The organism is Ruegeria sp. HKCCSA071 (assembly GCF_017872555.1).
In the GTDB taxonomy this organism is placed as follows: domain Bacteria; phylum Pseudomonadota; class Alphaproteobacteria; order Rhodobacterales; family Rhodobacteraceae; genus Ruegeria.
The window spans coordinates 1-115,343 of record NZ_JAEDOX010000006.1 but is presented as its reverse complement, the minus strand read 5'-3'; the positions used below and the strand labels follow the sequence as shown (position 1 = coordinate 115,343).

The window sequence follows — 115,343 nt, the reverse complement described above, 5'->3', positions numbered from 1 at the left end:
AATATGCGTCAGCACTTCTTTCGTGTCACCGTCGATGACGGCAACCTTGCCCACATCGCGTTCGATGACGACAAAGAAGTTTTCCCAGTTGCGGCCGTGCAGCGGCTCGGTCGGATAATCCGCTTCTTCGACATAAACCTTGCGGGTTGCCTTCATCTGTTCCAGCGACATTTCAGGCGGCTTTGGGGCCTCCATCATGATGTAGGTCGCCATATCCTTGATTTCCTGCTCGGACATGATGTCCGAGAAGTTGTTCATCCCGCCTTCAGTTCCCCAGGCGATGATTTTCTCAAGGCGTTCCTGACCCAGTTTCAGGGTGCCGCCTTCGGTTACGGTGCCGTCAGCTGCGGTCTTTTTCCAATGCGGTTCCAGGTTTTTACCGGTTGCGCCTTTGCGCAAAACCCCGTGGCAGCCTGCACATTGTTCAAAGTACAGTTGTTTCGAAGCTTCAAAGGCTTCGTCGCTAAGCGTTGGCTCGTCGGCAAAAGCTGGAGCAGCGACGCTGCCCAACAACATTGCCAATCCGACCCCAAAAGCGCGGCCGGTCTTGTTGTAGCTGATTCCAAGTGACATGATCACTCTCCATTTGCGTGGTGAGGCAATGCAGAGACTGATCCATCACGGGATTGTCATCCTTGACCAAAGTCAACGGGCGCGGCGCTAACTTCGTTCTTTGGACAAAAACCAGGTTCAGATTTCACCAATAAAACCTGTTTTTTTCACACATGTTTTTGGCGTCTTGATTTCGGTTAAGTGCCCCAATCCCGTCGGACGGTACTGCTTATTGAATGACGAGATGGGCCATGGAGAGCAGGCATGTCATCTGCAATATCGCGCATTTTCAGCGAAGGGTTTCGGATATTTTTCCTTTCCGCCGGTCTTTATGGTGTGTTTGCCGGTGTCGCCTGGGGTATTTGGCTGGCCTCATTGGATGGGCTTTTACCTTATGACGAGCAAAGTTATGGAATGCCCCCGGTCATGTGGCATGCCCATGAGATGATTTTTGGCTATGCAACGGCGGCACTGGGTGGGTTCTTTCTGACTGCAGTTCCGAACTGGACCGGGACGCCCGAAGTGCGGGCGCGATTTGTCACGGTCGTAGCGCTGATCTGGATGGCGGGGCGGCTGGCTGTGTGGTTATCAGGGTCGCTCTCTCCGACTACCGTCGCAATTATCGATCTGAGCTTTGTTCCAATTCTTGTCCTGAAAATTGCCAGCCAGCTGATACGCAGGCCCAAGCCACAGAACATGGTATTTCTGTATCTCCTGAGTTTGGTATGGGTGGCCAACCTGATGGTTCATCTGGAATGGATTGGTATCACCACAGACACGTTGAATACCGGGGTGCGCGCAGGGCTGCTGACCTTGTGTTCTATGATAGCGATACTGGGGGGACGGATCACACCAGCCTTTACGCGCAATGCAATGAAACGCGACGGTGTACCCGAAGCCCTGTGGCCGGTTTCAAATGCGGCGCTGGAAAAGGCCGTGATGGCGCTCGCCCTTGTGCTGCCGTTGTTGGTGCTGACCTTGGGCAGTGTTTCGTTGGCGGGTATCTGCGCGCTGCTGCTGGGCGGCGCCCAGCTGATGCGCATGGCACGGTGGAGAGCGGGTTGGGCGCTGCGGCAGCCGATCCTGATTGCTCTGCACTTAGGCTTGATGATGCTGGCCCTCGGGTTGTTGCTGTGGGGGTCTGCCGTCATCGGATATGGTAATGAGATCGGCGCGCTGCACATTTTGGGGATTGGGTGCGTTGGTGGCATGACCCTTGCCGTCATGAGCCGCGCTGCCCTTGGCCACAGTGGCCGCCCCCTTGTTGCACCGTCGCCCATGGCGGTCGGATACGGGCTTATGGCGGCAGCGGCTTTGGTTCGCTGGCTGGGGTCCGGGCTGGCAGGTGGATATATGACGGCCATGCTGACGGCTGACGGGTTATGGATTGCCGCAATCGGGTTGTATCTGTTTTCCATGTGGCCAGCGCTGACGGGTCCGCGCGCAGCAAAGCACGGCTGACACGGAACCTTAAGCGCGGATTGCAGTTCAGAATATCAAGGGGCGTTCGTTCTTTACGTGGCGGGACACGAGCGCATGAGCGCGTCTTCCGTTTTCAGGTATGTGCCGCGCAGACTGAGGAACGTGCCAAGGGGTCTCTAGTTCCGGAAACAGGTCGAAGATTTCTGCCCTTGCTTCTGGGGGAACGCTGGACAGAGCCTGTGCGCCGACAAAAAGGCTTTCTGACGGGGCACCTTCTGCGAAGACGATTTCGTGGCGGTCGAACAATAGATGGTAATACGTGACTGACAGGGTGTCTTTTGCAACGCTGATACCAGGGCTGGCGGTAAGAATGCGCGCGGGGACCAGGATTTCCTCTGCGTCAAACATTCTGACGGCGATCCGGGATCGAACCAACATACGGTGCTGTGGCGAAACAAGCAGGTCGCGTTTTGGCAAGTCACACCCCAAGGCCCCGGCCTTGATGAGGATTGGAAGCAGCTTGGGTTTTTTCACCAGCTCCTCATGCGATAGGTTTCGCGTTCCGATCCAACGTATGTGTTGCGGTCCGTTGTCGGCAGTCACGACCATGTCACCCACCTTCAGATCCTCGATGGGCATCGGACCTTCTGGCGTCATGATAAGTGTTCCGGCAGTAAAGCACGGCACGTCAATGATGGCAGCCGGGTCAGTTGTGTCGGGCGCATTGGTCGGCGTGACGTTCACGATGTTCATCGAGTAGGTCGTACCGGGCACAAGAGGTTCAGAGGTAATATAGCCGCCCAATACGCCGTCAACTTCGACGCGATATACAGTAAATGTGCCCCCGCCTGGTTTGGACAGAACGTAGGATTCTTCCAGGTATATTGGGCCGCTTAGAAAGGTGGTCGAACCATCGAGGGTGGTGATAGTACCGGTCTGCGTCAGGTCATCACCGTCTTCGTTGTCAAAGCGGTCACCGTTGAAAACATCCCCTGTATCGGGGATAGGTGGTCCGCCGCCGTTTTGAATAAAACCACCGGCTGCGTCAGTCACGCTGAACAAACGACGATCCGTGTCGGGATCAAAATTGACATCCAACGTAACCGTGTCCGGCCCAATCGTATTCACCGTGATGACACCGGGTGTATAACCGATATAGGAATAGTTCGCCATTTTTGCCCATCAATCTTTGCAGCGGAATTTTCACCTTTTCTCAGGTGGTTGATTACGTCCGGTATATCAAGAAGTCGACGCGAAAGTGTTCACAATTGCCTCAGATTTCAAGGCGACCCTAAGGTCATTTCGTTATTCTCGCTGTTTGCGGATCTCTGATCTCGTTCCTGAGGATACTTTAGAAGTCTTGACTTTCGTTAAGGCAGCCCTGTGACCCGCACGTCATGTTGCCTGCACTAGCTAATCTGCGCAAAGGAGAGCGCGATGCGAGAAGTCATGACAAAGAGCATGGCTCGCAACATATTCTATGGCGGGTCACTGTTCTTCATCCTCATCTTTCTGGCTCTATCAGCCCATTCACATCTGTATATCGTCAATTCCGAAAATGCCGCGAAGCTCGACGAAAGTGTGGTTCGGGGCAAACATGTTTGGGAAAAACACGCCTGTATCAACTGCCACACGATCCTTGGCGAAGGGGCGTACTTTGCCCCTGAGGTCGGCAATGTGATGACACGTTGGGGCGTGTTGGACGACCCGGAATCGGCCTTTGAATCCCTCAAGGGCTGGATGGAGGCACAACCCACCGGCATTCCCGGTCGTCGGCAGATGCCGCAATTCAACCTCAGCGATGAAGAGATCCGGGATCTGAGCAACTTCCTGATCTGGACGGACAATATCGACGCTCAGGACTGGCCGCCCAACGAGGCTGGCTGAGAAGGGGAATGGAGCAATGAAATACGAATCCCAAAAAATCGCCTATGCCTACTTTGCGGTAGCCATGGCGTTGTTCGCGATCCAGGTGATCGGCGGCCTGCTGGCCGGTCTGATCTATGTGTCGCCTAACTTCCTGAGCGAGCTTCTGCCGTTCAATATCGTGCGGATGCTGCACACCAACTCGTTGATCGTCTGGCTGATACTGGGCTTTTTCGGGGCGGCCTATTTCCTGATCCCGGAAGAGGCCGAGCGTGAAATCCACTCGCCCAAGCTGGCCTATTTGCAGCTGATCATTCTTGTGGTCGGTACGTTGGGCGTGGTTTTGACCTATGTCTTCAACCTGTTCGAAGGAAACTGGCTGCTGGGCAAAGAGGGGCGCGAGTTCCTTGAGCAACCCAAATGGGTCAAGGCCGGTATCGTCGTTGCCGCGCTGATCTTCCTTTACAACGTGTCGATGACCGTTCTGAAGGGCAAGAAGACTGCCATCACCAACATCCTGTTGTTGGGTCTGTGGGGTTTGGCGCTGCTGTTCCTGTTCGCCTTCTACAACCCGGGCAACCTGTCTCTGGACAAGCAATACTGGTGGTATGTTGTCCACCTGTGGGTCGAAGGTGTGTGGGAACTGATCATGGCGTCGATCCTGGCCTACCTGATGCTCAAGCTGACCGGTGTGGACCGTGAGGTGGTCGAAAAATGGCTATACGTCATCGTCGCCGCCGCGCTGTTCTCGGGCATTCTTGGAACAGGTCACCACTACTATTGGATCGGTACCCCCGGTTACTGGCAGTGGATCGGTTCGATCTTCTCAAGCCTCGAGGTGATCCCGTTCTTCGCGATGATGGCCTTTGCCTTCGTCATGGTCTGGAAGGGCCGTCGTGACCACCCCAACAAGGCCGCTCTGCTGTGGTCGCTGGGTTGTGCAACGCTTGCCTTCTTTGGTGCCGGTGTCTGGGGCTTCCTGCATACGCTGCACGGGGTGAACTATTATACACACGGTACGCAAATCACTGCGGCCCACGGTCACCTGGCCTTCTACGGTGCTTATGTTTGCCTCAACCTGGCGATCTTCAGCTACGCGATGCCGATCCTGAAGAACCGTGATCCTTACAATCAGGTGCTGAACATGGGCTCGTTCTGGCTGATGACCAGCGGTATGGTCTTTATGACCTTCGTGCTGACCTTCGGCGGAACCGTACAGACACACATGCAGCGCGTGGTCGGAGACTACTTCATGGACGTGCAGGACCAGATCGCAATCTTCTACTGGATGCGTCTGGGTTCCGGTATCGTCGTAGTCCTTGGTGCGCTGCTGTTCATCTACTCGATCTGGGTTCCCCGGAAAGAAGTCATTGAACCCGGCGCAGCTGAAACCCCTGCGGAGTGATGGATATGGACGGCTCCATGAAACTGAATGAGGGGGCGGCAAACGCCCCCTTCTACCTGCCCCAAGGCGACGAATGCGATGTATTTACCGCAGCGTATAACAACGATTTGCCAGTTCTTCTGAAAGGTCCGACGGGCTGCGGCAAAACCCGCTTTGTCGCCCACATGGCCGCAAAACTTGGCCGCCCGCTTTATACAGTAGCCTGCCATGACGATCTGGCCGCCGCCGACCTGATTGGGCGCTATCTGCTGAAAGGTGGGGAAACCGTCTGGGTTGATGGCCCCCTGACCCGCGCGGTGCGCGAAGGTGCGATCTGCTATCTCGACGAGGTGGTCGAGGCGCGCAAGGACGTGACCGTGGTGCTGCACCCGCTGACCGACGACCGGCGCATCCTGCCGATCGACCGCACCGGAGAAGAGCTGGAGGCCGCGCCCGGTTTCATGCTGGTGGCGTCCTACAACCCCGGCTATCAGAATATCCTGAAAACCCTCAAACCCTCGACCCGGCAACGGTTCATCTCGCTGGAGTTCGACTTTCCCTCGCCTCAGAAGGAAGCCGAAGTGGTCGCGCAGGAAAGCGGCCTGCCGCTGGAACGCTGCAAGCCGCTGGTGCGGCTGGCAGGTAAGCTGCGCGGGCTCAAGGGTCAGGATCTTGAGGAAGGCGTTTCCACCCGACTGGTTGTTTATGCCGCAACACTGATCGCACAGGGCATGTCCACCGACCGCGCCATCCTTGCCGCCATGATCGAACCTCTGACGGATGACGAGGATATCAAACGCGGGCTCCTCGATCTTGTTACGGCTGTCTTTGGGTGAGGCCGGCCGATGGTCAAGATCGATTTTGAGCCATGGGAACCCGAAGAAACGATCGGGAAACTGTGGCACTCCCTTGCCAGCCGCCTCGATGCACCACAGGTGCACGATGGAGCCGCGGTCGACCTTTCTGAGGTCGCGGGGCGGCTGGCCGTCCTCTTTCGAGGGCTGGGCGGTGGTCCGGGCGTAGAATTGCGCCCGGTCTCGCCCGAGGTTTCACACCACCGTCTGGGTTGGCGTCGTCGTCTGGCAACAGAGGCAGAACTGATGCCACGCGCCTCGTTTGACGGTGAAGTTCTGCGCCTACCGGACCGGCTGGCGGTTTTTCCTGCCCGCGAAGCCAACGGCGCGCTGTATGTCTGGCTGGCCGCCGCGGCTGCCCATGCCGGAACGCGAATTGATGAAGACGACCCGCTGCGCGCCGACCTGCGATCGCTGATTGCCGCACAGGGCATGGTTGATGCGACCCTGGACGACGCCCCCGGCCTGCGCCCACTTTATACCGAACTTTGCAAGGGAGTGTTGCATCAGCGCGATATTCCCAATCTGCCACCGGTTGAGGACGCAGTCGAAGAGCTGATCCGCCATAAGTTGGGCGACTCTCAACAGCTGTCGGTGAAAGCCGAGCAGCTTCTGACACTGGACGATAACCTGATCGCCCCCCGCGGCTATCAGCCTATGCGCCCGGTTCCCTTGTGGCCCGAACTGCGCGCGGTTGGCTTTTCCGAACATAACGAGGTGGAAAACCCCGATACCGAAGGCCCGCCAGAGGAATCCGGCGAAAAGACGCACCGTGCCCGGCGCCGTAGATCGGATCAGGCCGAGCGCAGCGACAGTTTCATTCTGCATAAGTTCGAAGCCATCCTCAGCTGGGCCGAGTTCCTGAACATCAACCGCCGCATCGACGATGACGATCCCGACAACGCCAAGAAAGCGGCCGATGATCAGGAAGAGATTGGCCTGGGTCAGATATCAAAGGCCCCCCCAACGCGGCTGAAGCTGCACCTTGATCTGGCACCCGAGGATGTGAACCGCGAGCGTCTGTCCGGCCGCATCCTCTATCCCGAATGGGACGTGCGATCGGGTCGGTATCTGCCAGATCACGTCAACGTCCTGCTGTCGGATGCGGATATCCGCGACGACGCTGCCGCCTTCGGCAAGGACCCTGCCACCGCCCGCCGCATCCGCGCGGTCAAACGCCAGTTCGAGGCGCTGCGCCCCGGTCGTGTGATGACACGCGGCCATCTGGACGGTGACCAGCTGGATATCGAAGCCGCCGTGCGTGCCGAAACCGACCGCATGGCCAGCGGCGAAAGCAACGACCGCATTTGGCAACAATCCCGTCCCGAGGCGCGCGACCTGGCAGTCTCGATCCTGCTGGATGTCAGCCGTTCCACCGAAAGTGCCGTAACCGGCCGCGCCGTGATCGACATTGAACGTGAAGCTCTGGCCGCTTTGGCCTGGGGCCTGAATGCCTGCGGTGACGATTTCGCCATTCATGCCTTCAGTTCGCTGAAACGCCAGCGCGTCTATATCCAGCGATGCAAACGGTTTGATGAGCCGATGGGTGCCAAAGTTGAACAACGTATCGCGTCGCTGCGACCAGGCCATTACACGCGGCTTGGGGCCGCGATCCGTCACTGTTCAAAGGATTTGGCAAGTCAATCCCGCAAGCGCCGCCTGTTGCTGGTGATCACCGATGGCAAACCCAATGATCTTGACCATTACGAAGGGCGCCACGGGATAGAAGACACCTGCATGGCCGTGCGCGAAGCTCGCCGCGCCGGGCAATCGGTTTTTGGCGTCACCATCGACAAAACCGGCAAAAGCTGGTTCCCCCGCATGTTCGGACAGGGCGGTTTCGCTGTTATCCCAGACCCGCACCGCCTGACCATGGCCCTACCGCAGATCTACCGCCAACTGGTCGGAGCATGAGCGAAACCTCTTTCATCGACGAGCTGCCGGGCGAATTGCTGATGTGGGTTCTGATTATCAGTGAGTTGCTGGTTTTTGGTGCCGGGCTGATCGCGTTCATGGGTGTTCGCCTGACCGACCCCGCAGGCTTTGCCGAGGCGCAATCGCATCTTTATCGAACAGGTGCAGCCTTTAACACCGCAATACTGGTCACATCTGGATATCTGGCCGCGCAGGCCCTGAACTGGCGCCGCGCAGCATTCCGGTTCAAGGCCAGGCTTGCCCTGACAGGCGCGGCCGTACTTGGAATCGCATTCCTGGTTATCAAAAGCGTGGAATATGCTGGAAAGGCGGGGCAGGGCATTTCCTATGAAACCCACCCGTTCTTCATGTTCTACTACCTGCTGACGGGGTTTCACGCGGCGCATGTTCTGGCCGGGGTGGGTATCCTGCTGCTTGTCGCGTGGCGCGATGATCCTCGTAACATCGAAGCGGGCGCACAGTTTTGGCACATGGTCGATCTGGTTTGGATCCTGCTGTTTCCTGTGATTTATCTTCTGGGATAAACAAGATGCCGGCAATTTCATCTTTTGCTAAATACTCCCGCCGGAGGCGTCCGAACTCACTCACCAGCGCGTGGATGGTGCTTTTGGCGCTCAGTCTGGCCTCAACGCTTTTGACCCTGATGAAAACGCCTGACGTACTCATTGCAGGCGGTATCCTGCTCCTTGCACTGATCAAAGCCCGTGTGATTCTGGCCCGATATCTGGACCTGACTGAAAGCCCGGGCTGGCTGCGTGGCTTCACCATGGTTCTCACGGGGTTCTCTGTGGTGATCTTCGCACTGTACCTGATCTGAAAAAAGCCGCCCCCAAAAGGGGCGGCAGGTTTCCAAGCAAAGGGACGCTTAGGTTACTGTGCGGCCATTGGCATCCGCGCGATCTGACAGCGCTGCCACAGCGCCGACAGGGCGCCCACCAGATGATCGATATCCTCATCCGTATGAACGGGTGACGGCGTGATCCGCAGGCGCTCGGTTCCTTTTGGAACTGTTGGGTAGTTGATCGGCTGAATGTAGATGCCAAACTCCTCAAGCAGGGTGTCCGAAATGAATTTACACTTCACCGGGTCGCCAACCATCACCGGGATGATATGGCTGGGGTTGGGTAAATGCGGAATGCCCTCGGCATCCAAACGGGCGCGCACCTGCGCCACGCGGGTCTTTTGCAAGTCACGCTCTGCACTTGAATGTTTCAAATGCCGGATCGATGCGGCGGCGCCGGCTGCGATCGATGGGGGTAGGGCAGTGGTGAAGATGAAACCACTGGCAAAGCTGCGGACAAAATCACACAGCGCGGCTGAGGCCGCGATATAACCACCAACCACGCCGAACGCTTTGCCCAATGTACCTTCGATGACCGTCAGGCGATCCATCAATCCATCGCGTTCAGCAATCCCGCCACCGCGCGGGCCGTAAAGGCCGACGGCATGAACCTCGTCCAGATAGGTCATCGCGCCGTATTTGTCGGCCAGTTCGCAGATTTCCTTGATGGGAGCGATGTCGCCATCCATAGAGTAAACCGATTCAAATGCGATCATCTTGGGTGCGTCGGGATCCGCTGCGGCCAGTTTGGCGTCCAAATCCGCCAGGTCGTTATGTTTCCAGATCACCTTCTGGGCACGCGAATGCCGGATACCTTCGATCATCGAGGCGTGGTTGAGCGCGTCAGAAAACACGATCAGCCCGGGAATTCGCGCTGCCAATGTCCCCAAAGCAGCCCAGTTCGACACATATCCCGAGGTGAACAGCAACGCGGCTTCTTTCCCATGCAGATCGGCCAGCTCAGCCTCAAGCAGAACGTGATCATGCGTGGTGCCCGAGATATTGCGTGTACCGCCAGCGCCTGCGCCGCAGCGATCCAGTGCGTCGTGCATGGCAGAGATCACCGAAGGGTGCTGCCCCATGCCCAGATAATCATTCGAGCACCAGATCCGCACATCCCGCTGGACCGGTCCGTCAGTTTGACGCGCGTTCGGAAACGCACCGCGACGGCGTTGCAAGTCGATGAATATCCGGTAGTTGCCTTCGTCTTTCAAAGTGTCGAGGCTCTGGCTGAAAAATTGCTCGAAGTCCATCTGGCGTGCTCCCCGGATAATTGAAATCTTGTTGAACCTATGCCAGTGGCGCGCGCCCTTACATGACAATAGTCAAGTTGGAGATCGAGAAAAGGGTGGCACCCCCGCGCTGGCTTTGGCATAGCATGTCACGGGGTTGATCATCCGGGGATGTTCCCGGAACGGACGAATAAGGGGCTGCCTTCTTGTCACACGAGGCACAAAAGATAGTTGCGCGGCAGTCACTGCTCTTGCGAAGCCTGCCAGAGCAACATGTCGATACTCTGCTGCGTCAGGCCGTCTGGCGGCAATATGATCGGGGCGAGACGATCTTTCTGCAAGAGGAAGAGGCCAAGGCCGTACATGTTGTACTGGCTGGTTGGGTCAAGTTGTTCCGCATATCCCCGACCGGTGCCGAAGCCGTGGTGAGCGTTTTCACGCGCGGTGAAAGCTTTGGCGAAGCCGTTGCACTGCGCAATGTGCCCTATCCGGTGTCGGCCGAGGCGGTATCACCCTGTGAGATCATGCACATTCCAAGTCCGGTGCTGCTATCGCTGATGAAGCAGGACCCGGAAATTTGCGTATCAATCCTGGCGGCCACATTCACGCATCTGCATTCCCTGGTGGCGCAGCTCGAACAGCTCAAGGCCCAGACCGGTGCGCAGCGCGTCGCGGAATTCCTGCTGAATCTGTGTGATAGCGATGCCGGCCAGTGCGAAGTTGAATTGCCGTATGACAAGATGCTGATCGCCGGGCGTCTGGGGATGAAACCCGAAAGCCTGAGCCGCGCGTTTTCGAGGTTGAAACCAGTCGGGGTGAGGATCAACCGAAACCACGCGGAAATTGCAGACATGGATGTATTGCGGAATTACGCGGAAAGCGACCCGAGCGAGAAATAGAGCCACCTGGCTATTTCTCGGGGCAGAGAACAGGCCAAGTCCGATCCGCGATCTTTCTCACAATCACCTTCGTTACTATTCTTACCGGATATGCCCTTTCCGGTGCGATGCTGAGTGGGTGAGTTGATGGACCGCAGATATGACGATTGAACAGAAATTGGCCGGTTTCCCCCGCGCGAGACTGATGACAACTGCTACGCCGGTCGAACGGCTTGATCGTCTGTCCGACCAGCTTGGTCTGGATCTGTGGATCAAACGGGATGATCTGACAGGGTTGAGCTTTGGCGGCAACAAGACCCGACAGCTTGAATTCTATATGGGTGAAGCACAGAAACAGGGGGCAGATACCATTCTGATCACCGGCGCTGTGCAGTCCAATTTCGTACGCACGGCTGCCATGGCTGCATCGAAGCTTGGGATGGACGCCGTGCTTCAACTGGAAGAGCGCGTACCGGATATGGGAGAACAATATTATTCCTCGGGAAATGTTCTTCTGGCCCGGCTTCTGGGTGCCGAGCACATGCACTACCACACCGGAGAAGACGAGGCCGGGGCCGACAATGCCCTTCACGTTCGGGCAGATCAGCTGATCGCTGAGGGCGGAAGGCCATATGTAATTCACTTGGGCATCGATCATCCGCCCTTGGGGGCGTTAGGCTATGTGGCCGGGGCCGCCGAACTACTGGATCAGATCGCCGATTTCGACGTGGCGGTGGTGCCATCCGGCAGCGGTTCGACCCATGGCGGGTTTCTGGCCGGGCTGCGTCTGGCTGGCAACACGGCGCCTGCTATTGGCATCTGCGTTCGCCGCGACCGCCACCAGCAACATGCGCGGTTGCAAAAGATATTGGAACGGTTGTCCGGTATGATGATGTTTGACCCGGCTCTGGTCATGAAAGACATCCTCACATGGGACGGCGCATTACCCCCTGGATACGGGCGGATAAGCCCGTCCACACGGAAGGCGCTTGCACTGATGGCGCGCGCCGAGGGTATTTTTCTGGATCCGGTCTACTCGGCCAAAACCTTTGCAGGTTTGTTGGAATTACGTGAAAACGGCACCATTCAACAGGGCCAGAAAGTTGTGCTGTTGCATACGGGTGGGCAACCGGCGCTGTTCGCTTATCAGGAAGAACTGATCCCGGTCTGAGAGCCATCCGAGAAGCCACTGTAGTAGAAGTCGCGCTTAGCTCGCCATCCCGTCGTTTCGAAGCACCACGCGGTGACACGTGACCTATGTCAATGACAGCACCGCGGACGTCGTGTCGGTTGAGCGAGCCTAGCCCACCTTAGAATAGGTGGAGACATGTTCGCAGAGTTGGAGGCTGGATATGGCTGATGGATGCGGCTGTGATCGACACGCGCATATGTATCTGAGCGTGGATGAGGCCCTGTGCCGGGGCCGGTCCGCTGCTGATCCGATCACAGAAACGGAAACGCTGCCTTTGGCCGCAGCAATAGGGCGAATTCTGGCCTGCGACTGTTTCAGCAAGGTCGATATGCCCGCTTTCGACAATTCGGCAATGGATGGCTATGCGGTTCGAACCGCCGATCTTGGCGATGCCGCCCTGTTCCAGATGGCTGTTGCGGGTCGCATCGCGGCGGGGGACAGCGGATCTCATGCTGCACCTGTGGGTAGCGCGCTGAGGATTTTTACCGGAGCGCCCGTTCCCTCTGATTACGACGCCATCGTCATGCAGGAAGATTGTGATGTTGTGGAGGGACAAATTCGCTTCAGCCGCCGTCCAAAGCCCGGGCAACATATCCGGCGTGCCGGTGAAGACCTTCATGCCGGAGCGCCGATCCTGCGGCGCGGCTGCGAGATTGGCCCGCGCGAGGTGGCAGCCCTTGCATCCGCCGGGTATGGCGAGGTCGTGGTGCTTCGCAAGCTGAAGGTTTCGATCTTTTCAACCGGAAGTGAGTTGTGCCAACCGGGTGAGCTCCTTGGACCGGGGCAGATCTATAACTCGAACCGTTACATGCTGCTAGCGCTGTTGCAGAAGCCCTGGATTGACCTAACGGACCGGGGGCAGGTTGAAGATGACCCCGAACTTTTGAAACAGGTCCTGCTGGATACGACTGAGACCTCTGACCTGATCATCACGACCGGTGGCGTATCTGTCGGCGATGAAGATCATATGCCGCGTTTGTTCGCCGAGATCGGTGGCGAAACGGATGTGATGAAAGTCACAATGAAACCGGGCAAGCCGATCATGTTCGGTCGGCGTGGCCGTGCTCTTTACATCGGTCTGCCGGGTAACCCGGTTTCTGCTTTTGTGACCTGGCAGATTATCGGATCGCAGATGATGGCGCGCCGTGCTGGTTTGCTCGACGCCCCACAGGCAGCCGTACAAGCAGTTCTGTCGGAACCTTTGCACCGCACCGCGGGCCGTCAGGAATATCGCCCGGTTCAGATTGACGGTCACACACCGGACGGACGGCCCCGATTGCGTCTGATGGAGCCGTCCTACAGTGGTCGTGTTGCTTTGCTTGCACAAGCGGATGGATTGGCGATCATCCCGGCAGAGGTGACGGAATATCCCGAAGGGCAACGCCTTGAGCTATTGCAGTTTTAAGCCCTGAGTGCTTTTCCCGCGGCATCAAAGGGCGGTTCATGCAGGATTGTGGCCCTGTGTGGACGCCCCAGAACCATAACCTCGACCTCATCACCTCGCTGGGCGTTTTTTACATATCCCAAGGCCAACGACATTCCGACGGTGTAGCCATAGGTGCCCGAGGTCACCCGGCCGATCCCTTCGCCGTTCTTGAAGATCGGCTCACCACCTGTTGCATCCGCGTTGGACGCTGTCACATCCGCTTCGTTCAGGTGCAGGATCACCAGGTGTTCCCGAGCCGGGTTCCGCAACACTTTCTGCGCAGCTGCCTTGTTGAGGAAGTCCTTTTCAAACTTGCAGAGGCGATCAAGACCCACTTCATGTGGCCAATATTCCGGGCTGTATTCTCGGCTCCAAGACCCATAGCCCTTTTCGACCCGCATAGACATCAGCGCCCGGCTACCAACAGGGCCAGCCCCGAACTCTTTGCCTGCCTCAAGCAAGGCATTGTAGAGCCGTGCCTGATCTTGGGTGGCGCAATGCAGCTCCCATCCCAGATCGCCGGTAAAGGAGACGCGCAGGGCAAGAACCTGAACCCCCGCCAGCTCGATCTTGGCGGACCGCATGAAGGGGAAATCTTCGGTTGCCAGCGATGTGTTGGTCAGCCGTTGCAGGATGTCACGGGAGTTGGGTCCGGCCACGTTAAAACCGCACATCACTTCGGTTTTACTTTCGAAAGTGGTGCTCTCAGGCAGCGAAACCTGTTTGAAAAAGCGCTTGTGATACCGCTCTGCCATGCCCGAGCCGATCACCCAGAACTCGTCATCAGCCACGCGGGCGACGGTAAAGTCGCCTGCAATACCGCCGCGCTTTGAAATCAGTGGGGTCAGACAGGACCGACCAACGGTTTTGGGCATGGTGTTTGCAAAGACGGCGTTCAGCCAGTCTGCCGCACCCGGACCCTTGCAGACATATTTGGCGAAGTTCGAGATATCGATGATCCCGGCACGGTCGCGCAGCATCCTGCATTCCTCGCCCACCGGTCCCCACCAGTTCTGACGGGTAAAGCCATTCGTGTCTTTGGTGCCGGGCGTTGCAGCAAACCACAGCGGATGTTCCCAACCGGCGTTCAGGCCAAAAACCGCACCGATGGCTTTCTGCGCCTCATAGATCGGGCGAACCCGTGCCGGACGACCGGCGCTTCGTTCTTCATTGGGGAAATGGATCGCGAACCGATGACTGTACTGATCTGCCACGCGCGCTTTGGTGAACGCCTTGGTGGCCCAGCTGTCAAAACGCGCCAGATCCCAGGCGAACATGTCGTATTCCGTTTCACCCTCGATGATCCATTGCGCTGCCATCAGGCCCATGCCACCCGATTGCGAGAAGCCGGGGATGATACCATTGCAGCAGAAATAGCCGTCGACCTCGGGCACCGGCCCCATCAGAACGTTCGAATCCGGAGACCAGATCATCGGGCCGTTGATGACACGCTTGATCCCGGCTTCACCGACCGCAGGCAGGCGTTCGATCGCGTTCATCATGTTCTCTTCGATCCGTTCCAGATCATCAGGGAACAGGTCGTGGGCAAAATCCAGCGGCGTGCCTTCTTCGGCCCAGAACCTCATGTCTTTCTCATAAGCGCCGACCAGCAGGCCGTTGCCTTCCTGACGCAAGTAATACTCGCCATCCCGGTCTGACACAGATGGCAGGCGGGTGCCGTGGCTTTTCACATCCGCCATGGTTTCGGTTACGAAATACTGGTGCTCTGTAGGTTGCAGCGGCAGCTCGATTCCAGCCAGTGCAGCAACCTCGCGCCCCCACAAGCCCGCTGCGTTCACCACCCAGCGTGTCCTGATGTCACCTTTTGGCGTTCTGACGATCCAGCTGCCATCCTCCTGCTGCTCGGTTGCGGTGACCGGAGTGAAACGGTGAATCTGCGCCCCGCGTTGACGTGCGCCGACCGCATAGGCGTTGGTCACGCCCGACGGGTCCACATTGCCGCCATCAGGTTCGAACATCACGCAACGGATGCCGTCGTAATTGACCAGCGGGTTCAGCTTCTGGGCTTCCTCGATGCTGATCTCATAAAAATTCATGCCATACAGCTTGGCCTTTGCGGCCTGTAGCTTCAGCTGATGTTCGCGCTCTTCCGTCTGGGCCAGGTATAGCGAGCCGGGCTGGAATACTCCGCAGCTTTGACCGGTTTCAGCTTCCAGCGCTTTATACAGGCTCATCGTGTAATGCTGGATGCGGCTGATATTGGTACTGTCGTGCAATCCGTGAATGTTTGCGGCTGCGTGCCAGGTTGACCCCGAGGTCAGCTCGTCCCGCTCCAACAGAACAACATCCGACCATCCCAGTTTGGTCAAATGATACAGGATCGAGCACCCGATCACTCCTCCGCCGATGACCACGGCCTGAGCTTCGTTTCGCATTTTGGCTATCTCGCGCGTTTTCGTTCGCGCTTGTTCTTTCATGAAGACGGGCCCATCGACAATGTCGACAAAATTCGAGATCGAATGAAGTCAACTAAACTCAAACTTTTGGGAATTGCCTAACGGCGCGATACGCTTATGCAAACGAATTGGTCAGAACGACAATCGGTGTGCACGGCCACGTTCAAACAGCTTTAGGTTCAACTCATCTGCTTCCGGCGCGCCGTATTCCAAAGCAAACACAAATGCGTGGGTCAGATAGAAACACGAGGCTTCATGATGCTGGCGCTCTTCGGCCAGAATCGCCGCTTGGTGATACAGCCGGATCAATGCGGGTACATCTTTTTCCGCATGGGCCTGCAAGAGTTGTTTGTCGAGTTCGTCCAGATCCACTGTGACCCTTTCGGTGAATTCACACCGGCTGTCCTCTAGGAGACAAAAGACTGCAACGCGGTCCCGTCTGCTGTTGTTACAACCGATCCGCGATCTGGCCAGAAGGGCCTGACCAGATCAACATTTTCAGGATTGCTTACACTTCAGCCCGGGCTTTTTCGATCTGAGTTGCCACCCAATGATGAAAACAATGGGTCGGGCCGTCCATCGCGGGCGAGAAACGACCGCCATCGAATTTCACACCGTGACGGCCTTTCTGCATGCCTTCAACCACAAAGACGTCTTCCTCGAACACCGTTTTCCACAGTTGCGCATTCTTGGCGCGCAGTGCCTCGTGTTCTGGAGTGTCTTCCGGTTTTTTGGCGTAGTAGAGCTCAATCCGTTCGTTCGAACGCTCATGGGTAATCGGATCGATGAGGAAGGCAAAGCCGTGATCGCGCTGAACACCCAGCAGGGTATTCGGGTAAACGACGATATATTCCGCGCCGTCATTCCACTGCTCACTCAGATTCTCGAAATCATCCAGCTTTTCGCCATCGTGACCTTCGAACTGGCGGTAGACATAGGTGCCCTGACCCGAATATTTGCCCAACTCGTTTATGTTGTAGTGATCTTCCAGACGCGAATAGCTGTTTAGGCCGGGATGAACCCAGGGCAGGTGATAGCTTTCGCAGTAGTTCTCAACAGCCAGTTTCCAGTTCGAGTTCAACTCAAGATAAACCGATGCGCCAGCGCCACCGTGATACATCGGTTGATCGAATTCTTTCCAGCGTTCCATCAACTCGCCATGGACATCTTCGAATTCCGGCGCGTCGCCGCTGACATTGACAAAGACAACATCCCGCCAGACATAAGAGCGGATACGGATAAGGCCCAACTCGGCAAAATCCATATCCTCATGGGTATTTTGCCCGGGGCCACCGACATGAGGGGCGGTCCGCAGTTCACCATTCAGGCCATAGCACCAGCTGTGATAGGGGCAGCGGATCGCGCCGCGGATCTTTTGCGGCTTGTCGACCAAAATCATGCCGCGATGGCGGCAGGTGTTCTGGAACACACCGATCTGACCGTCGCGATCTCGAACCATCAAGAGCGGCACACCCAGGAAATCTATCGGATACGCGTCGCCCGCCTCCGGAATGTCTTTGCCAAAGCCGATGCCGGACCAGTTCGCAAACAAGACCGCATCCCGTTCTTCGGCAAAAACTGCGGGATCAATATAATGCTCGTTCGGCAGACCCTTTGCGGTGTTTACCGGTGTCAGAACAGACGAAAGCGGTGCGTGCTTGTTCATCGGCCACTCCTGAGTGATTTTGAATGAGTTTATCGCTGCATCCATTGGCGGCTGAGGCCGTCCACGTTCAATACTAAAAATCCTAATGGCAAATTGAGGCAGGCTAAACCGAGCCCTGAGACAGTTCGTTAAGCAACCAATTCTTGAGAGCCAGCGCCCCTTCCGAGAGCTGATCGTCCGGGCGACCGACAAGATAGAAATTGTCCGGGGCGGGCAGGCTAAACTCCTCTAATGCTACGAGTTTCCCCGATGCGAGCATGGGCTGGACCAGACGTTTCCACCCCAACGCAAGACCCGCGCCTTTACGCGCGACCTGAAGGGCAAGCGCATAGCTGTTCACCCGCGATCCCACAGGAACAACCCCGGAAAACCCGAGGTCATGGAACCAGGATGACCAGGTCGTCCAGGTGCTGTCCTGCGTTTCAAGATGGATCAAACGCCGCTGCACGAGGTCTTCAAGACTGGCCCCTTTAAGGTCCGCGGCCATCTGGGGGCTGCAAACGGGTGTAAGGATATCGCGGTACAGTTTCGTGTGCGTGAGTTGCGCGTTCGCGTCCCGGCCATAGCGGATGAACAAGTCGATATCCGGCCGGTCCGTGAACGCCTTGTCCTGTGCCATCTGGTTCACTTTTACGTGCGGATAATCCTGCCAGAACCGGATGACAGACGGCGACAGCCAAAGTGCGGCGACGGCAGTAGTTGACCCAACGGTTACGTGGTTTTCGGAATCATTGCTGCGAATCTTCTCAAGCACCTTTGAAATCTGGCGGAACGAAGCGCTGAGTGCCTCAAACAGGTCTTGCCCATCCTCGGTCAGTTCCACGCCGCGGTGTTTCCGGACAAAAAGTGCCGCGCCCAGCTCACCTTCCAACGCCTTGATCTGATGACTGACGGCACCTGGCGTCACGGAAAGCTCGCTTGCGGCTTCCTTGAAACTGAGATGCCGTGCGGCGGCTTCAAAGGCCGATAATGTCGTAAGTGGGGGAAGGTTGTAGTGGCGTCGAGACATGGAGGTTTGTTGGCTTTCGAACTCTGGGTGAGCTCAATTCACCCGAATGTTAGAAATTTTGCAATTGAAATCTATCTTTTTTCCTGTTGTTTGCTGAACGACGCAGAATGTACGCCACGTGAGACCGAACAGGACAAGTGATGGATACTCAAGTCGCCCGCCTTGTGCGAAAAACATCGCTCAGCCCCGACACCACTGATTTCTGCTTCGAGATCGAAAGCGGGCGCTTCACCAGCCTCGAGCCCGGGGCGCATGTGGACATCCATCTTGAAGACGGTCTGATACGGCAATACTCGCTGTGGAGCTGGAGTCAGGATGGGCGCCTGATCAACGTGGCCGTAAAACGTGAAGACGAAGGGCGGGGCGGGTCACTGGCGATGCATGACCTGCAAGAGGGCGCGACCGTCGAAATCGGCGGTCCCCGCAACCACTTCAAACTCGAAAGTCATGATCGGCACGTCACTTTGATCGCTGGCGGTATTGGGGCCACACCACTGGTTGCAATGGCACGTGAGCTGCTGAACCGAGGGCAGGATTTTCGTGTCTATTATCTTGTTCGATCAAAAGAATACGCGGCGATGGATGCACAATTCCGGGCACTTGGTCTGGATGAATGGTATCATTTGCATTGTGATAACACAGACGGGGTATTCGATCTGAGATCGGTCATGCAATCGATGCCGATGGGCGCAGACGTTTATACCTGCGGCCCTGAACCGATGTTGAACGCGGTACTGGAAGCTGGTGCCTTGCTGCGCGGCGGCGCGATACACTTTGAACGGTTCGCCGCTGCGTCGGACATTGAGCATGCCCCGAACGCCGATTTCCAGATCAAGATCCAGTCGACCGGAGCGGTCTATCCCGTTGGCAAGGACCAATCCATTCTGGAGGTTTTGCAGGCCAATGGTGTGCAGGTTGATTTCGGCTGCTCGGAAGGGCTTTGCGGAACCTGTATCGTTGATGTCGTATCCGGCGAAGTTGATCATCGCGACGGTATACTCACCCCACAAGAGCAGGAAACGCATGAGTTCCTGTGCACATGCGTTTCGCGGGCAAAGTCCGACATACTGGTTCTGAAACTGTAAATGGAGTTACAATCACGCCCTCCATCTGTTGTCGCTAACATGTTATAAGAGCCATCAAGATGGTCGTTTCGAGTCGCATAAGGGTCGGATTCTCGGGCGAGCAGCCCCAACCTCCGATATAGGTTTTCTCGAATTGAAGGGCGCAACCACTTCTTGCGAAGCTGCAAGCAGGTTCAACGGCAAACTGATAGGTCACTAAGGACAAACAGATTTTGCAGGCGGCAAAAATCCGGGAGGAAAAGAGCGGTAGGAGACGCCACTTGCGCGTATGGACTTGCCGCAAATCTCAGTTGATCTGAACACTACCCACTCACTGTTTGGTGCATTGTGCATGTTTGTTTACGCCGTCCGGCACGCTGCATCCCAAACGGAACTCAAAAGAACAAAAAAACTGCGAACACACGGAGGAAAACCCAACATGTCGATACCCGAACCATTCACAGACGTTGAGATAAAAACGGCGGATGCCGGTTTTTATGAAAACTACAGCGTCCCAATTGCCCTGATCAGCAAGGCCATTATGGTCGCTCTGGTTCTGTGGGCATTGGTATTCCCTGCAAACGCAAACGGAACGCTTGGCAGCCTGAACGGGCGGTTGCTCGAGCTTTTCAACAGCTTCTACATTGTCATTGTCGGGTTGTTCCTTGTTTTTCTGGCCGTTGTCGCCGCTATTCCGTCCACGGGTCGCCGTGTGATGGGAACACCCGGTGAAAAGCCCGAGTTTTCGAACTTCTCTTGGTTCTCCATGATGTTCGGCGCCGGCCTGGGTGTTGGTCTGATGGTTTTTGCAACCGCAGAACCATTAGGGCTGTGGGGTTCGAACCCCGAAGTCGTGTCCGAAGCGGTCGTGGGAAATACCCCCGAAGCACTGCAGTCGGCTTACCGCTATACCTTCTTGCACTACGGATTTCACGCGTGGGCCATCTATGTGGTGACCGGTTTGTCGCTGGCATATTACGCTTATACCCGTGACATGCCTCTCACCATCCGTTCGGCGCTGACGCCCCTGTTTGGCCGCTTCGTCAATGGCTTCTTCGGCCATGTGGTTGACGTACTTGGCGTTGTTGCAACGATCCTTGGTGTTTCTGTCACCATCGGCTATGGTGTCAGCCAGTTCATCGACGGGCTTTTTGCCATCACCGGTATGGAGTGGGTCATGGATCTGGGTGGCGAAGTTCCAACCCCCAGCAAAGTGGGTCTGATCACCGGTCTGGTTGTCATTATGTGCCTGTCGATTATTTCCGCAGTATCGGGCGTTGGTCGTGGTGTTAAATACCTGTCGAACCTGAACCTCGTATTGTCGATCATCCTGTTGGGCACATTTATCGTCTTCGGCTCGTTCGTCTTTGCCATGACCACTTATGGCACAGCAATGGTCGACTACATCCTTCATATCCTGTCGCTCAGCTTTAACGCCTATGGCCCGTTGTCAGTTGAAGCCTTCGCTGCGGCTTTGCCCGCCGAAGCACAAGCCCATGCCAATGATCTGATGGGTGGGGCCACCAATGCGTGGGGCAGCTTTGACGGTTTCAAGAGCGGCTTGGAAGGGGCAGCAGCCGAGTTGGATGAAGCAACCCTGGCAGCCGTTTATGCGGCGGGTGAGCAGGGGCGTCAGTTCGGCTGGCAGTCGGGCTGGACCACGTTCTACTGGGCCTGGTGGATCGCGTTCTCGCCTTTCGTGGGCCTGTTCCTTGCCCGTATTTCGAAAGGGCGCTCTGTCCGCGAGTTCATCGTAGGCTGTGTGCTCGCACCGGCGTTGGTTTGCTTTGCATGGATGACTGTTCTGGGTGGAACTGCGATTGATCTGGAACTGGCAGGCGCTGCAGAAGGTGCAATCATCGGTGCATCGAACACCAACAAGCTGTTCGTGACCCTGTCTTACATGATTGACGGTGGTCTGCTGTCAATGCTGAACGTGATGTGTGTGATCCTGATCATGACATTCCTAGTCACGTCGGCAGACTCGGGCATTCTGGTGATGAATACCATCATGTCGGGCGGCAGCCAGGAGACGGGCATCAAGCACCGCATCATCTGGGGTGTCATCCTGACGGCTGTGATCGGCGCGCTGATCCTCGCAGCGGGCGAAAACAACCCGATGGACGCGCTGCGAAACGCAATGATCATCGGTGCATTGCCCTTTACTGCTGTAATGGGTCTGATGTGTATTGCCCTGGCCAAAGCTTTGTTCCGCGACAGCCAGCGGGACAAACACGCCGCTACTGGTGCACAATCCGCCGAATAAAGCGAAAGCTTAGCTTATGACTTGATCAGGCCGCCCGGAATTGGGTGGCCTTATTTTTTTTGCGCAGAGACTGGCCACAACCCTCAAACAGCGAAAAGGTGCTGGCCAGCCCGACCTTGGCGAAACACTAAAAACCATATCTCAACGAAAAAGCCCCGGCAAAAACCGGGGCTTCAGAGCATCTTGTCGAGAAATGTCTACATGCAGGCTTCAACGGCGCGTTTGGTCATGACCGACACAAGATGCGCCCGGTATTCCTTGCTGCCATGTAAATCAGCGATCATGTTGGCAGGGTTAATCCGAAGGTCCATCAAGGCGTCCGGGCGGAACTCCTTGTTCAGCGCCTGCTCTGCTTCGCTCCAACGGAAGACGCCATCCTCACTTGCCCCGGTCACCGCCACACGCACACCGTCCGTGAAACGGGCCAGATATACCCCAACAAGTGCAAACCGCGACGCTGGCTGCAGAAATTTTTGATAGCTTGCCGCCTGCGGAACCGGAAAGCGGATCGAGGTGATGATCTCTCCTTCATCCAGGGCTGTAGTGAACATACCCTGAAAAAAGTCATCTGCCGCAATTTGACGCGCATTGGTCACCACGGTTGCGCCGGATCCTAGCACGCCCGCCGGATAACAGGCTGCCGGGTCATTGTTCGCAACCGAACCACCGATGGTTCCACGATTGCGCACTGCCGGGTCGCCAATTTGTCCAGCCAATGCCGCCAACGCGGGATAAGACCCCGCAGCGTCGCGAGCAACGGCAACGTGAGGTGTTGCACCCCCAACAGAGACCGAGCCGTCATCATCAACGCAAACACCTTGCATCTCGGCAATGCCGCCCATCGACACCAGTTTGGACGGTGCCGCCAATCGCTGTTTCAATGTCGGGATCAGGGTTTGCCCGCCTCCCAACGCCTGCGCATCCTCTGTTGCCAATGCTGCAACTGCGTCAGCAATGGTCGAGGGCTTCTCAAACTCGAAATTGTACATTTCGTTCTTCCTTTCCGAAAGGCGCTGATCCGCCCTTCATCTGGCTATAAATATCCCGGGGAGCGCGAGGGGCTGGCCCCTCGCACCCCAACCTCTCAACCATGCATCGCCGTCCAAACGCGTGACGGGCTCATCGGCATGTCGATATGATCAACAGCCCTTCCACCCGAGTTCAACGCATCCAGCACCGCGTTGACCACCGCTGGCGGTGAGCCGATCGCTCCGGCCTCGCCGCAACCCTTCACACCAAGCGGATTGTGCGTACAGGGCGTCTGGCTGGAATGATCCACGCCGTAGAACGGGACGTCATCGGCGCGTGGCATCGCATAGTCCATGAACGACGCGCTCAGCAATTGGCCGTTCTCGTCATAGGCACAGTTCTCAAGCAGGGCCTGACCGATGCCCTGACCAATACCGCCATGCACTTGTCCGTCAACGATCATTGGATTGACGATATTGCCAAAGTCATCCGCAGCCGTGAACTTCTCAATCGTGACCTGACCTGTGTCCGGATCAACCTCGACCTCACAGGCATAAGCCCCTGCCGGGAAAGTAAAGTTGGCCGGGTCATAGAACGCGGTTTCCTCCAGTCCCGGTTCAACTTCCAGCGGATAGTTGTGCGGGACATAAGCCGTGAGGGTCACATCCCCCCAAGCTACAGACTTGTCGGTCCCCGCAACGCTGAACTGACCGTCCTTAAGTTCGATATCCGCCTCGGACGCTTCCAGCAAATGGGCTGCGATCTTTTTGGCCTTGTCGATCACCTTTTCGGTGGCCTTGACCATAGCCGAGCCGCAAACCGCCAGCGAGCGTGAGCCGTAGGTGCCCATGCCAAACGGGATCTTCGAGGTATCCCCGTGCACGATCTCGACCATCGACTCGTCGATGCCAATCATGTCCGCCACAACCTGCGGAAAGGCGGTCTCATGCCCCTGCCCGTGGCTGTGTGCGCCGACCATAACACTGATCGAACCAGTGGCGTTCACCCGAACTGTCGCCGCGTCGTAAAGACCTGCACGGGCTCCCAACATGCCGACGATATTCGAAGGCGCGATACCACAAGCCTCGATATAGCAATTGACGCCGAGACCGCGCAGCTTGCCTTTGGCCTCACTCTGCGCGCGTCGTGCGGCAAAGCCCGCAAGATCAGCAGCGGCCTCAAGCTTGTCCATGGTCCCGTTATAATCCCCGGTGTCATAGGTCAGCGCGACTGGCGTGTCATAGGGGAACTGCGTGACAAAATTCTGGCGACGCAGGGCGATCGGATCGACACCTAACTCGCGCGCAGCCTTGTCGATGACACGCTCCAGCTGGAAGGTTGCTTCCGGTCGACCAGCGCCGCGATAGGCGTCCACCGGCACCGTGTTTGTGAACATCGCCTTCACATTCACTTGAATGACCGGGGTCTTATAGTTGCCTGCCATCAGCGTCCCGTGCAGCCATGTCGGAACCGAGCTGGAGAAGGTCGACAGATAGGCGCCCAGATTGGCATAGGTGTTGGTCCGCAGGCCGATGAAGTTGTTATCCGCATCCAGAGCCAGTTCAATCGTGCTGACATGGTCACGACCCTGCGCATCCGACATGAATGCCTCGGACCGGCTGGCTGTCCACTTGACGGGCCGGTTGCAGGCCTTGGCGGCAAAGGTGCAGAATGCTTCTTCCGCATAGTGGAAAATCTTTGTGCCAAAACCACCGCCCACATCCGGGGCCACGACGCGGACTTTGTGTTCCGGCAGACCCAGAACGAACGCGCACATCAACAAGCGGATGACATGCGGGTTCTGCGAAGTGGTATAGAGCGTATATTCATCCGTGCCCCTGCTGTACTCGGCCACAGCCACGCGCGGCTCCATCGGGTTGGCGACCAACCGGTTGTTCACCAGATCCAAAGTGGTGACATGCGCCGCATTGGCAAAGACGTCGTTCACCTTGGCGTCGTCGGCCTCACCCAACTGCCAGTCATAGCAGATATTGTTTTTCAGATCGTCATGAACCAGCGTCGCGCCTTCCTGCGCCGCGGATTTCATGTCGATCACGGCGGGCAGTTCCTCGATATCCAGATCAATAGCCTCGGCCGCGTCACGGGCCTGTTCCAGGCTGTCAGCCACCACGGCAACGATTGGATCACCCACGTGGCGCACCTTGCCCTGTGCCAGAATTGGGTGTGGTGGTTCCTGCATCGGCGCGCCGTGCTTGTCGGTCACTTCCCAGCCACAGGGCATTCCGCCCACGCCTTCAAAGTCTTTGCCGGTGAATACTCTGACCACACCGGGCATACCTTCGGCGGTTGATGTATCTACAGAATTGATCCGACCATGCGCGATGTCGGACCGCAGGAAATATACGTAAGCCTGACCACGTACGTTGATGTCGTCGGTATAGTTGCCTGCTCCGGTCAGAAAGCGGACGTCCTCGCGTCGCTTGGAACTGGCTCCGATGCCACTGTCTTTGGGCATTGCTTGTTCTCCTCCCATAAACGGATGCTGCTGCACCCTTCACTTGTCCCACGGGCGCAACGTTTACGCCCGCAGCGGCATCATTCCGCAGCTATACTGCCGACGTCCTGACCTGAGGCGGCCATGATCGCCTTGACGATATTGTGGTACCCTGTGCAGCGGCACAGGTTGCCTTCCAGGTACTTCCTGATTTCGGCTTCAGATGGGCGTGGGTTGTCTTTCAGCAGCGCAGCGGCGCTCATCACCATACCCGGAGTACAGAACCCGCATTGAAGGCCGTGATGATCCTGAAAGGCTTGCTGAATCACATTCAGCGAACCATCCGCATTTGCCTGACCTTCGATTGTGCCAACGTCAGCGCCGTCAGCTTCGACCGCCAGCATATTGCACGACTTCACGGCCTGGCCGTTCACATGTACAACGCAGGCACCGCACTGGGCCGTATCACAGCCGACATGCGTGCCCGTCAATGACAGTTGCTCGCGCAGAAAGCCGGACAGTAATGTCCGGCCCTCGACTTCGCCGCTGACGGCCTTGCCGTTCACGGTCATGGAAATTTTCATGACTTTCTCCTCCCTGAATTCCAACGGTTCAACCGCCCAATACGCGCTTGAACCAACCTTTTTTTGCTTCGCCGCCTTCACCCTCGGCTGAAGGTTCGGCTTGAACCTGATCCGAGGTTTCCGGATCGGGTGTTTTTTCGGGTTCGACCGCGTTCTGAAAATTTTCAAAGAACCGGTCGGCCATTTTTCTGGCGACGCCATCGATGACCCGGCTGCCCAGCTGGGCCAGCTTGCCACCGACACGTGCGTCGACGATATAGGTCAGCAGTGTACCTTCGGGCACGTCAGACAAACTGACATCGGCCGCACCCTTGGCAAAACCCGCAGCCCCACCCTTACCTTCACCCGAGAGCTTCACGCTTTCAAGCGTTACGATATCAGAAAGGGTAACGGCCCCTTTGAAGGTCGCTTTGACGGGGCCGACTTTCTGCACCACCGTCGCTTCGAATCCGTCATCGACCGAGCCCGTCATTTCCTGACATCCCGGAACGCATTCTTTCAGAACCTCAGCCGACAAAAGCGCGTCCCAGACCTTGGATCGCGGCGCGGCAATGACGCGGCTGTCACTAAGCTCCATTTCTCTTCTCCAGGTGTTTTTTCTTACGCTACGTGGTGTTTTTTGCCCTGCCTATTAGACCTTGGGTGTAGGTGTCGCCGAGCCGATCTTATGTACGACTTTGGGCCAGTAGGCGCAGATTACTTTCGTTGTTAGGATTGGATAAACTGGGGGCAACCTGATTGAAAAAAGGCAATACCAAATGCTTGCAGACTCCGTCGAAAGATCTGGCTTCGAGAAAGTGCTGATCGTCGATGACCACCCCCTGTTTTGCGACGCGCTGTCGATGACCTTGCAAAGCGTGGCGCAGATCGGCGAAATCCATACAGCGGACCGATTGGAAGGCGCGATGGAACTTCTGGCAGGGGGGCTGAAACCGGACGCGGTCATGCTGGACCTCAACCTGCCGGATGTGGAAGGGCTGGACGGCCTTGTCCGTCTGAAGGCTGCTGCGAACGCCCCGGTTATCGTGGTGTCCTCGATGACGGATAATCGCGTTGTCAGTCAGGTGATTCAGGCGGGCGCATCGGGTTATGTACCCAAGCACAGCCAACGCGATGTGTTTCGCCTGGCATTCGAGACAGTGCATTCCGGCAAAGTTTTTGTGCCCGAAGGGTGCGTTCTGTTCAATGTCGAAGAAGATGAACACGCCGAGGCGGTCAATCGGCTTGCGACACTGACAAATCAGCAGGCCCGCATTCTGCAACTGATCTGCGAAGGTAAGCTGAACAAGCAGATTGCCTATGACCTGTCCATTGCGGAACCCACGGTCAAGGCCCATGTCACCGCAATCATGCGGAAACTGGGTGTGCAAAGCCGGACGCAAGCCGTTCTGATTGCAAAGAAAGCTTCATTTGCCAGCGTCTTGCAAGACCACGGCTAAGCGTCATACTCTCACTACATCGTCGCGCTTTAGGGAGGAGGCTCGATGGACCAAGCAGTCGGGTGGGCGACAGCCCGGACCGGTGCGACAGGCATCGTCAAAACGGCTTTCGCGCGTTACGACACCGGGCAGGCGCTTGGGGTGCTCGTACGTCAACTCGGGGCTGAACCGCTTGCGCTGGTGATACTTTTTGTCAGTCCAAACGCGGACGCGGCTGCGGTCATTACCAATGCCGAGCAGGTGTTTGCGCCTACTCCGGTGGTTGGCTGTACCACTGCCGGAGAACTTGCGGATAGCGGTTATTGCGAGGATCAGATCGTCGCGATTGGCCTGCCACAATCCCATTTCGACACGCGTACGGTCCTGGTTTCCGATCTGAACGATTTTGAGGCGGAAAGCATCATCAACGAGATGATCCACAACCGAAACAACATGATGGTCACGGCGCCCGACTGGAGCCATGAATTTACGTTCCTGATGATCGACGGATTGTCCACCAAAGAGGATGCGTTGACCTCTGAGTTGGCCGTCGGTCTGGGGCCGGTGCCGTTGTTCGGCGGATCGGCCGGTGATGGAACCCGGTTCGGGCGTACCTATGTACTGCATCAGGGCAAGGCGCTGAGCAATGCTGCCATTCTGGCTCAGGTTCGTACGCGGTGCCCGATCAAGGTGTTCAAAACCGATCATCTGGTACCAACGAACCGGCGCATGGTGGTGACCAAGGCGGACCCGGCAAAACGCATCGTTCAGGAAATCAACGCCGAGCCCGCCGCCCGCGAATACGCCCGTATCCTTGGCAAGGATCCGGAACAACTGACGACATTCACCTTTGCGGCGCACCCCGTTGTTGTGCAGATTGGCGGACAGCATCACGTCCGCGCCATTCAGCAGGTGGCGGGCAACGGGGACCTCGTTTTTTTCTCGGCCATTGATGAAGGGCTTGTGCTGACGCTGGCCGAACCAAGGGACATGGTCGAGCACCTTGAGGAAGAAATCGGTCTTCTGACCGAGAAACGGCAACCCGACACCATTCTGGGTTGCGACTGCATTCTCCGCCGACTGGAAGCGCAGGAAAAGCAAAAGACGCGCGACATCTCGGACATTCTGGCCCGCAATCACGTTGTCGGATTTTCAACCTACGGAGAGCAGTACAATTCCATCCACGTGAACCAAACTCTGACGGGTGTTGCTATTTATCCACCCGAGAAAGAGTAACGCATGATCGAGCATCTTACAGACCCGTCGGACTCGGTTGACCGCCAGAACGAGAAACTTCGCAAGATCGCTGAAGCGCTGATGCGCCGGGTAGAAGAATCCACCGATGCGTCAGGCGCAGCCTATGCGCAGTTTCAGCGCGCGGCCGTGCTTGAACAAGAGGTCCGCGCCCGGACGAATGATCTGGAACGCGCCCTTGAATTGCTGAACGATTCCAATGCCAGATTGGCACAGGCGAACAAGGACACCGAAGCCGCACGCGCGGACCTGGCCAATGCAATCGAAACGGTGCAAGAGGGGTTTGCCCTTTTCAATCGCGACGAAAAACTGGTGCTGTGTAACAGCCGTTTTGGTCTGCATATGCCCGACATTCAGGAGCGGCTGAGCCCGGGATTGAGCTTTGCCGCATATGTCGAACTGGTCAGCCGATCAGGGTTTCTGTCCCTGCCTGAAACAATGACCCCGACAGACTGGGCCAAAAGCCGTCTGGATCGGCACACGGACGATCATGTGGTGTTCAACGTCCGGCTTGTTGGCAATCGGTGGTCGCAAGTATCCGAACACCGCACGCCGGATGGCGGCACTGTTATTCTGCAAACCGATGTGACCGATATCATGCGGATCGAACGGCAGGAGCGTGACCGGATACTGGATGACAAGGCCAGGCTGATCCGCGCAACGCTGGAACATATCGAACAGGGCGTTTGTATTTTTGACAACAAACACCGTCTGATCGGGTGGAACAACCGCGCCAGCGAGTTGCTGGCCATTCCGATCGCGCAGTTTCAGATGGGGACCCGGTTTGAATCGCTGTCCAACCGCCTCAGCGCGAACATCAAGTTTCAGAAGGGAATAACGGAAGCCGATCTGCTGGATTGGGTGACGCGGCAAACCTATCGCCGTCCTCTGCAATTTCAGATGCACCGTGGAAGGTCGAAAATACTTTCTGTGTTTGCTCAGGAAATGCCCGACAGGGGTTTTGTGATATCTTTCACCGATGTTACCGCAGAACGAAAGTCCGCTCAGGCCTTATACGAAGCCAAAGAGCTGTTGGAACAACGCGTAACATCACGCACGATGGAACTGGCTGACGCTTTGAACGAGGCCGAGCGTGCAAACGCGTCCAAGTCGCGATTTGTGGCAGCGGCCAGCCACGACCTGTTACAACCTCTTTCCGCGGCAAAGCTTTATGTTGCATCGCTGGGCAGCGGCCTGGACAAAGACGACGCAAGGACCGTTGCAGGCAAGGCTGAAAGTGCGCTGAACAGCGTTGAACACATTCTGGAAGCGCTGCTGGATATCTCGAAGCTGGATTCAGGACGGGCCACCGCGCATTTGTCCACCATATCAGTGAGTGCGCTGTTTTCTCAGATGGAAGACGCATTTCGCCCGGTTGCGCAGGCAAAAGGGCTTGAACTGTCATTTGTTGACACAAACGCGCGTGTGACCAGCGACGCCAGCTATTTGCGTCGGATTTTGCAGAACCTGCTGTCGAACGCGATCAGGTATACCGAGACCGGAAAAGTTCTGGTCGGTGTGCGGCGTCGTGAAGGCGCAATTGCCCTGCAGGTCTGGGATACGGGCATCGGAATCGCGTCAGACCAAAGAGACCTCGTTTTTCAGGAATTTCAGCGCCTGCATTCTGATGCCAGTGCCGCAGAAGGTATGGGATTGGGCCTTGCAATCGTAGAGCGCGCCTGTGGGCTGTTGCAACATCCAATCCAGCTGTATTCCGAAGTAGGCAAAGGAACTGGATTCTCGGTCGAAGTACCGTTGGCACAGGAAGAGCAGACTGCATGCGGCAGTGCCCCTGCGGCCCACGATCCGGGCTACAACATACTTGGTAACACGGTCGTATTGTTGATTGAGAATGATGAAAATCTTCGTAGCGCACTGACCATGACCGTCGAATCCTGGGGGGTCGAGGTTTTGGAGAGCGAAAGCGAAGACGAAGCAATCAATCTACTTCGCGAAATTGACATTCTGCCCGACGCAATAGTTGCCGATTTTCAGTTGAATCACGACAGAACCGGTATCGACGCTATACATGCCCTGACGAACGAGTTTGGGCCTCTGCCCGGCTGCATTATTTCGGCGAACCGATCACCTGAACTGGCCGAGCGTTGCAAGCACGCCAATCTGCCTTTGCTCTACAAACCGCTAGATGCGCAACTTCTGCGCTCAACGCTGGAATCGTCGATTGCACGCCGCGACTGAGCGGCATCAATCCGCGACCGGTTCAGATTGAACCAAGGGTCTTCCCCTTGCCGAAACAGCTGGTTAAGAAGTTCTTCCAGCGTCGTTTCAGGAGGCACCATTGGACCGTATCGCCCGCACCATCGCTACCGAGATTAATGCACGTCCCGAGCAGGTCGGTGCCGCGATCAAGCTACTGGACGACGGAGCAACCGTGCCATTTGTCGCCCGGTATCGGAAAGAAGCAACCGGAGGATTGGACGACACCCAGTTGCGCCTGCTGTCCGAGCGGCTGACCTATCTGCGCGAGCTTGAAGCGCGGCGCGAAACCATCCTGAACTCGATCAAAGATCAGGGCAAACTGACGGAAGATCTGAACAAATCCATAGCGCGTGCGGAAACCAAAGCGCAGTTGGAAGACATATATCTGCCTTACAAGCCAAAACGGCGCACCAAGGCGATGATTGCGCGCGAAAATGGGCTGGAACCTTTGGTTGATGCTATTCTGACGGACCGCAACTGCGATCCTGAAACGCTAGCCGCGGCGTACCTCACCGAGGTGGTAGCAACGACCCGGGATGCTTTGAACGGCGCGCGGGACATTTTGACCGAGCGGTTGACAGAAAACGCCGCACTGCTGGGCGAATTGCGCAGCTTCATGCAGCGCGAGGCTTTGCTCAGCGCAAAGGTCATCGAAGGCAAGGAAAAGGACGGCGCCAAGTTCAGTGACTACTTTGACCACGCCGAATTGTGGGCGGACGTGCCTTCACATCGGGCTTTGGCAATGCTGCGGGCATCCAAAGAGGGTGTCGTCACACTGGATATCGCGCCTGAACCGGAATTTGGTGCCGCGCGGGCCGAGACGATTGTCGCCGCTCATCTACAGACACGCGGCACTGGGCCGGCAGACGCGTGGTTGCGCAAAGTCGCGGGCTGGACATGGCGGGTAAAGCTTTCGCTGTCCATGATGGTCGAACTGATGGCTGACCTGCGCAGCCGGGCGCAGGACGAAGCCATTCAGGTCTTCTCGCGAAATCTCAAGGACCTGCTTTTTGCCGCACCGGCAGGTGCCAAGGCGACCTTGGGTCTGGATCCGGGCATTCGTACGGGCGTAAAGGCTGCTGTCGTTGATGCGACCGGCAAGGTTGTAGCCACTGATACCTTGTATCCGTTTCAGCCGAAGAATGATTTGCATGGCGCACAGGCCAGTATCCTCAATCTGATATCTGCTCATCAGATCGAACTGGTCGCAATCGGGAACGGGACGGCCAGCCGCGAAACCGAAAGATTGGTTGCAGACACTCTTGCGCTACTACCCAAGACGGTGAAAGCACCGACAAAAGTGGTGGTGTCCGAAGCTGGGGCCTCGGTATATTCCGCATCTGAACTGGCTGCGCGCGAGTTTCCGGATCTGGATGTCTCGCTACGCGGCGCGGTCTCGATTGCGCGGCGATTGCAGGACCCTTTGGCCGAGCTTGTCAAAATCGAACCAAAATCCATTGGTGTCGGCCAGTATCAGCATGATGTGGATCAGCATCGCCTGTCACAATCGCTGGATTCCGCGATCGAGGATGTGGTGAATGCTGTCGGGGTTGATCTGAACACAGCATCCGCGCCATTGCTGTCACGCGTGTCAGGACTGGGTCCGGCGCAGGCCGAAGCGATTGTCACCCACCGTGACCTGAACGGGCCCTTCCTTTCGCGGAAGGATTTGCTGTCCGTCGCCCGCCTTGGACCGCGCGCGTTCGAGCAATGCGCCGGTTTCCTGCGCATCAGGGAAGGTTCCGAGCCTTTAGATGCGTCTTCAGTGCACCCCGAAGCCTACGACATTGCGCGCCGGGTCGTTGCCGCCTGCGGTCGCGACATCCGAAACATCATGGGCCATGATGGCGCGTTAAAGGGGTTGCGAGCGGAACAATTTGTAACTCAGGATTTCGGCTTGCCGACCGTTCGTGACATCTTTGCCGAACTTGAAAAACCCGGACGCGACCCCCGGCCCAGTTTCGTCACCGCATCTTTCACCGATGGCATTGAAGACATCACCGATCTGAAACCCGGAATGGTTTTGGAAGGCACAGTCACCAACGTCGCCGCCTTCGGCGCTTTTGTGGATATCGGTGTGCATCAGGATGGGCTTGTTCATGTCAGCCAGCTGGCAGACCGGTTTGTCAAAGATCCGCATGACGTGGTTAAGACCGGGCAGGTGGTTAAAGTACGTGTCGTCGATGTTGATGTCCCGCGAAAGCGCATTGGGTTGACCATGCGAAAACAAGGGGGTGGAGGAAACCGTCGCGGGGGATGAAGTGCACTGTGCTCTGGAAACCGTGTTTTGACAGCGTCAGCTTAGTGCCTTGCACGTGCTCCAATCCATGATTACGACTAGGTTGGCAGGAATGAAGGTGATGTTGGCGCCCCAGAAAAAAATTGGGCTGAACGATCTTTTCTTCCATGGAGATTTGCAAAGACCGGGGTTTGTAGCGGTTGGCTGGCGCGTAGTCTTGGGTAATGTCTTAAACTCAACCTTGTACCAGAGCGGATCAGTAAACCTTAGGAACTTAACCTTTTCGCAAACCAGAGGGTATGCATGACACATGTCGTGACACTGAATGCCGGATCGTCTTCGATGAAGTTCGGCCTGTTCGAACTGACAGAAGACGATCCAGTCATGGTGTGCACCGGTGTGGTCGAACGGATCGGTGAGCCTGAGCCAATCGTCAAGGCGCGGTCATCTGGTGGTGGAGTTCTGGCGAATGGCACTGCAGGCGATATTCACGACCACGCTGCTGCCCTGGACTGGGTACTGAATCTGTTGTCACGGGCCTTCCCCAGTTGCGAGGTCACCGCGGTTGGGCATCGTATTGTTCATGGCGGACCCGAGATCGATACGCCTTTGCCGTTGACTGCCGCTGCTTTGGAGGAGTTGGACAAGCTCTCTCCGTATGCACCTCTGCACCAACCGCATAACCTGGCTGGCGTCAAGGCAGCTATGGAACGCTTTCCAAATGCCGCCCAGATTGCCTGTTTCGACACGGCCTTTCATCGCAACCACCCCTGGGAGAACGACGTATTCGCCCTGCCGCGCGAGTATTACGACAAAGGCGTCCGGCGCTATGGTTTTCACGGGCTTAGTTATGAGTACATTTCGGACCATTTGGCCAAAACCGCGCCGCTTTTGCACGCGGGGCGGGTTGTGGTTGCGCATTTGGGTAACGGGGCGTCGATGTGTGCCATGATCGGGGGCCGGTCCGTCGGTTCGACCATGGGGTTTTCGTCGTTGGACGGGCTGCCGATGGGATCCCGTTGCGGTCAGCTTGATCCCGGTGTTTTGTTGTATCTTATGGATCAGGAAGGGTTGAGCGCCTCTGAGATTTCCGACCTTCTGTTTCGCAAATCAGGTTTGCTGGGTCTGTCCGGACTTTCAAGCGACATGCGCACTCTTGAAAAAGCAGATACCCGCGAAAGTCGACAGGCCATCAGCTATTTCACGTTCCGCATCCGCCGCGAACTTGGGGCAATGGCAGCAATACTGGGCGGTATTGACGCACTGATCTTCACAGGTGGTATCGGAGAAAACTCGCGCCTTGTGCGCGACAGGGTATGTTCCGGAATGGGGTGGTTGGGGATTGAACTGGATCCCGATGCCAACGCGGACAATGATAGGATCATCTCGACAGACCTGTCCCGAGTGGTCGCCATGGTTATTCCGACAAATGAAGAGTTGGTTATTGCCCGTGCGGCCGCCGATCAGTTGGCAAATCGATCCCATCGGAAAACCGCTTAGCTAGGCTGGTACGTCCAGCGATATGAGGGCGGGGTCGGTCCTTTGTTGCGACCACCTTGCTGCATCTGCTCCCATGCATGTGCCAGAATACCCACTGATCGGGACAGGCAGAAAAGGCCGCGCGCCAATGGTGGCGCAAACCCAAGCTCGGCATAAATAACTGCGGTTGCGCCATCGATGTTCATCGGGACAGGTTTGCCCTTATGCCGCGCAAGTTCTGCCTCGATCTGCTGCGCAATGCGCATGAATTGCCCATCGCAAGCACCGGTTTTCACCGCTTCGGCGACCAAGTCCATCAGGCACGGCGCACGGGGGTCTGTAGGCGTGTGAAACCTGTGCCCAAAACCCGGAAGTATCTTTCCGTGGCTTTCGATCCACGCATCGATTGCCTGCTCCAAAGCACCAGGGTAGTGGCCCACAAAATGGTAGAGTTCCACGGCCTGCTCGCCGGCCCCTCCATGAATGTCGCCCAACATGTTCACCGCGCTTGCCATCGCGTTGTTGAGGGGCAGGCCACATGTAACCGCCATGCGCGCGGTCGCAATCGATGGGGCCTGAGGACCGTGGTCGACTGCCGCGACCAGCGCGGCTTCGAACAATTTGGCCTGCGCTTTTGATGGGCGGTCTCCACGTACCATAAACCAGATCATTTCCGCGAAACCAAGACGTCCGATCAGGTTTTGAATCGGCTCTCCGCGCAGGTCTATCCGGCCAGGTTCCATATCGATGATGGATGTTGCCCACCAATCTGCCACATCGCTCATATGATCCCCTCTCTGCTTAGCGCGTCGATTTCCGCGTCGGTCAATCCGATTTCGGACCACACCGCTTTGTTGTCGGCCCCAAGCTTTGGTGGTGCGATTTGCGGCATTCGCCGGATGCCATCCATTACGACGGGACTGCCTGCAAGCTGCATCTGTTCGCCGTGAACCTGTAAAGAGCCAATCAGACCGCGATCGGAAAGTTGCGGGTCTGCAAGGGCTTCGGGCACGGTCAAAACTTGTCCGGCTGGTACTCCCAATGCATTTAGTGCAATCACCCATTCGGACGCAGCCTTCGTTCTTAGGGTTCGTTCCAGTTCTGAGCGTAAGGCGTGGCGGTTTCTTTTGCGGTCTTCACGCGTTGCGTAGTCGGGGTTGTTCAGCAGGTCATCCCGCCCCAGATAGCGGGCAAGTGCCTGCCATTGCTCGTCCCGATTGGCCGCGATGTTGATCGGGCTGTCCAGCGTGGCAAACGTACCTGAGGGGGCCGAGGTTGTGTTCTCATTCCCATGCGCTCCGGGCGTTACCCCACCCACCAGATAATTTGATACAACCCAGCCCATTGTCGAAATAACGGCTTCGGACATCGCAACATCCAGATAGGTGCCGCGTGGGTTGGCGTTCAATGCCGCCGAGACTGCAAAGGCAGCCGTCATCCCCCCGACCGTGTCCGCCAACGGATAGCCGACACGATACGGTGCCGTGTCGGGGGCGCCGGTGATTGACATCACGCCGCTGATACCCTGCACAATCTGGTCGTAAGCCGGATCATCGCGCCGGGGGCCATCCTGCCCGAACCCGCTGATGGCGCAATAGATCAGGTTGGGATTGACGTTGCGCAGAACTTCATAACCAAGACCAAGACGATCCATTACTCCGGGCCGGAAGTTTTCCACCAGAACATCAGCGGACTGGACAAGGCGTTTCAGCAGCGCCTTGCCCTTTTCCGATTTCATGTCCAGCGTGGCAGACTTTTTCCCGGCATTCTGCGCCAGAAAACTGATCCCCATCCCCGCCTTGTTTCTGGCGGGATCAGCACCCAGAACACGAGCAAGGTCGCCACCATCAGGGCGTTCGACCTTGATCACGTCGGCACCCATCAATGCCAGTTGGTAACAGCAATACGGACCCGCGAGGACATTGGTCAGATCGAGAACCCGTATTCCCGCCAGCGGGTCAGTCACCTTCGGCAACCCCTTCCGACCTGGCCTGTGCACGGCGCGCGCGGTAGCTGGGTAGGAGCACCAGAAGCGCCGCGATAACCAGCAAACCCAGCGTCATCGGGCGCTCCCATATAAAGGCGATGCCATCGTACAGCTGCATGGACCGCGAGAAGTTATCTTCCATCATGCCGCCGAGGATGAAACCGATCAGCAGTGGTGCCAATGGGTAATCAGCGAATTTCAACGCCGTTGCGCATACCCCAAAACCCACCAGTATCAGCAGTTCGGTTGCATTGTTCTGCCCGATATAGGCCCCCATCAGAGTAAAGAACAAAATAAAGGGGATCAGATAGTTGCGCGGCACCGAGAGTACTTTGGCAATGTAGGGAATCAGCGGCAGATTCAGGATCAGAAGCACCAGGTTGCCAATGAACATGGACATGATGACCGCCCAAAAGATCTGTGGGTCGTCCAGCATAAGGCGTGGGCCCGGTGTCACATTCAGAGCAATCAATGCCCCAAGCAGGATTGCCGTCGTTCCCGATCCGGGAATGCCCAGGGTTAGCAGCGGCACGAACGAGCCTGTACAGGCGGCGTTGTTCGCCGTTTCAGGCGCGGCCAGCCCTTTGATCGACCCTTTGCCGAATTCGTCCTGCTCGGCTTTTGGGGCGATGTTACGCTCGACCGCGTAGCCCAGAAAGCTGGCAATCGTTGCGCCCGCACCCGGCAGAACGCCGATGAAAAACCCCTGTATAGACTGGCGGCCAATCACTGGTGCAATGGATTTGGCTTCCTCCCTGCTTATGCGCAGGTCCTTGATTTCGCCTTCTTCCCCCTTAAGGTCCTTGGGTTTGAGGACAAGAAACAGCGCCTCGGGTAATGCGAACATGGCCATTGCAAGTGTGATAAAGCCAAAGCCCGACTGCAAATCCATGATGCCCATGGTGAAACGAGGCAAATTGAACAGTGCGCCTTCACCGACGGTGGCCATAATCAATCCAAGGATTGTCATTATGATAGCCTTGGCAACCTGGCCTGTTCCCGCAAAGGCGGCAATGGCCGACAAGCCGACAACCATCAGCGCGAAATACTCGGCTGAATGGAAAAGCAACGCAACAGAGGACAGGGCAGGGGCGAAGATCATCAAAAGCAATGCGCCTAACGTTCCGCCTGCAAAACTCGCGATTGCTGCAATGGTCAGGGCCTTGCCCGCTTTGCCCTGACGCGCCATCGGGTAGCCGTCAAAGCTGGAGGCGACGGTACCCGCGACCCCCGGCGCATTCAGCAGAATAGAAGAGGTCGAACCACCAAAAATTGCGCCATAATACACGCCGGCCAGCAGGATCAGTGCAGCGGACGGGTCGCCCATGGAAATTGCGACCGGGATCATGATGGCGATAATCGACATCGGGCCCAGACCCGGAAGCATTCCGATGAATGTGCCAATCAGACAGCCCGCCACGACCATCAGCAGATTTTGCAGTGAGAATGCCGTTTGCAGGCCAATCAGAAGTCCTTCAAGCATGTCAGCCTCCGAAAATGCCGGGCAAAGGGCGCATGTAGATGCCAAGGACTTCCTGAACCAGATACCAGACCGTACCGGTGGCGATCAGGGCGACGGGCAGCATGATATGCCATTTTCGTTCACCCAAGATAAAAGACCCAAAGATCAGGAAGGCCGAAGTTGAGATCAGGAACCCTACGGGGCGCAGGCACAACGCGTAGACGACCATCAGAACTAGTAACATGATCGCCTGATCAAGATGGTAATCGCCCAACCGCTGGTAATCGATTTCAGGTTCGCTGGGTTCAGCCTTTTCAAAGCCCAGCAGAATGATCGTGGCAGTGATGATCCCCAAAATTGACAGCACTTTGGGGAAAGTGCTTGGCCATATGGGGTTTCTTTGCATGAAAGGGGGCAGGCTACTGTCCATCGTGAACCAAGCGGCGTAGCCATATGTTAAACAAACACCCAGAAGAATGAGCGCGATCCAGCGATCCAGCGCCATGGGACCCCCTCCTTTTTTAGTCGTCAGGGTTGGCAGAGCGGGTTACCGCTCTGCCCAAGTTGGATTCAGAGGAAGCCCAGCTTCTTCATCAGATCACCAATCTGTTGTTCTTGCTGCTCAAGAAATGACCGGAAATCATCGCCCGAGTTGTGGATGTTCACCCAACCGTTGCGTGCACGAACCTCTTCCCATTCAGGGGTCTCGTACATCTTTGCAAGCGCGGCCTGGTAAGCTGCAAGCTTGTCCTCGGGCAGACCCGGGGCCGCAAAGAAGCCACGCCAGTTCACAAATGTGGTGTCGATGCCCTGTTCTTTCATGGTCATCGCGTCTGGGGCGGCGTCAACACGATCTGCCGATGTGACGCCAATGATCTTGACTTCACCTGCGTTGGCCAGATCGACGGCTTCCGAAAAACCGGTGGACAGCGCTGCAATCTCGCCGGACAGAAGGGCAGCCATGGCTTTGCCACCCGCATCATACGGAATGTATTTCACGCCAAGCGCATCCTTCCCAGCCGCTTCCATCACCATGGCTGCAACCAGGTGGTCCATGCCACCGGGGACCGAGCCGCCGCCGATGGCTGTGTTGCCCGGGTCAGCGTCGAAGGCAGCCAGCAGATCACTCATAGAGTTGATGGGGCTGTCTTTACCGACGACAATGGCTGCGTAATCACCGATCGTACCCGACACCAGTGTCAGGTCGCGGAAGTTATGAGGAAACACCCCAGTCAACGAACGGATCACAATTGGCGTGGAGTTCACCATCAGTGTCCCGTGGTTGCTGTCGGCGTTTTCAATCAGATAGCCGATGGCTTTGCCGCCACCACCGCCTGACATGTTTTCATAAGATGCGGTGCCCACAAGGCCGGCGTTCGTCAGCGCTTCGCCGGTGCCGCGAGCGGTACCGTCCCAACCACCACCGGCACCGCCGGGGATCAGAAAGTGGATGCTGTCCACTACCTGTTCTTCAGCCAGAACAGGTCCTGCAAGACCGACTGCAGCAACAGCTGCGATCAGGGCGCGACGGCCCAGTGCGAAAGTTGTCATGATGTCCTCCCATTTGACAACGGGCCGCATGGCGGCTCAGATTGGGAAAAACTTAAACACACCAACCTGACATCAACCTGTCATGCACGAGAATAGTGTTAAGACCCGATGAAATTTCTACTTGTCGAAGACAATCTTGACCTCGCAAACGCGATCGGTTCCCGCATGAGGTTGGACGGCCATGTGGTTGATCACGCTTCAAAACTGGACGATGCGACAGCCTTTGTTGAATCGCAGGAATACGATCTGATCCTGCTGGATATCATGCTGCCGGACGGGGACGGTCGCGATTTCCTCAAGCGGCATCGCGCGAGCCATTTGGACACGCCGGTGATCGTTTTGACGGCCCGCAGTCAGGTTTCGGATCGAATCGGCTCGCTTGATCTGGGTGCTGACGATTATGTCACCAAGCCGTTTGATCATGCCGAGCTTGAAGCGCGCTGCCGCGCAGTTCTGCGTCGCAAATCCGGGAATACGAAGACAACGATAGAAGTCGGTGGCATCGTATTCGATCCCCTGGCGGGCCATCTTACCGTGGGTGACGAGACCGTGTCGCTGCGGAATCGTGAACTGCGCCTGCTGGAATTGTTCATCAGCGCACCTGGTCAGGTTTTTTCGAAACAAAAACTAACCGACCGGCTTTTTTCTTATGATGATGATGTCTCTGATAACGCGATCGAAGTTTATGTGGGCCGCCTGCGCAAGCATCTGGAACCCTCGAACCTGAAGATCACCACGTTGCGTGGGCTGGGATACAGACTTGACCATGCCTCCTGATCCCAATGTGTCAGGATCGCTGAGGAACAGGCTGGTTCTGACACTGATCGGTGGCGCGGCCATACTTGCGTTCCTGCTGTTTGTCGCAGTGCGAAACTATGCTGCGCAGGTCGCGCAACAGGGGCAGGACAACATACTTGGCGCATCAGTGGCATCTATCCTCGATGCGGCCGCTTTGCGGGAAGGGGTGTTGGAGGTCGACATCCCATATGCCGCCTTCGCGATGCTAAGCACCCCTGCGGATGACCGGATCTTCTATTCAATCTTTCAGGACGGGTCTTTTCTGTCCGGATACGAGGATTTTCCTCCGACCGTTGGACAGCGTGACGGCAAGTCGCTTTTTAGATTCAGTCAGATCCGGGGTGAAACTATACGTCAGGTCAGCGCCAGCCGAACATTGGTGGGATTGGATAAACAAACCGAGCTCGTGGTCGCGCTGGGGCAAACACAAGACGCGTTGGCCGAAACTCTGGACCAGATTTCGCGCAATGCGGCTATTCTGGGTGTAGGGTTCTTTGCCCTTGCTGCCGCTCTTTCCTTTTGGGCGACGTCCTCGACCATCGGGCAGCTGAAAAGATTGACAACCTCTGTCACCCGCCGTGGGCCGCAGGATCTGAGCCCGTTCAAAAAGCCGGTACCCCGCGAAATGGCCCCTTTGGTTGCTTCACTGAACTCATTGATGGGTCGGCTTGATCAGTCACTCAGCCAGTCAGAAGACTTTATTGCCGAGGCGGCACACCGTGTTCGCACCCCTCTTGCTACGGTCAGGTCATATGCTGACGCCACTTTGCAAAGGGTTGAAAAAGAAGAAAACCGCGAGGCGCTGCGTTCGATGGTGCGCGCCATTGATGAAAGCTCTCGTGCAGCCGGACAGCTGTTGGATCATGCGATGATCACGTTCCGGGCTGACCACCTTGAGCGGGAAGACATTGACCTGAACGCTTTGGTCAGTGACCTTGTGCAGCGCCTGACACCAATTGCCGAGATGAAGGACTTGTCGTTGTCGCTTTGTGGCGACCCACAGGTTATGTATTCTGGTGACCCCATCCTCATTCAAAACGCCGTGCGCAACATGATCGACAATGCACTGAAATATGCTCCGGCTGACAGTTCTGTTCGCATCGAAGTCACTTCAGAACCTCGGGTTCAAATCCGGGTAAAAGACCGTGGCCCGGGGTTCCCCTCAAACGAAATTGACACTCTCACGCGCCGTTTTGAACGGGGTAAGAACGCAAGCGGCACCATCGGGTCCGGTCTGGGCCTGACCATCGTTCAGGACGTTGCAACAGCGCATGGTGGAGCGCTTGACTTGTCCAACAGGCAGGGAGGCGGCGCATGCGTTACATTATCGCTTTAGTCTTCCTTTGGTTTCCCGCTATTACACAGGCGCAAGTCTGGGAGGATCGGCAAGTATTCAACGCCGAAGCAGACGAAGCTCATATTCGGGTCATCTCAAGCACGGATACGTTTTTGTTTGAGCCTATGATTTCCAGCTTTATCAAGGAAAACCCTGACATTTCTGTCGAGTATTTGGTGACGGGTACTGCCGACATCGATCGGATCGTGCGCACCGCACCCGAAGATTTCGATATTGTCATTTCCAGCGCCATGGACCTGCAACTGAAACTGGCCAATGACGGATATGGACGCGTGATAGATGACATATCTCTGCCGTCCTGGGCACAGTGGCATCGCAGTCTTTTCGCCTTCACGTTCGAGCCCGCGACCATCGTGATTAACCGTGCCGCCTTTTCCGGTGCGCCTATTCCAGAGACCCGACAGCAACTGATTGAAGCTCTTCGAATGCGACCGGACAGTTTTCGGGGCCGGGTGGGAACTTATGACATCCGTCAGTCCGGTCTAGGGTATCTGTTTGCGACGCAGGATGCCCGTGCGTCAGAAACGTTCTGGCGTCTGATGGAAGTCATGGGCGGGTTGGATGTGCGCCTTTACTGCTGTTCCGGCGACATGATTGATGATCTTGTCAAAGGTGAGATCGCCGTCGCCTATAATGTTCTTGGCAGCTATGCGGACGCGCGCACCGGGCACAAGGATACACTTGAGGTTATCCTGCCGTCGGATTTTCAGACAACCATGATGCGCACGGCGATGGTGCTTGAAGGTACACCCGTACCTGAATTTGCCGCGTCTTTTGTGCGTCACCTTGTATCCAGTCAATCCAGCCGGGCAGGCGGCAGCCACACCCTCCCGCCTTTGGCACCTTTTGAAACGGACGAAGAACGTGAAACGATCGGGCTGGATCCAGCGCTGATGACGTTTTTGGACAGATTAAAACGCCGCCGTTTTCTGGCCGAATGGGAAAGCGCAGTTATCCAGAGATAGCCTTGCCGTTATTCCCTAAAGGCACGGTTGAAGTAATCTGCCATCGGCTTGACAAGATAGGACAACGGGGTGCGTTCATCGGTTTTGATCAGTGTCTCAACAGGCATACCCGGCAAAAGCTCCTGACCGTTGAGACGGTCCAGCTCGCCATCATTCATAACCACTTCGGCGCGGTAGAATGTAAAGCCTGATTTTTCATCCGTGAATGTATCGGCTGATACGTTTTTGACCTGCCCGTCCAATTCAGGCGTTTCACGCTGATTGAAGGCTGGAAACCGCAGGGCAACAGGTTGACCCACATGCAACTGATCTACATGGATCGCGTCAACGCGCGCGGCGACAAGCAACGGCGTATCCTGTGGAACAACATACATCATGGGTTCACCCGGCTGAACGACCGATTGAAGGGCAAAAACCTGACTTCCATATACTGTTCCGCTGACCGGTGCGCGGATGTCCAAACGTGTCAGCCGCTCGGTCAGGGACAGTCGGCGTTCCGACAGTTCAGCAATTTGTGCCTGAACGTCCCGCAACGTGGTAATTGCCTCTTCGCGGCGGGTTGCAGTCAGTTCAACGATCTGGATCTCGGTTGAAGCGATCTGCCCTTTGAGGCGGGCGACTGCGGCTTCCAGTCGGCCTATTTCACCTGTCAGGCTGGCTTCTTCCCGTTGTAGGGCCAGCACACGACTGGTTTGCGTCAATCCACGTTTCAGCAGGTTTTGCTGGTCTTCCAACTCATCCTCGATCAATTCAACCTGACGGCGCAGCGATACGAGTTGGGCCTGCGTGCCTTCAATCTCACTCTCGATCTGAACCAACTGCTTGTTCAGCTGTTCCTGCTGTTTGGATAGGGTTTCCACCCGGGCGTTGAACAGGTTTTGCTGACCTTCGATCAGGTCCAGATCGATGTTGTATTCCGTCTGAACCTCGTGCAACCGCGTGGACAGCTCATCCGGCGAAAGCCCGTCGCGTTCGGCCTGAAGACGGACACGGCGTGTCAGCAGCTCAAAAAGCTGCGCTTCCACGATCGTCTGCTCGGACGATAAGAAGGTATCATCCAGCCGTAACAGCATCTCGCCCGAGGCGACCACATCACCATCGCGAACAAAGATCTCTCCAACAACGCCACCATCAGGATGTTCGACCACCTGACGGTTGCTTTGCACTTCGATCACGCCTGAGGACACGATGGCACCGGCGAGGCGCGTCTTAACTGCCCAAAGACCCAATCCGCCAACCAGAATGGCAAGCGCGGCGAATCCCACCAGGGCAGGAATTCTCATACTCCAGGCCTGCGCCTGCTTCTTGGTCGTCTTTTTTGCCATTATTCACCTACGGGGCTAAGCTTGCGCTTAATCGCGCCCGCGTTTTGCACCATTGCGCTGAGAACCTCGTCACGACTGCCGAATCTGACCACTTGTCCTTTTTCGACAACGGCCAGATCGTCACATTCCGAAATGGCCTGCGGGCGGTGTGTCATGATGATGGCGGCTTTGCCTGCCGCCTTGAGCCCCCTCACGGCCGCGTTCAAGGCTTCGGTTCCATCCGCGTCCAGTGCCGAGTTTGGTTCGTCCAGAATAAGCAGAACAGGGTCGCCATAGAGGGCGCGGGCCAGCGCGATGCGCTGTTTCTGTCCGCCGGACAACTGGCTGTCATTGCCTTCAAGGAAGGTACCATAACCTTTCTCCAAAGACAGGATAAGGTCGTGCGCATTGGCTTTTTTGGCCGCAGCCACCACCGCTTCGGAATCCGGGTTCTCGGACATCCGGGCGATGTTCTCGGCCACCGTTCCGTTAAACAGGGTAACCTGCTGCGGCAAATATCCGATATGGCTGCCCAGATCGTTGGAGTCATATTGATCCAGAGTGGCACCACCCAGCCGAATTTCCCCGGCTGCCGGATTCCAAAGCCCCAGCAACGCTTTGGCCAGAGTCGTCTTTCCCGACCCGCTTTTGCCGATGACACCCAGCGCCTTGCCCGGTTGCAGCTTCAGATTCACGTTCCGCAACGTAGGCGTTGTTGCCCCAGGGGGAATAACAGTCAGAGATTTGGCTTCCAGCTGCGCTTTCGGGATAGGCAAGCGGATCCGCTGCTCCTCGGGTGGGGTCTGATCCAAAAAACGGCTGAGGGAAGTCCAGGCCGTTCGCGCACGCTCGATCATGCCCCATTGGCCAACCGCTTGTTCGACCGGGGCGAGGGCCCGACCCAAAAGGATTGAGCCCGCAATCATCGCGCCCGGTGTCATTTCATTTTGCAGAACTAGCCACGCGCCCAAGGCAAGCATTGCAGATTGAAGAAACAGTCGTAAAGACTTGGTCAAAGACGTAAAACTGCCCGTCCAATCGCTGGCGGAGATGGTTTGACGCAAGGCATTCGAACGCTGGTCCAACCATCGCTTTGTCACGTCCGCCTGCATACCTTGAGAGCGCACAACCTCTGCGGCTTGTCGCGCATGTTCGGCAAAAGCATTTGCCCGCGCTGCTGCAGATTGTGCCTCGGCGACTTTCCTGCTGGTCAGTGCCTGATTGAGCAATGCAATCACGACAAGCAACGCACCGCTTGTCACGGCCAGCCAACCCAACAAAGGATGAAACAGGAAAATCGCACCCAAAAAAACCGGCGTCCACGGAATATCCATCACCGCCAACAAAACAGGGGACGAGCACAGGTTTCGAATGGATTCCAGATCGCGCAAAGCCGTTGCCGGGGCCGACCGAATTTGCGGCAGAAGTGAACGTCGCAGCGTTGCTTCGAAGACGCGCTCATCCAACTGTGACTGAAACCGTGCACCGAACCGGGCAACGATGCGACCGCGGGCAAAGTCCAGCATCGCCATCAGCGCATAAAGCAACGCCACCAACAAAAACAGCGCTGTCAGGGTTTCCACCGCACGTGAGCCCAATACCCGGTCATACACCTGCAACATGAACAATGGGCCCGTCAGCATAAGCAGGTTCACAAAAATGCTGAACAAGAACGCCAAAGCAAGGAACGCGATCCCCTGATTGCGCACATTGCGCAGTTCATGGCGGGGGGCCGCAGATACGCGGTGTTCAGGTTTCAATGTTTTCAATCCACATTATTCGGAGATGCGCCCCCGCATTTAAAAAGTTAGATCAGCCTTGCCAAGTTTGCACATCTTTTTTTGGGCAAGAAACCGCGGGTCCTTAGCGTAAAGAAGCGCTATTCAGCCGCAGCTGTAAAACCAACGGCAATTGTCGGCGTCGTATCGTAGGTACTTTAAGATTACGGCAAGCTGGGTGAAAAAGCGCTTTGATCATCTGGATCACTTCCGCGATCACTTCCAGCGGAATAGAAGGTTTGTAGTGACCGGCGCACCGATGATCACCAAAACACCCGTGTCCGGTGATGGGTAATGACAAATCCCAGATCAGCGCCAGAAAAGATAGCCAAGACCATCATCTCGGCGAGACTTCTGAGTGCAAAGGTAAGGCATTCTACAACACAGAGCGACCCCATTCCGCACTTGGCCGGCGAACGCCGGACGAGGCACATTGGACCAGCTTGGAAGAGCAAAAAGCAGCATGAAACCTAAACCCGATACACCTTATTAACGCTGCAAAACTGTCCAAAAAGGTAGGACCACTTCATTCTCCTTTAGTCCCAAACGGCAATTATTCTCAGATCCCAAAAGTTTGGTTCGAACAAGGTGCCTTTCGTTCCGGGCTTTCAACCCAAGCGCGCGCCTGCAGAAAGGGCCCAAATACCCGGAGCTTAAGGTGCCTCAGCTGTGACGCCCAATACCGCCGCTCATGTGCGAAGCAAAGCCTTGCCATGAGTCAGACCATTCACCTTCTCCAGGATGGCTTCCGCGTCAATGCAATGGTGCCGATAGAGGTCGCCGATTGTCCCTGTCTGACCAAAATGTTCGACCCCCAATGGGATGGTCTGATGTCCCTGTACCGCACCCAGCCAAGACAATGTCGCGGGGTGTCCGTCAATCACGGTAACCAGCTTGCAGTGCCGCGGCAGACCGGACATCAAAGCTTCAATGTAGGACCGAGCCTTCTGATTGCCCCGCGAACGCGCCCGTTGCGCTGCCGTCCACCCGGCGTTTAGCCGGTCTGCCGAAGTCACCGCCAACACGCCAATGTCTTTGCGTCCTTCGCCCATTACGCCAGCGGCTTTGATCGCTTCGGGTGCAACGGCCCCCTGATAGGCGATTACAACCTCGCAATTCGGGCCCGGCTTCCGCAACCAGTATGCACCATCAATGGCACCTTGGCGGAACTCATCGTCCACACGCTTTCCAGGCTGTTCAATCGGGTTTGTCGTCAGGCGCAGATAGACCGAACCGCCTGTTTCGTCCCGCAGCCAGGTGCGTTCGTCCGGTTGTCCTTCGCCGCCACGCTGAAGGTAATCAAAGGCCCATTCCATGATCACCGCCAGTTCATCGGCAAAGGCTGGCTCAAAGGCTGCCAGACCGTCCTGACTCATCCCGATCAACGGTGTGCCAATGGATTGATGCGCGCCGCCTTCTGGTGCCAGCGTTATGCCCGAAGGCGTGCCGACCAGCATAAAGCGCGCATCCTGATAACAAGCGTAATTGAGCGCATCGAGGCCGCGGCTGACAAAGGGGTCATACACCGTACCGATTGGGATGAGCCGCTTGCCAAACAGGGAATGCGAAAGGCCCGCAGCGCCCAATAGCAACATGAGATTCATCTCGGCGATACCGAGTTCGATATGTTGCCCTTCGGGAGTAAATTCCCATTTTGCCGTCGAAGGGATACGGTGTTCAATGAAAGCGTCGGCTTGCTCGGATCGGGCAAACAGTTTGCGCCGGTTTACCCAAGGGCCAAGGTTTGTTGTGCCTGTGACATCAGGGGACGTCGTCAGGATACGCTCGGCCAATTGGCTGTCGCGCTTCGACAAGTCATCCAAAATCTTGCCGAAAGCCATTTGGGTCGAGATTTCGCGGCTTGTGTCGATGTCAATAGATGGAACATCCAGCTTGTCATCGAAATAGCGTCGCGGACCTTTTGCAAAGAAGGGAACTTTCGACAGAAAATCTTTCAGCGCCTCTGGGTCCGGCACTGCCGAGAGAGGTTCCCATTCCTTGCCGGCAGGCACGCCCATATGTTCTTGCCACGCGACGAACTGGCTGTTGTTCATCAGTCCGCCGTGGTTGTCCTTGTGGCCCGCAATTGGCGTGCCCCATCCCTTGACAGTGTAGGCCAGGAAACAGGTAGGGCGGTCATGTTCGATTGCATCAAAGGTTTGGGCCATGGTCTCGACGCAGTTGCCGCCGAGGTTTTCCATCAATGCAGCGAGTTCGGCATCTGTGCGCCGTTCGATCAGCGCCGTCACATCCCCCTGATCCCCAAGATCGTCCATGAGGCGCTTTCGCCAAACCTCGCCACCCATGAATGTCAGGGCCGAGTATTCCTGGTTCGAGCAGGCATCAATCCAGTCTCGCAGCCGATCACCGCCAGGTTCCTTGAAGGCCGCGCGCTGCAACACGCCGTGCTTCACCCGCACGACATCCCATCCGAAGGCATCAAAGATTTTTTCGATCCGTTCGAACAAACCTTCACGAACGATGCCGTCAAGCGACTGCCGGTTGTAGTCGATAATCCACCACGTGTTGCGCAGGCCGTTTTTCCAGCCTTCCTGCAATGCTTCGTATACGTTGCCTTCATCCAGTTCAGCGTCGCCTACAAGAGCCACCATGCGCCCCATCGGGGCATCTGCCCCCCAGTTTTTGGCCTTGACGTAGTCCTGAATGATCGAAGCAAACGAGGTGATCGCGACACCCAAACCTACCGAACCTGTCGAAAAGTCGACATCATCGATATCCTTTGTCCGGCTGGGATAGCTTTGCACGCCGCCAAACCCGCGAAAGTTCTCCATCTTCTCGCGGGTCTGGTTGCCCATGAGGTACTGCATCGCGTGGAAAACCGGTGACGCATGAGGTTTGACCGCAACCCGATCTTCGGGGCGCAAAGCCGAGAAGTAGAGCGCCGTCATGATCGAAACCATCGACGCGGACGACGCTTGATGACCACCAACCTTGATCCCATCCACCTTGGGACGGATATGGTTGGCATGGTGGATCATCCAATGCGACAACCACAGCAAACGCTGTTCGACGATTTTCAACAGCTTGGGATCATACGGCATGGTGGTCTCCGGGTTCATGCGGCACTGCGGGCAGGGTAGGGCAGAGCTTGCTCCAAATCCGCAAGGATGTCATCAACGTCTTCCAGCCCGACGGAAAGACGGATCAGACCGTCACTGATCCCATGTTCTGCCCGTTCTTCCGCAGTATAAGTCGAATGAGTCATGGATGCCGGGTGCTGGATCAGGGTTTCTGCATCCCCCAAGGACACGGCGCGTTGGATCATGTTCAGGCGGTTCATGAACTCGATGCCACCGGACAGGCCAGACTTGATTTCAAAGGCGATCATGGCCCCCGGCTGCGACATCTGGCGTTGTGCGACATCGTGCTGGGCAAAATTCTCAAGCCCCGGGAAATAAACCTCACTGACGGCGGGGTGTGCCTGAAGGTAATCGGCAACCACCTTGGCGGACGCACAGTGACGATCCAATCGCAGGTTCAGTGTTTTCAACCCACGCAGGATCAGCATTGCGTTAAAAGGTGCCATCACTGCGCCTGTCATGTCCTTCATGCCGACCAGCCGGATCTCAGAAATCTGCTCGGCGGTTCCGACCACAAGACCCGCGACCACATCGCCATGCCCGCCCAGATATTTGGTGGCGGAGTGCAGGACGATATCCGCGCCGTGCTCGATCGGGCGGGTCAGATATGGACTGGCGTATGTATTGTCGACCACAACATGCGCACCAACAGAATGCGCAATTTCTGAACTGGCAGCGATATCCACCAAGCGCATGTTTGGATTGGCTGGGGTTTCAAAATAGACAACGCGGGTTTTTTCGGAAACAGCGGCTTTCAGGTTTGCAGGGTCCGTCATGTCGACATGGGTAATAGTGACACCCCATTTTGCCAGCCCGTGGCGCATGAAAGCGAAAGTGCATCCGTAGAGCGTTTTGTCGACAATGACTTCGTCACCTGGTGACAGCAGGGTCCAAAGTACGGCGGTAATTGCGCCCATCCCGCTGGAGAGAGCGAGCCCGGCCTCGGCACCTTCCAGCACAGCAATGCGCTTTTCAAGAAGGTCACATGTCGGGTTCGATATCCGGCTATAGATATGACCTGCGCGCTCACCGGCAAACATTTCACCGCCAGCCTCTGCGGTTTCGAAGGAGAAAGTTGAGGTCAAGTGGAGGGGCGGGGTCAGCGCACCATCGTTTTCAAACGGGTTGTAGGCATGATGAATGGCGCGAGTGGCAAATCCGGTTGTGCGGGTCACGGTGGGCTCCTGATCTAAGTTGTTATCACTTTGCGCCTTTACTTTGAGCAATGGGTTGCGAATAATGCCACATTGAGGACTAATATTGGCATTTTATGCTAAAAGTGGAGAGAAGATGGACGCCAAAGACAGGCAGATCATTCGAGCGTTGCAGCGGGACGGGCGTATGACGAACCAGGATCTTGCTGATGAGGTCAACCTGTCTCCTTCACCGTGTCTGCGGCGGGTCAAAAACCTTGAGGCCAGCGGTGTCATCAAAGGATACAGCGCCGATGTGGACGCTGCCGCATACGGGATGGCAATTACCGTCTTTGTCCGCATCCGGCTTGAGCGGCACAATGAAACAGATGTGCAGAAATTCGAAAAACGCGTTCGGATGATCGATGAAGTTCTAGAATGCCACGTGCTGACCGGCGCAATGGATTACCAGTTGCGGGTATTGGTATCAGACCTCGAAGCATACGAGGACTTTATTCGAAACCGAATTCACCCGATCGGCGGAATAGCTTCGATCGACACCAGTTTTGTCTATGGAACAGTCAAGAAAACAGCGGTGTTTCCAGCCTGAGATGGCTTGAGTTCTCGAAAGTGACCCTTAGCATTGAGTTCCAGATTGTTAGGATGCGAAATAACCGGTTTCGAGGTTCTGAGACTATGGGTATTTGCCGTTAGAAAATTCACCTACTGGATACACCTCCACAAAAGCAACATAATCATCATTACACGCATCTTCTGCAAGGCAACCTGCCCGTACACTCTTCCTAAAATACGCCTTAGTTCGAAATCTCAGGGTCGGGTCACGACAAAATCCGGCACAATCGCTGCTTGTTTGATAGCTTCCTCAACATCATGCCCGGCGAAGAATCCAAAATCCGAGACAAGTGCCGAAGCCACTCCGGCATGACGCGCGCCCAGAATGTCAGTATGCAGACTATCACCCACCATCAGAACGCGGGATTTGTCGACAGGCCCAAGTCGCTTAAAAGCAAGATCATAGATATTGCCGAAAGGCTTTCCATAAAACTGCGGGGTTACGCCCGTCCGGTCGGCCAAACGGTGCGCGAAAAGACCGGGTTCTTTGGAAAAGCCGTACTCACGTGGGGCAACGATGTCCGGGTTGCCAACCAATACCGGGCGGGGTCGGCTTAGCAATGCCGCCTCCAACATCGCCTGCCGGGTTTCGGTCCAGGCGGCTGACCCGATCATCAGAAAACCATCAACAGTTTCGTAGGGTTGCGGATCATCCTCCAGATAGGTTAGTTTCAAATCTTCCAAATCGCGAAGCCCGGCGCTGGGTGTCGCCATCAAACCCCAATGCAGCCCATGTTGACCATTCAGCCCGGACAGCAACGTAGCCCGACTGGTAATCACATCCTGCGGAGCGAAGTCATATCCCAGCCTTGTGTATTTCTCCAACAGCGTGGCGTGGGGAAACCCGGCGGCATTCGACACCACCAGGACACGTTTGCCCGCAGCCGTTAGTGACTTGATCCGTTCCGGCGTATCGGGGATCGCCGTTTCTCCGATATTGAGAACCCCGAACGCATCCAGCAGAAACACGTCGAACTCATCCATAACTTCGGAAAGGGTCTCGATCCGACGATAATTCACGTCGTTCGGTTCAATATCTGGAAGGCGGTGCCGGACGGCTTCGTAAGCCTTAAATGCCTCCTGCGCTGAGAATCCGGTCAAATGATCGCTCCTCGTACTTTTGCCGAAACCCACTCGCTGATCATGACTGCAAGAAGAATTACAATCAGGATGAGGCTGACTTGCGGCCACGCCAGAACATTAAGCGAGGCCGAAAGCTGCAACCCGATACCGCCGGCACCAACCAGCCCAAGAACTGTGGACTCGCGAATGTTGATGTCCCAACGAAAGACTGCAATTCCGGCAAAAGCAGGCAGGATTTGCGGAATAATCCCATACGCCATGACTTGCCACCGCGAAGCACCGGTGGCTGTGATCGCCTCGACCTGACCGTGATCAATCTCTTCAATCGCTTCATAAAGAAGTTTGGCGCAGAACCCGATTGAACGGATGGCGATCGCTATGACACCGGCAAACACACCTGGTCCAATGATAGCGATCAATAGCAGCGCCCAGATCAGCGAGTTGATTGAGCGGGTCGAGACAATGACCAACAAAGCAATGGGCCGGATGAACAACGCCGACGGGGTAGTGTTGCGGGCCGCCAAAAAGGCAACCGGCACAGCCATGCACAGAGCGATGATCGTGCCCAGAGTAGCAATGTTCAGGGTATCCCAGATCGGGCGACCCAGCTGGGTGATATAGTCCCATTTGGGCGGCGTTGCGCGGGTCCAGATATCGTTGGCGATACGGGGCGCATCCCAGACGAAAAACCAGGTTGTCGATTGCGAAATCAGCTGCCAACAGTAGACAAAAACCGCTACACCCAGAAGCCATCCAAACCAGCGAACCAGGCTTTGGCCCGTCGTCCGCCTGCGCCAGATTTGTGTATCGTCGCGTTCAAGAACCGGCATTACTGAACCCTCGCGCGGATAATTCCCGAAAGGTATTCGAGGGCCATGACGATTCCGATGATAAGGATCAGAATGGCGGCTGCCGTGTCGTATTCATATCGATCAAACGCGGTGTTCAGTGTCGCGCCAATGCCGCCTGCCCCCACCAACCCGAGAATAGCGCTTTCCCGGAAATTGATATCGATCCGGTACATGGACAGACCCACAAGCCTAGGCATGATCTGAGGCTGAACCCCGTAGTTGATCCATTGCAGCCATCGTGCACCAGAGGCCTGGATCGCCTCAGCCTGAACTTTGTCCATCGCCTCGATATCTTCGGCCAAAAGCTTGGAAAGAAACCCAATGGTTGCGAAAGACAGCGTTAAAAATCCTGCCAGCGGGCCAAAGCCAAAGATGGCCACAAGCAAAATGGCAACGATAATTTCCTGCAATGCCCGGCTCAGCGCGACAATGCCGCGACACATTATGTAGATTGGCAACGGGGCGATATTACGTGCAGCACCCAATCCAATCGGGATCGAAATCAGGATACCAACAACCGACGCGGCCACGGTCATCACAATGCTTTCCAGAAGGCCGGCCCAGATATCTGACCACCGTGAAATGAAATCCGGGCTGGTAAAGGCAAGGACGAACGCCCATCCCCTGTCCAGTCCCTCATAGACCCTGCCCCAATCAACATCGATGGTCATGAACGCCGCAATCAGGTAAGCGAAGAACCCCAGTATCAATGCCCTGCGCAACAACGTGTTTTTGATAAAGGCCGGTTTGCGCCAGCCTTTTCCCAGCATGTCGTCAAGTTCTCGATGGCTCATTCTGCGGCCTCGACATCTTCATCCTCATCCACTTTTTCGATGGTCGCTTCCCAGTCTTCCTCGCCGTAAATCTCGGTCAGCTTTTCCGGGGTGAGCCCTGTTGGAAGACCATCAAACACAATTTCGCCAAAGCGGAGGCCCACGACACGCGGAACGAACATCTGGGCTAGAGCCACGTCATGGATGTTGATGATGGCCGCCAGCCCGCGCTCCTGACACAACTCGGTGATCAGCCGCATGATCTGTCGACTGGTCTTCGGATCCAGCGACGCGGTCGGTTCATCGACCAGCAACAACTTTGGGTCCTGGATCAGGGCGCGGCAGATACCGACCCTTTGGCGTTGACCACCCGACAACTCGTCCGCGCGTTTGTCAGCCATATGCAACAGCCCCACCCGGTCCAGCAGGCGGAAAGCCTCGTCCACATCCGACTGCGGATACCGCCGTAAAAAACTGCGCCAGAATCCGACATACCCCAACCGACCGGACAATACGTTTTCCATCACGGTGAGGCGTTCGACCAGGGCATATTCCTGAAAGATCATACCCATTTCGCGGCGTGCTTTCCGCAACGCACCCGACCCGAGTTTGGTCAGGTCCATGTCATCCAGAAGAACACCGCCGCTTGTGGGTTCAACCAAGCGGTTGATGCAACGGATCATGGTCGATTTTCCCGCACCCGAGGGCCCGATCAGTGCAAGCACCTGCCCTTTGGGTACCTCAAGATCGATGGCCTTCAGTGCCTGATCTCCGGTCTTGTAGGTTTTCGTCAGCTTTAGAAGACGCAGCATAAATTGCCCCCGATTAGGGTGATAAGCGGGCCTTTTCAGGCCCGCTGGATTAAGCAAGACTTATTGGCAGGCGTAGGAGACGCCGTTTGCCGCGTCAATTTTGCGAATGACGTCCCAGAATTCCTGGTAAGTCATCTCAAGAAATTGGCCTTCGTTCGACTTGGAAAACTCCGCTTCAAGCGTCGTCCCTTCCCACTCGAAGTTGAAAAACGCATTGCGGATTTTCTCCTGCAATTCGGGCGTCAGGTTGTAAACGGTCCCAAACCCTGTGGTCGGGAAGGTCTGCGACTTGTAGATCGTAACGACATCATCTTCATTGATCACATCGCGCGAGATCATCCGGGATTTAACGGAGTTCGCAATTGAGGCCGCCAAGTAATCCTTGTTTGCCACACCCAGGATCGAGTTGTCATGCTTGCCCGAATAGACGGGTTCGAAATCGCGATCGGGCAGAAGATCGAAGTCACTTTTCAGGATCGCCGACGGTGCTTTGAAGCCCGAGTTGGAGGTGGGCGACGTAAACGCAAGTTGCTTGCCTTTGATATCCTCGACCTTTTCGATGCCCGAGCCTGGATAGGTGATGATCTCCATTTCATAACCGAAGTTACCGTCTTTTGAGGCCATGATCGTAAACGGACGGAACCCGGCACAGTTTACCGCAAGTGGGTTGGACCCGGTGTTGAAGCCTGCAATATGCAAACGCCCCGAACGCATCGCCTCGATCTGGGCCGCGTTGTTTTGAACGGGAAAAAAGACAACGTCCTTGCCAGTTTCCGCTTTCAAATGGTCAAGAAAATCTGACCATGCGGTTTTGTATACGGCGGGGTCTTCTACCGGTGTATAGGCAAAAATCAGGGTGTCAGGATCAATTTGCTGGGAAGGATCTGTGGGGATATCCGCAATCAAATCCCCGTCGACATCGCAAAACCGCTCATCGAGATCACCCCTCGGGCAATCTTGCGCCGAAGCTGTGCCTGAAAGCGACATGAGCGCAAATGCCGATGCCCCAACCAATAATCTGATGTCTATCTTCATGTTTTTCTCCCAGTTATGCGCGGTCTTTTTGCAGTCCGCTGTTCGTCATTCATTTCAGTGTTTACGGGGCGACGAGAACATCGACCTCGGCACCGTTGATCGCGTTAAGCAACTCTCCTGTTGGTTTCGTGTCGGAAACTATGGAATCCAGGTTGGTCAGGTCTCCGACCTGAGACAGGCCTTTACGGCCAAATTTTCCTGAATCGATTAAAAGATGTCGATTTGCTGCGCGCGTCAGCATCATTCTTTTGACAGCCGCAAAGCCGCGCACGGTTTCTGAAGGGCCTTCGGCCGAAAAACCTGATGAGCCGATCATGCATCTGTCGACATTGAACCGAGACAGGAATTCCAGCGTTTCGGTTCCAATCGTCGCAGATTCGGTTGCCAGATATTCTCCTGGACAAAGCAAAACCTCGGCAGCCCCATGGCCGAGGGTCATTGCCACCGGAATAGAATTTGTAATCACTGTGCAAGGAGTGCCGAGATAAGCCAATGCACGGGCCATCTCGATTGTGGTCGAACCGGAATCGATCATGACTGTTTCACCGTCGCGCACCAGCCCTGCCGCGCTGATTCCTATGCGTTCGCGCTCCTCAATTCGCGCGTTGGCCCGCTCGTCCAGACCTGGATAATGCCCTTGCGCCGGGGCAGATGCCCCTCCGTGCGCGCGTGCGATCAGGCCGTCATTCGACAGAGCGTCGAAATCCCTGCGCACCGTCTCGTTAGAGACGTTGAAACGCTGGGCCAATTCATTGATGCGAACGTGTGGGCGAAGCTTCAACTCCAGCAGTATTTGCTGGCGCCGGTCGGATTTCTTTACCCTACCCCGTCCCTTTTCAATCGTTTTGGCACGTGTTTTCGTTTTGGACATCCAACAACCCAATCAGGTTTCAAACCCCACTTTTGTGGGATTTCGGGCATAATGCAATAATTTTTGTTGCATAACCCTCAGTAGGTTGTGACAATTCGGAAGAGTCCAAAGCGCAAAGCAAGAATGATGAATTGAACCGGTTCAAAGTGAAAACCTAAGGACCACCATTAACGACTGAAGGTTATTCTGGGCGCGCTTTTGATACCGTGTCATTGAGGGCAGCATGAGCGACGGCGACATAACAGACCAGATTGCAGCACTTCCGATGCGCTGGGACAGGGATGGAAAACTGCACGTTCTGATGGTGACTTCGCGCGATACAGGGCGGTGGGTCATCCCAAAAGGTTGGTTGATGGAAGGAAAGAAACCCTGGCATGCCGCTGAAATTGAAGCACTGGAAGAAGCAGGTGCTGTCGGGGCAATCTCGAAACAGCCAATTGGTCATTTTTTCTATGACAAGCGCTTTGAGGGCGCGAGTAGCGTTCGCTGCCGCGTTACTCTCTATCCCATGGTCGTTGAAAAGTTGAAACGGCGTTGGAAAGAACGGGACGAACGGACGCGTCACTGGTTTTCACCAGGGAAAGCGGCAAAGCTGGTGGAAGAAAGAGATCTCTCAAGTTTTTTGAAGAATCTGACAAGCGACCAGAACGCCCAGTCTGTCATTAACAAGCTACGAAAAGCTGGATGAGAAAGCGCCTGACAAAATCAAAGATACTCGGCGCGCAATTACCAAAGGGAGGAAGGATAATGAAAAAAATTACATCCACGGCCGTCGGGTCGCTGATTGCAATAGCCGCGTCTGTGTCGGCAGCGCAGGCAGACAAGCTGACACTCTATTGCTCGGCGCAGGAAGACTGGTGCCAACTCATGGCGCGCAGTTTCGAAGATGCGACGGGCATCGACGTCAATATGACGCGTAAGTCGTCAGGTGAAACCTTTGCACAAATCCGCGCCGAAAGTTCGAACCCAAAAGGAGACGTGTGGTGGGGCGGCACGGGTGATCCGCATTTGCAGGCCGCTGAAGAGGGCCTGACAATGGAATACATGTCGCCAATGCGCGATCAGCTTCATGATTGGGCGATTTCCCAGGCCGAAAGTGCCGGAAACAGAACAATCGGTATCTATTCCGGCGCACTTGGATATGGCTATAACGCAGACTTGCTAGCGGCCAATAACCTGCCCGAACCCGCCTGCTGGAAAGACCTGCTAAAACCTGAATACAAGGGTCACGTTCAGATGGCCAACCCGAACTCGTCTGGTACGGCCTACACTACGCTGGCCTCGATGGTGCAGATCTTTGGCGAGGATGAAGGTTTTGAGTTCATGAAAGGCCTGCATTCGAATATCAATCAGTATACAAAATCCGGATCGGCACCAATCAAAGCAGCCGGACGTGGCGAGAACACGATTGGCATCGTCTTCATGCATGATGCGGTAAAGCAGGCTGTATCGGGTTTCCCGATTAAGGTCGTCGCACCATGCGAGGGCACGGGATACGAAATTGGCTCGATGTCCATTATTGAAGGCGCCCGCAACGAGGAAGAGGCTAAGAAGTTCTATGACTGGGCGCTGTCGCCCGAGGCTCAGAACCTTGCCCTTCAGGTCAACGCGTTTCAGGTGCCCTCGAACAAGAGCGCAGAAACGTCGGATAGCGCGCCTGACATGAGTCAGATCAAGCTGATTGACTATGACTTCAAAAAATATGGTTCCTCAGACGAGCGAAAGCGCCTGTTGCAGAAATGGGACGAAGAGGTTTCAACTCTGCCGCAGTAAATGACTGACCGGACTTCAAAAACGACCCATCAGGTTCTGATCTTCTGGATCATCGCCGGGTGGGTCGGATTCTTTCTGCTGCCGTGGTACATGGTCGACGGCGGCCTGTGGTCATTCGAATGGCTTTTTGACGGCTACCCGTTTGACGAAGATTATGCCCCCGCTGCATTCCTGATCGCACAGGGTGAGAAGCTTTGGCTTGCCCCACTGTTGATCGCCCTGACCTTACCCCTTTTGGTGTTGAAGCGAGCCAAGTCTGACCCGCTCTATGCCCGTGTTCTGATCCTTTCCGGCGCACTCGGCTTCGGCTGGTTGATCGCGCAGGGTTTCGGGATTGGCATCAGGGGATTCAATTTCAATTGGTTGGAAGCCTATTTTGGCGAACTTGGTGATCGCCAATTCGGCATGGGCTATGGTGCAATGATTTGCGCTTCAAGCCTTCTGTTCCTGTTGACCCAAGGCATTGCGGCAAGAGGTGCCATCAACGGTGACGTCTTTGTCGTCAGTGCGATTGGCGGTGTGATTACCATCGTCACTGTCTTTGTCTTTTTTCCGATCGCCAAGATGCTGTTCGCTGCCTTCGTCACTGAAGATGGCGCATATTCCATTGCTGTCTTCTTCTCAAAGTTCTTTGATGCCCGGCTATGGGGGTTGGGGTGTTTTTTTGGTGCCAGATGCGGCGCAGCATGGAACTCGCTGTTTCTTGCCATCCTGGTTGGCTTCGTCACGACAGTTCTGGGGTTGTGCTTTGCACTGGTTGTGACCCGCTCGGGTTTCCGCTACAAACGCGTGCTGCGGGCTTTGACTGTTCTTCCGATCATCACCCCGCCATTTGTGATTGGCCTCGCGCTGATCCTGCTTTTTGGCCTGTCAGGCTCAGTCACACGGTTCGTCGCAGAACTGTTTGGCATGCAGCCAACGCGCTGGCTGTACGGAATGCCAGGCATATTCATCGCACAGGCCCTTGCATTCACACCCATTGCATTCCTCGTTCTTATCGGCGTGGTGGAAGGCGTCTCGCCATCTATGGAGGAAGCGGCCCAGACGCTCCGCGCCAGCAGATGGCAAACGTTCAGGACAGTGTCCCTGCCCCTGATGCGCCCAGGTCTTGCCAATGCATTTCTTTTGGGCTTCATCGAAAGTATGGCCGACTTCGGAAACCCGCTTGTTCTGGGTGGGAATTTCGACGTTCTATCGACCGAGATTTTCTTTGCCATCGTCGGTGCGCAATACGACCAAGGCCGGGCGGCCGTTTTGGCCATGGTACTGCTGTTTTTCACCCTTTCGGCCTTTTACGCGCAGCGTGTTTGGCTGGGCAAGAAAAGCTATACCACCGTGACAGGCAAAGGTGACGCAGGCGTGCACCCTTTGATGCCGACAGGTCTTTCAGTTCCCGTGCTGGTAATCGCTCTTGGCTGGGCGGTGTTCACGATCATTGTCTATGCGATGATCATCTACGGCAGTGTGGTCGAGCTTTGGGGGGTCAATAACTCCCTGACCCTAAAACACTATGTCACTGCATTCTCTGTTCGATTTGAAGAAGAGGGCATTCGTTGGACCGGCGCCGCTTGGGACAGCTTCTGGACCACCATAACCATTGCGGCAATTGCTGCCCCTCTGACGGCGGCGGTTGGGCTGGTAACGGCTTACCTGTTGACCCGGCAGAACTTTGCAGGAAAGAATGCTTTCGAGTTTGGAACCATGCTGTCCTTTGCTATCCCCGGTACGGTGATTGGTGTCAGCTATATTCTTGCCTTCAACGTTCCGCCGATCGAAATAACCGGCACAGGCGTTATCCTTGTTGTCAGTTTCATATTCCGCAACATGCCGGTTGGGGTCCGTGCGGGCATCGCTAGCATGTCGCAACTTGACCGCAGTCTTGATGAATCATCGCTGACCCTTGGCGCAAACTCGTGGCAGACATTTCGTCGTATCATTCTGCCGCTGCTACGCCCCGCGATACTGGCCGCGCTTGTTTACAGCTTTGTCCGCGCGATGACGGCGATCTCGGCTGTGATCTTTCTGGTCAGCGCCGAATACGACATGGCAACCAGCTATATCATCGGGCGGGTCGAGAATAACGACTATGGTCTCGCCATTGCTTATTCGACGACGCTGATCTTCGTGATGCTGGCAGCGGTCGGGTTATTGCAAATTCTCGTCGGTCGGGTCCAGATCGGTCGGCGCACACAGAGCACAACGGAGACACCCTCATGACCGACAACAAAATCGGTTCCAAGGCCGCCCCGGTATTATTTGAGAACGTGTCGAAAGTGTTCGGCAAAAATGTTGTTGCTGTTGATAACATTAACCTTCATGTCGAAGCGGGAAAACTGGTCACGCTGCTTGGCCCATCAGGCTGTGGGAAAACGACAACGTTGCGCATGATCGCCGGGTTAGAGATGGCAAGCTCTGGCAAGATTATGATTGGCGACCGGGACGTCACCAAACTGCCCGCAACAGACCGCGACGTATCAATGGTGTTTCAATCATACGCGCTGTTTCCGCACATGAGTGTGCTGGAGAACGTAATGTACGGCCTCACGTTCTCGGGCTTTGCCAAGGATGAGGCTCGGAGCCGCGCGCTGCATGGCTTGCAATTGGTAGGGCTCAAGGGGTTCGACAATCGCCTTCCCTCCGAACTCTCGGGTGGTCAGCAACAACGTGTCGCCGTCGCGCGTGCACTGGTTCTTGAACCACAGGTTCTGCTGTTTGACGAACCGCTGTCCAACCTCGATGCCAAGCTGCGACGCCAGGTACGCGAGGATATCCGGGCCATCCAACAAGACCTTGGACTGACGGTTGTCTATGTCACCCACGATCAGGAAGAGGCCTTGGCCGTCTCTGACGAGATCGTCGTGATGCGAAACGCCGCGATCGCTCAGATGGGTACACCTCGCGAGCTTTATGACGCCCCGAATGACCGGTTTGTTGCCGATTTCATAGGCGAGGCAAACCTGCTCAACTGTCAGATCGTTTCAACCGACGGTGATACTGCAACAATCGAGATCGAAGGTTACCGCCAAACTTTGCCGCGCCGCGGTTTGACCAATGGGCCCGCGACCATCGCTGTACGACCCTCGCGCCTTGTAATTGGATCTGATGACGGCATCGCCGCTACAGTGGCCAAGGCAACCTATGTTGGCGTGCGGATGGAATACACACTGACCGGCGCATTTGGTCAGGTCTTTGCGGTCCACGACGATGTTGATGCACCGCTTGCACCGGGTACCGAAATCACGATGGGGTTTGCCGGCAAAGGACCGGTACTTCTGCCTGACTAGATGCCGAGTTTACTGATCATCACTCACCCCGAGGTCGTTATTGATCCGGATACCCCCATTACTGAATGGGGTCTGAACGCGACAGGTCGCCGGCGCGCCGCAGCCTTTGCCGCCAGTGAAGTTATGGCCAATGTCACCCACGTCTGGGCCAGCAGCGAACGAAAGGCTCGCGACACTGGTGAGATTTTGGCCGCACCTTTGGGGTTGCCTCTAAATATCCACCCGGATCTTGGTGAGAATGATCGGAGTGCCACTGGTTTCCTGCCACGGGAAAAGTTCGAGGCGGCCTCCGACGCATTCTTTGCCCAGCCGGAGATTAGCTTTCGCGGTTGGGAAACTGCGGCCGACGCGCAGAGGCGCATTCGTCGGACAGTGTCGGAGATCATTCGTGCTCATGGCACCGGAGACCTCGCTATCATTACACATGGTGCGGTCGGGACATTGTTGTGGTGTGAGCTTTCCGGAAATCCGATTGACCGCCATTACGATCAACCGTCACAAGGCCATTATTGGCAGGCTAGCCTGACAACTCTACGACCTTTTTCCACTTGGTTGCCAATGGCCTAGACGTTAAGCACCCCAAGCGCTCTCTGCGATTTCCAGCAAGCTTTCAAATACGTCTGGTGTGCCGACGATCACGCGCCCACCGTCGCGGATCATCGCGTCGGCGTCTTGATCTTCGACAACTCCGCCCGCTTCCGCGACCAGCAGTTGTCCGGCCAGACAATCCCAAGCGTTCATGTGTTCTTCCACATAACCCAGAAGTCGCCCGGCTGCGACATAGGCCAATGACAACGCCCCGCTGGCGTTTCTGTGAAACATGGAACCGCGCTCGATCAGTTCTGCGACCACAGGCACGACGTGGCGAGTTTCGATCCGGTTCGAATACCCAACAGAAACCGTCCCGTCCTGAAGAGCCACGCCAGAGGCCACGCGTATAGGTGAACCGTTCAGTGTCGCGCCCTCTCCGCGTGTTGCCACAAAGGTCTCGTCCATATTCGGATCCCGAATCACACCGACCGCAGTACGCCCTTCGGTGACACCGGCCAGAACAATCGTCCATACCGGTATGCCATTGACGAAATTCGTAGTTCCATCAATTGGATCAATCACCCAGTCAAAACCGCTCTCACCGGTGGCAGCGCCGTGTTCTTCGCCAAATATCCCGTCTTGCGGCCAGGCAGCCATGATCTTTTGGCGAATGAACGTTTCGACGTTTTTGTCCGCCTCACTCACCCAGTCCTGAGCACCTTTTTGATCAATGACCAGATTACTCCTGTCCAAGAAGTATTTCTCGGCAATCACCCCAGCTTCTTCACAGACCGCGATGGCAAAATCTCTGCGTTCCGAAAGACGATTCATGGCCTGTCCTTTTGTGTTTGTGTATCTAAGGCCAACATTGCGGACCAAGCGGAAGCCTTGCAATGACTGAGTTGCAGCACCGTTCAATTCATGCCGCTTCGAGGTTGCCGAGCAATATGGACGTCATATCGGCGGTTATCACCCCGTCTATGGCAACAACATCCATTCCAGTCTGATAATCAACGTTGCTTTTTGTAATTCCCGACAAGTCCGCATTTGAATCCAAAAAGACCCATTGAGGTTCATGCGCAGTGGGCTGTCCAACGGCCACCTGCAATATTGCCAGTGCATCCAGGGCATTGATGGTGCCATCTTGATTGATATCTGCCGCGATCAGGTTTTCCGCAGCGGGGGGACCCCAAGTCGGATCGAGGCCAACCGAAATGCGTAACACTTGCAAAGCATCCATTGCGTCAATCTCTTTGCTCGCTGTCGAATAGTGCTTGATGATGTCCAGTCTTCCGGGGAAAGTGCCATCCGGAAGGTCCAAGTCAAATTGTCCCTGATCGTCAGCCGTGACGGATACCGTGCCACCACCGACCGGTGTGAACTTGATCTCTGCATCCGACAATCCGGGATTAGCAGATTGGCTGTCCACTGTGATTGACCCAAGCACGCCATCCGAACTGTCCGGCGTCAAACCGCCGAAATTACCGAAATCAACCGGAATGTGATCGGGGCCATCGAACCCGGCCCCGAAAATATCAGCGCTGGTCAGCGTTCCACCCGAAGCGGACTGAACCTGCACGACCTCGCCCCGATACTCTATCCGGGCCCCTTGTGTAGTGCTGGTAAAGGTCAGTTGCTGAGGGGACCGCAACAGCAGGTAGTCAAACAAGTCCAGACGGTCCACACCCGGCTGAAAATCCGTGATCGTCGTCATACTGCTGCCCGACTGCATCACGAAAATGTCGGCCCCTGCCCCACCTGACATGGTCGTAGCACCCGTTCCTGCTATCAGTATGTCGTCGCCATCGCCACCCATCAGGGCGGTATCCAGAATACTACCGCTCAGCATGTCGTCTGCGGCAGTCCCCGACACTGCTCCAAACCCTTTGTCCACGATCCCCAGATTATCGACAGGAACCGTAATGACAGTCACTCCGGCGCCTTGTTGCGACGTAGCCAGAACCTGCAACTCGTCACCAACATGGGCAAGGCTCAGCGATTCGACGTTCTGTAATCCACTAATCAACGTGTCAGCGAAACTATCCAGATAGACCAACTGGCCTTCAGGTGTCAGCGTGAACAATGTAAGCCCATCGTCACCGCCACCCGCCACGACGAATACGCGCCCGTTGATGTCCACGACCTCAAGGTCCTGCACAGATTCGAAGCGGGTCGTGAGCGAATCCAGAATATGATCTGTGGCGCTCAGGCTGCCGTCAGCGTTCAATTGAAGCACACTGAGCGAATTGCTGCCTGCACCCGCCACGATCACCCAGGGTTTGCCGTAGGCATTGATCGTTTCGACGGCTGTCGGAGTTGAGATTCCGAGCGTCCCGAGGGCCGAACCGTTGTCAATTTCGGTCAACTGACCGGAAATGCTGTCGATCCGATAAGTTGAGACTGTATTGCTGGCCGCATCACTTGAGATCAGGAAATGGTCAGTCCCTGCGCGCAGCGTCTGCATCGCGTCACCAGTGCCAGAAACAAGGCCAGCAAGGCTCAGCGTTCCGTCCTGATTGACAAGGTATGTCCCGATTTGCCCCGTTTCTTCATGAGCCATTGCAAGAACATCCATCAGGCCAATCGACACTTGAACAATGGCCGAGATATCTCCGCCTCCTGTCAGAGATCCGGTTTCCGTAAGGCTGTCCAGGGTGCCGTCTACGTTAAGGTCATATCCGACCAACCCGACCGCCATATTCACATCCAGTACAAGTTGTTCGGTTCCCGCCAGCGTTATCGGTGTGCCACTGCGACCAACCTGAAACGTGATTGTTCCGCTGTAATATTCCGTGTCGACCAGTTGCGGTAACGCACCTTCGACCAACCGCCAGACAGCGACGCCGCCACCCGGTCCGGTGACGGTATAAAGATACGTGGTGCCGTTAAACGTTTTTAAAGCCGTATCGCCGATACCTGAATCGAGCGCCGCGCTCCCCGTTGCCACCACACCTTCGAATTGAAGCATCACAGCCAACACCTCCTGCGCCACTCCTGGCCTTGACCAAAAGATGACCTGATGCACGGACCGAAACAAAAGCGGAATTGTGGTGAAAACGAGAAGTTCGGTTTCAGATTAACTCAATTTTTTGCTTTCGATCGCAACAGTAACCAGTGGGAAAGACAGATGAGCCAGCCGTTATCAGCGCGACCTGTCTTCCTTTTCGGTGATCGCGGAAACCACATGTGAGGGTAAGATGACCAAAGCACCAGAGTTCAACAACCGTCCGGCGGCTGAACCTTCGGAAACGGACCGCAAGCAACACATTCGCCAGTGGATCGAAGGAAAACTTGGCCGCTGGGCAGGGCGCGGAGCGGCCGGTGGGCTGATTTCAACTTTGATGGCCTTGCCCGCGTTGTCACAAGCCACAATTGAAGAATTATATGCTTTTCAATTCGCGGAAACCATTCCAGGCGTTCGCTCTGTCAAGCTGTTGAAGAATGGCGATGTTCTTCTAAAAATGGCCGATGGCCGCACAATGATTGTGACCGCTGAAAACGTCCAGATCCTGGACAGCGGTGCCATCATGATCGCTGAGAATGCGGTTCAGGAGATTGCCCAATTCAGCGCGGTTGAAGCCAGTGTTTCCGCGGGCGCGTCCGCAGGTGGCATCAGTGGCGCCGGCGCGGCGTTGGGCGGATTGGGTCTGGCAGGGGCGGCTGCGGCCGCAGGAGGTGGCGGCGGTGGCGGTGACAGCCCCGTCGTATCTGAGCCCACCTCCGTCGTGTCCGAACCCGCCCCGACATACCCAAGCCTCAACCTGGCTGATCTGCAATCTACTGCGCTGAACAACATCAGCACCAACGCCATCCCTCCCGAAGGGACGGCAACCATTGAAGTCACAATAGGGTCACTGGTCAAAACCGTGACACCCAACCCCGATGGCAGCTGGAGTATCTCTCTGACAGCCGCCGAAGCCGGCGCACTTCCACAGGGGGTATCGACGGTGACCATCACGAACCTGGATGGGTCGGGTACTGAATTGTCAACACAATCCGTTCAATTTGACATCGATACGGTTCCACCAAGCCTGTCCATCACCGGTTTTTCTGACGGACCGGTTCTCAACCTAGCCGAGCAAGCGACCGACCTGACTGTCACTGGCGTAACCGATGCAGAAGACGGGCAAACCGTAACGGTTTCACTGAACGGGCAAAACTATTCCGGTACGGTTTCCGGTGGACAGTGGAGTGTAACCGTCCCGGCGGCTGACCTTAGCGCCTTGCCTGACGGTGCAATCGTAAATGTAACGGCAGACGTCGCTGACGCGGCTGGAAACCCGGCCCTACAGGCCAGCGGAAGTTTTGATACGGATTTCACCGCTCCAAGTGTTTCTCTGGATCCCGTTGCGGGTGGATCAATTGACCTGATTGATGTGGCTGGTGACTTAACCTTAACGGGTTCCACCACGGCCGAGGACGGGCAAACCATCATCGTCACGTTCGACGGTCAGGTGTACACCGGTATTGCGACAGGCGGAAATTGGACTGTCACGATCCCCAATTCCGACCTCGGCAGTCTGTCCACTGGAACACCTGCTGCAATTGTTGTGGCGGTCGAGGACGTCGCTGGCAACCCGGCCGCACCGATTCTTGTTACTGTACCAGTGGACTTGACCGGCCCCTCTATTTCGATATCTCCTCTTTCCGTCGGCGCAGTTCTCAACGCTGCTGAAGCCGGATCAAGTTTGGCCGTAAGCGGGGCAACCGCCAATGTCGAAGATGGTCAGCAAGTCACCGTCACACTGGATGGTCAAAGGTCGATAGAAATTCAGGTTCGCAATCCGACTACCAGAGCGTCACTATTTCCAGTCGACATCCCCCAGGAAAATATACCCGGCACCGTAAATCGTTTTGATCAGGCGTGGATTCTTTGGATCTTCACCAAGTTTCGTGCGCAATCTGGAGATTCTGACATCCATAGCACGATCAAAACTGTCGCCGGCCGCGCCGCCCAAGGACTCCTGCATCTGCCCCCTGCTAATCAGCCGCTTGGGGCTTTCCAGAAACAGACGCAGAACCTCGCCTTCAGCATGGCTGAAAGGTGTTTCAGACCCTGACCCGTCTTCCAGAACATACCGATCAAAATGCGCAATCCAGCCGTTGAATTCAGCCGTATCCGATTGTGACGTCCGCCCGCGCGGTGCGCGTAACCTTGCCCGGACCCGGGCTACGACCTCGGTAGGGTCAAACGGCTTAGTAATATAGTCATCTGCGCCAAGCTCCAGCCCGGTCACACGGTCCTGAACCTGTGCCCGGCCGGAAATAATGATCACAGCTGCACCCTGTTCCAGCGCCAAGCGATGAACAAGCGCCAGCCCGTCGGTATCTGGTAAAGACAGGTCCACGAGGCAAACATCCGGGGTCACTCGATTTAGGGCTGCTTCAAACTCTCTGGCACGAGAAAAGCTCTGCGTCCGGAAACCGGCATCCTCCAGTGCATCCGTCAGAATGCGCCGTATCTCGGGTTCGTCGTCGAGAATGGTCACCAGTGGTTGCGACATCAGGCGGCCTCGGTTTGGATGAGAGCGGACAATTGAGCCTGTGAGAACGGTTTACGCAAAACAGGTGCCAAAGCAAGGGCCCGTTGATGCAGTGGATCTGAAATTGGCAGGGATGTCATAAGGATAAACGGTAACCCCGGCTTCAACTGTTCAAGGATGTCCAAGCCTGTACCGTGTCCTTCCAGACGGATATCCGACAAGACTAGCGAAATGTCCTTCACACTTGATATCAAGGCCAGTGCTTCATCAACTGAATTTGCTTCAATGACAGTAAAGCCCAAATCCACAAGCATGTCCCTAAACTGCCCGCGCAGGTCTTCGTTATCTTCAACCAACAGTACCAACCCGTCCTGCGCCGGAGGAGCGGGCCGAAAAGGCAAACGCATGACAACTGAGGCCCCAGATGGCGTATTTCTTAGATTCAGATCGCCACCGGCAAGCTTGACCGTATCATAAACCATCGGCAGCCCCAGACCCGAACCGTCGCTCCCTTTTGTTGTAAAAAACGGGTTCAGCGCCTTTTCAAGCGCCTCGGGTGAAAACCCCGGCCCGGTGTCGGAAACTGTGACTTCGATCCAGATCTCACCTATGGCATGTGCACTGATCGTGATCTGGCCCGTGCTTCCGCAGGCGTCCCGGGCATTTAGGACCAAGTTTAATAGCGCATCCTGAACCATACCCGGATCAAGCATCAATGTCTGTTTCGGCAAGGTGTTTACGACGGACAGGCCTACACCGCGAGGCAGTGACGGTGTCGCCAGAATCCTCAGATCTTCCAACAAACCTCCGATGTCAGTTGCCTGCGGTTGCGGCGTTCGGTTTCCAGTCATGTCGGCGATCCGGTTCAGCAGTTGCCCGCCCCGACGCGCGGTTTGTTGAGTTGCCGCCACAAGTTCCCGCGCACCATCCGGCAAATCCATCTTGTCGAGGCGGGACTGCATCCCAAGGATGATAGTAAGCAGGTTGGAAAAGTCATGGGCAAGCCCGCTGGTCATCTGGGCCGCCATCGCCCGGCGGCGGGTTTGCTGTAATGCTACGCGTGCCTGTGTCTCTTCGGTGATGTCCACCGACATCACGTACACGCCCCCTGCCCCATCTGGCGTAAATGAAACCCGAATACGGCGGGAATCCTGATCTTCAGTGAACTCAAAGACCGACGGCTCTCCGCTATAGGCCTTAAGCAAATGGGCCTGAACCCGTTCAAAGGCGGTCGCACCCAGCGCTTCAGAAATGTGAAGCCCCAGAATATCGGACGGACGCCCAGGCATGACGGCGCTCAGCCGACGGTTCGAGTAATCGTAACGGCCGTCGCTGTCTAAATGCGCGATATGAGCCGGCATCATCTCGGTCACCATACGAGTGCGGGCTTCAATTTCGGTCAATTCCCGCTTGGCCTCTTCCAGCGCTGCGATCGTAGCCGCAAGTTTGCGGTTGGTTGCGGACAGTTCTTCCGCGTGGCTCAGCAACTGTTCCGACAGTTCCTCTGACCGCGCGCGCAACAGGTTTTCCGCCCGCCGTGTGCCGGTAATATCGGTGTAGACCGCGACCCACCCGCCTTGTGGCAGCGGCGCGCCTTCTATTGAAACAACCTGCCCATTGGGGCGCACGCGCTCCATGTAGTGAGGCTCAAACGCCAAGGCTTGCTGGACACGCAGATTGACCATTTCATCGACACTTTCATCGTCGCCATACTCACCGCGGCTGGCAAGAAAGTGGATCGTGTCGCGAAACAGAGCGCCCCTTTGAACCAGCTCGTCCGGCAAACCGAACATTTCCTGGAAGCGGCGATTGCTGAGCACCAGTTGCAACTTGCTGTCATAAATGGAAAGCGCCTGACCGATCAGGTTCAGCCCGGCAGTCGTCATCGCCTTGATACGCTTTTCGGTTATGTTCAAGTTGGTCTTCTCCACGGCTCATGCGTAGCATCAGAAATCATGCGCGGGTAGTGGAATTGAGAGGAGGCATTTTCAGACCCAGCCTTCGGTTTAATGCTTTTGACGATCCGTGAATGCACAACGTGAAATATGTCGACAAATCAGCCCGCAACAATACGCCGGCGGCGCTAGAAACGATGAAGGTGGACAATATCCGCGTTCCAAGATGAGTATCTGGGACGGGATTTTGCACCTTCAGATGTGATCGAGTGCAAGGACAACGTGTGGTCCATGTTTCTCATCCTGTGGCGCAACATCTGTCGGCTTAACCGTGCGAGATCCGTTGCAAAATCTGGATTCTCCGCGACGTTCTCGAATTCGCCCTTACCTTGATGGTCGAACAGGATCGGGGGCAGGTCGGCAGCGAACTCGACCAGGGTGAACCGTTCATCCCGCAATATTCCCAAACACGAGTCGCTGTTACCGGTCCCCAATTCTTGCTGCCATAACGTCGGGTTTTCAGGTTCTGAGAAATCAAGTTCGCTGAAAGAATAATCGCGCCAATCGTCTGGGATATTACCCCGCAACAATGGCAGCAAGGACCGACCATCCATAGCGTTCGGAACAGCCTGCCCTATCCAGTCCAATATGGTCGGAGTGACATCCACGGACTCGGTTGGTACTTTGATCTTGCTTCCAGCCACAGCTTCGTTCCCTGGCAAACGGATCATAAGCGGTGTGTGATACGCTGCGTCGTAGACCGTCATTTTGCCCCAGCTGTGTCGATCCCCCAGCATTTCACCATGATCGGCGGTGATAACCAGAAGTGTATCGTCATATTGCCCGCTGTCCTTCAGGTACTGGACAACACGACCGATGTGGTGATCAACCTCAGTCGCCAGACCCAGATATATAGCACGCAAGGTGCGAATGTTTTTGTCTGTAGGTTCAACGTCGTCGAAACCGTGAACGAATTTTTTCGCGCTATAGGTATCCAGCTTTGGTCCGAAAAACGGGTGCAGTGCTTTTTCTGCTGCCGCGCTTGGCAAGCAATGCGGCAAAGGGATGCCCGCCGGGTCATACATATCATTGTAAGGGGCCGGTGCGACCAATGGCGGATGAGGGCGGATATAGGTCAAATGGGCGAACCAACCCTTTCCACGATGCGGCGCGATTCCGTCCAGGAAGGCATCGGTCAAAAAGGCTGTGTCGCTGTCTTCGGCCCGATACAGCGCGGGATCGTTCAATCGCGGCTGTCCACCAACAGGCGAAACGGGCTTGTAGACATCCCAGTACGTTTCAAATTGGTACCCCTTTTTCATCAAATGCGCTTGCCACGGATATGATTCTTCAAGGCGCATTTCGACAACTTCGACAAACCCTGTCATCGACTGCTCGTAAGACTTGAGATCTGGGTCATTGGGATCATGGACGCGCGGATCGGCGGAGGTATCTGTATACCCAAACAACATTGGCAAGTAACCAGCCTTACGCATTTCCGTGGCGATGTTCGGGGTATCGTGTCGTAACGGCGTGCCGTTTCTTACCGACCGGTGATTCATCGCATATTGGCCGGTCAGGATCGACGCGCGCGAGGGACCGCAGGGATTGGTGACCGAAAAATGGCGGGTAAAGGTCACAGCCTCATCCATAAAAGCCCGTAAATTTGGAAGGTTCACATGATCTGCCAAGGCCCCGGACAAGCAATCCGCTCTGAGTTGATCGATGATGACAAACAAGACGTTCTTGGTCTGATGCATACCGACTTCTCCTGTTCCGCGCCGTAATAACCAACGCGGAATGTGTCTTGCTTCCGGCTTATGCGCAACCGATTTGTGGGTTGTGCATGGGCACATAATCCACACGAAAGTCGCAGAGCGAAAACATCTGGCGGGGATCAGTTCAAGGCGGTCCAATACTGCGACCGGCGTGACGCCAAGGCAATGCGGCGCGGCAAAAAGATGTCCAATGGCACAAAGCCGTTGCGGTCTTCGAGTGTTTCACTTCACATGACCTCATGACGCAGCCCACGATAATCTCAGAATACGATTCCAGCGGCACTCGTGTACGCATATCCGGAGAGCTGCTCACGCAATCGCTGCAAACCGTTGAGCAGGGTTTTGCCTCTGTCCGCCTAACCGGAGACAGGGTCGTTCTTGATCTGTCCGATGTCGAAGCTCTTGATACAGGCGGTGCCTGGCTGATCGCGGATCTCGGCAGACGCTTCACGTCGCAAGGTGCAACACTTGAGTTTCAAGGGGTGAAACCAGCACATGCCACTCTGATCGATACTGTAACCCGCAGCATCCCCGACGAACCCGGTGAGCTTGATAAACCGCGAAGTCTGCTAGATTTGATCGCCCAAATGGGCCACATCACGGTAGGTGCCTGGCGGGACACACTTTCGATCCTCGAATTTCTGGGTCTGACACTGCATAGGCTGTTTCGTACCATTGTCATGCCATGGCGACTGCGCAAGGCAGCGCTGGTCACGCACATGGAAGAAACCGGGTTCAAGGCACTGCCAATCGTGGCCCTTATGGGATTTCTGATCGGTGTCGTACTGGCCTTTCAGGGCGCGACCCAACTGAAGCAATTTGGAGCTGAGATATTCGTGGTCGAGCTGATCTCGATCTCGGTTCTACGTGAATTGGGCATATTGTTGACGGCCATAATCGTTGCCGGGCGCTCGGGTTCTGCATTCACCGCATCTATTGGTTCGATGAAAGTGCAGGAAGAAATTGACGCAATGCGAACACTGGGTCTGGACCCGATCGAAGTTTTGGTCATTCCCCGCGTATTGGCCTTGTTGATCATGCTGCCCATATTGGGGTTTGTCGCCGATATGGCAGGCCTGTTTGGCGGCGCCTTGATGAGCTGGATCGACCTGGGTGTAAGCCCCGGCATGTTTCTTACTCGTTTGAAGGAAAACACCGACGTCTGGCAACTGGCGGTCGGCCTGATCAAGGCACCGTTCTTTGCGCTCGTCATCGGCGTAGTTGCCTGCTGGCAGGCAATGCAGGTCAAAGGGTCCGCCCAAAGTGTCGGTCAACGTACGACAGCATCAGTTGTTCAATCCATTTTCATGGTGATCGCAATCGATGCTTTGTTTTCGATCTTCTTCTCAGAGATCGGAATATGACATGAACAATGACACACAACAGGCATCGTTGGCCGCGACCACAGACCGCGAGGCGGTCATTCGTGTGCGCGGGCTCCGAACTCAGTTCGGTACGCAAGTGGTTCATGAAGGCCTGAATCTTGACGTCTGGCGGGGAGAGGTTCTGGGAATCGTCGGCGGGTCGGGCACCGGTAAATCCGTGTTACTCAGAACTATCGTAGGGCTGAACAAACCCGCCGCCGGAGAAATCGAAGTTCTGGGCGTCGATGTTCTGAATGGTCCGGAAGATGATCGTCGCAGAATCGAACGCCACTGGGGCGTTGCCTTTCAGGACGGGGCACTGTTTTCGTCGCTGACCGTGCTCCAAAATGTGATGGCTCCGTTGCGGGAACACACAGGTCTCAGCGAAAAACTGATGGAGTCTCTGGGTGCATTGAAGATCAGCCTTGTGGGTCTGCCACAGCTGAGTTGCGGTAAGTTTCCCTCGGAATTATCGGGCGGTATGCGCAAACGCGCAGCGCTGGCCCGGGCGCTGGCCCTTGACCCCGAGATCGTTTTTCTGGACGAACCGACCGCAGGATTGGACCCTATCGGCGCAGCGGCATATGATGAACTGATCGGCGAGTTACAGCAGGCACTTGGGTTGACAGTTTTTATGGTCACCCATGATCTGGACAGCCTTTACGCCATCTGTGACCGCGTTGCAGTGCTTGCGGAAAAGCGCGTGTTGGTTGAAGGTCCGATTGAGGACATGACCAAGGTCGACCATCCTTGGGTACAGGAATACTTCACAGGCCCCCGCGCCCGCGCGGCGCAGCAGAAGGGGCAAAACAGGTAAAGGCAATGGAAACCCGGGCGAACTATATCCTCATTGGCGCGTTTACCCTCGCGGGGTTGCTGGGCGCATTCGGCTTTTTCCTGTGGCTCGCCAAGTTTGAGATCACGCGCCAATACGCTTATTACGATGTACTATTTGACAATGTCGCAGGTCTGTCGGCAGCTGGCGGCGTGAACTTCAACGGCTTACCTGTCGGGCAGGTTGTTTCCTTGCAGCTGGACGAAAATGATCCGTCAAAGGTTCGGGTGCGGATCGAAGTGGACGCAGACATTCCGATAACCGATGAGACAATCGCACAGCTTCAGTCCCTTGGCGTAACCGGTGTCGGCTATGTTGAACTGACCGGCGGATCAGCTAACGCTGAACGATTGCCACAAAAGAGCATTATCAAGAGCAAACGCAGCACAATTCAATCCCTGTTCGAAGGCGCGCCAAAAGTTCTGGACGAAGCCGTGACGCTTTTGGAAAACCTGAACAAAGTCGTCGATGATAAAAACCGGGAAGCTGTGAGCGGTATTCTGGACAATCTTGCTTCGGCTACAGGTAAACTGGACAAGACACTGACAAGTTTTGAATCCGTCGCAAATGACATCGGCAGCGCTGCGAAGGATATTGGCGCGTTTTCAAAGCGGCTGGACCCTCTGATCGAAACCGCTCAAACAACGCTCAAGACCGGCTCTGAAACACTGGAAGCTGTCAAAACGGCATCCGAGTCCGCCAAGACAGCGCTGGATGAAGCTAATACAACCATTCAGACGGCGGACCGTATTTTGCAGCAAGACGTGAAGCCTTTCATCGAGCGAGGCTCGCAACTGGCTGAACGATTGACCGTTTTGTCTGATGAAGGCAGCGTTACCCTTGGAATTGTGAACGAAACAGTGATGAACGCCAATACGACGCTTGGTTCGATTACTACGACGATGGAGTCCGCCAAGGGGGCGCTGGCTTCGGCAGAATCCGCTTTTGACTCTGCAAATCGTGTCATGGAGGAAGACGTGGCACCTGTTGCGGAAGATGTCCGGAAGGCGGCCAATCAGGTGACCGAAACCGTCGCGGACATCACGGAAAAGATCGACCAGATCTCGGACGACGTCCTGAGCGCGTCAAATTCCGCGTCCGAACTACTGGGAACCATCGATGGCATTGTTCAGAGCAACCGCCGACAAGTTTCGGATTTCCTGCGTGTCGGGTTGCCTCAATTTATTCGTTTCATCGAAGAATCCCAGCGTCTAGTTATCGGTCTGGATCGCCTCGTAGACAAAGTTCAACGCGATCCGGCACGTTTCCTGTTGGGCACCCAAGCATCGGAGTTTCGTCAATGATCAAGCCTGCACTTGCAATGCTGATGGTTGTCTTGTTTGGCGGCTGCGCTGGTTTGGGCACATTGCAACAAGCGGCAAAACCAAATGATTTGTATCTGCTTACACCTAAAAGCACGTTTTCCTCGGCACTGCCCAGGATTGAAAAGCAGATCGTCGTTCAGGAACCGTCGGCAACCGCCGCAGTGAACACGGACCAGATTGCCATTCAACCTACTCCGTTGCAGGTGCAATACCTGCCCCGCGCCCGTTGGGTGGATCGCGCACCTTTGATCGTTCAGACCCTTTTGATCGAAAGCTTTGAGAACTCGGGCAAAGTTGCAGCCGTTGGACGCTCAACCGTAGGCCTGCGGGCCGATTACATAATTGTACCCGACCTTCGAGAGTTTCAGGGGGTTGTGATCGCGGACACCGAGAACGGAACCAAAGTTCGTATTGAAGTGCGCATGAATATCAAGGTGATCGACGAGTACGAAGACAAAATCATTGCATCCAGCTCGTTTCAGGAAAACGTTGTGGCGACCAGCGATCAGACACCCGACCTGATCAGCGCATTTGATCTGGCTTTAGGGCGCGCGATGCGAGATTCTGTTGAATGGAGTATTCGCAAGATCAATACCCATGCAGCAAACAATCCGCGATCTATTCCCAGGTAGCAGAAGCTGTGTACGAAGGGGAAATGAGCGAGCAACTACGCGTACGCTTTCGCATGGCCAAGCATTTCCCTACCGAATGCGTATATCAGAAATGGGCGGCCGAAGCTCGTTTCCAATCATCCGCAAACTCTTCGGGAATGTCGTCCTTTAGAAAGGCACCATCCTCAAGATAAGTATACAGCTCCGCATAGGTACGCTCATGCTCGTCCGCAGTTCGGCGCAGGATATCACGGGGATGTAACTCGGATGCTTTTTCCTTGCCCATGGCACCCAAAAGCTCGCGGAAACTTTCCAGTGTGGCATCGTGATAGCGATGAACACGTTGACGTTTCTGCGTCACGTTCACAGCGCGCCCGCGGATGGGATCTTGTGTAGCCACCCCTGAGGGACAACGGTTTGTGTTGCAATGCAATGCCTGAATGCAACCAACCGCAAACATCATCGCGCGCGCCGAGTTGCACATGTCGGCGCCAAGCGCCAATTTCTCGACCATGTCATATCCGGTCGCCACTTTGCCGGAACAGATGATACGGATCTTGTCACGCACCCCGACACCGCGCAAACAGTTGCTGACTAAGATCAAGGCTTCGTTCAGGGGCATACCCAACCGGTTGGTAAATTCGACCGGGGCTGCGCCCGTGCCCCCTTCTGCCCCGTCAATCGTGATGAAATCCGGCAGAATACCCGTTTCAAGCATTGCTTTGCAGATCGCCATAAACTCAGACGGCTTGCCGATGCACAGCTTGAAACCGACAGGTTTGCCGCCGGACATCTCTCGCAAGTGCTGGACAAAATGCATCAAACCTGTGGGCCCATCGAATGCGCTGTGGGTAGGCGGAGAAATCACATCCTGATGTTCGGGCACACCCCGTATCTCGGCAATCTCGGCATCGACTTTGGCGGCAGGCAGAACACCGCCATGCGCAGGTTTTGCACCTTGTGATAACTTGATCTCAATGGCCTTGACCACGTCCTTGCCTGCCTTTTCGGCAAACTTGTCCTTGTCAAATCCACCAGCAGGGGTCCGGCACCCGAAATAACCCGTCCCGATCTGCCAGATGATGTCACCACCTTCGGCCAGATGATGCGGTGACAGCCCACCCTCTCCGGTGTTATGCGCGAACCCCCCATCCTTGGCTCCTCCGTTCAGCGCGCGGATGGCGTTGGCGCTGAGCGCGCCAAAGCTCATGGCAGACACGTTGAGGCGTGAGGCGCTGTATGGTTGCGTACATTGTGGACCGCCCAGCATTACACGTTCTTCACTCTTGTCCACATGTTTGGGGGCTAGTGAGTGGTTGGCACGATGATACCCGGTTTCCGTAATGTCGTATTGCGTGCCGAACGCCTGTGTGTCCACCTGCCCCTTGGCCCGAGAGTAAACCAACCCTCGGACAATCCTGTTGAAAGGCCGTCCACTTTCGTTGGTTTCCACGAAATATTGGCGAATTTCCGGACTTACAAATTCCAGCATGTACCGGAAATGCCCAAGAACCGGATAATTGTTCAGGACGTTATGTTTGGTCGTCAGAACATCATAAAGACCGATGATCGCATACGGCAACAAAATGAGCAGAAGCCAATGCGCAGGCGACCAGAAGAACCCAAGGATCAGAACCAAGGGCAGACAGACACAGCTCAGAAAAAAGAAAATTCTGCGGACAATCATGTTCCAAACTCCTTGTGTTTCTATCGGGCCGATGAGCCATGCTGTCAGAACTCAACGTGAAACAGATTGAATTTTTATTTCAAGTGTCTGCGAAAAAATGTCTGCTGAGGGACGCAAACGTGAAATCATGTTACGAACGGACCAACTGTTGAACCCGGTGCAACCGGCGGATAAATCACGCTTAACGGACGACAAAGGGCCAATCCTTGGCAAACACACAATCCCACCTCTGGCGTGACCGAAAAAGCGTGATGTTTCTGTCCGTCTTCTCAGGCGGTGCGCTTGGGTCGTTGTTGCGTGAGGCGTTTGCACTAGAGATCCCCGGCCTAAGCTTTCTCACCTCGACCTTCGGCATCAACGTGGTCGCCTGTTTTGTTCTGGGCTGGCTGTATTCCGTGCGCAATAAAGTGCACGCGCATGTTCTGCACCTTGGCGCTGTCGGGTTTTGCGGTGGATTGTCGACCTTCTCATCTTTTGTTGCTGATCTTGAACGAATAGCCGATGGCGGCCTATGGGTAACGTCCCTGGCAATCGGGCTGGAAGTTTCATTTGGCCTTGCTGCCGCGCTGATTGGCGAAAGACTTGGTCGACATTTTCATTCCAAAACGTTGTCGTCATGAACGAATTGTATCTTCATTCCATGTTCGCTTTGGGTGGAGGTCTGGGGGCCGTGATGCGCCATTGGCTGGCGCTGAAGATTCGGCACGACTTTCCACTAGCGACCTTGCTCGTAAATGTGTTGGGTAGCCTGCTGCTGGGGATCTGGGTTGGGTATCTGGGCGGTCCTGTAGACATACCCGAGGACCAAAAACGCCTTGTTTTCGGGTTTTGCGGCGGTTTTACGACTTTCTCCAGCTTTGCCTACCAATCGCTTGAACTTCACCGCGAACGCACATTGTATTTGGCAGCAGGCAATATTCTGATCAGCCTTGCTCTGTGCTGGTTTTCTTTCTGGCTTGGCCTGTTGCTAGCGAGCTAAAGCGCACCAAACTGGGCAACAAACTCGGACGCTTATCTGCTTTTCTTTCCAGCCTACGTTGAGTCCCAAGCCGCGCCGACGGTTTGACAAATAAAGAGTTTGAAAAGACTTATCGCTGTAAGCTGAACTGCATCGAGTGTTCTGGTGTGTGAGCAATGGTCTGTGTCCCTGATCCGGACATGGGCCATTTCTTAATCGGATCAGACCCCATAACGGGCAAGAAACATATCAACGGCTTGTGTCGCTACTTCAGCGATTTCTTCTTTGCTGAACGAATTCTGAATTCCAAAGGCCGCGCGGGTCCAGATCCTTACCTTGCAAAGCTCGGAAAACTGCTCGGCCGCGATATGAACATCTTCAACCGCCAACTCACCTTTGGCCACGGCCTTTTCAAGATATTCCGCCATTTGACGCTGGCCGTTTTGTGGCCCCGCCTCGTAAAATGCGCGGCCGAGTTCCGGAAACCGGTCCCGTTCGGCAACACAAATCCGGAATACTTGCTGCGCGAAATCTGAAACCAGAAACGCCGTCAGCTGCGTCGCCGCGATCATCAGTACTTCGCGGGCGGGTTTGGTCTCGTCGATCATCGCCACGACCCGTTCAGCCATCAGGCAGCATTCTGTTTGCGCAACTTCCATGAACAAAAGACGCTTGTCCGGGAAATAGCTGTACAAGGTTGCTTTTGACACCCCAGCCGCGCGGGCAATATCATCCACGCTTGCGCCCTCAAATCCATCCGCCATGAAAACCTCTCGGGCCCCGCGCAAAACCTGATCGAACTTTCGGCCTGTGCGCAGGATGGTGGCGGTCTGGGTCATGTCATCTCCTCAAGCGATACCTGATACAGTTTATAAACCGTTCGGTTCAGGTACAAGGATTCTCGTATTCCGCTGATATCTGCCAATGTTCTAATTGTGGCCCAGGGCTCTTGCGACGGCTTCAAACCGTGCTAGGACTTGGCCCATGGCCGATATCTTTTTGCGTACACTTCCCTTTTTTGCAATCATCGGCCTTGGCTTTTGGGCTGGGTGCACACGGTTCTATACAGCTGAAGCAACCGCATATCTAACCAAGTTCGTCTTCTTCTTCGCGCTGTCGGCAATGTTGTTTCGATTTGCAGCGACCCTGCCCTTTGCCGAGATTTTCAACGCAAGACTGATCTTCGGTTATCTCATAGGCACCGCTGCTGTTTATGGCATAGCAACTTGCATAGCGTGGATACGCGGCCTTGACGTGCCTACTTCGGCGGTTGAGGCACAATGCGCTGCTATTGGGAACGTTGGCTTTCTTGGCCTGCCAATGCTCGCGCTGCTGTTCACCGAAGCCGCTATTGGCCCGGTCATGCTGGTCCTGACCGTAGATCTGGTGGTATTCTCGTCTCTGATCGTGATCCTGATCAACGGTGGGCGCGACGGAAGGCTGACCCCAGCCACATTCAAACTGATTGGAATGGGTCTGCTCAAGAACCCGATGATTGTCTCGATCTCTGCCGGGCTCGTCTGGTCATCCCTGCAAATCCCGGTTCCCGATCCGTTGAACAGCTTTCTTGACATTCTGGGTGGTGCCGCAACCCCCGGAGCACTTTTTGCCATCGGTGCTTCCTTGGCAAGCAAATCCGCGGAAAGAATTCAAATCGCTGGCTGGTTGAGTTTCTGCAAACTAGTGCTCCACCCGCTTTTCGTAGCAATCGCCCTAATCTGGCTGATCCCGATCGAAACATTCCCGGCAAGCGTTGCAATTGCGGCGTCCGCTCTGCCCGTAGCAGGAAATGTCTATATGCTGGCCGCGCATTACGGCATTGCCCCACAGCGTGCCTCGGCTGCTATTTTGTTGTCGACGCTCGTCAGCATTGTCACCATACCACTTGTTATTGCGGCACTAGGTACCCCCTGACCTTCACCTTTTCAAAAATACTCACTCCAAAGGCACTCGGACTTTACGCCGGGTCCGTGGATCGTTAGCCATGTTGCGACTCTAGAATAAGGACGATGCCTGATGGAAACCCTTTCGGAAAATGCTTGTTTTGGCGGAGTGCAAGGTGTGTATCGCCACGCCTCGTCGGCATGCCAATGCGACATGACGTTTGGCCTTTTTCTTCCGGCGGAGGCGAAAGATGGCCCGGTTCCGATCTTGTGGTATCTGTCTGGTCTGACCTGCACCCATGAAAACGCGATGACAAAAGCTGGCGCACAGGCGTGGGCTGCGGAACAGGGAATTGCAGTGGTGTTTCCCGACACTTCGCCACGCGGTGAAGGTGTTGCGGATCACGACGACTACGATTTGGGTCAAGGCGCTGGGTTCTACGTGAACGCCGCGCAGGAGCCCTGGGTACCGCATTTTCGGATGTGGGATTACATTGCCGACGAATTGCCCGCCCTGCTGTTCGAAAACTTTGCCATCGATAGCGAACGTCAGGCCATCACGGGTCATTCCATGGGCGGGCATGGTGCATTGACGTTGGCCATGAACCTTCCGGGACGGTACCGCTCGGTTTCGGCCTTCGCACCCATCGCGAACCCGACGGGCGCTGACTGGGGGCGCAAACAGCTGGGCGCGTATCTGGGGGATGATGAATCTCTTTGGGCCAAACACGATGCTTCCCTGTTAATGAAAGAAACCGGTTTCGACGGCCCCATCCTGATCGATACGGGCACCAATGATCAGTTCATGGACCTCCTGCGCCCCGAAGCGCTTGCCCAAGCCATCGCTGAGCGTCGCCAGCAAGCAACCATCCGCCTCCAGCCGGGGTACGACCATTCATATTTCTTTGTATCTACCTTCATGGAAGATCACATCGTTTTCCACGCCGAAGCGCTGTACGGAGACTGAGGTATGAGCAAATACGATTATGATCTGGTCATCATCGGTTCCGGGCCTTCGGGGCGTTCTGCAGCCATTCAGGCTGGCAAGCTCAAGCGACGGGTTCTGGTGATCGACCGTAAAGACCGTTTTGGTGGGGTGTCCGTTCACACGGGCACTATCCCATCCAAGACATTGCGCGAAACAGTTCTGAATTTGTCCGGTTGGCGCGAGCGCAGTTTTTATGGCCGTTCCTATCGGGTCAAAGACCAGATCCGCGCCGAAGATCTGAAAGCCCGCCTGCACATGACCCTCGATCACGAGGTCGATGTGTTGGAACATCAGTTCAACCGGAACCACGTCGATACTCTGGACGGTTTAGCCAAGTTCGTCGGGCCACATGAAGTGGAAGTCGCCACCGATGCCGGAGAGACCACACGTGTAACGGCCGCCAAGTTTTTGATTGCGACAGGAACCAAGACCTACCGCCCCGATTATGTTCCGTTCAACGGCAAGACCGTGGTCGATGGCGACGAGTTTCTGGAAATGGCGGAAATCCCGCGTTCACTGGTTGTTATCGGTGCCGGGGTCATTGGGGTCGAATACGCCACGATGTTCTCGGCACTGGACGTTCGGGTGACGCTGATCGAGCCGCGGGATACGTTTCTGGACTTCATCGATAGCCGCTTGATTCATGATTTCACCCATCAGATCCGCGAAAACGGTGTTGATCTGAGGTTGGGATCGGCTGTCGAAAAGATTGAAGATGCGGGCGAGCATGTGGAAGTGACCCTTGAAAACGGGCGCCACGTGCGGGCGGAAATGCTGCTGTTTGCAGCCGGGCGCATGGGCGCAACATCGAAACTCAATCTGGATTCAGTTGGACTGGAAACCGATCACCGCAATCGGATCAAGGTAGACCGCAAGACATATCAGACCGCGGTTCCGCATATCTATGCGACCGGGGATGTGATCGGTCACCCTTCGCTGGCCTCGACTTCATTACAGCAAGGGCGTGTGGCTGCCTGCCATGCGCTCGAGACACCTACACTACCGGAAAGCCCGTGGTACCCATATGGTATCTACTCGGTTCCCGAAATTTCCACCTGCGGCATGTCCGAGGAAGAACTTCAGGAACGTGGCATTCCGTATGAGGTCGGCGTGGCCCGATTCCGCGAAACCTCGCGCGGGCATATCATGGGGCTGGAACACGGCATGCTGAAGATGCTGTTTTCGCTGAAGACCCGCCGTGTCTTGGGTGTGCAGATTGTGGGCGAAGGTGCGACTGAACTGATCCACATCGCTCAGGCGGTGCTTAACCTGAAGGGCACTGTCGATTACTTCGTTCAGAATACGTTCAACTATCCAACTCTGGCCGAGGCTTACAAGATCGCCGGGCTGGATGCTTTCAACCGGATGCCGATCCCGGACGAATTCAAGGTGCGGAAAAAACCTGCTGAACCAGAGAAAAAAGAGGCCAAAAAGGCGTGACAACGCTCTATGTCGATGGCGATGCCTGCCCTGTAAAGGCCGAGGCCGAACGGGTTGCAACGCGACACAAGGTGCCTATGGCACTGGTGTCGAATGGCGGTCTTCGACCGTCAGCAAACCCGTTGGTTCAGGTCGTCGTGGTCTCGGAAGGCGCTGACGAAGCCGACAAATGGATAGCAGAACGCTGCGGCGCAGGGGATGTAGTTGTTACCTCCGATATCCCTCTGGCTGCGAAATGCGTCGAAGCGGGTGCCCGAGTTTTGCGCCCGAACGGCGAGGCCTTTACGGCAGCCAACATAGGCCAGCAATTGGCAATGCGTGATCTGATGGCTGACCTTCGGGCCGCCAATCCGCTTGGGGCCGGAGGCGGCGGCCGACCATTCAACAAAGCCGATCGTTCAAGGTTTCTGGACGCCTTAGAGCGGGAACTTCGCGTGGCGACCCGAGGATAAGTGCAATCATCGGCAAGTTAAAATACGAGCCTGCAACCAGAAACGCCCGTTTACAAGCCCGCAGAAAGAACGCAGGCTGCGAAAGACTTCTGATCAGGCTATTCGCAAACGGAGACCGAATTATGAAAGTACAGGGTGCTCATTACCGGTCGATTTGGTGGGACAAATCGGCAGGTGAGGTTCGGATTATCGACCAGCGATGGCTGCCCCATGACTTTCGGGTGGTTACCCTGAAAACGCTGGATGAATTTGCGACAGCGATCCGTGATATGTGGGTCAGGGGTGCGCCACTGATTGGTGCAACAGCCGCGTTTGGAATTGCCGAACAGATGTCCCGTGACAGCTCTGACGCTTCGTTCGATGCCGCATATGACCTATTGCACGCGACCCGGCCAACGGCAATCAACCTGCGATGGGCCTTGGACAGATGCCGTGGCGCGCTGATGCCACTTGCCCCAAGTGACCGTGCCGAACGGGCCTGGGCAATGGCACAGGAGGTTGCTGACGAAGATGTTGAGATCAATGCCTCGATAGGTCGCCATGGTCTGCAACTGATCAAAGAAATTGCAGCCAGAAAGCCCGCAGGTGAACCGGTGCGGCTATTGACGCATTGCAATGCCGGTTGGCTGGCAACGGTGGATTGGGGAACGGCGACAAGCCCGATGTATCACGCGCATGACGCGGGCATTCCGCTTCATGTCTGGGTGGATGAGACCCGGCCACGAAATCAGGGGGCGCTGACATCCTGGGAGCTTGGTGAACACGGCATTCCCCATCGTTACATCGTGGACAATGCAGGCGGTCACCTGATGCAACATGGTTTGGTTGACGCCGTCATCACCGGTACAGACCGGACCACGGCACAAGGCGACGTCTGCAATAAAATCGGCACCTACCTGAAAGCCTTGGCGGCGCGGGACAATGGGGTTCCGTTTTATGTCGCCCTGCCCTCGCCCACAATTGACTGGACGGTTCGGGATGGAGTGTCGGAAATCCCGATCGAAGAACGCGATACAAAAGAAGTGACCCATGTCATGGGCGTGGACGGCCAAGGGGATATTGCCGATGTTCGCGTCACTCCGAACGGTACGGAGGGTGGCAATCCTGCCTTTGATGTCACACCCAACCGGTTGGTGACGGGGCTTATCACCGAGCGTGGCGTCTGTGCCGCCTCGGCCGAAGGCCTTGCCGGATTGTTTCCGGACCGAGCTGGCTAGATTGACACCCCACGCGGCATTACCGCCGGCACGCACACGTTGGTCGAGCGTGAAACGTTACTTCAGGCGGGGGCTGCCAGACGGTTCTCTCGGATCGGTAGATGAACGATGGCGCTGAAAGCCCCTATTGCCACACCGATCCACCAGACCAGGGCATAGTCACCATATTGGTCATACATACGCCCCCCCAGCCAGACTCCCAGGAAACTGCCAACCTGATGACTGAAGAAGATTATGCCATAGAGTGTTCCCATGTAACGCAAACCATAGAGGTGCGCGACAAGACCCGACGTGAGCGGAACGGTGGCCAGCCAAAGCGACCCCATCACCAGCGAGAATGTAATGACGGACAGCGGCGTTATCGGGAAAACGATGAACAACGCCGCAGCAAGTGTCCGACCGGCATAGACCGAGGCCAGCAGATATTTCTTAGGAAAATGATTACCCGCCCAACCTGCCAAAAGAGTCCCGGCGATATTGGCCAAACCAATCAGCGAAATCGATACCGCGCCAAGTGCGGACGTGGATGTGATGCCGATGGAATACAGCACGCTGCCGGGTTCGATCGGGCCGCACATTTCGGTTACGAATGCCGGAAAATGAGCGGTGATAAATCCAAGCTGGTATCCGCAGCTGAAAAACCCAATAAATATCAAAGCGTAAGAAGGGTCTCGGAACGCCTTTCCCAGAATTTCTCCCATGCTTTCTTGCAACTCTGCTTTTGAAGCTGGTTGAGGCGACCGCATGAAAGGCAGGGTCAATACAAGCGCTAGAATCGCAGCGGCAAACACGACGAAGACCTGTTGCCAGGGCAAGAATGACAACAGCCACTCAGCTGTCGGAGCGCCCAGAACCTGTCCGAAACTGCCCGCAGCTGTAACGACGGCCAGCGACATGGACCGATTTTCATCAGAGGACGCGCGACCGACCACAGCCAAAACCACGCCGAACCCGGTTCCGGCAATGCCAAACCCCACCAGCCACGCATAGACTTGGTGTTCAAGAGGTGTGACGGACCAGGCTGAAAGCACCATACCGGCAGCGTAGGTCAAAGCGCCAAGGATAATGGCCTTTCGGTCTCCTACTTTCTCAGCGATAGCTGCAAAGATCGGTTGGCCGATGCCCCAAGCCAGATTCTGGATTGCAATCGCCAGTGAGAAATCCGTGCGCAACCAGCCAAATTCGCTGGCGATCGGAATCTGAAACACGCCGAAAGATGCGCGCACGGCAAAGCTGACCGTGATGATGATGCATCCAACGATCAGGATCGGGTTCAACATGCGGGTGGGTTGCGGCATTGCGACCTCGGGTAGTTTGGTCCGACGGACCGTACTGCATTTACGAGTCGCGTCAATTCAACAGATTTGCGGTCACGGATAAGCAAATTTGATACGTCAGGGAAATGTCTTCTTTTCAACGGGCTGGGTCATGGGTAAGGCTCTGGGTCATGACGGATCTGATTTCGCACTATGAAGCCCGCGTCTCGGATGGAACTCTGACGCGCGACGACGCTCAAGAGGCCGTTTTGCCCCAGTTTGAGCGCATCCGAGCGGCACTGGCCGAGCCGGTAAAACGAGGGTTTTTCCGCAAGGCTCCACCGCCACCCAAAGGCCTGTACCTGTGGGGTGGCGTCGGACGCGGTAAATCGATGCTGATGGATATGTTCGTCGACACGCTGGGTGAAATCCCCGCACGGCGCGTTCACTTTCATGCCTTCATGCAGGAAATCCATGCCAGAATGCACAAGGCCCGAAAAGAGAATGTAGAAGATGCTCTGGCACCTGTGGCGAAAGAAGTGGTAAAATCCGTCCGCCTGCTGGCCTTCGACGAGATGCAGATCACTGACATTACGGATGCGATGATCGTCGGCCGCTTGTTTGACCTGCTGCACGAAGGTGGTGTTGTCGTTGTGACCACGTCGAACAGGCATCCGGACGAGCTGTATAAGGATGGGTTGAACCGGCAATTGTTCCTGCCTTTTATTGCCCATATCAAAGACCAGTTGCAGGTATGGGAACTAGTATCGCCCACGGATTACCGTCAGAACAGACTAGAGGGTGCCCCGGTCTATTTTACGCCCATCGGGCCTGAGGCGCGGCAGAAAATTCGGGATGTCTGGAAAGATCTTGCAGGAGGGCCTGCCGATCCGTTGATATTGCAGGTCAAAGGCCGCGCTGTCGAATTGCCCGCATTTCGCAACGGGGTTGCACGGGCTTCGTTTTATGACTTGTGCGGCCGGATGCTGGGACCGGCAGACTATCTGGCTATCGCAGAAGCAATTAAAGTTTTGGTGCTTGAGGATATCCCCCGTCTGTCGAGAAATAACTTCAATGAAGCCAAGCGCTTTGTCATCCTGATTGATGCGCTCTACGAGGCAAAAGTTCGGTTGATCTGCTCGGCTGCGGCAGAGCCCGAGATGTTGTATGTTGAAGGAGAAGGCACCTTCGAGTTTGAGCGTACTGCGTCGCGCCTGCGGGAAATGCAGGACCAGAACTGGGGGAAGTAGGGGCTCTGCCCCCGTCGCGCTGCGCGCGCCTCCCCCGGAGTATTTGCGAAAAGATGAAGCTTAACCGTTTTCGCGCAGGATGTTTCCGGCAAGATAAAGGGAGCCGCAGATCAGGACACGCGCCTGCGGGTCTTTGTCCGTGATTGCCTTCAACGCATCCGAAACGCTTGCAGCGACCGAAGAAGGCAAGCCAACTTTGGTGGCAGCGGCGGCGGTTTCTTCGGCGCTGAGCGTGGCCGCCTCGCCCGGTATGGAGACGGCGGTCAGGCTTGCAACCTGTCTGGACAGTGGCGCGAGATACCCAGTCACGTCTTTCGTGTTGAGCATACCGCAGATTATGTGGGTAGGGCGTTGCGGCATCTTTGCCAGCACATCGGCAAGCGCGGTACCTGCGGCCGCGTTATGGCCTCCATCCAGCCACAGTTCGACCTGGGGGGCTTGCTCGGTCAGCGGGCCGGTTTTGAGACGTTGCATACGCGCGGGCCAATCGGCATTGGACACGGCAGCCTCGTAGGCAGTGTCACCCATTGAAAGGCGACGCAGAACCGACAAGGCGGCACCGGCATTCTGGAACTGATGTGCACCCAGCAGGTTGGGGAGCGGCAGATCACGCAGCCCGGTTTCGTCCTGATAGATCAAGCGCCCGTTTTCTTCATGAACGTGCCAATGCTGGCCATGTACAAGCAGCGGTGCGCCCAACCGGGCGGCTGTGTACTCGATCACCTCCAGCGCCTCATCTTCCTGCGGGCCGACGATGCATGGCACACCGGGTTTGATAATGCCCGCCTTTTCGGCAGCAATCTTTCCCAGGGTGTCGCCCAGATACTGTTCATGATCGATTGAAACAGGCGTAATGACTGTTACCACCGGTTCATCTACAACATTTGTCGCGTCCAACCGCCCACCCAGACCGACCTCGAGCAGAGTATAATCTGCTTTGCAGCGAGAGAAGGCCAGCAAGGCGGCGCAGGTTGTGATCTCGAAATACGTGATGTTCTCGCCACCATTTGCCAAGTAACACTCATCCAGAACCGCAGTCAGGTCGGGTTCAGAAATCAGATCGCCCGCCAACCGGATTCGTTCGTGAAACCGCGCCAGATGGGGCGAGGTGTAGGCATGAACGGAACGCCCGGCCCCTTCCAAGCCCGCCCGGATCATGGCCTGGGTCGAGCCTTTGCCATTGGTTCCGGCAATATGGATAACCGGTGGCAGCTTGAGCTGCGGGTTGTCCAAAGCGGCCAGCAATCGCCAGACGCGGTCCAAGGTCAAATCAATGATCTTGGGGTGCAGCGCCATCATCCGGTCGAGGATGGCGTCAGATGTCTTGGTGTTCATTTTTTCCGGTCTCTTCGGCCTGCGCGACCTTGGCCGTTTCATCCGGTGTCGGTGCTGGCAGATCACCTTTGATCGCCGGCGGTTGGTTCATCAGCATCCGGGTGATAGTGATCAGTTCGTCGCGCATCTCGGTGCGTTTGGTGACACGGTCCAGCATCCCGTGATCCAGAAGGTACTCGGCCCGCTGGAAGCCGTCGGGCAACTTTTCGCGAATCGTTTGCTCGATAACTCGGGGGCCGGCAAAGCAGATCAACGCGTTCGGTTCAGAGATATGGACATCGCCCAACATCGCATATGACGCCGTCACACCACCGGTGGTGGGATGGGTCAGCACAACGATATAGGGCAGATTTGCTTCTTTCAGCATTTCGACGGCCACGGTTGTGCGCGGCATTTGCATCAGGCTGAGAATGCCTTCCTGCATCCGCGCACCACCAGCTGCCGAGAACAGGATCAGTGGGCGCTTTAGCTTAACCGCTTCTTGAGCGGCCGCGATGATTGCGTTGCCCACATACATGCCCATTGATCCGCCCATGAAGGAGAAATCTTGCGCTGCTGCAACGATTGGCGTGCGCCCGATTTCGCCTTTGGCAACCAGCATCGCCTCTTTTTCACCGGTCTTTTTCTGCGCGGCTCGCATACGTTCGGGGTATTTCTTCTGGTCGCGGAAATGCAACGGATCTTCTTTTGGCGCTGGCACTGCGACCTCGGTGAAAATACCGCCATCGAACAGGTGGTTGAACCGCTCGCGTGGGGTAATCGCCATGTGATGGTCACATTGGGTACAGACGTTCTGATTTTCCGCAAGTTCACGATGAAACAGCATCGTTCCGCACTCGTCACATTTTTGCCAGAGGTTTTCGGGCACTTCACGGCGAGAGAAGATCGAGTTGATCCGGGGGCGGACGTAGTTTGTGATCCAGTTCATGTCGGAACCTTGGCTTGTGCGGTGTTGACGTCAAATAAGACGCCACGGAAAGAAATGCAATCAACGCCTGAGCGCAAGCCGCGACGACAGCCAGCATACGAACATCACAGCCAAATCCACCACCAGCCAGGGGCGAAGCTGTTCAGCGTCAGATGCATCGAACGGAAGCGAGAAAAGCGCCAGCCCGCTCAGATTATCCGGCAGGGAAACGAACAATAGTGCGATGATGTTATTGAAGAAATGCAAGGCGATAGCGGGCCCCAATGTACCTGAGCGCGCTGTGAGATCGGATGCAAGCATCCCAAAAACAAATGCCCACAGCACAAACAGAATTGCATTTTCTCCTGCCAGTTCCGGCGTGTAATGGCCAGCCGCAAACAAAACAGACGGAACCCCCATCCAAACGACGGGCGACTGAAACCTGGCTGCAAGCGCTTGCTGAATATACCCCCGAAACAGAACTTCTTCGGCGCTGGTCTGAATCAGGACAACCAATACCGAGACCGGAAGCAACAAAAGCCAAGTTGAAAACGGCAGATTCTTTGACAGAGAGTCCCCCAAGCCGTAGGGCGGCAGCAAGACACCGACAGCGCCCAAGATAAGCAGGGCTTTCAGCACTTTCAGAAATTGGGCCACAACCAGACTGCGCTGGCCGAAAATTGATCGCAAGGATCGGTGCTGAAGCTGACGTGCGGCAACTGCCACGCCAAGAATGATGAACCCGAAACTGGCCAGCAACAGAAGCAGCGCTATAGGTGTGTTGCCTTGCAAAAGTTCCTGTGCCCATTCCTCCGGACCCAACCCCGCGATCACGGTGAAAAACACCAAGTTCGAAACGCTGACCAACACGGCTATCAATGCCAACCCCAGCAAAAGACGCCAGATTTCGGGTTTGGCGCGGGCTGTTTCGACCAGGCGCGCATGAGCTGAATACGCGCTAGGCATTCTTACCAATACCTTCCTGCGCCGTTTCATCCGTCACGGGTGGAAACATGTCTTCGGCGTTCTGGGCCACGCTGATTCTGTTCGAAAGCGTGGTCAGATACCCTGCAACTGTTTGAAGCAACTGCATAGCGACCGAAGCGTCACTTTCAACAACGGCACGCAGTTCTTCTGCGCCGATGCGCAAGAAGCTGCTATCTTCCGTCGCGACCAGATCCAGTTGCCTTGGTTCCCCGGTAATGATGGACAGGTCTCCGATGAGCCGACCGGGTTCTATGATCGAGATTGTGCGTTTCGTTCCATCCTCATTGGACCAATCCAGTTTGGCTTGTCCTGAAATGCACAAATAGGCCGCATCCGGCGCTTGACCGCGGGAAAAGATGACTTGTTCGGCGCTGGCTTCGTACCATTGCGCCGAAAACGCCAGCAGCCTCTGGTTTCTGCCATCCAGGCCTGAAAACAGCTGAGTTGCAGACAGAATCTCGAGTTTACGGCTCAGATCGTCCGAAGTTCTGGCCTCATGCGCTGGTCTGCTCCGCGAGACGCCGTCGATCCGTCCATCCTTGATTTCCACAAACAAGTCATAGGCTTCGGGATGCGCAAAATGATCCTCCATGAATATCATGATGGAATCGGGCAGCAGCTCTCTCAGTTTCAGGCGCGTGCGCAACCGGCTTTCCGAGTCGTGGCTGGCCAGCGCCTTGTCCAGGATCAGGACGTCGGGGCGTTTGATGCCTGCGCGTGAAAAAGCGGCACGCTCCTGAAACACGGTTGGAAGGTTGTTGCCGCCCAACCCGGACGGCAGGTCATAGATAATGGCCGCTGCCCGACGGCGCAGACCGGCTTCGTTCATGGCCTCGGCAACGATGTCTTCGATATCTTCGGCATGCGCACCCGCCATCAACGATATCCGGCCGTAGATTGCGTTTTCCATCACGGTCAGGCGCGGCACATAGATGTCAGGCGCCACAGACATGAACAAACCGTCCATTGCACCGCGCAACCGCTCGGCTTGGGTCTTGCGGATAGCAAGGATTTTTTCCTTGTATTCCTCTGGGAAATCCGGGCCGATCTGTTCTGCTGTCAGAAGGAAAGGCACTGTCAGTAGCAAGGCACGCTCCTGATCGCTCAGCGCAGCATTCCCTTTGGCTTTGCGCCGGTCCTGGATGTCGAGCAGCCGATGATACATGTCCTTGGACATGCCAAGCCGCAGAAACAGGGGATGGTCGGCCCCGTCCCGCCCAAATGTCTTGCCAAGAGTATCCATGACAGCATTCGATATGCTGATCGCGTCATCTGCCAAATCATGGGTGCTGAGCAATTGCACGAACCGCGCGTCTCCGGCCAGAATGTCTGGAGATATGTCACGCGACGGTGCCGCGAACAACAAGTTGCCCCCAAGCGGGACGGCCGGGTTGAACTGGTTTGGATCGAACCGATAGACATACCGATCCAGTCTTTTTGCCTTCAGCCGTTCGGCGATGGTTTCTCTCAGCCTGACTATTTCCTGTGCCAGTATCGGGTGTATCTCTGGATCAAACTGGGTGCGCAGAGTGCGCCGGAACATGAACTCGTCAATCCCCATGGCTTCCACCAGCTGGAACCACCAGTCACGTATTCCATCGATATCGTCCAGACCGGCCAGTCCCGGATCGATCCACTCATCTTCCAGCGAATCCGGTGGGTTACCCGCCCGAACAGACTCGATCTGACGACGGGACGGGGTTCTTATGGCATCTGCCTCGTGCTGCGGATGGGTGCGCAACGGCATCATCAGATTATCGCCCAAAGTTCCGTCAAACAGATAGGGGCGTGAATAGGCATACCCGATCCGGGCCGCGATAACTGATTGGTGCAATTCGTCCAGCTTGTGGCCAGCTATGACCACATCCCCCTGAACAGGTAGCACCTCGCGGGTCAGCAACTGGCCCAACGCACTACGTTCCGACGCATGGGCGGATTGAATCGCCACACGCGCGCCCCGCGGGATGGTCAAATCAATGTCTTCCAGAATGGTTTTGCCGTCGCCATCGCGAACGGTCACATTTCGCAATTCGATATCACCGGTCAGATGTGGGATGGTTTCCGGCTCTCCTACGAACAGCTCTTCGGGGATCATGTTGTCCGGGGCAAATCTTTCGGTGACCACCTCCCACCGCAGGGACATGTCCTGTACCTGGTTGTAGTAGGTCAGAAGGTCTTTCCAGGGCCCGCTTAGGTCCTTGTACGCGCCCAACGCGGCAACCAATGCACCTACTGTCACCTCGCCCGTGATCGCCAGGTATCCGCCCACCGAATAAAACAGGAACGGCGTCATCTGAGTGATCAGATTGTTCAGGAATTTCATAAAGAATTTCTTGTTGTAGATCTTGAACCGGATCTCGAACAAGGTCCCCAGCCTATGACTGAACTGCGCCAGACGATAGCGCCAGCCGCCATTCGTGCGCAGGTCGCTGATGCCCGCCGCACTTTCCCCGATTTCCGAGCTCAGACGCCTGACCTCCTGAATACGGTCCTTGTTCAGCAAGTTGATCTGGCGTTGCAACTTCGGGATCAACCAGGCCTGAAGCGGGATCAGCGCAATGCTTGCCAAACCGAACCAGATGCTTTGCATGAACAGAAACGTGACGATTGTCATCATCTGACCGAACTGAAACACCGGTTGCGCAATCGCATCCCCCATCAGGCCGCCCATCGGCTCGGCCTCGGATGTGATCATCGAGACCAGCTCTCCTTGGCTGGTGGTTGCAAAATAGGATTTCGGAAAGCGCATTGTGCGTTGAATCAACGTAAAGCGCAGTCGGCGCAGCATTCGTTCAGACAAAATGCCTTTCATCGTGTTGATGCGCATCTTCATCAATCCGCTGGCAATCACAGTAGCCAGAAATGCAAAGCACAATATCATCAGGTACTGAACCTGAGACACTGTGATGCCCCAGATTGTCACCGTGTCGCCCGGCGCACCGATGGCATCGTTGATGATTTGCTTAGGTAGCTCCAGCGACGCATATAGAAACGGGAAGGACAGGACCGTTAACAGCAACAGGACAAGTTGCTGTTTTTTTGAATGCTTCCAAATAAAAGAAAATAATGTGGGCTCCATAGCCTGGCCTTATCGATAGCTGAACTGAAGTATGGCTGTTCAGGGGTAACCCATTTTCAGGAAACAGACGGTAAGCATTGACCCGACGTATTGCAAGAATTGACGGGGTCAGGCTCCAAATCCGGCACCTATCTTTTTTATGCTTGGCCACCAACCAGAAAACGTAGCGCTCAAGTAGTGTTTTTGTGATTGCGGGTTTATTCCTACTCATTTCTTTGACTAAAGAAGGACATTATCGGACGAAGAGACCATGCGCAGGATTCTGGATCGCTATATTCATCGCAGGACGCTCGGCCGCTGGCGCCGGGCCGTGCGGCAGGCGCCAGGTTCGGCGCAAGCCGAGTTGCGGTTGAAACGCGATCAGGCACGCAGTCTGCGTGGGCAACTGGATCGCCTGATCCAACTGGCGGATGCGCGCTTGCTCCGCCCAAAAATAGGATCAACTCAGTTTCACCGGCCTGTCGGCACCGACTGGAGCTGGCGGCCCGGCCTGTGGCGCGCGCCGTTGTTGCAATCCGGAATGGCCTCTGCTCCCCGCAAAACGGTCATGGACGATCAGGTCAGCTTGTTTCACGACTGCCCATTGACCGAAATCGTGGTGCGGCAAATCCGCAACCGGGGGGCAAGTGATCTGGCCCCGTTCAGCCTGGAGATCGAGATCTTTGGTTTCGCGGGCTCGTTCCTATCGGTATCAATCGACTTGCCGCGCGAGGTCGCTCGCGATCTGACACGCGAACATCTGATCAGGTTGGAAACCCTGATTGACTGCGAAAAACCGTCGGGCGTGTTTGCACGCCTCAATGTTCAGCACGGCCCTAACATGGAGCAGGTTTTGCGGCAGCTAGACCCTACTGACACCGTGAACGCCGTTGAGTTTGACCTGGCTCACCTGCCCCTGAATGAACGTCGGATCGAAAAGATCTGGCTGGATCTTATTTTTGAGAAGCCCGAAATGAACCGTATGAGTGTACGAGACCTTACGTTTTGCCGCTTCCATCGCGCCGACTTGTGAGACGATCAAAGATGACACAACCATCCCTGACCTTCATTCGGTTCGAAAGCGGTATTTGGCACGGCCATGTTGATGCCGAACAGAAACCGGGATTGGAGGTTAGATATCTCGGGGAAACTCTGGAGGGTGTTGAGCTTTCGCCCGCAGACAACGGATGGGATCTGTATGTTCCGGTACCCGTCACAGTCCTGTCCGAAGGCGTGCACAGCTTCGTCATAGTCGATGCAGGCAGTGTCGATAAAATTGGGAGTTTCTCCATAATAGCAGGAGAGCCCGCCGCCGATGATCTCAGGGCGGAAGTGGACCTTTTGCGCGCGGAGCTGGATATGCTGAAACGCGCGTTCCGACGGGTAAGCCGCGGAGACGGCTGAAACGCTTGCGAAATCGGATCATCCATTCGGTTATGCGCACTCTGCGCGGCGCCTTCGGATTGCGCTGCTGGATGATGAAATGAAATCTCGCGAGACAGAAAGAAAAGGGCCGCGTTGTACGCGACCCATTGGTTTGGTTATTGGGACGGCCCGTGCGGGGTGAACGCTGACAAGCCTTTGAGGATGTCTATGGCATATGCCAGTTGATAATCCTCTTTCCTCAGCTCAGCGGTTGCTTCGGCCCTTGCACGATCTTCCTCGATCTGGCGGATTTCATCCTCGCTCAGGCTGTCATTGTTCAGACTGCCGCGCAGGTCAGCTTCGGACCGGGTACGCCCGTTGCTCTCTTCTTCTTCTTCTGCAGGTGCAGGGCGAGGCTGTTCAACAATGATGTCCGGGCTGACGCCAAGGGCCTGGATTGATCGTCCTGATGGCGTGTAATAGCGCGATGTGGTCAGGCGCATAGCGCCGTCGCCGCGCAGCGGCATGACCGTCTGCACGGATCCTTTGCCAAAGCTCTTGGTGCCCACAACGATAGCGCGGCGATGATCCTGCAATGCACCGGCCACAATCTCGGATGCCGAGGCCGAGCCGCCATTGATCAGCACCACAATTGGCTTGCCTTCAGCCAGATCCCCGGGGGTGGCGTTGAACCGCTCACCCTCATTCGGGTCGCGGCCGCGCGTGGAAACAATTTCGCCTTCGTTCAGGAACGCGTCCGAGACTTTGATCGCCTGAGTCAAAAGGCCGCCTGGGTTGTTGCGCAGGTCCAGAACAAAACCGTTCACCTTGTCGATGCCACCCGCTTCGGCAATCTGTTCCTGCAATCCTTCCTGCAGGTTCGGGAAGGTCTGGTCGTTGAACGTGGTTACACGCAGCACGACACTGGTGCCTTCGGTCCGTGCGCGCACAGCGGTCAACTTGATTGTATCACGGATAATAGTGACATCGAACGGATCAGGCTCACCCTCGCGTACGACGGTGATGATAATTTCGGATCCGACCGGGCCGCGCATCAGGTCAACCGCTTTGTCCAGCGTCAGGCCCAGAATACTTTCGCCGTCCACATGGGTAATGAAATCCCCGGCTTCGATTCCGGCTGCGTCGGCGGGGGTATCGTCAATAGGTGAGACGACTTTGACAAAGCCTTCTTCCTGCGTGACTTCGATACCCAACCCACCAAACTCACCCCGGGTCTGCACGCGCATCTGTTCGGCGTCGTCAGGAGAAAGATAACTCGAATGCGGATCAAGCGATGTCAACATGCCGTCAATGGCCGCCTCGATCAGTTCTTCGGGCTCAACCTCTTCGACATACTGGGCGCGGATACGTTCGAAAATGTCGCCGAACAAATCCAGCTGTTCATAGACGCTTGCCTTGTTCTCGGCCTCCTGCGCCAGCAGGGGTCCTGCAATCTGAGTTGTTGCAAGAATACCTGCCACAGTTCCAGCCAGACCGGCCACCACAAATTTCTTCATACGCGTTTATCCATCCTTGTCGGTCCGAAACCACGATTCCGGGTCCACGGGGCGATTGTCTTCTCTTACCTCTATATAGAGCGTTTCTGAGCGGTCAGTTCCAGTGCCATCACTGCTTGTTGACAAAATTGCGCCGATTTCCGGCATTTCACCGGGCATCAGACCAACTGGTGTGCCCTCTGGGATCACCTGACCGGTCTGGCCATAGACCTCCTGCAAACCGGAAAATACGAACAAAAGTCCCGATTGAGGTTCAAGTATTATCAGGTTCCCCAGGTCCAGCAGCGGCCCGCGATAGCGAATTGTCGCAGCGGTTGGCGATGTGACCAAGGCGCGCGGGCGTGTACCTAAAATCAGGCCGGGGCGCGTGACACCAGCGGCGTCCGTTTCACCGGCCTTGTGCAGCAAGATACCCTGTACCGGCATTGATATCCGGCCTTTCCTGTCCAAAACGCTGTCATTGCTGTCGAGGATCTCTCCTTCCGAGATCTCGGACAGACCACTTGCAAAACCATCCAGTGTTTCAGTCGACGAGATCAGGATGGCCGTACGTACCGGGTCTTCCACGAAACGGCGGGGCAAATCCGTGCGGTCGGCAATTGCCTCGCTCAGGCGGGTACGGGCCTCCTGAACGCCCGTCAGACCCTCTGTCAAAGTTTCCGAGGCCTTCTGTTGCAAGACACGCAATGTCTGCACTTCATTCAGGTCCTGCGCCAGTTCCTGCGCACTGGCGTTCAGGCTAGGGGTGACCTCGGATAGCATAATACCTGCACGGGCCGCCCCCAACGGGCCGGACGGATGTAACATCAAGACAGGTGGTTCGGTCGTTTCAATGGTTTGCAGAACACCAAGCAATCGCCGGATTTCCTTTTCGCGCGCCCGCAACTCGGCGCTCAGTTGCGCCTCGCGGGTAGCCGCTTGGCGCAATCCCACCCGCATCGCGCCCAACCCGGCCTCATAGGCATGGATCGTCTCCGTAAGAGCATGGACCCGGTCTCGGGCGGTTTCGGCCTCGGATAACGCGATGGACGCCTGTTCGAGCATCTGCGCTGCGTCCAAAGCAGCCTTGGAAGCGTCTGGCTGAGCCAGCGCCGGTAAGGCCAAAAACAGATACACTGCCAGAGCGGCCGGTTTCATGACAGCAGGCTTTCCCCGGTCATTTCCGGCGGCTTCGGCAAACCCATCAGATCAAGCAGGGTCGGCGCGAGATCGGACAAACGTCCTTGGCGCAAATTCGCGCCTTCTGGCCCGCCAACCAGCGCTACGGGAACAGGATTGAGCGTATGGGCCGTATGCGGGCCACCGGTCACAGGATCGACCATGACTTCGCAATTACCGTGATCGGCCGTGATAATCATCGCCCCCTTGACCTTTTCAAGAGCCGCAATGACTTGCGCCAACCCCTGATCGACGGCTTCACATGCTTTGATTGCGGCATTCAGATCACCTGTATGACCAACCATATCGGGGTTGGCATAATTTGTAACAATCAGGTCATACCCGCCTTCGATGGCTTCGATAAACTTCGCCGTAACCTCCGCGGCCGACATTTCGGGCTGTAGATCGTAGGTCGCCACTTTCGGCGAGCTCGGCATAAAGCGATCCTCGCCTAGTTCGGGCGTCTCCTTACCGCCATTCAAAAAAAACGTAACATGCGGGTACTTCTCGGTTTCAGCCAGTCGAAACTGCCGAAGCCCTTGTTTGGCGACCCATTCGCCCAGCGTATTTACAATCGCGCGTTTTGGAAAAACCGTAGTCATGTAAGCATTATGCCCGTCAGAATACTCGACCATGCCCAGCAGTGCTGAAAGCTTCGGGCGCGGCCCTGTCGCAAACTCGTAAAACCCAGGCTCTCCGATGGCGCGCAGGATTTCACGGGCACGGTCGGCACGGAAGTTCAGGCAAAAGAAACCGTCGCCATCGTTAATACCGTCATACCCCGTTAATACGGTTGGTGTGACAAACTCGTCAGATTCGGACTGGTCATAGGCGTGATCAACCGCGCCATGGGCACTGCTTGCTGTTCGGCCCTGCCCGTTGACCATTGCAGCATACGCTTCACTGACACGCTCCCAGCGATTGTCGCGATCCATGGCAAAGTACCGCCCGCTCACGGTGACGATGCGTGCGTTGTCGGGCAGGCGTTCTTCCAGCTCAGCAATGTAAGTCAGAGCTGACCTTGGCGCGACATCACGCCCATCCGTCACTGCGTGCAGCGCAACCGGGACACCGGCATCCGTTATGGCAGTGGCTGCGGCAAGAATATGATTCAGATGACCATGCACCCCACCATCCGAGATCAACCCCATCAGATGTGCAGTGCCGCCAGCGGACTTAACGCTGGTGATGAAAGCCTGCAGCGCTTCGTTTTCAAAGAATGTCCCGTCTTCAATGGAAAGATCGATCTGGCCCAGGTCCATGGCGACCACACGCCCTGCACCGATATTAGTGTGCCCGACCTCTGAGTTCCCCATCTGCCCGCTTGGTAGACCCACATCCGGGCCGTGGGTGATCAGGGTCGAATGCGGGCAATTAGACATGATCGCGTCAAAGGTCGGCGTGTTTGCCAGATGGGGTGCGTTGGCTTTAGTGTCCTCGGACAGACCCCAACCATCTAGAATGCACAGGACAACAGGTTTGGGGATGGCCATTGATGTACTCCGTTTGCTGCTCTTGGGTCACCTTCTATCCTTTGGACTTCGACGGGTGAACCACCTTCGTAATGATGAACAATTTTAACCGATGCAGCGGGGTTAGTCTTTTAAGTAGCTTTGGAAAGGGCGCGCCTTGCGATTGCGGTATTTGATCGTCAGGTCCAGCGGCGCATCGTTTTCATCATAGACGCCCAGAACAACACCCCTGCCCCGGCTTTTGGTGCGCATGTCGATCAATTGCTGCTCGGACCGGGTCGTGCGCTGGGACGCCCGCCGCGTCCAGGCGAACAGGTACTCGTACATCTCGGCAATCACACCGGCATGTTCCGCGCTGTCACCCAGATCGTTCAACTCATCAGGGTCGTTCTCCAGGTCGAACAGAATTGGCCGGTACCCACCTTCACAATGGATCAGTTTCCATTTCTTGCTTGCGGCCATGAACATCACCGCATCGCGGACCGACACGTCCAAAACATTTGCGATTGGCGAAGCCGAGTAGTCATATTCGCAGATCACCACATCGCGTGGCAACGCGTCCGCCTCCCCATAAAGGATGGGCAGCAGTGAATGACCTTCCAGAATATGTGTCGCTACTTCGCCACCAGCCGCATCTACAAAGGTCGGTGCAAGGTCGATGGATTCCACAAGCGCATCGCAGACAGTGCCGCGTGTTGCATCGGCCTCGGGCGACGGGTCATAGATGATCAACGGTACCCTGGTCGAGGCATCGTGAAAAAAGGTCTTTTCCCCCATCCAGTGATCGCCCAGAAAATCACCATGATCTGATGTCACCACGATCATCGTGTTTTCCATCCGCCCGGTTCTCTCCATCCAGTCCAACAGGCGGCCCATCTGATCATCGGCTTGCTTGATCAGCCCCATATAGGCCGGGATAACCGCCTCACGCACGTCCTGCCGCGAAAAGGTCTGGCCGATCTTTGTGTCCATGAAGGCTTTCAGCACGGGATGCGCATTCTGACGTTCCGCGTCGGATCGCACCACAGGCAGCACATGTTCCGGCCCATACATCGAGGCGTATGGTTCTGGTACAATGTACGGCCAATGCGGCTTGATAAAACTCAGATGACAGCACCACGGGCCATCATGCGTTTCCATGAACTCGATCCCGCGACCGGTCAGATAGGGTGTTTCACTGTCTTCCTCGGCAATATTCGCGGCTTCGGGTGAATTCTTCAGAAACCAGCCAGACAAAACGTTGCCATCCGCATCCAACCCGGAATTGGCAAAGTCATGCCAGGGGTTGTCACTCTCATACCCCTTGGCTTTCAGGAACTTGTTGTATTCCTTTGCCCCGTCGGGGTCGTAAAACCCATCCGGACCTTCGGGCAGCATACCGTCGTCCCGTTCGTACACGTCAAATCCGCATTCGGCGACGCGGGCCCCGATTAGGCTGTCGGGCTCCAAACCCAACCTCGCCATCCCTTCGGCGTCTGCACGCATATGGGTTTTGCCGACCAGCCAGCAATCCATCCCCGCCTTACGCAGGTGATCTCCCATCGTAATCTCGCCGACTTTCAAGGGAATTCCGTTCCACGACGCGCCGTGAGAATGCACATAGCGCCCTGTGTAGGTGGACATGCGGGAGCTGCCGCAGATCGGCGATTGGATATAGGCGCGGTTGAAGCGCACGCCTTTGGCAGCCAGACGATCGATATTTGGCGTATGCAGATGAGGATGACCGTAACAGCTCAGGTAATCCCAGCGCAGCTGGTCGAACATGATGAACAGGATGTTTTTTGCCTTAGCCAAGTTGACACCCTCCCCCAAAAGTCTCGAGGATTTAGTTAGCCAATTCTATCCGCAGAACGAAGCAAAACCTGTGTCAGGCCTGACGGTCCATTTGCTCCAGCATTTTTTGGGCGCGTTTGCATTGCAGCTTGTCGCGCAGTGGGCTGTCGGGGTCGACATCTTTTTGGCAGACAACGCATTTATCCGCGCCCGAGATCGCGTTTAGGCCACCGCAACTGCCTTTGATGGTCTTGCCCATCAGCATGACACCCAATGACATGCCCACCATGACGAGAGCGAGAAGAATGAAGGCCAGAATAAAGGTACTCATCTCAGCTCCAACAGTTAGTTCGATCCCAGCGCGTCTTTGAACGCCGTGCTATGGGCAGTGATATAGGCATCTTCGCCGCCTGTCACATCCCGCGAGATGAAATACACGGCAAGTTTATGTTTCTCCGCCAAAGCAAGACCTTTTTCCTGACCCAAGGCCAGCATGGCTGTTGCCCAGGCATCGGCCATCATCGCGTTTTCGGCCAGCACGGTGACCGAAGTGGTGCGGTGCGTGATCGGGCGGCCTGTTGTCGGATCGATGATATGCGAATAGCGCACACCATCTTTTTCAAAGAAGTTCCTGTAATCGCCCGAGCTGGCCATACCCCTGTCATCCAGAGAAACGATCAACTGGATAGTTTGCGAACCCGTTTCAGGTTTTTCGATGCCAATGAGCCACGCTTCGCCCTTGTCATTCTTACCCTTAGTCACAAGATCGCCGCCGATTTCAACCAGATAGTTTTCGATGCCAGCGGCCTGCAAGGTTTCCGCAACAGCGTCAATTCCATAACCTTTTGCAATCGCCGAAAGGTTAATGCCCACACTGGCGTTTGACTTGGCAAGCGTGCCAGCATCTGTATCGAGCTTCAGCAGGCGGCCCTGACCTACACCGCTCAGCGCGGTGTTGATATCGGCATCCGATGGCACCGGGTCCTCGGGTTTGCGTGGGCCAAAACCCCAAAGTTCGATCAAAGGGCCGAGGGTTACGTCGAAAATGCCACCGGATTTTGCGTGCACTTCGTTCGCCGCCGAAAGAACCAGCGCAAATTCGTCGGAAATAGGCATTGGATCTGTGCTGGACGACGCGGAAAAAACGGAAACCTCGGAGTTCGGATCCCAGTTGGACATCTTGGCATTCACGGCTGCCAGCTTTTCACTGACAGCAGAAGCCAGTGCGTCTTCGTCAAGGTCTTCGCCAATTGCGGTGATTTTGTAGGTCGTGCCCATTGTCTCACCAGACAGACGGACCACTTCGGGTTCCTTGTCAAAAAGACAGCCTGAAAGAAGGGTGAAAAAGGCCAGCACGGGTAAAAGACGCATTGGGCTATCTCCGGGACATTCTGTGCCCCGGCATATGCCAGCGGTCCCAGCCAGAGTCAAATTGGCATTACAGTTTCAGCGGAAGGAAACCCAACAGCAAAAGACCAGTTCCGGCCGGAATACCGAACAGCCACGCGCGTTTCTGCCACCCGGGCTGTTGTTGCTTCCACGCCATGCGAAAGTTGTGACCGCACACAACAGCCGCAAAGAAGATCAGCGCGGCGACCGGGGGCGTAAGATAGAATTCATTCAAAAGACTAGGCTCCCTTTCCCGACCCACGGTTTATCAACTCTTGCAATTGGACCCTATACAGGTCGTTTAGCTGCGCTAAGGTGAAAGGGAAAGACTTTGCAAGAACCAAAAAGGAGATTGCCTATGGCTCCAACCTCTTACCAGTCGCCGTCGCGCGGTGACAAAGCCGACAAGACGACCTACAGCCAATCAGCGGATTCGAACCTGTCGCATTCGCAGACGACCGTAGCCAAGCTGCTTGATGGTAAAGGGGATGCGGTGTTTTCGGTGCGGCCTAATGATACCATCCATTCGGTGGTGAACACGCTCAAGGAAAAGCGGATTGGCGCAGTTCTGGTGACAGATCAGAACGGGGCATTGCAAGGGATTTTGTCGGAACGCGACATCGTGCGTCGCATGGCCGATACGCCCGGACAGACCCTGCCGCAGTCGGTCGAAGACCTGATGACAAGGGAAGTAAAGGCCTGCACGCCCGAGGATACGCTGAATGACGTGCTGAAAACCATGACTGAAGGACGATTCCGCCATATGCCGGTCCTGCGGGATGGCAATTTGTGCGGTGTCATCACTATCGGAGATGTTGTGCATTTCCGCCTGAGGGAATTGGAGTATGAAGCGCTTCGTATGAAGCAGATGATCGTTGGCTAGGTTCAACCGATTGAAAAAAACCTAACACTGCCGCCGTCTATTTCAGCGGCGGTCAATCTGCCCGAGGCAAAGGCACCGGTATCAATCGACACAACTCGGTTTCTAACCCGGGGTTGGCTTACAATTGTATGACCGTGCACAACCCATTGCGCGTCACTGCGGGCAAGCCGTGGAAACATCGGATGCCCCCATAGACAGATTTGGCGATCCTGGGATTGAATGGATAGCCGCGGATCAAGTGCCGCGTGGACAAAGGTGACGTTGCCGCTGGTCCAGGTCAGCGGCAGATTTGCAAGCCAGTCCAGCAAGCTGTCGCCCATCTTGTGCCGCAGACGCTCTGCCAGTTCAGGCAGATGCTTTCCACTATCCAACTCGTCGGGACATACGAGGCCGAAAGATACCAGAGTTTCCGCTCCGCCGTTATGAAACCAAAGCCTGGCGTAACGTTCCGGGTCGTTTACAAATTGCAGCAGCATCTCTTCGTGATTGCCAAGCAAGCATTGCACCCGCCCGTCTGACGCTTCACTCAGGTGATGCAAATGCCGCAGTACCTGCGCGCTGTATGCCCCCCGGTCGATGTAATCGCCCAGAAAGACCAGTGGGCTTTGATCGTCGAGTCGTGGCAAAACCGCCTGAAGCAAATCAAGACGGCCGTGAATATCACCGACAGCTGTCACCTTTTCCGCGGGTGCCACGTCGCATGGCATCGCATTGGTGCTTTCCTGAGCCGCGGATTGGAACCGCCGTCTGATCCAGTCTTTCATCATGGCATTTGATCCCTACCCGCCATGCGTAGTGGTCGCAATCAGCAACTGTTTGAATAGGCAAAGTGTTGACCACAAGCCTTAGATTGTCCGATATGGCCCGCAGGATGTTTGCAAGCCGTTGATCTGAAGATAGGATCAGCCTTCCAGCCAGCGATGAATTTGCAGCGAGTTCTGAGGGTTTTATGAAACGAGTTTTGATTACAGGTTCTGCCGGGTTCATCGGATTCCATCTGGCCAAATTGCTTTTGGCAGAAGGATTTCAAGTACACGGCTACGACGGGATGACCGACTACTATGATGTAACCCTGAAACAACGCCGACATCAGATACTGCTTCAAACCCCGGGATTTACGTCAACTGAAGACCGTTTGGAGAACTTTGACCGGCTTGTGCAGGTCGCAGAGAATTTTCAGCCCGATGTCATCGTACATCTGGCCGCGCAGGCAGGCGTGCGGCACAGCCTTGAATTTCCCCGCAGCTATATCGAGTCGAACGTCGTGGGTACGTTCAATGTGATGGAAATCGCGCGTCAGCACAAAGTGGAACATCTTTTGATGGCGTCGACCTCATCAATCTATGGTGCAAACGAGGACATGCCGTTCATCGAAACAGAAAAAGCCGACACCCAACTGACGATCTACTCCGCCACTAAGAAGGCGAATGAAGCGATGGGGCATTCCTATGCCCATCTGTGGGATTTGCCGACCACCATGTTTCGGTTTTTTACCGTTTACGGTACCTGGGGGCGCCCCGATCTGGCCTATTTCAAGTTCGTTGCCGCTATACTGGATGGAAGGCCAATTGATATCTACAATCATGGCGACATGTATCGCGACTTCACGCATGTAGAAGACCTTGTGCGTGGGATCAGGTTGCTGATCGATGTTCCGCCGGTTCGCCCGACCAGCCGCGCGGATATCGAAGATGGTGATAGCTTGTCGCCCGTTGCACCGTACCGCATCGTCAACATTGGCAACGGAGACAAGGTGCGTCTGATGGATTTCATAGAAGCCATCGAAGAGGCTGTTGGCCAGAAAGCGGTCAAAAACTTTATGCCAATGCAGATGGGCGATGTTCATGCCACATGGGCTGACAATCGGCTGCTGCAGCGACTGACGAATTATCGCCCGCAGACCGACCTGAAGGACGGCATTGCCCAATTCGTCGATTGGTACCGGGACTATTACGGAAAATAGGTCGACCTGGCGCCGGAATGAAAAAACCGGCGCACTCAGCGCCGGTTTCATTAGTTACCCGCCAAAATCGTCGAGCATGATGTCTTCGCGATCCACGCCCAGATCCAGCAGCATGTTGATAACCGACTGGTTCATGATTGGCGGTCCACACATGTAGTATTCGCAATCTTCAGGTGCCGGGTGGTTCTTGAGGTATTCTTCGAACAGAACGTTGTGGATGAATCCGGTATAGCCTTTCCACTCATCCTCGGGCTGGGCATCCGACAGAGCGACATGCCATTCGAAATTGTCGAACTCTTCCGCCAGTTGGTCGAAATCCTCGACAAAGAACATCTCTTTCTTGGACCGTGCGCCGTACCAGAAGCTGATCTTGCGGTCGCGGTTCTCAAGGCGTTTGAGCTGGTCAAAGATGTGGCTGCGCATCGGTGCCATACCGGCACCACCACCGATGAAGACCATTTCCTTCTTGGTTTCACGCGCGAAGAACTCGCCAAACGGACCCGAGATTGTGACTTTGTCGCCCGGCTTCAGGTTAAAGATGTAGGATGACATCTGACCCGGAGGAATTCCTTCTGAGCCCGGAGGCGGTGAAGCAACCCGAACATTAAGCATGATCATGCCCTTTTCATCCGGATAGTTGGCCATCGAATAGGCGCGCTCGATAGGTTCGTTCACAACCGACTCGTATTGCCACAGATTGAAGCGATCCCAATCCTCGCGATATTCTTCCTGCACGTCGAAATCGGTGTATTTCAACTGATGAGCAGGCGCTTCGATCTGGATGTAGCCCCCGGCACGGAAGTTCACATCCTCGCCTTCGGGCAGGTCCAGAGTAAGGGCCTTGATAAAGGTCGCAACGTTGTCGTTCGAGCGAACTGTGCATTCCCATTTCTTGACGCCAAAGACCTCTTCTGGAACCTCGATTTCCATGTCCTGTTTCACCGCTACCTGACAGGATAGACGGTCGCCACAGGATGCTTCGCGCTTTGTGATGTGACTTTCTTCGGTCGGCAGGATCGAACCGCCACCAGAATGCACTTTCACGCGGCACTGGGCACAGGTACCACCACCACCGCAAGCTGATGGAACAAACAGTTTTTCGGCCGCCAATGTTTGCAGCAGTTTGCCACCCGCCGGAACCGAAATAGTCTTTTCACCGTTGATGGTGATGTTGACGTTGCCGGTCGACACCAGCTTGGAACGCGCAGCCATAATGATTGCCACCAGCGCCAGAACGATCAGGGTGAATAGGACAACGCCGAGCGAAAAGGTTTCCATTCTCACGCCCCCCTTACAGTTTCACGCCCGAGAAGGACATAAAGGCCATCGCCATCAGTCCGGCGGTGATAAAGGTGATGCCCAGCCCCTGAAGCCCGTCCGGCACATCCGAGTATTTCAGCTTTTCGCGCACGCCTGCCATCGCGGTGATTGCCAGCGCCCAGCCGAAACCGGATGAGATGCCATAGGTGGTCGCCTCGGCAAAATTATAGTCGCGTTCGACCATGAACAGCGAACCACCTAGAATGGCACAGTTCACAGTGATCAAAGGCAGGAAGATCCCCAGCGCGTTGTAGAGCGGCGGGAAATATTTATCGAGGATCATCTCGAGGATCTGAACCATCGCTGCGATAACGCCGATATAGGAAATCAGCCCGAGAAAGGTCAGATCCACATCCGGGAACCCGGCCCATGCCAATGCACCCGGTTTCAGCAGGAAGGACAGCAACAGGTTGTTGGCGGGCACGGTGATGGCCTGCACCACCATGACTGATATTCCCAGCCCTATGGCAGTCGAAATCTTCTTCGACACGGCGATGAAGGTACACATGCCAAGGAAAAAGCTGAGCGCGAGGTTTTCGATAAAGACGGCCTTCACGGCCAGAGAGATAAGCCCTTCCATCAGTGCGCCTCTACCTGCTGGATTTTGTATTCACGTTCTTCGACCTGGTTCGGCTTCCACGTGCGGAAAGCCCAGATTAGCAGGCCGATCACAAAGAACGCCGACGGCGGCAGCAGCAACAGGCCGTTGGGCACGTACCACCCGCCATTGTTGACCGTTTGCAGGATTGTCACCCCGAACAGGCTGCCCGAACCGAACAGTTCGCGGATGATGCCCACCAGCATCAGGATCAGGCCATAGCCCATGCCGTTGCCCAGACCGTCAATGAACGATGCTACCGGCGGGTTTTTCATGGCGAATGCCTCGGCGCGGCCCATAACGATACAGTTGGTGATGATCAGACCGACGAACACAGACAAAGTCTTGGAAATCTGAAAGGCATAAGCCTTGAGGATCTGATCCACCAAAATCACAAGCGAGGCGATGATCACCATCTGCACGATGATTCGGATCGAACCGGGAATCTGGTTGCGCAAAATCGAAATGAACATCGACGAAAACGCGGTCACAAAGGTCACCGCCAGCGCCATCACAAAGGCCACCTGCAACGACGAAGTCACCGCCAGAGCCGAACAGATGCCCAGCACCTGCAGGGTGATTGGGTTGTTGTCGACAAGGGGGTCGACCAACAGCTCTTTCTTGGTCTGAGACATCAAATCTCTCCTGCTTGCAGCTTGGCCAGGAACGGCGCGTAACCCGCGTCACCCATCCAGAATCTCACTAGGTTGTCGACACCGACAGTGGTCAGGGTCGCACCTGCCAGGGCGTCGATGTAATAGTCGGGCCCGGCCGCAGGCTGCGACTTGGCGACGGTGATCTGCAACACTCCCGCGTCGTCGCGCAGCTTCTTACCGTTCCACAACGTCTTCCAGCGCGGGTTGTCCACCTCAGCACCCAGACCCGGCGTCTCGCCATGCTGATAGAATTGCAAGCCGTAGATATCGTTGCCGTTCTTCTCCAGTGCGATGAAACCGTACAGAGTGGACCACAGCCCATAGCCATGCAGTGGCAGAATTACCTTGTCCAAGGCCCCCGCGTCGTCGCGCAGCAAATAGATCACCCGATACTTTGCCTTGCGGCCAATGCCTGCGGGATCGTCGTCAAGCGCGACGCTAAGGTTCGGATCACCGGCAGCGGCCAGATCGTCAAAGGTGGCCGGGTCGAACTGATCGTCCACAAAATCGCCCGTTGCCAGATCCAGCACATGAGGTTCGAATGCGGCAAATGCTTCGGTGACATTGACGCCGGGTTCATACACCCCGGCTACTTGCAGGATGTTGACCTGTTTGTCCTTCAGCTTGTTAGACTCTTGCACCGGGCGCAAGCTGACTGCGGCGGCCGACACGATCATCGAGGCAACGAGACAGACCGCAACAGCAATAAAGATTGTTTTGCCAACTGAATCTGGCGAGGCCGCCAGAAAACGGGCAATCGCGCCCTTGCGTTCAGGGGATTGCGTATCAGACATGGCGACGCGCCCTCCGTTTGATGTTGGCCTGGACGACAAAATAATCGATCAGCGGTGCAAAGACGTTGCCGAACAGTATGGCCAGCATCATACCTTCGGGGAAGGCTGGGTTGATCACACGTATCAACACAACCATGACACCAATCAGGGCCCCATAGACATAGCGACCGACATTGGTGTGGCTTGCCGAGACCGGCTCGGTCACCATGAAAGCCAGACCAAAGGCATAACCGCCCAACACAACATGCCAGTACCATGGCATTGCGAACATCGGGTTCGTCTCGGACCCGATCAAGTTCAGCAGCCAGGTGAACGCAATTGTGCCCGCCAGACATCCCACAATCAGCCGATAGTTGGCAATCTTGGTGATCAGCAGGAAGGCTAGACCGATGATGCAGGCCAGCGTCGAGGTTTCCCCAATACTGCCTTGGATGGTGCCATAAAACGCGCTCCACCAGGTAATACCGTCAGCGGCCAGCGCCTGATAGCCTTCGGCAGCCGACACAGCCAGAGCCGTCGCTCCGGAAAACCCGTCGACCGGGGTCCAGACAGCATCGCCCGACATCTGCGCGGGATAGGCAAAATACAAAAACGCCCGCCCCACCAAGGCAGGGTTGAGGAAATTCTTACCAGTGCCGCCGAATACCTCTTTGCCGATCACGACACCAAAGATAATCCCCAGGGCAACCTGCCACAGGGGTGTGGTTGCAGGCATGATCAGGGCGTAAAGCATCGAAGTGACAAGAAAGCCTTCATTCACTTCGTGGCCGCGGACCGTTGCGAAAATGACCTCGAAAATACCGCCTGCCACCAACGTGACGACATAGATCGGCAGGAAGTACATGAGCCCGTGCATGACATTGGCAAAGATGCTGTCCGGATTCAGCGAAATGCCAAAAACCTGAAGAATTGCAATCCGCCAGCCGGTCGCAGACTCTGGGCCAAGCGCGGCAATGGCCGAATTTGCCTGATAACCGGTGTTCCACATTCCCCATAGGATGCAGGGAATTGTGGCAATCACGACATATGTCATGATCCGCTTCATATCCACGTAAGACCGCGCATGAGGAGCAACAGTGGTTACGGTTTTCGGAGTGTAGATGAAGCTTTCCACCATCTCGTAGATCGGAAAAAGCTTCTCGTACTTGCCGCCCTTGGTAAAGTTTGGCTCGATCCGGTCAAAGAAGTTACGCAATCCCATTCGGATCAGCCCTCCTTTTCAATCTTGTTCAGGCAGTCGCGCAGCGCCAGCCCGTATTCGTATTTCGCCGGACAGGCAAAGCCCACAAGGCCCAGATCCTCTTCGTCCAGTTCAAGCGCACCCAGTGCCTGAGCTGTATCCGTATCCATCACCAGCAAGGCCCGAAGCAATTGTGTGGGCAGGTAATCCTGCGGCATCAGCTCTTCGAACACACCTGTCGGCACCATTGCGCGGCGGCCACCGTTCAGGTTGGACGTGAAAGCATAGAGTTTTCTGGAAAAGGCCGAGCCCAATACAGGCTGGACGGAATACTTGGAAGGCATTGGTCGGATCCAGCCCATCGGAATCTGATCGTGATCCTCTCGGATGATACAGATTTGACGGGCAAACCGCCCCAGATATGCGGTCGGTCCGTCGGCATGTTGACCCGACAGGATCGAACCCGAGATGATGCGAGGCGTTCCGTCCACACTTACCTCATCCCGTGTCAAGTCGCCCGTGGACGCGCCCATCACGGTGCGGATCAAACGCGGCTGACGCGCACCGGGCCCTGTCAAGGCAATCACAACGTTCGGATCAAGATGCCCGGTCTGTATTAAACGGCCGATCGCGATTGTGTCCTGATAACCGATGGTCCAGACCTGCTTTTCGCCCGCAATCGGTTCGAGGAAGTGAATATGCGTTCCCGCCAAACCCGACGGATGTGGACCGGAAAATGCCACCGCCTCTACACCAGCCACGTCCGCGCCGGGGATCGTGTCACCTTGTTTCTGGCAAAGATAGGTCTTGCCCTCGGTCAGATTGCTGATTGCTGCCAAGCCAGCGGCAAAGGCTTCGGGCGCCTCGGCAATGATCGTGGCGGCATCAGCCGCCAATGGGTCACTGTCCATGGCTGTCACGAAGATCGCGTTCGGTTTGGCACCGGGTTCTGGCATTTTCGCATAAGGTCGCGTGCGAAATGAGGTCCACAGACCAGCGGCGCACAGTTTGGCAGTCACGCCTTCGTTGCTGTCCGCGTCGCCTACGTTCGAAAAATCCAACCCCGTGTCATTGGTGTCGGACACTTCGATGACGACGCTTTGCAACACCCTGCGGGCACCCCGGTTGATGGCAATAACCTTGCCACTCACCGGTGCGACCATCATCGCGTCAGGCGCATCTTTGTGACAAAAGAGCGGCGTACCCCGCTCGACACTATCACCTTCCTGCACCAGCATCTTAGGTTTCAGGCCAATGTAATCCCCACCCAGAACGCCAACGGTCGAATATTCCGGACCCGGATGAATGGTTTGGTCGGGAGCGCCTTCAACCGGCAGGTCCAACCCTTTTTTAAGTTTGAAAGTTTGCATGCCGCTACGTTCTTCCAAGCCTCTTTCCTGCGCCAGCCCTGCCGACACCCCTATGGGGTCATGCAATAACGCGGTTTTTTTCAGGCACCCCTCGCAAAAGCGTCGAAATGGGTCCAAAATCCGCAGGCGTAATTCTGATCACGGACCCTTTACGCGCGGATGCCCGCAAACGCAAACCTGTTACCGCCAAAAGTTAAGATCAAACTGCAAAATCTTGGAGTTTTCCCTCAATATGGCCAAAAATACGGGTCAAAATTGCGTGTCGCGCCCGCTGAACTTCCAGTGTAAGCAACCGGAATGGAAAAAGACACAGACTTCGAAATTTTTCTGATTGCCACCCCGGGCCTTGAAGCTCCCCTCGCTGCCGAGGCGCAATTCAACGGGTTCTCTCAGGTCAAGACGATTCCAGGGGGTGTCATCTGCCGTGGTTCGTGGTCCGAGGTCTGGCGCGCCAACCTGACGTTACGCGGTGCTAACAAGGTACTGGTCCGTCTGGGCAGTTTTCCTGCGGTGCATTTGGCCCAATTGGACAAACGCGCGCGCAAATTTCCGTGGGGTGAGTTCCTGCGTTCCGATGTTCCGGTCAAAGTTGAGGCCGCCAGCCGCAAATCCAGAATATATCATGCCGGTGCCGCACGGCAGAGAGTTGAGGAAGCGATATCCGAAACTCTGGGCGCTCCGATATCTTCCGACGCCGAAGTCAGGATCTTGCTGAGAATCGAGAAGGACATCTGTACGATATCGGTCGACAGCTCGGGAGAGCTTTTGCACAAGCGGGGTCATAAAGAAGCAATTGCCAAAGCGCCAATGCGCGAAACGATGGCAGCGATGTTTCTTCGAGACTGCGGGTTTAGCGGCAATGAACCGGTGTTGGACCCAATGTGCGGCTCGGGTACTTTCGTGATCGAAGCCGCCGAGATTGCCCTGGGGCTGCACCCCGGTCGGACCCGCAGCTTTGCGTTCGAAAACCTGGCTGGCTTCGACCCTGACCGTTGGCAAGACATGCGCAGCGAGGCTGAGGTCGCGGAATGTACTCTCACCTTCTGCGGCTCAGACCGCAACGCCGGGGCAATTGAAGCCGCAACAGCCAATGCCGAGAGAGCGCAGGTAAGCGCCAATACGCAATTTCAACAGCTTTCCGTCAGTGACATCAAACCCCCTGCGGGACCAACCGGGCTGATCATTGTGAACCCTCCCTACGGGGCGCGGATTGGAGATGAAAAGCTTCTGCGCTCTGTCTATGGAGCGTTGGGAAAGTCCTTGATGACCCGTTTTCGCAGATGGCGTGTCGGGGTGGTCACCAGCGCCCCGGCCCTGGCTCGGGCGACCCGCCTGCCTTTGCTGGCACCCGGTCCGGTGGTAGACCACGGAGGCACCAAGATTCGCCTGTACAAAACGGACGCTCTGCCATGAGAGTCGCGTGACCTGCCTAGCCCATCCGATACCGGTTCAAAGACGGCAGATTCAGATGACCGCTTCTCAAAATCCTCTTGCGCATCGGAATAGCCCCGTATAGATCACCCGCCACGGTCGGAGTGTAGCTCAGCCTGGTAGAGCACTGTCTTCGGGAGGCAGGGGTCGGAGGTTCGAATCCTCTCACTCCGACCAATAAAATCAATCAGTTAAATACGAATGAACTGCGCCGCCGCCGCAGCATACCCGGATTTTGTCCGGATTATTCTGTTTTCAGGGTCTGGTTTCCGAAGAAAAGTGAAAGAAAAACCGCTGAGGGGGCGGCCACCCACCTCAACGGTAATGCAAATTTATCTGCACGAACGGAATACCAAATTCGCAGCCGGTCCGCAATCGCGGGAGGCGCATATGTCTAGGCTCAATCGCTTTGAATGGCTCAAGGCCGTTCTGCAATGCGCTGACCTCAACTCGTCAACTAAGGTAGTTGCCTCAGCGCTTTCGGTACAGTTCGCCAACGACAGGACCGGCCAACTCAATCCCTCACTAAAAACGCTTGATGAGTTCCTGGTCGGAATGTCGCTAGCAACCATCAAACGCTGCCTCAAACAGCTTGTCGAGTTCGGTTGGCTGTTTCGAACTGAAGGGCGTGGCGCAGGCAATCACACAGAATACGACCTTCGCTCCCCAACAAAAATCATCCCGTTTCGCCGGAGGAAAAAGGATGCACCGATGAGCCTTTCAGAAGGGCGAAAGGGTTCGCCCGTGAGAGACAAAGGGCGCATGGGTGATCTTTCCTATATAAAGAAAGAACAATCCATAGAACAAAACCTCGCGCTTGAGCCGGATCTGCCGAATGGTGGGCCATCCGACTCGGCGCGCGTGGGCAGTGCGCAACCCGAATTCGTCTCGCGCCAATCTTTCGGCTGCCGCCAATGGGAGCAGTTCACCGAACGAATGTTTGGTGCTTGGATCGACCGGGTACTTCCTGAAGCCATCGAAAACAACGAGCGCGGCTACTGGCTCCCCGGCAGGTTCCCTCCAACGAACAAGAACGAGTGGCCCGTGTTGCGCAGCTGGCTCATCACCGAAGGCTGGACCCTGTTTGCACCATCGAAGCAGGAACTGTGCCATGCGGTCTGAGCAAAGAGCAAGGCGACCCATGTCATACGCTGGCGCTGCTGACACGGGACCTTGCGAGGGGTGGCAAGCCTCCCCTTCGAACCCCACCGGCGGAGGCACGCCGCCCGCCAAAGCGCCGCTCACCGAGACCTTCGTCTTTCGATGTAGCGTTGCTGAGAAGGCTGAGCTTCGCGCCAAAGCCGAAGCTGCCGGAGTATCTGCCGCGACCCTCTTGCGCGAAGCCTTGGGTCTGACGGAAGCACGTCGTCGCAAGCCTGCGCCTCGCGTCGACCCCGCTCTGGTCCTGGCACTAGGGCGCATTGGCGGTAACCTCAACCAGGTTGCGCGGGTTGTGAATCGGGCGCTTCTGATTGGTCGGGTTGACATGGATACGCTGGCCGTCGCCCGACAACTGGTTGTGATTGAACGCCAGCTTACCAAGATCCTTGATGAGGCACGACAATGCTGATCAAGTTCTTTCCCAATGGCAAAGGCGCGGGTGCTGGTCCAGTTGGCTATCTCGTCACGCGTGAGGTCTTGGCCTATGACTCCAATCGCGATCTAATCCGCGATGCTGATGGCCAGCCCATGACGGTCATACGCGATCCTTTGCCTGAAGTGCTGCGCGGCGATTCCACCCGCACCGAGGCCCTGATCGACGCCAGTCGCAATCAGTGGACCTACCGCGCGGGCGTCATCAGCTTTGCCAGCGAGGACGCACCCACCGAAGCCCAGCAGGTCGAAGTCATGAACGCCTTCGAGGCACTGGCATTCGCTGGTATGGACAGTGAGCAATTCGACTTGCTCTGGGTCCGGCACAGCCACGAAGACCGAGTTGGGCTGCATTTCTGTACACCGCGTTTGGAGCTGACAACCGGTAAAAGCCTCAACATCGCGCCACCTGGCTATCGGACAGCCTATGACAGTCTGCGCGACTTAATGAACAAGACGCACGACTGGGCCGATCCGATGGATCTGGAACGCACACAGGAGGTTCAAGCCACCGTTGAGGCCCCAACTAGGGCACAGGGCCGCGAAGAACTCCACGAATGGATCTTAGACCAGATCAGCATCGGCACCATCACCGACCGCGCAAGCATGGTCGATGCCCTGACCGACGCAGGTTTCGATATCCCCCGCGTAAGCAAAAATTACATCACGGCCAAAGACCCCGACACAGGCGAACGCTGGCGATTGAAAGGAGAGATTTTCCATGACGACTGGCAAGCCGACCCGGCTGAGCGAGAAATTGAACGCGGACTTGGACAAGATCCGAAAAGAGCACGCCGCCTTGATGGATTCTCAATTGCAGAGCTTCAGGAGCGATATTCAAGCATGTGTAACACTCGCGCGGAATACAATCGAAGCCGATACCCGCACGTTTTTGGATTGGAGCGGGACGACCTGGCAGAGTCACATCGACAAGATCAAATTCCTGATTCAGATCTCACCTTGGGCGGTGATAACGGCCTGTATGGTGTTGATCGCAGCAACCTTAGGACTGACTTTTCTGTGGAGCTGGAAACTCTCAACGATAGCCGCCTCGACGCAGCTAGAGAGGTTGGGCATCCAGGCGGTACTTCACGAGGGAGCGACTTATTTGATCCTGCCGCCAGAAACATCAAGCATGCGCACCTGTTCGGTGGCGAGCCGATTGGTTTCTTGCATCAGAGTGGAGCCAAACTAGATGGACCAATCCCTGACAGCCTTGGAGCGAGATTTGCTCGCGTGCGTCGAGCAGTTGGTGACGGCTTGCGAGACCTCCGCCTCGGAATTGCGCAATTTGGAAGAACGCTCGACGACCGGGATCGAGGCCAGGCTAAATGGCTTAACGCAGTGCATCGAGCTGCTGATGAAATCACATCTCAAGTCCGTAGCTACATTGGCCGACTTGCTGACCGAAGAACAGAACTACACCACGCTGGAAGAGAACTTGCAGACGAGTTTGAAGCTAGCGAGAGCCGCCGAAACTCTGCTGCAAGAGAGCTGAATCATGGGCTGCTTGAACGAGACCAAGACTACGGCTTCCATCTTTGATCTGAAGGAATGACGATGCCCACTCATCACGAACGCTTCACCATGAGCTTCCGCCAATCCTGCGCCTGCGGGATTGACTACAGAGAATTTGAAAGAGTCGACTCGCTACCGATAGGCATTCCACTAGTTGCAATTGCAGGGGTTTGGGGCGATTGCTACAACTTACGGTGTCTGTTTATGGACACTGACGGAAATCAGTATTTGCGGAATGTGTTCAGGACCAAAAACGGCTACTTGATACCAGAACTTGGGGTCGATGCGAAAATGATCAAAATAGGCCAAGTTGTTCTAGCCTAGCGCTCAACTGCGTATTCTCAGTGAATTGACGCCTGAATCCCAATAAAACTGCCGCCCAATCCCGTTAAGAACGTGCATCCAGACCGATGACCCTCGATCGCCGTGCCACAGGCTACTTGGCAGGAAGGCCACCAAGCTGACATTCGCTGCATGTGCGAATAGTCTACTGCAAGCGCAAAGCCATCCACCGGGAGGGCGGAAAACAGACACTTTCAGCAATCGCGCTCTGGCGGATTCAGGCTATAGCGAGTGGACATTCAGATCGCGTTAGATCGAGTTGTTTCCAAGGGAAACCGGCAAGATGCCTCTAGCCAACCACAAAGAAAACCCAAACCGCACACTCGCGTGCAAAACCCAGAGCTCAGCTCTCAAAAAGGCAGCTGTTCGATGCAAATTTGGAGAATCACGCAACCGTTGTGCTCAGTCTCCAACTGGCTGCTTGATCTAAACTCGGAGCCGCAAGGAACAAGCAGCTAGGCTGGAAGGCAAAAGCTGGAGGACAGAGAGAATGCCAGAGTAATTGAGTGCACACAGTGCTTTGGTCGCGCCTAGGGTCAGGACTCATAGCCAGTAGATGACGAGTGCTGCGAGGGCGATGGCTGACAGGAAGACCTTCGGGCACCTGT

98 protein-coding genes, 1 tRNA gene and 2 pseudogenes (1 of these 101 running past the window's edge) are annotated in these 115,343 nt (G+C 55.8%); 48 read left to right on the top strand and 53 right to left on the bottom strand.

Translation table 11 applies throughout. From position 1 onward, the window contains the following. On the bottom strand, positions 1-573 hold the 5' portion of the coding sequence (locus tag I9188_RS13455) for a cytochrome D1 domain-containing protein (RefSeq protein ID WP_209507053.1). 1,104 nt of this gene lie to the left of the window's left edge; 573 of the gene's 1,677 nt are visible here — the first part of the coding sequence; it begins with the start codon at positions 571-573; its stop codon lies beyond the left edge, outside the window. A 243-nt stretch (positions 574-816) separates the two neighbouring features. Here I9188_RS13455 and I9188_RS13450 point away from each other — a divergent pair, with 243 nt between their 5' ends. Next, complete coding sequence (locus tag I9188_RS13450; RefSeq protein WP_209507054.1) at positions 817-2,013, top strand: NnrS family protein; 1,197 nt, start codon at positions 817-819, stop codon at positions 2,011-2,013. A 27-nt stretch (positions 2,014-2,040) separates the two neighbouring features. Here I9188_RS13450 and I9188_RS20245 read toward each other — a convergent pair whose 3' ends face one another. Then, positions 2,041-3,147: a Hint domain-containing protein gene (locus I9188_RS20245; protein WP_245220632.1), complete on the bottom strand. Its 1,107-nt coding sequence runs from the start codon at positions 3,145-3,147 to the stop codon at positions 2,041-2,043. A 264-nt stretch (positions 3,148-3,411) separates the two neighbouring features. Here I9188_RS20245 and I9188_RS13440 point away from each other — a divergent pair, with 264 nt between their 5' ends. Genes I9188_RS13440 through I9188_RS13415 form a run of 6 tightly spaced genes read left to right on the top strand, consistent with a single transcriptional unit; the run spans position 3,412 to position 8,830 of the window. Next, positions 3,412-3,861 carry a cytochrome c gene (locus tag I9188_RS13440; RefSeq protein ID WP_209507055.1) on the top strand — a complete coding sequence of 150 codons (450 nt, stop codon included), beginning with the start codon at positions 3,412-3,414 and terminating at the stop codon, positions 3,859-3,861. 16 nt (positions 3,862-3,877) lie between these two features. Then, a complete protein-coding gene (locus I9188_RS13435) occupies positions 3,878-5,245 on the top strand; it encodes a cbb3-type cytochrome c oxidase subunit I (protein ID WP_209507056.1) in 1,368 nt (455 codons plus the stop codon). Beyond that, positions 5,245-6,060: a CbbQ/NirQ/NorQ/GpvN family protein gene (locus I9188_RS13430; RefSeq protein ID WP_209507057.1), complete on the top strand. Its 816-nt coding sequence runs from the start codon at positions 5,245-5,247 to the stop codon at positions 6,058-6,060. Before I9188_RS13435 ends, I9188_RS13430 begins: the two co-directional genes overlap by 1 nt. 9 nt (positions 6,061-6,069) lie before the next feature. Continuing rightward, a complete protein-coding gene (locus tag I9188_RS13425; protein ID WP_209507058.1) occupies positions 6,070-7,992 on the top strand; it encodes a VWA domain-containing protein in 1,923 nt (640 codons plus the stop codon). After that, a complete protein-coding gene (locus I9188_RS13420; RefSeq protein WP_209507059.1) occupies positions 7,989-8,537 on the top strand; it encodes a cytochrome c oxidase subunit 3 in 549 nt (182 codons plus the stop codon). Before I9188_RS13425 ends, I9188_RS13420 begins: the two co-directional genes overlap by 4 nt. A 5-nt stretch (positions 8,538-8,542) precedes the next feature. Next, complete coding sequence (locus tag I9188_RS13415; protein ID WP_209507060.1) at positions 8,543-8,830, top strand: cytochrome C oxidase subunit IV family protein; 288 nt, start codon at positions 8,543-8,545, stop codon at positions 8,828-8,830. Between the two features lie 53 nt (positions 8,831-8,883). Here the strand turns inward: I9188_RS13415 and hemA are convergent, their stop codons facing one another. Beyond that, positions 8,884-10,107: a 5-aminolevulinate synthase gene (hemA, locus tag I9188_RS13410; RefSeq protein ID WP_209507061.1), complete on the bottom strand. Its 1,224-nt coding sequence runs from the start codon at positions 10,105-10,107 to the stop codon at positions 8,884-8,886. 185 nt (positions 10,108-10,292) lie between these two features. On the opposite strand from hemA, the gene I9188_RS13405 reads away from it, so the two are divergent. The 3 genes from I9188_RS13405 to glp all read left to right on the top strand — a co-directional run bounded on the left by I9188_RS13405 (position 10,293) and on the right by glp (position 13,561). After that, entirely contained in the window at positions 10,293-10,985 is a 693-nt protein-coding gene (locus I9188_RS13405; RefSeq protein ID WP_209507062.1) for a Crp/Fnr family transcriptional regulator, read from the top strand. 184 nt (positions 10,986-11,169) lie between these two features. Continuing rightward, the gene (locus I9188_RS13400) at positions 11,170-12,135 is read left to right on the top strand and encodes a D-cysteine desulfhydrase family protein (RefSeq protein ID WP_245223721.1); all 966 of its coding nucleotides are present in this window, start codon (positions 11,170-11,172) and stop codon (positions 12,133-12,135) included. Between the two features lie 181 nt (positions 12,136-12,316). Next, the gene (gene glp, locus I9188_RS13395; RefSeq protein WP_209599629.1) at positions 12,317-13,561 is read left to right on the top strand and encodes a gephyrin-like molybdotransferase Glp; all 1,245 of its coding nucleotides are present in this window, start codon (positions 12,317-12,319) and stop codon (positions 13,559-13,561) included. Here the strand turns inward: glp and I9188_RS13390 are convergent. The 4 genes from I9188_RS13390 to I9188_RS13375 form a co-directional block, all read right to left on the bottom strand. Then, on the bottom strand, positions 13,558-15,978 hold the full coding sequence (locus tag I9188_RS13390; RefSeq protein WP_209507065.1) for an FAD-dependent oxidoreductase: 2,421 nt from the start codon (positions 15,976-15,978) through the stop codon (positions 13,558-13,560). The two genes, glp and I9188_RS13390, sit on opposite strands and share 4 nt — an antisense overlap. 153 nt (positions 15,979-16,131) lie before the next feature. Further along, complete coding sequence (locus I9188_RS13385; protein WP_209507066.1) at positions 16,132-16,371, bottom strand: hypothetical protein; 240 nt, start codon at positions 16,369-16,371, stop codon at positions 16,132-16,134. Between the two features lie 136 nt (positions 16,372-16,507). Further along, entirely contained in the window at positions 16,508-17,665 is a 1,158-nt protein-coding gene (locus I9188_RS13380; RefSeq protein WP_209507067.1) for an aromatic ring-hydroxylating dioxygenase subunit alpha, read from the bottom strand. Positions 17,666-17,768: 103 nt separating this feature from the next. Next, a complete protein-coding gene (locus tag I9188_RS13375) occupies positions 17,769-18,674 on the bottom strand; it encodes a LysR substrate-binding domain-containing protein (protein ID WP_209507068.1) in 906 nt (301 codons plus the stop codon). 140 nt (positions 18,675-18,814) lie between these two features. On the opposite strand from I9188_RS13375, the gene I9188_RS13370 reads away from it, so the two are divergent. Beyond that, positions 18,815-19,759, top strand: coding sequence for a PDR/VanB family oxidoreductase (locus I9188_RS13370; protein WP_209507069.1), 945 nt, complete (start codon positions 18,815-18,817; stop codon positions 19,757-19,759). Positions 19,760-20,177: 418 nt separating this feature from the next. Continuing rightward, entirely contained in the window at positions 20,178-22,004 is a 1,827-nt protein-coding gene (locus I9188_RS13365) for a BCCT family transporter (RefSeq protein ID WP_209507070.1), read from the top strand. Between the two features lie 197 nt (positions 22,005-22,201). Here the strand turns inward: I9188_RS13365 and I9188_RS13360 are convergent, their stop codons facing one another. The 4 genes from I9188_RS13360 to I9188_RS13345 form a co-directional block, all read right to left on the bottom strand. Continuing rightward, on the bottom strand, positions 22,202-22,993 hold the full coding sequence (locus I9188_RS13360) for a xanthine dehydrogenase family protein subunit M (protein WP_209507071.1): 792 nt from the start codon (positions 22,991-22,993) through the stop codon (positions 22,202-22,204). 95 nt (positions 22,994-23,088) lie between these two features. Continuing rightward, positions 23,089-25,449 (bottom strand): xanthine dehydrogenase family protein molybdopterin-binding subunit, encoded by a 2,361-nt coding sequence (locus I9188_RS13355; protein WP_209507072.1) that lies wholly within the window; start codon positions 25,447-25,449, stop codon positions 23,089-23,091. Positions 25,450-25,529: 80 nt separating this feature from the next. Continuing rightward, the gene (locus tag I9188_RS13350) at positions 25,530-26,012 is read right to left on the bottom strand and encodes a (2Fe-2S)-binding protein (protein WP_209507073.1); all 483 of its coding nucleotides are present in this window, start codon (positions 26,010-26,012) and stop codon (positions 25,530-25,532) included. A gap of 28 nt (positions 26,013-26,040) precedes the next feature. Continuing rightward, a complete protein-coding gene (locus I9188_RS13345; RefSeq protein ID WP_209507074.1) occupies positions 26,041-26,589 on the bottom strand; it encodes a carbon monoxide dehydrogenase subunit G in 549 nt (182 codons plus the stop codon). Positions 26,590-26,770: 181 nt separating this feature from the next. Here I9188_RS13345 and I9188_RS13340 point away from each other — a divergent pair, with 181 nt between their 5' ends. The 5 genes from I9188_RS13340 (at position 26,771) to I9188_RS13320 (ending at position 34,643) form a co-directional block, all read left to right on the top strand. Continuing rightward, complete coding sequence (locus tag I9188_RS13340) at positions 26,771-27,451, top strand: response regulator transcription factor (protein ID WP_209507075.1); 681 nt, start codon at positions 26,771-26,773, stop codon at positions 27,449-27,451. Positions 27,452-27,496: 45 nt separating this feature from the next. After that, positions 27,497-28,666: an FIST N-terminal domain-containing protein gene (locus I9188_RS13335; protein ID WP_209507076.1), complete on the top strand. Its 1,170-nt coding sequence runs from the start codon at positions 27,497-27,499 to the stop codon at positions 28,664-28,666. Between the two features lie 3 nt (positions 28,667-28,669). Then, on the top strand, positions 28,670-30,883 hold the full coding sequence (locus I9188_RS13330; protein ID WP_209507077.1) for a PAS-domain containing protein: 2,214 nt from the start codon (positions 28,670-28,672) through the stop codon (positions 30,881-30,883). Positions 30,884-30,983: 100 nt separating this feature from the next. Continuing rightward, positions 30,984-33,164: a Tex family protein gene (locus tag I9188_RS13325; protein WP_209507078.1), complete on the top strand. Its 2,181-nt coding sequence runs from the start codon at positions 30,984-30,986 to the stop codon at positions 33,162-33,164. Positions 33,165-33,446: 282 nt separating this feature from the next. Next, entirely contained in the window at positions 33,447-34,643 is a 1,197-nt protein-coding gene (locus tag I9188_RS13320) for an acetate/propionate family kinase (RefSeq protein WP_209507079.1), read from the top strand. Here I9188_RS13320 and I9188_RS13315 read toward each other — a convergent pair. The 5 genes from I9188_RS13315 to I9188_RS13300 all read right to left on the bottom strand — a co-directional run bounded on the left by I9188_RS13315 (position 34,640) and on the right by I9188_RS13300 (position 39,622). Next, positions 34,640-35,407, bottom strand: a complete 768-nt coding sequence (locus I9188_RS13315; RefSeq protein WP_245220633.1) for a citryl-CoA lyase — start codon at positions 35,405-35,407, stop codon at positions 34,640-34,642. The genes I9188_RS13320 and I9188_RS13315 overlap by 4 nt on opposite strands. Next, the gene (locus I9188_RS20240; protein WP_348540340.1) at positions 35,404-36,588 is read right to left on the bottom strand and encodes a CaiB/BaiF CoA-transferase family protein; all 1,185 of its coding nucleotides are present in this window, start codon (positions 36,586-36,588) and stop codon (positions 35,404-35,406) included. Before I9188_RS20240 ends, I9188_RS13315 begins: the two co-directional genes overlap by 4 nt. Further along, positions 36,581-38,092, bottom strand: a complete 1,512-nt coding sequence (locus tag I9188_RS13310; RefSeq protein ID WP_209507081.1) for a tripartite tricarboxylate transporter permease — start codon at positions 38,090-38,092, stop codon at positions 36,581-36,583. Before I9188_RS13310 ends, I9188_RS20240 begins: the two co-directional genes overlap by 8 nt. Position 38,093: 1 nt before the next feature. Next, complete coding sequence (locus I9188_RS13305) at positions 38,094-38,576, bottom strand: tripartite tricarboxylate transporter TctB family protein (RefSeq protein WP_209507082.1); 483 nt, start codon at positions 38,574-38,576, stop codon at positions 38,094-38,096. Positions 38,577-38,641: 65 nt separating this feature from the next. Beyond that, positions 38,642-39,622: a tripartite tricarboxylate transporter substrate-binding protein gene (locus I9188_RS13300; RefSeq protein WP_209507083.1), complete on the bottom strand. Its 981-nt coding sequence runs from the start codon at positions 39,620-39,622 to the stop codon at positions 38,642-38,644. A 108-nt stretch (positions 39,623-39,730) separates the two neighbouring features. On the opposite strand from I9188_RS13300, the gene I9188_RS13295 reads away from it, so the two are divergent. From I9188_RS13295 to I9188_RS13285, 3 genes are read left to right on the top strand one after another with little or no spacing between them, the layout of a single operon-like run. Then, positions 39,731-40,399 carry a response regulator transcription factor gene (locus I9188_RS13295; RefSeq protein ID WP_209507084.1) on the top strand — a complete coding sequence of 223 codons (669 nt, stop codon included), beginning with the start codon at positions 39,731-39,733 and terminating at the stop codon, positions 40,397-40,399. Further along, positions 40,389-41,756: a sensor histidine kinase gene (locus I9188_RS13290; RefSeq protein WP_209507144.1), complete on the top strand. Its 1,368-nt coding sequence runs from the start codon at positions 40,389-40,391 to the stop codon at positions 41,754-41,756. The genes I9188_RS13295 and I9188_RS13290 overlap by 11 nt, the downstream gene beginning before the upstream one ends. Beyond that, a complete protein-coding gene (locus I9188_RS13285) occupies positions 41,735-42,742 on the top strand; it encodes an ABC transporter substrate-binding protein (protein ID WP_209507085.1) in 1,008 nt (335 codons plus the stop codon). The genes I9188_RS13290 and I9188_RS13285 overlap by 22 nt, the downstream gene beginning before the upstream one ends. Positions 42,743-42,750: 8 nt before the next feature. Here I9188_RS13285 and I9188_RS13280 read toward each other — a convergent pair whose 3' ends face one another. The 5 genes and pseudogenes from I9188_RS13280 to I9188_RS13265 form a co-directional block, all read right to left on the bottom strand. Beyond that, a complete protein-coding gene (locus I9188_RS13280) occupies positions 42,751-44,025 on the bottom strand; it encodes an HlyD family type I secretion periplasmic adaptor subunit (RefSeq protein ID WP_245220634.1) in 1,275 nt (424 codons plus the stop codon). Positions 44,026-44,066: 41 nt separating this feature from the next. Next, positions 44,067-45,764, bottom strand: coding sequence for a type I secretion system permease/ATPase (locus I9188_RS13275; RefSeq protein WP_209507145.1), 1,698 nt, complete (start codon positions 45,762-45,764; stop codon positions 44,067-44,069). A gap of 276 nt (positions 45,765-46,040) precedes the next feature. Then, positions 46,041-46,171 (bottom strand): annotated as a pseudogene (locus tag I9188_RS20235) (AbrB family transcriptional regulator); the annotation flags it as partial. A gap of 342 nt (positions 46,172-46,513) precedes the next feature. Then, entirely contained in the window at positions 46,514-48,904 is a 2,391-nt protein-coding gene (locus I9188_RS13270; protein ID WP_245220635.1) for a 1-deoxy-D-xylulose-5-phosphate synthase N-terminal domain-containing protein, read from the bottom strand. Beyond that, a complete protein-coding gene (locus I9188_RS13265) occupies positions 48,901-50,100 on the bottom strand; it encodes a methionine gamma-lyase (protein WP_209507087.1) in 1,200 nt (399 codons plus the stop codon). Before I9188_RS13265 ends, I9188_RS13270 begins: the two co-directional genes overlap by 4 nt. Before the next feature lie 115 nt (positions 50,101-50,215). Here I9188_RS13265 and I9188_RS13260 point away from each other — a divergent pair, with 115 nt between their 5' ends. Continuing rightward, on the top strand, positions 50,216-50,668 hold the full coding sequence (locus I9188_RS13260) for an Lrp/AsnC family transcriptional regulator (RefSeq protein WP_209507088.1): 453 nt from the start codon (positions 50,216-50,218) through the stop codon (positions 50,666-50,668). A gap of 218 nt (positions 50,669-50,886) precedes the next feature. Here the strand turns inward: I9188_RS13260 and I9188_RS13255 are convergent, their stop codons facing one another. The 6 genes from I9188_RS13255 to I9188_RS13230 all read right to left on the bottom strand — a co-directional run bounded on the left by I9188_RS13255 (position 50,887) and on the right by I9188_RS13230 (position 56,116). After that, the gene (locus I9188_RS13255) at positions 50,887-51,792 is read right to left on the bottom strand and encodes an HAD hydrolase-like protein (protein ID WP_209507089.1); all 906 of its coding nucleotides are present in this window, start codon (positions 51,790-51,792) and stop codon (positions 50,887-50,889) included. Next, positions 51,789-52,604, bottom strand: a complete 816-nt coding sequence (gene phnE, locus I9188_RS13250; RefSeq protein WP_209507090.1) for a phosphonate ABC transporter, permease protein PhnE — start codon at positions 52,602-52,604, stop codon at positions 51,789-51,791. Before phnE (I9188_RS13250) ends, I9188_RS13255 begins: the two co-directional genes overlap by 4 nt. Then, entirely contained in the window at positions 52,604-53,419 is an 816-nt protein-coding gene (phnE, locus tag I9188_RS13245) for a phosphonate ABC transporter, permease protein PhnE (RefSeq protein WP_209507091.1), read from the bottom strand. The genes phnE (I9188_RS13250) and phnE (I9188_RS13245) overlap by 1 nt, the downstream gene beginning before the upstream one ends. After that, positions 53,416-54,210 (bottom strand): phosphonate ABC transporter ATP-binding protein, encoded by a 795-nt coding sequence (gene phnC / locus I9188_RS13240; protein ID WP_209507092.1) that lies wholly within the window; start codon positions 54,208-54,210, stop codon positions 53,416-53,418. The genes phnE (I9188_RS13245) and phnC overlap by 4 nt, the downstream gene beginning before the upstream one ends. A 60-nt stretch (positions 54,211-54,270) precedes the next feature. Continuing rightward, entirely contained in the window at positions 54,271-55,245 is a 975-nt protein-coding gene (phnD, locus tag I9188_RS13235) for a phosphate/phosphite/phosphonate ABC transporter substrate-binding protein (RefSeq protein ID WP_209507093.1), read from the bottom strand. A gap of 61 nt (positions 55,246-55,306) precedes the next feature. Next, entirely contained in the window at positions 55,307-56,116 is an 810-nt protein-coding gene (locus I9188_RS13230; RefSeq protein ID WP_209507094.1) for a DeoR/GlpR family DNA-binding transcription regulator, read from the bottom strand. A 223-nt stretch (positions 56,117-56,339) separates the two neighbouring features. On the opposite strand from I9188_RS13230, the gene I9188_RS13225 reads away from it, so the two are divergent. Genes I9188_RS13225 through I9188_RS13205 form a run of 5 tightly spaced genes read left to right on the top strand, consistent with a single transcriptional unit; the run spans position 56,340 to position 61,740 of the window. Beyond that, on the top strand, positions 56,340-56,804 hold the full coding sequence (locus I9188_RS13225) for an NUDIX domain-containing protein (RefSeq protein ID WP_209507095.1): 465 nt from the start codon (positions 56,340-56,342) through the stop codon (positions 56,802-56,804). Positions 56,805-56,863: 59 nt separating this feature from the next. After that, complete coding sequence (locus I9188_RS13220) at positions 56,864-57,889, top strand: ABC transporter substrate-binding protein (RefSeq protein ID WP_209507096.1); 1,026 nt, start codon at positions 56,864-56,866, stop codon at positions 57,887-57,889. Beyond that, on the top strand, positions 57,890-60,106 hold the full coding sequence (locus I9188_RS13215) for an iron ABC transporter permease (protein WP_209507097.1): 2,217 nt from the start codon (positions 57,890-57,892) through the stop codon (positions 60,104-60,106). It begins immediately after the preceding gene. Next, entirely contained in the window at positions 60,103-61,173 is a 1,071-nt protein-coding gene (locus I9188_RS13210) for an ABC transporter ATP-binding protein (protein ID WP_209507098.1), read from the top strand. Before I9188_RS13215 ends, I9188_RS13210 begins: the two co-directional genes overlap by 4 nt. Beyond that, the gene (locus I9188_RS13205; protein ID WP_209507099.1) at positions 61,174-61,740 is read left to right on the top strand and encodes a histidine phosphatase family protein; all 567 of its coding nucleotides are present in this window, start codon (positions 61,174-61,176) and stop codon (positions 61,738-61,740) included. 3 nt (positions 61,741-61,743) lie between these two features. On the opposite strand, the gene I9188_RS13200 is transcribed toward I9188_RS13205, so the two are convergent. Together I9188_RS13200 and I9188_RS13195 are read right to left on the bottom strand one after the other, a co-directional pair. Further along, on the bottom strand, positions 61,744-62,535 hold the full coding sequence (locus I9188_RS13200) for an inositol monophosphatase family protein (RefSeq protein WP_209507100.1): 792 nt from the start codon (positions 62,533-62,535) through the stop codon (positions 61,744-61,746). A gap of 88 nt (positions 62,536-62,623) precedes the next feature. After that, positions 62,624-64,672 (bottom strand): dockerin type I domain-containing protein, encoded by a 2,049-nt coding sequence (locus I9188_RS13195; protein WP_245220637.1) that lies wholly within the window; start codon positions 64,670-64,672, stop codon positions 62,624-62,626. Between the two features lie 229 nt (positions 64,673-64,901). Here I9188_RS13195 and I9188_RS13190 point away from each other — a divergent pair. Next, positions 64,902-66,449 (top strand): annotated as a pseudogene (locus tag I9188_RS13190) (adhesin); the annotation flags it as partial. A gap of 57 nt (positions 66,450-66,506) precedes the next feature. On the opposite strand, the gene I9188_RS13185 reads toward I9188_RS13190, so the two are convergent. The 3 genes from I9188_RS13185 to I9188_RS13175 form a co-directional block, all read right to left on the bottom strand. Continuing rightward, positions 66,507-67,208, bottom strand: coding sequence for a response regulator transcription factor (locus I9188_RS13185; protein ID WP_209507102.1), 702 nt, complete (start codon positions 67,206-67,208; stop codon positions 66,507-66,509). Further along, entirely contained in the window at positions 67,208-69,103 is a 1,896-nt protein-coding gene (locus I9188_RS13180; RefSeq protein ID WP_209507103.1) for a PAS-domain containing protein, read from the bottom strand. Before I9188_RS13180 ends, I9188_RS13185 begins: the two co-directional genes overlap by 1 nt. A gap of 167 nt (positions 69,104-69,270) precedes the next feature. Next, positions 69,271-70,842 carry an alkaline phosphatase family protein gene (locus I9188_RS13175; RefSeq protein ID WP_209507104.1) on the bottom strand — a complete coding sequence of 524 codons (1,572 nt, stop codon included), beginning with the start codon at positions 70,840-70,842 and terminating at the stop codon, positions 69,271-69,273. Positions 70,843-71,099: 257 nt separating this feature from the next. On the opposite strand from I9188_RS13175, the gene I9188_RS13170 reads away from it, so the two are divergent. The 4 genes from I9188_RS13170 to I9188_RS13155 are packed head-to-tail and all read left to right on the top strand — an operon-like array spanning position 71,100 to position 75,016. Continuing rightward, the gene (locus I9188_RS13170) at positions 71,100-72,224 is read left to right on the top strand and encodes an MlaE family lipid ABC transporter permease subunit (protein WP_209507105.1); all 1,125 of its coding nucleotides are present in this window, start codon (positions 71,100-71,102) and stop codon (positions 72,222-72,224) included. Position 72,225: 1 nt separating this feature from the next. After that, positions 72,226-73,041: an ATP-binding cassette domain-containing protein gene (locus I9188_RS13165; RefSeq protein ID WP_209507106.1), complete on the top strand. Its 816-nt coding sequence runs from the start codon at positions 72,226-72,228 to the stop codon at positions 73,039-73,041. Between the two features lie 5 nt (positions 73,042-73,046). Beyond that, positions 73,047-74,363, top strand: a complete 1,317-nt coding sequence (locus I9188_RS13160; RefSeq protein WP_209507107.1) for an MlaD family protein — start codon at positions 73,047-73,049, stop codon at positions 74,361-74,363. Continuing rightward, complete coding sequence (locus I9188_RS13155) at positions 74,360-75,016, top strand: ABC-type transport auxiliary lipoprotein family protein (RefSeq protein ID WP_245220638.1); 657 nt, start codon at positions 74,360-74,362, stop codon at positions 75,014-75,016. Before I9188_RS13160 ends, I9188_RS13155 begins: the two co-directional genes overlap by 4 nt. An 85-nt stretch (positions 75,017-75,101) precedes the next feature. Here the strand turns inward: I9188_RS13155 and I9188_RS13150 are convergent, their stop codons facing one another. Beyond that, on the bottom strand, positions 75,102-76,682 hold the full coding sequence (locus tag I9188_RS13150; RefSeq protein WP_209507108.1) for an FMN-binding glutamate synthase family protein: 1,581 nt from the start codon (positions 76,680-76,682) through the stop codon (positions 75,102-75,104). Positions 76,683-76,933: 251 nt separating this feature from the next. Between I9188_RS13150 and I9188_RS13145 the strand changes: the two genes are divergently transcribed. Continuing rightward, positions 76,934-77,302 (top strand): CrcB family protein, encoded by a 369-nt coding sequence (locus I9188_RS13145; RefSeq protein ID WP_209507109.1) that lies wholly within the window; start codon positions 76,934-76,936, stop codon positions 77,300-77,302. Further along, entirely contained in the window at positions 77,299-77,661 is a 363-nt protein-coding gene (gene crcB / locus I9188_RS13140) for a fluoride efflux transporter CrcB (protein ID WP_209507110.1), read from the top strand. Before I9188_RS13145 ends, crcB begins: the two co-directional genes overlap by 4 nt. Positions 77,662-77,861: 200 nt before the next feature. Here the strand turns inward: crcB and I9188_RS13135 are convergent, their stop codons facing one another. Continuing rightward, positions 77,862-78,479 carry a TetR/AcrR family transcriptional regulator gene (locus I9188_RS13135; protein WP_209507111.1) on the bottom strand — a complete coding sequence of 206 codons (618 nt, stop codon included), beginning with the start codon at positions 78,477-78,479 and terminating at the stop codon, positions 77,862-77,864. Positions 78,480-78,624: 145 nt separating this feature from the next. Here I9188_RS13135 and I9188_RS13130 point away from each other — a divergent pair, with 145 nt between their 5' ends. From I9188_RS13130 to mtnA, 5 genes are all read left to right on the top strand, one after another. Then, the gene (locus I9188_RS13130; protein WP_209507112.1) at positions 78,625-79,554 is read left to right on the top strand and encodes an AEC family transporter; all 930 of its coding nucleotides are present in this window, start codon (positions 78,625-78,627) and stop codon (positions 79,552-79,554) included. 102 nt (positions 79,555-79,656) lie between these two features. Then, positions 79,657-80,490 (top strand): S-formylglutathione hydrolase, encoded by an 834-nt coding sequence (gene fghA / locus I9188_RS13125; RefSeq protein ID WP_209507113.1) that lies wholly within the window; start codon positions 79,657-79,659, stop codon positions 80,488-80,490. A 3-nt stretch (positions 80,491-80,493) separates the two neighbouring features. Beyond that, the gene (sthA, locus tag I9188_RS13120) at positions 80,494-81,951 is read left to right on the top strand and encodes a Si-specific NAD(P)(+) transhydrogenase (protein WP_209507114.1); all 1,458 of its coding nucleotides are present in this window, start codon (positions 80,494-80,496) and stop codon (positions 81,949-81,951) included. Then, on the top strand, positions 81,948-82,403 hold the full coding sequence (locus I9188_RS13115) for a YaiI/YqxD family protein (RefSeq protein WP_209507115.1): 456 nt from the start codon (positions 81,948-81,950) through the stop codon (positions 82,401-82,403). The genes sthA and I9188_RS13115 overlap by 4 nt, the downstream gene beginning before the upstream one ends. Before the next feature lie 122 nt (positions 82,404-82,525). Further along, complete coding sequence (gene mtnA, locus I9188_RS13110; RefSeq protein ID WP_209507116.1) at positions 82,526-83,620, top strand: S-methyl-5-thioribose-1-phosphate isomerase; 1,095 nt, start codon at positions 82,526-82,528, stop codon at positions 83,618-83,620. A 62-nt stretch (positions 83,621-83,682) separates the two neighbouring features. Here mtnA and I9188_RS13105 read toward each other — a convergent pair whose 3' ends face one another. Next, a complete protein-coding gene (locus tag I9188_RS13105) occupies positions 83,683-84,918 on the bottom strand; it encodes an MFS transporter (RefSeq protein WP_209507117.1) in 1,236 nt (411 codons plus the stop codon). Positions 84,919-85,067: 149 nt separating this feature from the next. On the opposite strand from I9188_RS13105, the gene zapE reads away from it, so the two are divergent. Beyond that, on the top strand, positions 85,068-86,126 hold the full coding sequence (zapE, locus tag I9188_RS13100) for a cell division protein ZapE (RefSeq protein ID WP_209507118.1): 1,059 nt from the start codon (positions 85,068-85,070) through the stop codon (positions 86,124-86,126). Positions 86,127-86,186: 60 nt separating this feature from the next. On the opposite strand, the gene I9188_RS13095 is transcribed toward zapE, so the two are convergent. Genes I9188_RS13095 through I9188_RS13080 form a run of 4 tightly spaced genes read right to left on the bottom strand, consistent with a single transcriptional unit; the run spans position 86,187 to position 92,434 of the window. Further along, positions 86,187-87,461 carry a folylpolyglutamate synthase/dihydrofolate synthase family protein gene (locus I9188_RS13095; RefSeq protein WP_209507119.1) on the bottom strand — a complete coding sequence of 425 codons (1,275 nt, stop codon included), beginning with the start codon at positions 87,459-87,461 and terminating at the stop codon, positions 86,187-86,189. Continuing rightward, entirely contained in the window at positions 87,442-88,389 is a 948-nt protein-coding gene (gene accD, locus I9188_RS13090; protein WP_209507120.1) for an acetyl-CoA carboxylase, carboxyltransferase subunit beta, read from the bottom strand. The genes I9188_RS13095 and accD overlap by 20 nt, the downstream gene beginning before the upstream one ends. Positions 88,390-88,449: 60 nt before the next feature. Continuing rightward, positions 88,450-89,334: a type II CAAX endopeptidase family protein gene (locus tag I9188_RS13085; protein ID WP_209507121.1), complete on the bottom strand. Its 885-nt coding sequence runs from the start codon at positions 89,332-89,334 to the stop codon at positions 88,450-88,452. After that, positions 89,327-92,434, bottom strand: coding sequence for an ABC transporter transmembrane domain-containing protein (locus I9188_RS13080; protein ID WP_209507122.1), 3,108 nt, complete (start codon positions 92,432-92,434; stop codon positions 89,327-89,329). The genes I9188_RS13085 and I9188_RS13080 overlap by 8 nt, the downstream gene beginning before the upstream one ends. A gap of 250 nt (positions 92,435-92,684) precedes the next feature. Between I9188_RS13080 and I9188_RS13075 the strand changes: the two genes are divergently transcribed. Together I9188_RS13075 and I9188_RS13070 are read left to right on the top strand one after the other, a co-directional pair. After that, positions 92,685-93,446 (top strand): DUF6478 family protein, encoded by a 762-nt coding sequence (locus tag I9188_RS13075; protein WP_209507123.1) that lies wholly within the window; start codon positions 92,685-92,687, stop codon positions 93,444-93,446. Positions 93,447-93,457: 11 nt separating this feature from the next. Further along, the gene (locus I9188_RS13070) at positions 93,458-93,817 is read left to right on the top strand and encodes a hypothetical protein (RefSeq protein ID WP_209507124.1); all 360 of its coding nucleotides are present in this window, start codon (positions 93,458-93,460) and stop codon (positions 93,815-93,817) included. A gap of 137 nt (positions 93,818-93,954) precedes the next feature. On the opposite strand, the gene I9188_RS13065 is transcribed toward I9188_RS13070, so the two are convergent. The 7 genes from I9188_RS13065 to I9188_RS13035 form a co-directional block, all read right to left on the bottom strand. Next, the gene (locus I9188_RS13065) at positions 93,955-95,295 is read right to left on the bottom strand and encodes a S41 family peptidase (RefSeq protein WP_209507125.1); all 1,341 of its coding nucleotides are present in this window, start codon (positions 95,293-95,295) and stop codon (positions 93,955-93,957) included. A 6-nt stretch (positions 95,296-95,301) separates the two neighbouring features. Beyond that, the gene (locus tag I9188_RS13060; protein ID WP_209507126.1) at positions 95,302-96,432 is read right to left on the bottom strand and encodes a peptidase M23; all 1,131 of its coding nucleotides are present in this window, start codon (positions 96,430-96,432) and stop codon (positions 95,302-95,304) included. Then, positions 96,429-97,946 carry a 2,3-bisphosphoglycerate-independent phosphoglycerate mutase gene (gene gpmI / locus I9188_RS13055; protein WP_209507127.1) on the bottom strand — a complete coding sequence of 506 codons (1,518 nt, stop codon included), beginning with the start codon at positions 97,944-97,946 and terminating at the stop codon, positions 96,429-96,431. The genes I9188_RS13060 and gpmI overlap by 4 nt, the downstream gene beginning before the upstream one ends. A 102-nt stretch (positions 97,947-98,048) precedes the next feature. Further along, entirely contained in the window at positions 98,049-99,719 is a 1,671-nt protein-coding gene (locus tag I9188_RS13050) for a sulfatase-like hydrolase/transferase (protein WP_209507128.1), read from the bottom strand. A gap of 73 nt (positions 99,720-99,792) precedes the next feature. Continuing rightward, positions 99,793-100,029: a (Na+)-NQR maturation NqrM gene (gene nqrM, locus I9188_RS13045; protein ID WP_209507129.1), complete on the bottom strand. Its 237-nt coding sequence runs from the start codon at positions 100,027-100,029 to the stop codon at positions 99,793-99,795. Between the two features lie 14 nt (positions 100,030-100,043). Beyond that, positions 100,044-101,069, bottom strand: coding sequence for an FAD:protein FMN transferase (locus I9188_RS13040; protein WP_209507130.1), 1,026 nt, complete (start codon positions 101,067-101,069; stop codon positions 100,044-100,046). 67 nt (positions 101,070-101,136) lie between these two features. After that, complete coding sequence (locus tag I9188_RS13035) at positions 101,137-101,322, bottom strand: hypothetical protein (RefSeq protein WP_209507131.1); 186 nt, start codon at positions 101,320-101,322, stop codon at positions 101,137-101,139. Between the two features lie 123 nt (positions 101,323-101,445). Between I9188_RS13035 and I9188_RS13030 the strand changes: the two genes are divergently transcribed. Further along, positions 101,446-101,970, top strand: a complete 525-nt coding sequence (locus I9188_RS13030) for a CBS domain-containing protein (protein WP_209507132.1) — start codon at positions 101,446-101,448, stop codon at positions 101,968-101,970. 2 nt (positions 101,971-101,972) lie between these two features. Here I9188_RS13030 and I9188_RS13025 read toward each other — a convergent pair whose 3' ends face one another. Continuing rightward, on the bottom strand, positions 101,973-102,737 hold the full coding sequence (locus I9188_RS13025; RefSeq protein WP_209507133.1) for a metallophosphoesterase family protein: 765 nt from the start codon (positions 102,735-102,737) through the stop codon (positions 101,973-101,975). A 182-nt stretch (positions 102,738-102,919) separates the two neighbouring features. Here I9188_RS13025 and I9188_RS13020 point away from each other — a divergent pair, with 182 nt between their 5' ends. Beyond that, entirely contained in the window at positions 102,920-103,933 is a 1,014-nt protein-coding gene (locus I9188_RS13020) for an NAD-dependent epimerase/dehydratase family protein (RefSeq protein ID WP_209507134.1), read from the top strand. A 54-nt stretch (positions 103,934-103,987) separates the two neighbouring features. On the opposite strand, the gene nqrF is transcribed toward I9188_RS13020, so the two are convergent. Genes nqrF through I9188_RS12990 form a run of 6 tightly spaced genes read right to left on the bottom strand, consistent with a single transcriptional unit; the run spans position 103,988 to position 109,851 of the window. Further along, positions 103,988-105,211: an NADH:ubiquinone reductase (Na(+)-transporting) subunit F gene (nqrF, locus tag I9188_RS13015; RefSeq protein WP_209507135.1), complete on the bottom strand. Its 1,224-nt coding sequence runs from the start codon at positions 105,209-105,211 to the stop codon at positions 103,988-103,990. A gap of 13 nt (positions 105,212-105,224) precedes the next feature. Further along, a complete protein-coding gene (gene nqrE / locus I9188_RS13010) occupies positions 105,225-105,833 on the bottom strand; it encodes an NADH:ubiquinone reductase (Na(+)-transporting) subunit E (protein WP_209507136.1) in 609 nt (202 codons plus the stop codon). Beyond that, positions 105,833-106,486: an NADH:ubiquinone reductase (Na(+)-transporting) subunit D gene (locus I9188_RS13005; RefSeq protein WP_209507137.1), complete on the bottom strand. Its 654-nt coding sequence runs from the start codon at positions 106,484-106,486 to the stop codon at positions 105,833-105,835. The genes nqrE and I9188_RS13005 overlap by 1 nt, the downstream gene beginning before the upstream one ends. Then, complete coding sequence (locus I9188_RS13000; protein WP_209507138.1) at positions 106,486-107,301, bottom strand: Na(+)-translocating NADH-quinone reductase subunit C; 816 nt, start codon at positions 107,299-107,301, stop codon at positions 106,486-106,488. The genes I9188_RS13005 and I9188_RS13000 overlap by 1 nt, the downstream gene beginning before the upstream one ends. Further along, positions 107,294-108,502 (bottom strand): NADH:ubiquinone reductase (Na(+)-transporting) subunit B, encoded by a 1,209-nt coding sequence (locus tag I9188_RS12995; protein WP_209507139.1) that lies wholly within the window; start codon positions 108,500-108,502, stop codon positions 107,294-107,296. Before I9188_RS12995 ends, I9188_RS13000 begins: the two co-directional genes overlap by 8 nt. A 5-nt stretch (positions 108,503-108,507) precedes the next feature. Then, entirely contained in the window at positions 108,508-109,851 is a 1,344-nt protein-coding gene (locus I9188_RS12990; protein ID WP_209507140.1) for a Na(+)-translocating NADH-quinone reductase subunit A, read from the bottom strand. Between the two features lie 297 nt (positions 109,852-110,148). On the opposite strand from I9188_RS12990, the gene I9188_RS12985 reads away from it, so the two are divergent. The 5 genes from I9188_RS12985 (at position 110,149) to I9188_RS12965 (ending at position 114,420) form a co-directional block, all read left to right on the top strand. Further along, on the top strand, positions 110,149-111,264 hold the full coding sequence (locus I9188_RS12985; protein WP_209507141.1) for a class I SAM-dependent RNA methyltransferase: 1,116 nt from the start codon (positions 110,149-110,151) through the stop codon (positions 111,262-111,264). Positions 111,265-111,382: 118 nt separating this feature from the next. Next, positions 111,383-111,459: transfer RNA gene (locus tag I9188_RS12980), tRNA-Pro, on the top strand. Positions 111,460-111,483: 24 nt separating this feature from the next. Further along, the gene (locus tag I9188_RS12975; protein ID WP_170367309.1) at positions 111,484-112,404 is read left to right on the top strand and encodes a hypothetical protein; all 921 of its coding nucleotides are present in this window, start codon (positions 111,484-111,486) and stop codon (positions 112,402-112,404) included. A gap of 19 nt (positions 112,405-112,423) precedes the next feature. Continuing rightward, positions 112,424-112,852, top strand: coding sequence for a plasmid mobilization relaxosome protein MobC (locus I9188_RS12970; RefSeq protein ID WP_082643591.1), 429 nt, complete (start codon positions 112,424-112,426; stop codon positions 112,850-112,852). After that, a complete protein-coding gene (locus I9188_RS12965) occupies positions 112,846-114,420 on the top strand; it encodes a relaxase/mobilization nuclease domain-containing protein (protein ID WP_209507142.1) in 1,575 nt (524 codons plus the stop codon). The genes I9188_RS12970 and I9188_RS12965 overlap by 7 nt, the downstream gene beginning before the upstream one ends. Positions 114,421-115,343 lie beyond the last annotated feature (923 nt).

Coding starts and splice junctions, on each gene's coding strand:
- I9188_RS12990 (WP_209507140.1), bottom strand. CDS start 109,851: ATGCAAACTTTCAAACTTAAAAAAGGGTTGGACCTGCCGGTTGAAGGC.
- crcB (WP_209507110.1), top strand. CDS start 77,299: ATGAACGAATTGTATCTTCATTCCATGTTCGCTTTGGGTGGAGGTCTG.
- I9188_RS13320 (WP_209507079.1), top strand. CDS start 33,447: ATGACACATGTCGTGACACTGAATGCCGGATCGTCTTCGATGAAGTTC.
- nqrM (WP_209507129.1), bottom strand. CDS start 100,029: ATGAGTACCTTTATTCTGGCCTTCATTCTTCTCGCTCTCGTCATGGTG.
- I9188_RS13030 (WP_209507132.1), top strand. CDS start 101,446: ATGGCTCCAACCTCTTACCAGTCGCCGTCGCGCGGTGACAAAGCCGAC.
- I9188_RS12965 (WP_209507142.1), top strand. CDS start 112,846: ATGCTGATCAAGTTCTTTCCCAATGGCAAAGGCGCGGGTGCTGGTCCA.
- I9188_RS13335 (WP_209507076.1), top strand. CDS start 27,497: ATGGACCAAGCAGTCGGGTGGGCGACAGCCCGGACCGGTGCGACAGGC.
- I9188_RS13200 (WP_209507100.1), bottom strand. CDS start 62,535: ATGAATCGTCTTTCGGAACGCAGAGATTTTGCCATCGCGGTCTGTGAA.
- I9188_RS13000 (WP_209507138.1), bottom strand. CDS start 107,301: ATGTCTGATACGCAATCCCCTGAACGCAAGGGCGCGATTGCCCGTTTT.
- I9188_RS13260 (WP_209507088.1), top strand. CDS start 50,216: ATGGACGCCAAAGACAGGCAGATCATTCGAGCGTTGCAGCGGGACGGG.
- I9188_RS13150 (WP_209507108.1), bottom strand. CDS start 76,682: ATGATTGTCCGCAGAATTTTCTTTTTTCTGAGCTGTGTCTGTCTGCCC.
- I9188_RS13130 (WP_209507112.1), top strand. CDS start 78,625: ATGGCCGATATCTTTTTGCGTACACTTCCCTTTTTTGCAATCATCGGC.
- nqrF (WP_209507135.1), bottom strand. CDS start 105,211: ATGGAAACCTTTTCGCTCGGCGTTGTCCTATTCACCCTGATCGTTCTG.
- hemA (WP_209507061.1), bottom strand. CDS start 10,107: ATGGACTTCGAGCAATTTTTCAGCCAGAGCCTCGACACTTTGAAAGAC.
- I9188_RS13175 (WP_209507104.1), bottom strand. CDS start 70,842: ATGCATCAGACCAAGAACGTCTTGTTTGTCATCATCGATCAACTCAGA.
- I9188_RS12970 (WP_082643591.1), top strand. CDS start 112,424: ATGTCATACGCTGGCGCTGCTGACACGGGACCTTGCGAGGGGTGGCAA.
- I9188_RS13195 (WP_245220637.1), bottom strand. CDS start 64,672: ATGCTTCAATTCGAAGGTGTGGTGGCAACGGGGAGCGCGGCGCTCGAT.
- I9188_RS13080 (WP_209507122.1), bottom strand. CDS start 92,434: ATGGAGCCCACATTATTTTCTTTTATTTGGAAGCATTCAAAAAAACAG.
- I9188_RS13360 (WP_209507071.1), bottom strand. CDS start 22,993: ATGTACAATTTCGAGTTTGAGAAGCCCTCGACCATTGCTGACGCAGTT.
- I9188_RS13170 (WP_209507105.1), top strand. CDS start 71,100: ATGACGCAGCCCACGATAATCTCAGAATACGATTCCAGCGGCACTCGT.
- I9188_RS13345 (WP_209507074.1), bottom strand. CDS start 26,589: ATGGAGCTTAGTGACAGCCGCGTCATTGCCGCGCCGCGATCCAAGGTC.
- I9188_RS13420 (WP_209507059.1), top strand. CDS start 7,989: ATGAGCGAAACCTCTTTCATCGACGAGCTGCCGGGCGAATTGCTGATG.
- I9188_RS13095 (WP_209507119.1), bottom strand. CDS start 87,461: ATGAACACCAAGACATCTGACGCCATCCTCGACCGGATGATGGCGCTG.
- I9188_RS13415 (WP_209507060.1), top strand. CDS start 8,543: ATGCCGGCAATTTCATCTTTTGCTAAATACTCCCGCCGGAGGCGTCCG.
- I9188_RS13375 (WP_209507068.1), bottom strand. CDS start 18,674: ATGTCTCGACGCCACTACAACCTTCCCCCACTTACGACATTATCGGCC.
- I9188_RS13400 (WP_245223721.1), top strand. CDS start 11,170: ATGACAACTGCTACGCCGGTCGAACGGCTTGATCGTCTGTCCGACCAG.
- nqrE (WP_209507136.1), bottom strand. CDS start 105,833: ATGGAAGGGCTTATCTCTCTGGCCGTGAAGGCCGTCTTTATCGAAAAC.
- I9188_RS13165 (WP_209507106.1), top strand. CDS start 72,226: ATGAACAATGACACACAACAGGCATCGTTGGCCGCGACCACAGACCGC.
- glp (WP_209599629.1), top strand. CDS start 12,317: ATGGCTGATGGATGCGGCTGTGATCGACACGCGCATATGTATCTGAGC.
- fghA (WP_209507113.1), top strand. CDS start 79,657: ATGGAAACCCTTTCGGAAAATGCTTGTTTTGGCGGAGTGCAAGGTGTG.
- I9188_RS13440 (WP_209507055.1), top strand. CDS start 3,412: ATGCGAGAAGTCATGACAAAGAGCATGGCTCGCAACATATTCTATGGC.
- zapE (WP_209507118.1), top strand. CDS start 85,068: ATGACGGATCTGATTTCGCACTATGAAGCCCGCGTCTCGGATGGAACT.
- I9188_RS13290 (WP_209507144.1), top strand. CDS start 40,389: ATGCCTCCTGATCCCAATGTGTCAGGATCGCTGAGGAACAGGCTGGTT.
- I9188_RS13160 (WP_209507107.1), top strand. CDS start 73,047: ATGGAAACCCGGGCGAACTATATCCTCATTGGCGCGTTTACCCTCGCG.
- I9188_RS13430 (WP_209507057.1), top strand. CDS start 5,245: ATGGATATGGACGGCTCCATGAAACTGAATGAGGGGGCGGCAAACGCC.
- I9188_RS13060 (WP_209507126.1), bottom strand. CDS start 96,432: ATGAAACCGGCCGCTCTGGCAGTGTATCTGTTTTTGGCCTTACCGGCG.
- I9188_RS12985 (WP_209507141.1), top strand. CDS start 110,149: ATGGAAAAAGACACAGACTTCGAAATTTTTCTGATTGCCACCCCGGGC.
- I9188_RS13300 (WP_209507083.1), bottom strand. CDS start 39,622: ATGACAACTTTCGCACTGGGCCGTCGCGCCCTGATCGCAGCTGTTGCT.
- I9188_RS13340 (WP_209507075.1), top strand. CDS start 26,771: ATGCTTGCAGACTCCGTCGAAAGATCTGGCTTCGAGAAAGTGCTGATC.
- phnE (WP_209507090.1), bottom strand. CDS start 52,604: ATGCCGGTTCTTGAACGCGACGATACACAAATCTGGCGCAGGCGGACG.
- I9188_RS13435 (WP_209507056.1), top strand. CDS start 3,878: ATGAAATACGAATCCCAAAAAATCGCCTATGCCTACTTTGCGGTAGCC.
- I9188_RS13210 (WP_209507098.1), top strand. CDS start 60,103: ATGACCGACAACAAAATCGGTTCCAAGGCCGCCCCGGTATTATTTGAG.
- I9188_RS13220 (WP_209507096.1), top strand. CDS start 56,864: ATGAAAAAAATTACATCCACGGCCGTCGGGTCGCTGATTGCAATAGCC.
- I9188_RS13365 (WP_209507070.1), top strand. CDS start 20,178: ATGTCGATACCCGAACCATTCACAGACGTTGAGATAAAAACGGCGGAT.
- I9188_RS13310 (WP_209507081.1), bottom strand. CDS start 38,092: ATGCTTGAAGGACTTCTGATTGGCCTGCAAACGGCATTCTCACTGCAA.
- I9188_RS13305 (WP_209507082.1), bottom strand. CDS start 38,576: ATGGCGCTGGATCGCTGGATCGCGCTCATTCTTCTGGGTGTTTGTTTA.
- I9188_RS13085 (WP_209507121.1), bottom strand. CDS start 89,334: ATGCCTAGCGCGTATTCAGCTCATGCGCGCCTGGTCGAAACAGCCCGC.
- sthA (WP_209507114.1), top strand. CDS start 80,494: ATGAGCAAATACGATTATGATCTGGTCATCATCGGTTCCGGGCCTTCG.
- mtnA (WP_209507116.1), top strand. CDS start 82,526: ATGAAAGTACAGGGTGCTCATTACCGGTCGATTTGGTGGGACAAATCG.
- I9188_RS13380 (WP_209507067.1), bottom strand. CDS start 17,665: ATGAACAAGCACGCACCGCTTTCGTCTGTTCTGACACCGGTAAACACC.
- I9188_RS13075 (WP_209507123.1), top strand. CDS start 92,685: ATGCGCAGGATTCTGGATCGCTATATTCATCGCAGGACGCTCGGCCGC.
- I9188_RS13295 (WP_209507084.1), top strand. CDS start 39,731: ATGAAATTTCTACTTGTCGAAGACAATCTTGACCTCGCAAACGCGATC.
- I9188_RS13025 (WP_209507133.1), bottom strand. CDS start 102,737: ATGATGAAAGACTGGATCAGACGGCGGTTCCAATCCGCGGCTCAGGAA.
- I9188_RS13105 (WP_209507117.1), bottom strand. CDS start 84,918: ATGCCGCAACCCACCCGCATGTTGAACCCGATCCTGATCGTTGGATGC.
- I9188_RS13065 (WP_209507125.1), bottom strand. CDS start 95,295: ATGAAGAAATTTGTGGTGGCCGGTCTGGCTGGAACTGTGGCAGGTATT.
- I9188_RS13155 (WP_245220638.1), top strand. CDS start 74,360: ATGATCAAGCCTGCACTTGCAATGCTGATGGTTGTCTTGTTTGGCGGC.
- I9188_RS12995 (WP_209507139.1), bottom strand. CDS start 108,502: ATGGGATTGCGTAACTTCTTTGACCGGATCGAGCCAAACTTTACCAAG.
- I9188_RS13450 (WP_209507054.1), top strand. CDS start 817: ATGTCATCTGCAATATCGCGCATTTTCAGCGAAGGGTTTCGGATATTT.
- I9188_RS13270 (WP_245220635.1), bottom strand. CDS start 48,904: ATGAACCCGGAGACCACCATGCCGTATGATCCCAAGCTGTTGAAAATC.
- phnC (WP_209507092.1), bottom strand. CDS start 54,210: ATGCTGCGTCTTCTAAAGCTGACGAAAACCTACAAGACCGGAGATCAG.
- I9188_RS13020 (WP_209507134.1), top strand. CDS start 102,920: ATGAAACGAGTTTTGATTACAGGTTCTGCCGGGTTCATCGGATTCCAT.
- I9188_RS13315 (WP_245220633.1), bottom strand. CDS start 35,407: ATGAGCGATGTGGCAGATTGGTGGGCAACATCCATCATCGATATGGAA.
- gpmI (WP_209507127.1), bottom strand. CDS start 97,946: ATGGCCATCCCCAAACCTGTTGTCCTGTGCATTCTAGATGGTTGGGGT.
- I9188_RS13215 (WP_209507097.1), top strand. CDS start 57,890: ATGACTGACCGGACTTCAAAAACGACCCATCAGGTTCTGATCTTCTGG.
- accD (WP_209507120.1), bottom strand. CDS start 88,389: ATGAACTGGATCACAAACTACGTCCGCCCCCGGATCAACTCGATCTTC.
- I9188_RS13280 (WP_245220634.1), bottom strand. CDS start 44,025: ATGAGAATTCCTGCCCTGGTGGGATTCGCCGCGCTTGCCATTCTGGTT.
- I9188_RS13425 (WP_209507058.1), top strand. CDS start 6,070: ATGGTCAAGATCGATTTTGAGCCATGGGAACCCGAAGAAACGATCGGG.
- phnD (WP_209507093.1), bottom strand. CDS start 55,245: ATGAAGATAGACATCAGATTATTGGTTGGGGCATCGGCATTTGCGCTC.
- I9188_RS13135 (WP_209507111.1), bottom strand. CDS start 78,479: ATGACCCAGACCGCCACCATCCTGCGCACAGGCCGAAAGTTCGATCAG.
- I9188_RS13230 (WP_209507094.1), bottom strand. CDS start 56,116: ATGTCCAAAACGAAAACACGTGCCAAAACGATTGAAAAGGGACGGGGT.
- I9188_RS13185 (WP_209507102.1), bottom strand. CDS start 67,208: ATGTCGCAACCACTGGTGACCATTCTCGACGACGAACCCGAGATACGG.
- I9188_RS13040 (WP_209507130.1), bottom strand. CDS start 101,069: ATGCGTCTTTTACCCGTGCTGGCCTTTTTCACCCTTCTTTCAGGCTGT.
- I9188_RS13350 (WP_209507073.1), bottom strand. CDS start 26,012: ATGAAAATTTCCATGACCGTGAACGGCAAGGCCGTCAGCGGCGAAGTC.
- I9188_RS13370 (WP_209507069.1), top strand. CDS start 18,815: ATGGATACTCAAGTCGCCCGCCTTGTGCGAAAAACATCGCTCAGCCCC.
- I9188_RS13390 (WP_209507065.1), bottom strand. CDS start 15,978: ATGCGAAACGAAGCTCAGGCCGTGGTCATCGGCGGAGGAGTGATCGGG.
- I9188_RS13070 (WP_209507124.1), top strand. CDS start 93,458: ATGACACAACCATCCCTGACCTTCATTCGGTTCGAAAGCGGTATTTGG.
- I9188_RS20245 (WP_245220632.1), bottom strand. CDS start 3,147: ATGGCGAACTATTCCTATATCGGTTATACACCCGGTGTCATCACGGTG.
- I9188_RS13145 (WP_209507109.1), top strand. CDS start 76,934: ATGTTTCTGTCCGTCTTCTCAGGCGGTGCGCTTGGGTCGTTGTTGCGT.
- I9188_RS13205 (WP_209507099.1), top strand. CDS start 61,174: ATGCCGAGTTTACTGATCATCACTCACCCCGAGGTCGTTATTGATCCG.
- I9188_RS13355 (WP_209507072.1), bottom strand. CDS start 25,449: ATGCCCAAAGACAGTGGCATCGGAGCCAGTTCCAAGCGACGCGAGGAC.
- I9188_RS13285 (WP_209507085.1), top strand. CDS start 41,735: ATGCGTTACATTATCGCTTTAGTCTTCCTTTGGTTTCCCGCTATTACA.
- I9188_RS12975 (WP_170367309.1), top strand. CDS start 111,484: ATGAACTGCGCCGCCGCCGCAGCATACCCGGATTTTGTCCGGATTATT.
- I9188_RS13005 (WP_209507137.1), bottom strand. CDS start 106,486: ATGTCTCAGACCAAGAAAGAGCTGTTGGTCGACCCCCTTGTCGACAAC.
- I9188_RS13225 (WP_209507095.1), top strand. CDS start 56,340: ATGAGCGACGGCGACATAACAGACCAGATTGCAGCACTTCCGATGCGC.
- I9188_RS13330 (WP_209507077.1), top strand. CDS start 28,670: ATGATCGAGCATCTTACAGACCCGTCGGACTCGGTTGACCGCCAGAAC.
- phnE (WP_209507091.1), bottom strand. CDS start 53,419: ATGAGCCATCGAGAACTTGACGACATGCTGGGAAAAGGCTGGCGCAAA.